106 protein-coding genes, 1 pseudogene and 1 riboswitch (2 of these 108 running past the window's edge) are annotated in these 114,213 nt (G+C 67.1%); of the genes and pseudogenes, 53 read left to right on the top strand and 54 right to left on the bottom strand.

The features are described 5' to 3' along the window. Positions 1-967, top strand: partial view of an AAA-type ATPase lid domain-containing protein gene (locus tag UC32_RS05455; protein WP_235423594.1) — the 3' portion only. Its footprint begins 533 nt before the window's first position; 967 of the gene's 1,500 nt are visible here — the last part of the coding sequence; its start codon lies off the left edge, out of view; its stop codon occupies positions 965-967. 6 nt (positions 968-973) lie between these two features. Here UC32_RS05455 and UC32_RS05450 read toward each other — a convergent pair whose 3' ends face one another. Then, positions 974-1,744, bottom strand: coding sequence for a haloacid dehalogenase type II (locus tag UC32_RS05450; protein WP_045730227.1), 771 nt, complete (start codon positions 1,742-1,744; stop codon positions 974-976). Between the two features lie 42 nt (positions 1,745-1,786). Here UC32_RS05450 and UC32_RS05445 point away from each other — a divergent pair, with 42 nt between their 5' ends. Beyond that, positions 1,787-2,407 (top strand): flavin reductase family protein, encoded by a 621-nt coding sequence (locus UC32_RS05445; RefSeq protein WP_045730226.1) that lies wholly within the window; start codon positions 1,787-1,789, stop codon positions 2,405-2,407. A 100-nt stretch (positions 2,408-2,507) separates the two neighbouring features. On the opposite strand, the gene UC32_RS05440 is transcribed toward UC32_RS05445, so the two are convergent. Beyond that, positions 2,508-3,887 (bottom strand): SLC13 family permease, encoded by a 1,380-nt coding sequence (locus UC32_RS05440; RefSeq protein WP_045730225.1) that lies wholly within the window; start codon positions 3,885-3,887, stop codon positions 2,508-2,510. Positions 3,888-3,899: 12 nt separating this feature from the next. Beyond that, a complete protein-coding gene (locus UC32_RS05435) occupies positions 3,900-4,718 on the bottom strand; it encodes a maleate cis-trans isomerase family protein (protein ID WP_082071928.1) in 819 nt (272 codons plus the stop codon). Between the two features lie 170 nt (positions 4,719-4,888). Here UC32_RS05435 and UC32_RS05430 point away from each other — a divergent pair, with 170 nt between their 5' ends. Beyond that, entirely contained in the window at positions 4,889-5,689 is an 801-nt protein-coding gene (locus UC32_RS05430; RefSeq protein ID WP_045730224.1) for an IclR family transcriptional regulator, read from the top strand. A gap of 136 nt (positions 5,690-5,825) precedes the next feature. Here the strand turns inward: UC32_RS05430 and UC32_RS05425 are convergent, their stop codons facing one another. From UC32_RS05425 to UC32_RS05415, 3 genes are all read right to left on the bottom strand, one after another. Beyond that, complete coding sequence (locus tag UC32_RS05425; protein ID WP_045730223.1) at positions 5,826-7,064, bottom strand: MFS transporter; 1,239 nt, start codon at positions 7,062-7,064, stop codon at positions 5,826-5,828. 206 nt (positions 7,065-7,270) lie between these two features. After that, positions 7,271-8,053 carry a GntR family transcriptional regulator gene (locus UC32_RS05420; RefSeq protein ID WP_045730222.1) on the bottom strand — a complete coding sequence of 261 codons (783 nt, stop codon included), beginning with the start codon at positions 8,051-8,053 and terminating at the stop codon, positions 7,271-7,273. Positions 8,054-8,185: 132 nt separating this feature from the next. Next, the gene (locus UC32_RS05415) at positions 8,186-8,761 is read right to left on the bottom strand and encodes an HNH endonuclease (protein ID WP_045730221.1); all 576 of its coding nucleotides are present in this window, start codon (positions 8,759-8,761) and stop codon (positions 8,186-8,188) included. A gap of 152 nt (positions 8,762-8,913) precedes the next feature. On the opposite strand from UC32_RS05415, the pseudogene UC32_RS20755 reads away from it, so the two are divergent. Continuing rightward, positions 8,914-9,252 (top strand): annotated as a pseudogene (locus UC32_RS20755) (SRPBCC family protein); the annotation flags it as partial. A gap of 117 nt (positions 9,253-9,369) precedes the next feature. Then, positions 9,370-9,843 carry a nucleoside deaminase gene (locus tag UC32_RS20750; protein WP_045730292.1) on the top strand — a complete coding sequence of 158 codons (474 nt, stop codon included), beginning with the start codon at positions 9,370-9,372 and terminating at the stop codon, positions 9,841-9,843. A 491-nt stretch (positions 9,844-10,334) separates the two neighbouring features. On the opposite strand, the gene UC32_RS05395 is transcribed toward UC32_RS20750, so the two are convergent. The 4 genes from UC32_RS05395 to pdxA all read right to left on the bottom strand — a co-directional run bounded on the left by UC32_RS05395 (position 10,335) and on the right by pdxA (position 14,733). After that, positions 10,335-10,637, bottom strand: a complete 303-nt coding sequence (locus UC32_RS05395; protein ID WP_045730291.1) for a YciI-like protein — start codon at positions 10,635-10,637, stop codon at positions 10,335-10,337. Between the two features lie 182 nt (positions 10,638-10,819). Further along, positions 10,820-11,323: a hypothetical protein gene (locus UC32_RS05390; protein ID WP_045730219.1), complete on the bottom strand. Its 504-nt coding sequence runs from the start codon at positions 11,321-11,323 to the stop codon at positions 10,820-10,822. 182 nt (positions 11,324-11,505) lie between these two features. Then, the gene (locus tag UC32_RS05385; RefSeq protein WP_045730218.1) at positions 11,506-12,279 is read right to left on the bottom strand and encodes a DeoR/GlpR family DNA-binding transcription regulator; all 774 of its coding nucleotides are present in this window, start codon (positions 12,277-12,279) and stop codon (positions 11,506-11,508) included. A 75-nt stretch (positions 12,280-12,354) separates the two neighbouring features. Continuing rightward, positions 12,355-14,733, bottom strand: a complete 2,379-nt coding sequence (gene pdxA, locus UC32_RS05380) for a 4-hydroxythreonine-4-phosphate dehydrogenase PdxA (protein WP_045730217.1) — start codon at positions 14,731-14,733, stop codon at positions 12,355-12,357. Positions 14,734-14,920: 187 nt separating this feature from the next. On the opposite strand from pdxA, the gene UC32_RS05375 reads away from it, so the two are divergent. From UC32_RS05375 to UC32_RS05330, 10 genes are all read left to right on the top strand, one after another. Beyond that, complete coding sequence (locus tag UC32_RS05375; protein WP_045730216.1) at positions 14,921-16,495, top strand: ABC transporter substrate-binding protein; 1,575 nt, start codon at positions 14,921-14,923, stop codon at positions 16,493-16,495. Positions 16,496-16,498: 3 nt separating this feature from the next. Then, on the top strand, positions 16,499-17,434 hold the full coding sequence (locus UC32_RS05370; protein ID WP_045730215.1) for an ABC transporter permease: 936 nt from the start codon (positions 16,499-16,501) through the stop codon (positions 17,432-17,434). Then, positions 17,431-18,372 carry an ABC transporter permease gene (locus tag UC32_RS05365; protein WP_045730214.1) on the top strand — a complete coding sequence of 314 codons (942 nt, stop codon included), beginning with the start codon at positions 17,431-17,433 and terminating at the stop codon, positions 18,370-18,372. The genes UC32_RS05370 and UC32_RS05365 overlap by 4 nt, the downstream gene beginning before the upstream one ends. A gap of 1 nt (position 18,373) precedes the next feature. Next, positions 18,374-19,315, top strand: coding sequence for an ABC transporter ATP-binding protein (locus UC32_RS05360; RefSeq protein WP_052690525.1), 942 nt, complete (start codon positions 18,374-18,376; stop codon positions 19,313-19,315). Then, the gene (locus UC32_RS05355; protein WP_052690524.1) at positions 19,312-20,145 is read left to right on the top strand and encodes an ATP-binding cassette domain-containing protein; all 834 of its coding nucleotides are present in this window, start codon (positions 19,312-19,314) and stop codon (positions 20,143-20,145) included. The genes UC32_RS05360 and UC32_RS05355 overlap by 4 nt, the downstream gene beginning before the upstream one ends. Before the next feature lie 45 nt (positions 20,146-20,190). Further along, positions 20,191-21,180: an aldo/keto reductase gene (locus tag UC32_RS05350; RefSeq protein WP_045730213.1), complete on the top strand. Its 990-nt coding sequence runs from the start codon at positions 20,191-20,193 to the stop codon at positions 21,178-21,180. A 49-nt stretch (positions 21,181-21,229) separates the two neighbouring features. After that, positions 21,230-22,012 (top strand): HpcH/HpaI aldolase family protein, encoded by a 783-nt coding sequence (locus UC32_RS05345; protein WP_045730212.1) that lies wholly within the window; start codon positions 21,230-21,232, stop codon positions 22,010-22,012. A gap of 2 nt (positions 22,013-22,014) precedes the next feature. Continuing rightward, a complete protein-coding gene (locus UC32_RS05340; protein ID WP_045730211.1) occupies positions 22,015-23,253 on the top strand; it encodes a sialidase family protein in 1,239 nt (412 codons plus the stop codon). Further along, a complete protein-coding gene (locus UC32_RS05335; protein WP_045730210.1) occupies positions 23,250-23,924 on the top strand; it encodes an SDR family NAD(P)-dependent oxidoreductase in 675 nt (224 codons plus the stop codon). Before UC32_RS05340 ends, UC32_RS05335 begins: the two co-directional genes overlap by 4 nt. A 465-nt stretch (positions 23,925-24,389) precedes the next feature. Next, positions 24,390-25,232 carry an esterase/lipase family protein gene (locus UC32_RS05330; protein ID WP_045730209.1) on the top strand — a complete coding sequence of 281 codons (843 nt, stop codon included), beginning with the start codon at positions 24,390-24,392 and terminating at the stop codon, positions 25,230-25,232. Between the two features lie 92 nt (positions 25,233-25,324). Here the strand turns inward: UC32_RS05330 and UC32_RS05325 are convergent, their stop codons facing one another. From UC32_RS05325 to UC32_RS05315, 3 genes are read right to left on the bottom strand one after another with little or no spacing between them, the layout of a single operon-like run. Beyond that, positions 25,325-26,128 carry an alpha/beta fold hydrolase gene (locus tag UC32_RS05325; protein ID WP_045730208.1) on the bottom strand — a complete coding sequence of 268 codons (804 nt, stop codon included), beginning with the start codon at positions 26,126-26,128 and terminating at the stop codon, positions 25,325-25,327. Beyond that, entirely contained in the window at positions 26,059-26,511 is a 453-nt protein-coding gene (locus UC32_RS05320; protein ID WP_200896321.1) for a hypothetical protein, read from the bottom strand. The genes UC32_RS05325 and UC32_RS05320 overlap by 70 nt, the downstream gene beginning before the upstream one ends. A 20-nt stretch (positions 26,512-26,531) precedes the next feature. Next, on the bottom strand, positions 26,532-27,257 hold the full coding sequence (locus tag UC32_RS05315) for a hemerythrin domain-containing protein (RefSeq protein ID WP_045730206.1): 726 nt from the start codon (positions 27,255-27,257) through the stop codon (positions 26,532-26,534). A gap of 239 nt (positions 27,258-27,496) precedes the next feature. Between UC32_RS05315 and UC32_RS05310 the strand changes: the two genes are divergently transcribed. Continuing rightward, positions 27,497-28,348: a glycoside hydrolase family 25 domain-containing protein gene (locus UC32_RS05310; protein WP_045730205.1), complete on the top strand. Its 852-nt coding sequence runs from the start codon at positions 27,497-27,499 to the stop codon at positions 28,346-28,348. Positions 28,349-28,495: 147 nt separating this feature from the next. Here the strand turns inward: UC32_RS05310 and UC32_RS05305 are convergent, their stop codons facing one another. Further along, complete coding sequence (locus UC32_RS05305; protein WP_045730204.1) at positions 28,496-30,085, bottom strand: alkaline phosphatase D family protein; 1,590 nt, start codon at positions 30,083-30,085, stop codon at positions 28,496-28,498. Between the two features lie 191 nt (positions 30,086-30,276). Between UC32_RS05305 and UC32_RS05300 the strand changes: the two genes are divergently transcribed. The 3 genes from UC32_RS05300 (at position 30,277) to UC32_RS05290 (ending at position 32,687) form a co-directional block, all read left to right on the top strand. Then, a complete protein-coding gene (locus UC32_RS05300; RefSeq protein ID WP_045730203.1) occupies positions 30,277-31,059 on the top strand; it encodes an SDR family oxidoreductase in 783 nt (260 codons plus the stop codon). Positions 31,060-31,173: 114 nt separating this feature from the next. Further along, positions 31,174-31,875 (top strand): hypothetical protein, encoded by a 702-nt coding sequence (locus tag UC32_RS05295; RefSeq protein WP_045730202.1) that lies wholly within the window; start codon positions 31,174-31,176, stop codon positions 31,873-31,875. Between the two features lie 125 nt (positions 31,876-32,000). After that, complete coding sequence (locus UC32_RS05290) at positions 32,001-32,687, top strand: exonuclease/endonuclease/phosphatase family protein (protein ID WP_045730201.1); 687 nt, start codon at positions 32,001-32,003, stop codon at positions 32,685-32,687. A 25-nt stretch (positions 32,688-32,712) separates the two neighbouring features. On the opposite strand, the gene UC32_RS05285 is transcribed toward UC32_RS05290, so the two are convergent. Then, positions 32,713-33,984, bottom strand: a complete 1,272-nt coding sequence (locus tag UC32_RS05285; RefSeq protein ID WP_045730200.1) for a flavin-containing monooxygenase — start codon at positions 33,982-33,984, stop codon at positions 32,713-32,715. 2 nt (positions 33,985-33,986) lie between these two features. Then, positions 33,987-34,388, bottom strand: a complete 402-nt coding sequence (locus UC32_RS05280) for a TfoX/Sxy family protein (protein WP_045730199.1) — start codon at positions 34,386-34,388, stop codon at positions 33,987-33,989. A gap of 252 nt (positions 34,389-34,640) precedes the next feature. Here UC32_RS05280 and UC32_RS05275 point away from each other — a divergent pair, with 252 nt between their 5' ends. The 5 genes from UC32_RS05275 (at position 34,641) to UC32_RS05255 (ending at position 37,470) form a co-directional block, all read left to right on the top strand. Further along, positions 34,641-35,105: a hypothetical protein gene (locus UC32_RS05275; RefSeq protein WP_045730198.1), complete on the top strand. Its 465-nt coding sequence runs from the start codon at positions 34,641-34,643 to the stop codon at positions 35,103-35,105. Next, positions 35,102-36,331 (top strand): Nramp family divalent metal transporter, encoded by a 1,230-nt coding sequence (locus tag UC32_RS05270; RefSeq protein ID WP_045730197.1) that lies wholly within the window; start codon positions 35,102-35,104, stop codon positions 36,329-36,331. Before UC32_RS05275 ends, UC32_RS05270 begins: the two co-directional genes overlap by 4 nt. Then, complete coding sequence (locus UC32_RS05265; RefSeq protein WP_045730196.1) at positions 36,328-36,732, top strand: hypothetical protein; 405 nt, start codon at positions 36,328-36,330, stop codon at positions 36,730-36,732. Before UC32_RS05270 ends, UC32_RS05265 begins: the two co-directional genes overlap by 4 nt. Beyond that, on the top strand, positions 36,719-37,069 hold the full coding sequence (locus tag UC32_RS05260; protein WP_045730195.1) for a PRC-barrel domain-containing protein: 351 nt from the start codon (positions 36,719-36,721) through the stop codon (positions 37,067-37,069). Before UC32_RS05265 ends, UC32_RS05260 begins: the two co-directional genes overlap by 14 nt. A 197-nt stretch (positions 37,070-37,266) precedes the next feature. Further along, positions 37,267-37,470 (top strand): cold-shock protein, encoded by a 204-nt coding sequence (locus UC32_RS05255; RefSeq protein ID WP_015936345.1) that lies wholly within the window; start codon positions 37,267-37,269, stop codon positions 37,468-37,470. 89 nt (positions 37,471-37,559) lie between these two features. On the opposite strand, the gene UC32_RS05250 is transcribed toward UC32_RS05255, so the two are convergent. The 3 genes from UC32_RS05250 to UC32_RS05240 all read right to left on the bottom strand — a co-directional run bounded on the left by UC32_RS05250 (position 37,560) and on the right by UC32_RS05240 (position 40,729). After that, complete coding sequence (locus tag UC32_RS05250; RefSeq protein WP_045730194.1) at positions 37,560-38,219, bottom strand: hypothetical protein; 660 nt, start codon at positions 38,217-38,219, stop codon at positions 37,560-37,562. Beyond that, positions 38,216-38,818 (bottom strand): RNA polymerase sigma factor, encoded by a 603-nt coding sequence (locus tag UC32_RS05245; RefSeq protein WP_045730193.1) that lies wholly within the window; start codon positions 38,816-38,818, stop codon positions 38,216-38,218. Before UC32_RS05245 ends, UC32_RS05250 begins: the two co-directional genes overlap by 4 nt. Before the next feature lie 108 nt (positions 38,819-38,926). After that, the gene (locus UC32_RS05240; protein WP_082071945.1) at positions 38,927-40,729 is read right to left on the bottom strand and encodes an SARP family transcriptional regulator; all 1,803 of its coding nucleotides are present in this window, start codon (positions 40,727-40,729) and stop codon (positions 38,927-38,929) included. Positions 40,730-40,844: 115 nt separating this feature from the next. Here UC32_RS05240 and UC32_RS20745 point away from each other — a divergent pair, with 115 nt between their 5' ends. Then, positions 40,845-41,006, top strand: coding sequence for a hypothetical protein (locus UC32_RS20745; protein WP_200896320.1), 162 nt, complete (start codon positions 40,845-40,847; stop codon positions 41,004-41,006). A 192-nt stretch (positions 41,007-41,198) separates the two neighbouring features. Here UC32_RS20745 and UC32_RS05235 read toward each other — a convergent pair whose 3' ends face one another. Further along, complete coding sequence (locus UC32_RS05235; RefSeq protein ID WP_152642562.1) at positions 41,199-41,696, bottom strand: hypothetical protein; 498 nt, start codon at positions 41,694-41,696, stop codon at positions 41,199-41,201. 4 nt (positions 41,697-41,700) lie between these two features. Further along, positions 41,701-42,435 (bottom strand): FadR/GntR family transcriptional regulator, encoded by a 735-nt coding sequence (locus tag UC32_RS05230; RefSeq protein ID WP_082071922.1) that lies wholly within the window; start codon positions 42,433-42,435, stop codon positions 41,701-41,703. 190 nt (positions 42,436-42,625) lie between these two features. On the opposite strand from UC32_RS05230, the gene UC32_RS05225 reads away from it, so the two are divergent. The 3 genes from UC32_RS05225 (at position 42,626) to UC32_RS05215 (ending at position 45,570) form a co-directional block, all read left to right on the top strand. Beyond that, positions 42,626-43,171 (top strand): gluconokinase, encoded by a 546-nt coding sequence (locus UC32_RS05225; protein ID WP_045730190.1) that lies wholly within the window; start codon positions 42,626-42,628, stop codon positions 43,169-43,171. Positions 43,172-43,216: 45 nt separating this feature from the next. Beyond that, positions 43,217-44,620, top strand: a complete 1,404-nt coding sequence (locus UC32_RS05220) for a GntP family permease (protein WP_045730189.1) — start codon at positions 43,217-43,219, stop codon at positions 44,618-44,620. A gap of 128 nt (positions 44,621-44,748) precedes the next feature. Next, the gene (locus UC32_RS05215; RefSeq protein WP_045730188.1) at positions 44,749-45,570 is read left to right on the top strand and encodes an SDR family NAD(P)-dependent oxidoreductase; all 822 of its coding nucleotides are present in this window, start codon (positions 44,749-44,751) and stop codon (positions 45,568-45,570) included. Here UC32_RS05215 and UC32_RS05210 read toward each other — a convergent pair whose 3' ends face one another. Next, entirely contained in the window at positions 45,571-46,368 is a 798-nt protein-coding gene (locus UC32_RS05210) for a hypothetical protein (protein WP_045730187.1), read from the bottom strand. Between the two features lie 120 nt (positions 46,369-46,488). Next, positions 46,489-47,895, bottom strand: coding sequence for an aminotransferase-like domain-containing protein (locus tag UC32_RS05205; protein WP_045730186.1), 1,407 nt, complete (start codon positions 47,893-47,895; stop codon positions 46,489-46,491). Between UC32_RS05205 and UC32_RS05200 the strand changes: the two genes are divergently transcribed. Continuing rightward, positions 47,894-48,847 (top strand): DMT family transporter, encoded by a 954-nt coding sequence (locus tag UC32_RS05200; protein WP_045730185.1) that lies wholly within the window; start codon positions 47,894-47,896, stop codon positions 48,845-48,847. The two genes, UC32_RS05205 and UC32_RS05200, sit on opposite strands and share 2 nt — an antisense overlap. Before the next feature lie 32 nt (positions 48,848-48,879). Further along, positions 48,880-49,518, top strand: coding sequence for an FMN-binding negative transcriptional regulator (locus UC32_RS05195; protein ID WP_045730184.1), 639 nt, complete (start codon positions 48,880-48,882; stop codon positions 49,516-49,518). On the opposite strand, the gene rlmC is transcribed toward UC32_RS05195, so the two are convergent. Further along, a complete protein-coding gene (rlmC, locus tag UC32_RS05190; protein WP_045730183.1) occupies positions 49,515-50,642 on the bottom strand; it encodes a 23S rRNA (uracil(747)-C(5))-methyltransferase RlmC in 1,128 nt (375 codons plus the stop codon). The genes UC32_RS05195 and rlmC overlap by 4 nt on opposite strands. Before the next feature lie 389 nt (positions 50,643-51,031). On the opposite strand from rlmC, the gene UC32_RS05185 reads away from it, so the two are divergent. Continuing rightward, complete coding sequence (locus tag UC32_RS05185; protein ID WP_045730182.1) at positions 51,032-52,465, top strand: amino acid permease; 1,434 nt, start codon at positions 51,032-51,034, stop codon at positions 52,463-52,465. Between the two features lie 186 nt (positions 52,466-52,651). Next, positions 52,652-53,413 (top strand): IclR family transcriptional regulator, encoded by a 762-nt coding sequence (locus tag UC32_RS05180; protein WP_045730287.1) that lies wholly within the window; start codon positions 52,652-52,654, stop codon positions 53,411-53,413. On the opposite strand, the gene UC32_RS05175 is transcribed toward UC32_RS05180, so the two are convergent. Then, the gene (locus UC32_RS05175) at positions 53,410-54,177 is read right to left on the bottom strand and encodes an IclR family transcriptional regulator (RefSeq protein WP_045730181.1); all 768 of its coding nucleotides are present in this window, start codon (positions 54,175-54,177) and stop codon (positions 53,410-53,412) included. The genes UC32_RS05180 and UC32_RS05175 overlap by 4 nt on opposite strands. A 90-nt stretch (positions 54,178-54,267) precedes the next feature. Between UC32_RS05175 and mmuM the strand changes: the two genes are divergently transcribed. Beyond that, the gene (gene mmuM / locus UC32_RS05170; protein WP_045730286.1) at positions 54,268-55,212 is read left to right on the top strand and encodes a homocysteine S-methyltransferase; all 945 of its coding nucleotides are present in this window, start codon (positions 54,268-54,270) and stop codon (positions 55,210-55,212) included. A 113-nt stretch (positions 55,213-55,325) separates the two neighbouring features. Here mmuM and UC32_RS05165 read toward each other — a convergent pair whose 3' ends face one another. Then, on the bottom strand, positions 55,326-55,877 hold the full coding sequence (locus UC32_RS05165; protein WP_045730180.1) for a dihydrofolate reductase family protein: 552 nt from the start codon (positions 55,875-55,877) through the stop codon (positions 55,326-55,328). A 236-nt stretch (positions 55,878-56,113) separates the two neighbouring features. Between UC32_RS05165 and UC32_RS20915 the strand changes: the two genes are divergently transcribed. Continuing rightward, the gene (locus UC32_RS20915; RefSeq protein ID WP_235423593.1) at positions 56,114-56,677 is read left to right on the top strand and encodes a hypothetical protein; all 564 of its coding nucleotides are present in this window, start codon (positions 56,114-56,116) and stop codon (positions 56,675-56,677) included. Between the two features lie 42 nt (positions 56,678-56,719). On the opposite strand, the gene UC32_RS05155 is transcribed toward UC32_RS20915, so the two are convergent. Next, complete coding sequence (locus UC32_RS05155; RefSeq protein WP_045730179.1) at positions 56,720-58,912, bottom strand: putative bifunctional diguanylate cyclase/phosphodiesterase; 2,193 nt, start codon at positions 58,910-58,912, stop codon at positions 56,720-56,722. A gap of 154 nt (positions 58,913-59,066) precedes the next feature. After that, positions 59,067-59,336 carry a GlsB/YeaQ/YmgE family stress response membrane protein gene (locus UC32_RS05150; protein WP_015936364.1) on the bottom strand — a complete coding sequence of 90 codons (270 nt, stop codon included), beginning with the start codon at positions 59,334-59,336 and terminating at the stop codon, positions 59,067-59,069. Positions 59,337-59,555: 219 nt separating this feature from the next. Between UC32_RS05150 and UC32_RS05145 the strand changes: the two genes are divergently transcribed. Then, positions 59,556-60,422 carry an HAD hydrolase family protein gene (locus tag UC32_RS05145; RefSeq protein WP_045730178.1) on the top strand — a complete coding sequence of 289 codons (867 nt, stop codon included), beginning with the start codon at positions 59,556-59,558 and terminating at the stop codon, positions 60,420-60,422. Between the two features lie 25 nt (positions 60,423-60,447). On the opposite strand, the gene UC32_RS20245 is transcribed toward UC32_RS05145, so the two are convergent. The 6 genes from UC32_RS20245 to UC32_RS05115 are packed head-to-tail and all read right to left on the bottom strand — an operon-like array spanning position 60,448 to position 69,572. After that, a complete protein-coding gene (locus UC32_RS20245) occupies positions 60,448-63,588 on the bottom strand; it encodes a glucosaminidase domain-containing protein (protein ID WP_200896319.1) in 3,141 nt (1,046 codons plus the stop codon). Positions 63,589-63,606: 18 nt separating this feature from the next. Next, positions 63,607-64,926 (bottom strand): hypothetical protein, encoded by a 1,320-nt coding sequence (locus UC32_RS05135; protein WP_045730177.1) that lies wholly within the window; start codon positions 64,924-64,926, stop codon positions 63,607-63,609. A 27-nt stretch (positions 64,927-64,953) separates the two neighbouring features. Beyond that, positions 64,954-65,676 (bottom strand): hypothetical protein, encoded by a 723-nt coding sequence (locus UC32_RS05130; protein WP_045730176.1) that lies wholly within the window; start codon positions 65,674-65,676, stop codon positions 64,954-64,956. A 42-nt stretch (positions 65,677-65,718) separates the two neighbouring features. Next, positions 65,719-67,017, bottom strand: coding sequence for a hypothetical protein (locus tag UC32_RS05125; RefSeq protein ID WP_082071920.1), 1,299 nt, complete (start codon positions 67,015-67,017; stop codon positions 65,719-65,721). Continuing rightward, complete coding sequence (locus UC32_RS05120; RefSeq protein WP_052690522.1) at positions 67,007-69,274, bottom strand: hypothetical protein; 2,268 nt, start codon at positions 69,272-69,274, stop codon at positions 67,007-67,009. The genes UC32_RS05125 and UC32_RS05120 overlap by 11 nt, the downstream gene beginning before the upstream one ends. 58 nt (positions 69,275-69,332) lie before the next feature. Then, positions 69,333-69,572 carry a hypothetical protein gene (locus tag UC32_RS05115; protein ID WP_152642560.1) on the bottom strand — a complete coding sequence of 80 codons (240 nt, stop codon included), beginning with the start codon at positions 69,570-69,572 and terminating at the stop codon, positions 69,333-69,335. An 86-nt stretch (positions 69,573-69,658) separates the two neighbouring features. On the opposite strand from UC32_RS05115, the gene UC32_RS05110 reads away from it, so the two are divergent. Further along, the gene (locus tag UC32_RS05110) at positions 69,659-70,492 is read left to right on the top strand and encodes an AfsR/SARP family transcriptional regulator (protein ID WP_045730173.1); all 834 of its coding nucleotides are present in this window, start codon (positions 69,659-69,661) and stop codon (positions 70,490-70,492) included. On the opposite strand, the gene UC32_RS05105 is transcribed toward UC32_RS05110, so the two are convergent. Continuing rightward, positions 70,437-71,843 (bottom strand): UDP-glucose dehydrogenase family protein, encoded by a 1,407-nt coding sequence (locus UC32_RS05105; RefSeq protein WP_045730172.1) that lies wholly within the window; start codon positions 71,841-71,843, stop codon positions 70,437-70,439. The two genes, UC32_RS05110 and UC32_RS05105, sit on opposite strands and share 56 nt — an antisense overlap. Then, the gene (locus UC32_RS05100) at positions 71,840-72,997 is read right to left on the bottom strand and encodes a glycosyltransferase family 4 protein (RefSeq protein ID WP_200896318.1); all 1,158 of its coding nucleotides are present in this window, start codon (positions 72,995-72,997) and stop codon (positions 71,840-71,842) included. The genes UC32_RS05105 and UC32_RS05100 overlap by 4 nt, the downstream gene beginning before the upstream one ends. Positions 72,998-73,262: 265 nt before the next feature. Between UC32_RS05100 and UC32_RS05095 the strand changes: the two genes are divergently transcribed. Further along, positions 73,263-73,844 (top strand): PRC-barrel domain-containing protein, encoded by a 582-nt coding sequence (locus UC32_RS05095; protein ID WP_235423592.1) that lies wholly within the window; start codon positions 73,263-73,265, stop codon positions 73,842-73,844. Between the two features lie 177 nt (positions 73,845-74,021). Beyond that, positions 74,022-75,335, top strand: coding sequence for a cell division protein PerM (locus UC32_RS05090; RefSeq protein ID WP_045730171.1), 1,314 nt, complete (start codon positions 74,022-74,024; stop codon positions 75,333-75,335). 39 nt (positions 75,336-75,374) lie between these two features. On the opposite strand, the gene UC32_RS05085 is transcribed toward UC32_RS05090, so the two are convergent. Then, positions 75,375-75,806 carry a hypothetical protein gene (locus UC32_RS05085; protein ID WP_045730170.1) on the bottom strand — a complete coding sequence of 144 codons (432 nt, stop codon included), beginning with the start codon at positions 75,804-75,806 and terminating at the stop codon, positions 75,375-75,377. 39 nt (positions 75,807-75,845) lie between these two features. On the opposite strand from UC32_RS05085, the gene purN reads away from it, so the two are divergent. Then, positions 75,846-76,412 carry a phosphoribosylglycinamide formyltransferase gene (gene purN / locus UC32_RS05080; protein WP_045730169.1) on the top strand — a complete coding sequence of 189 codons (567 nt, stop codon included), beginning with the start codon at positions 75,846-75,848 and terminating at the stop codon, positions 76,410-76,412. Positions 76,413-76,528: 116 nt separating this feature from the next. Here purN and UC32_RS05075 read toward each other — a convergent pair whose 3' ends face one another. Further along, positions 76,529-77,881 (bottom strand): MFS transporter, encoded by a 1,353-nt coding sequence (locus tag UC32_RS05075; protein WP_045730168.1) that lies wholly within the window; start codon positions 77,879-77,881, stop codon positions 76,529-76,531. Between the two features lie 141 nt (positions 77,882-78,022). Here UC32_RS05075 and purH point away from each other — a divergent pair, with 141 nt between their 5' ends. Next, positions 78,023-79,720 carry a bifunctional phosphoribosylaminoimidazolecarboxamide formyltransferase/IMP cyclohydrolase gene (purH, locus tag UC32_RS05070; protein WP_045730167.1) on the top strand — a complete coding sequence of 566 codons (1,698 nt, stop codon included), beginning with the start codon at positions 78,023-78,025 and terminating at the stop codon, positions 79,718-79,720. 69 nt (positions 79,721-79,789) lie between these two features. Here purH and UC32_RS20740 read toward each other — a convergent pair whose 3' ends face one another. After that, a complete protein-coding gene (locus UC32_RS20740) occupies positions 79,790-79,927 on the bottom strand; it encodes a hypothetical protein (protein ID WP_200896327.1) in 138 nt (45 codons plus the stop codon). Positions 79,928-79,946: 19 nt separating this feature from the next. Beyond that, on the bottom strand, positions 79,947-80,915 hold the full coding sequence (locus UC32_RS05065) for a trypsin-like serine peptidase (protein WP_045730166.1): 969 nt from the start codon (positions 80,913-80,915) through the stop codon (positions 79,947-79,949). A 334-nt stretch (positions 80,916-81,249) separates the two neighbouring features. On the opposite strand from UC32_RS05065, the gene UC32_RS05060 reads away from it, so the two are divergent. Then, entirely contained in the window at positions 81,250-83,469 is a 2,220-nt protein-coding gene (locus UC32_RS05060; RefSeq protein ID WP_045730165.1) for an NADP-dependent isocitrate dehydrogenase, read from the top strand. Positions 83,470-83,609: 140 nt separating this feature from the next. On the opposite strand, the gene UC32_RS05055 is transcribed toward UC32_RS05060, so the two are convergent. The 7 genes from UC32_RS05055 to UC32_RS05025 form a co-directional block, all read right to left on the bottom strand. Next, positions 83,610-84,092 (bottom strand): hypothetical protein, encoded by a 483-nt coding sequence (locus tag UC32_RS05055; RefSeq protein WP_052690521.1) that lies wholly within the window; start codon positions 84,090-84,092, stop codon positions 83,610-83,612. Beyond that, positions 84,089-85,279 (bottom strand): serine/threonine-protein kinase, encoded by a 1,191-nt coding sequence (locus tag UC32_RS05050; RefSeq protein WP_045730164.1) that lies wholly within the window; start codon positions 85,277-85,279, stop codon positions 84,089-84,091. The genes UC32_RS05055 and UC32_RS05050 overlap by 4 nt, the downstream gene beginning before the upstream one ends. Before the next feature lie 298 nt (positions 85,280-85,577). Then, positions 85,578-86,969, bottom strand: a complete 1,392-nt coding sequence (locus tag UC32_RS05045; protein WP_045730163.1) for a hypothetical protein — start codon at positions 86,967-86,969, stop codon at positions 85,578-85,580. Between the two features lie 89 nt (positions 86,970-87,058). Then, positions 87,059-88,060 carry a hypothetical protein gene (locus UC32_RS05040; protein ID WP_152642559.1) on the bottom strand — a complete coding sequence of 334 codons (1,002 nt, stop codon included), beginning with the start codon at positions 88,058-88,060 and terminating at the stop codon, positions 87,059-87,061. A gap of 180 nt (positions 88,061-88,240) precedes the next feature. Then, positions 88,241-89,314 carry a Gfo/Idh/MocA family protein gene (locus tag UC32_RS05035; protein ID WP_045730162.1) on the bottom strand — a complete coding sequence of 358 codons (1,074 nt, stop codon included), beginning with the start codon at positions 89,312-89,314 and terminating at the stop codon, positions 88,241-88,243. Between the two features lie 103 nt (positions 89,315-89,417). After that, the gene (locus UC32_RS05030; RefSeq protein ID WP_045730161.1) at positions 89,418-90,125 is read right to left on the bottom strand and encodes an ABC transporter ATP-binding protein; all 708 of its coding nucleotides are present in this window, start codon (positions 90,123-90,125) and stop codon (positions 89,418-89,420) included. Between the two features lie 2 nt (positions 90,126-90,127). Further along, positions 90,128-91,591 carry an ABC transporter permease gene (locus tag UC32_RS05025; RefSeq protein WP_045730160.1) on the bottom strand — a complete coding sequence of 488 codons (1,464 nt, stop codon included), beginning with the start codon at positions 91,589-91,591 and terminating at the stop codon, positions 90,128-90,130. 549 nt (positions 91,592-92,140) lie between these two features. Here UC32_RS05025 and UC32_RS05020 point away from each other — a divergent pair. Next, positions 92,141-93,385 carry a pectate lyase family protein gene (locus UC32_RS05020; protein ID WP_052690519.1) on the top strand — a complete coding sequence of 415 codons (1,245 nt, stop codon included), beginning with the start codon at positions 92,141-92,143 and terminating at the stop codon, positions 93,383-93,385. An 80-nt stretch (positions 93,386-93,465) separates the two neighbouring features. Here UC32_RS05020 and UC32_RS05015 read toward each other — a convergent pair whose 3' ends face one another. From UC32_RS05015 to UC32_RS05000, 4 genes are all read right to left on the bottom strand, one after another. Continuing rightward, on the bottom strand, positions 93,466-94,563 hold the full coding sequence (locus UC32_RS05015; protein WP_045730158.1) for a substrate-binding domain-containing protein: 1,098 nt from the start codon (positions 94,561-94,563) through the stop codon (positions 93,466-93,468). Between the two features lie 51 nt (positions 94,564-94,614). Beyond that, positions 94,615-95,895, bottom strand: coding sequence for a multiple monosaccharide ABC transporter permease (gene mmsB, locus UC32_RS05010; RefSeq protein ID WP_045730157.1), 1,281 nt, complete (start codon positions 95,893-95,895; stop codon positions 94,615-94,617). 43 nt (positions 95,896-95,938) lie between these two features. Then, a complete protein-coding gene (gene mmsA, locus UC32_RS05005; protein ID WP_045730156.1) occupies positions 95,939-97,501 on the bottom strand; it encodes a multiple monosaccharide ABC transporter ATP-binding protein in 1,563 nt (520 codons plus the stop codon). Between the two features lie 131 nt (positions 97,502-97,632). After that, positions 97,633-98,823, bottom strand: a complete 1,191-nt coding sequence (locus UC32_RS05000; RefSeq protein ID WP_045730155.1) for an ROK family transcriptional regulator — start codon at positions 98,821-98,823, stop codon at positions 97,633-97,635. A gap of 204 nt (positions 98,824-99,027) precedes the next feature. On the opposite strand from UC32_RS05000, the gene UC32_RS04995 reads away from it, so the two are divergent. Then, positions 99,028-99,822 carry a nitrilase-related carbon-nitrogen hydrolase gene (locus UC32_RS04995; protein ID WP_045730154.1) on the top strand — a complete coding sequence of 265 codons (795 nt, stop codon included), beginning with the start codon at positions 99,028-99,030 and terminating at the stop codon, positions 99,820-99,822. Positions 99,823-99,845: 23 nt separating this feature from the next. On the opposite strand, the gene UC32_RS04990 is transcribed toward UC32_RS04995, so the two are convergent. After that, positions 99,846-101,513 carry a PucR family transcriptional regulator gene (locus UC32_RS04990; RefSeq protein ID WP_045730153.1) on the bottom strand — a complete coding sequence of 556 codons (1,668 nt, stop codon included), beginning with the start codon at positions 101,511-101,513 and terminating at the stop codon, positions 99,846-99,848. 105 nt (positions 101,514-101,618) lie between these two features. On the opposite strand from UC32_RS04990, the gene UC32_RS04985 reads away from it, so the two are divergent. Next, positions 101,619-103,121: an amino acid permease gene (locus UC32_RS04985; RefSeq protein ID WP_045730152.1), complete on the top strand. Its 1,503-nt coding sequence runs from the start codon at positions 101,619-101,621 to the stop codon at positions 103,119-103,121. 69 nt (positions 103,122-103,190) lie between these two features. Then, positions 103,191-104,921, top strand: coding sequence for a flavin monoamine oxidase family protein (locus UC32_RS04980; RefSeq protein ID WP_200896317.1), 1,731 nt, complete (start codon positions 103,191-103,193; stop codon positions 104,919-104,921). Here the strand turns inward: UC32_RS04980 and UC32_RS04975 are convergent. Continuing rightward, complete coding sequence (locus UC32_RS04975) at positions 104,918-105,436, bottom strand: gamma carbonic anhydrase family protein (RefSeq protein ID WP_045730151.1); 519 nt, start codon at positions 105,434-105,436, stop codon at positions 104,918-104,920. The genes UC32_RS04980 and UC32_RS04975 overlap by 4 nt on opposite strands. Positions 105,437-105,518: 82 nt before the next feature. Further along, positions 105,519-106,379: a formyltetrahydrofolate deformylase gene (purU, locus tag UC32_RS04970; RefSeq protein WP_045730150.1), complete on the bottom strand. Its 861-nt coding sequence runs from the start codon at positions 106,377-106,379 to the stop codon at positions 105,519-105,521. Between the two features lie 43 nt (positions 106,380-106,422). Beyond that, a riboswitch (ZMP/ZTP riboswitch) is annotated at positions 106,423-106,508 on the top strand. Between the two features lie 145 nt (positions 106,509-106,653). Here purU and glyA point away from each other — a divergent pair. From glyA to trpS, 8 genes are all read left to right on the top strand, one after another. Next, positions 106,654-107,952, top strand: a complete 1,299-nt coding sequence (gene glyA, locus UC32_RS04965; RefSeq protein WP_045730149.1) for a serine hydroxymethyltransferase — start codon at positions 106,654-106,656, stop codon at positions 107,950-107,952. A gap of 3 nt (positions 107,953-107,955) precedes the next feature. Then, a complete protein-coding gene (locus UC32_RS04960) occupies positions 107,956-108,852 on the top strand; it encodes a bifunctional methylenetetrahydrofolate dehydrogenase/methenyltetrahydrofolate cyclohydrolase (RefSeq protein WP_045730148.1) in 897 nt (298 codons plus the stop codon). Between the two features lie 129 nt (positions 108,853-108,981). After that, positions 108,982-109,959 carry an ABC transporter ATP-binding protein gene (locus UC32_RS04955; RefSeq protein WP_045730147.1) on the top strand — a complete coding sequence of 326 codons (978 nt, stop codon included), beginning with the start codon at positions 108,982-108,984 and terminating at the stop codon, positions 109,957-109,959. After that, positions 109,952-110,803 (top strand): ABC transporter permease, encoded by an 852-nt coding sequence (locus UC32_RS04950; protein ID WP_045730146.1) that lies wholly within the window; start codon positions 109,952-109,954, stop codon positions 110,801-110,803. Before UC32_RS04955 ends, UC32_RS04950 begins: the two co-directional genes overlap by 8 nt. Next, positions 110,800-111,645 carry an ABC transporter permease gene (locus tag UC32_RS04945; protein ID WP_045730145.1) on the top strand — a complete coding sequence of 282 codons (846 nt, stop codon included), beginning with the start codon at positions 110,800-110,802 and terminating at the stop codon, positions 111,643-111,645. Before UC32_RS04950 ends, UC32_RS04945 begins: the two co-directional genes overlap by 4 nt. Positions 111,646-111,776: 131 nt before the next feature. After that, positions 111,777-112,337 carry a hypothetical protein gene (locus UC32_RS04940; protein WP_045730144.1) on the top strand — a complete coding sequence of 187 codons (561 nt, stop codon included), beginning with the start codon at positions 111,777-111,779 and terminating at the stop codon, positions 112,335-112,337. 10 nt (positions 112,338-112,347) lie between these two features. Beyond that, positions 112,348-113,181, top strand: coding sequence for an exodeoxyribonuclease III (locus tag UC32_RS04935; RefSeq protein ID WP_045730277.1), 834 nt, complete (start codon positions 112,348-112,350; stop codon positions 113,179-113,181). Between the two features lie 18 nt (positions 113,182-113,199). After that, positions 113,200-114,213, top strand: partial view of a tryptophan--tRNA ligase gene (gene trpS, locus UC32_RS04930; protein ID WP_045730143.1) — the 5' portion only. It continues 30 nt past the right edge of the window; the window shows 1,014 of its 1,044 coding nt (coding positions 1-1,014); the start codon lies at positions 113,200-113,202; its stop codon lies beyond the right edge, outside the window.

Genomic DNA, 114,213 nt, shown 5'->3' with positions numbered 1-114,213 from the left:
GGAGTTGCTGCTTGCCCTGGCCCAGTCGGCGGCGAGCAACACCGCTGCCCTCATGCTGGCCAAGTCGGGTGGGCAGAAGCCGAAGGCGGGGCCGAAGGGCGGTGTCTTCCGGGTGCAGCGGGGCCGGATTGAGCCCGGTGCGGGAACACTGCGCGCCATGTCCCCGGCCTGGACGGATGCACTGGACCGGGCGTCCGTGGCCCTCGGGGCAAACAAGGTGGTGGCCGCCGTCGGAGAACCAGGGTCCGGGCGCGCCACGTTGCTGGGGCAGGCCATCCGCCAGGCGCGTCCCGCGAGCCGCATCCTGTGCGCGGCAGCCCCGGAGCCCGAGGACGTGGAGGCATGGCTGTCGCTCTGGACGCCCGAGCTGTCCAAGCCCGATACCGCCGTGATCGTGGAAAACGTTGACCTCCTGCCGGCCTGGGCCGTGCAGGAGTTGAGCGCCCGGGCTGCCGCCGCGGTTCAATTGCCGCCCGCACTGGCCGGCAGCCCACCCGCAATCACCTGGGCCATGACCGCACAGGAACTGGCCGCCGTTCCGCAGCCGCTGGCCGCCAAGGTGGAAACTGTGGTGCCGGTACCAGCCCTGCGGGAACGCCCCGCTGATGTGATGCCCCTGGCACGGTACGCCGCACGCCAGACGCGCATGCGTGACGTGGATTTCACGGCTGCCGCGGAACACGCGCTGACCGGCTATGGGTGGCCAGGCAATGCGGACGAACTTTTCACCATGGTCAATGACGCGGCCTTGCGCACGGAAACCATCGATGTGCGGCATCTGCCCTCCCGGCTGGTGGGACGCGCCCGGCCACATCTGACCCGGATCGAGGCCGTGGAGAGGGACGAAATCGTCCGGTGCCTTTCCCGGCCGGGCATCACCGTGGCCGCGGCCGCCACCGAACTGGGAATGAGCAGGGCCACGATCTACCGCCGGATGGCCCGCCTGGGAATCACCGCGCCGAAGTAGGCACGGTTAGGGCACCTTGGCAAGGAGGGTTCCCGCCCCGAGCAAGTCCGCCAATTCGGTGATGCTCGATGCCACCAGGTCCCAGCCACCTTCCGGGGCCAGGTCCGCCACCTGGCCGGGGCCGTGCTCGGTGGGGCGGGCCACGAAGGCCGTGGCCAGCCCGACGGCCCGGGCAGCATGCAGGTCGCTGTTGTGCGCCGCCGCGAGCATTACCTCCCCGGGCTCCAGGTCCAGGAATTCTGCCGTACGGAGATAGGCCTGAGGTAAGGGCTTGTAGGTGCCCGTCATGTCCGAGCCGATGATCACATCCCACGGCAGGCCGGCGTTCCTGGCCATGTCCAGCAACAGTGAGGTGTTGCCGTTGGACAGCGGTCCCACGATGAAGTGGCGGTGGATCCTCGTCAGGCCCTCTACGCTGTCCGGCCACGCCGGAAGCCGGTGCCAGGATGTGTTCAGCCCGTTCAAGGCTTCGCTGGGCACCTGTTCCGGATTGATGCCGTGCTGGCGGAGGGCCTCATCGAGGTTTTCGCGGTGTAGGGTGTCCAGCTTGGTGAAGCTGCGTTGTCCGGAGCGGATGGCTTCCATGGCCGGCTGGTAGAGGGCCCGCCAGTGGTCGGCGAAGGCCTGCGCGTCAAGGGCAAAGCCCTGCGCGGCGGCGAACGATGCCACCTCCCGCGCAACGCCAGTGCGCCAGTCCACCACGGTGCCGAAGGTGTCGAACAGGACGGCGCGCACGGGGCGCCCGGTGGATGATGGACGGTACGGCTGGAAACTCATGCTGTGTCCTTTCCCGGCTGCTGCGCCGGTTAGTCTGGCAGCATGCGAACTGATTTCAGTCCCACGGCGACGTCCGCCCATGAGTTCTACCGGCTGCTCACCGCGGTGGTGGTGCCCCGACCCATCGCGTGGGTTTCGAGCGTTTCCCCGGAGGGCGTTGACAACGTGGCCCCCCACTCCTTCTTCACGGTAGCCTCCACCAACCCGCCCATCGTGCAGTTCACGTCGGTGGGGGAGAAGGATTCGCTCCGCAACATCACGGCCTCCGGCGAATTTGTGGTCAACCTGGCCCCGGCCGCGCTCCTGGAAGAAGTCAATGCCACCGGCACCAACTTCCCGCCGGACACCAGCGAGTTCGACGCTGCCGGCCTCACCCGGGAGCCGAGCCTCACCGTAGCCGCGCCCCGCGTCAAGGAATCACCGGTGGCACTGGAATGCCGCCTTCACTCCGTGCTGTCGATAGGTGACTCCACCCTGGTGTTCGGCGAAGTGACCCACGCCGCCGTGAGCGATGATGTGCTCGACGGCAGCCACCCCCGGATCGACCTCCTGGAGCCGCTGGCCCGGCTGGGGCTGGATGAGTGGGGCACACTCGGCGACGTCCAAGACTTGACCCGGATCCGGCTGAAGGACTGGCCGGGCCATTTCCGGCCCAAGGAGTAGGGGCGGCCCGCCTCCGGAGCCCGTAGGGGAGCTTGCCGGTAAGGGTAAAGGAAAAGGGACGTCCGGCGAGGACGTCCCTTTCCCATTTTGCCCAAAACTCTTAGCCGATCCCCAGGTGGACGAACAGGAACCAGACGAGGAGCGGCACCACACCGATCATCGCGATGGCCCACAGCAGCAGTGCACGGAAGAACATCCGCTCGTCCTTGGGCTGTGCGCTCGCCATCAGCAGAGCGCCGCTGGTGGACATGGGGCTGACGTCCACCACGGAGGAGCTGATGGCGATGGCCGTCACCACGCCCACCGGGGTGAGCAGCGGGTCCATGGCGATGGGCTCGATCACCGGGCTGATGACACCCAGGGTTCCGGTGGTGGAGGCGAAGGCTGAAACGATGGCCACCACGTAGCTGGCGATCAGCGCCGCCAGGGAGCTGTTGCCCAGGCCGGCGATGCCTTCCTGGAGTTCCTTCAGGGCACCCATCTTCTCCAGCATGCCCACATAGGTGACGATGCCGGTGACCAGGATGATGGCCGACCACGGCATGCTTTCCACCGCCGGCTTCTGCACCCTGGAGTCCAGGACGATCAGCACCGCGGCGATGACCAGCGAGGCAACTCCCACATCGAGCCCCAGCACGGTGGTGAGCACCAGCAGGGAGGCGATGCCCACCAGCGTGAGGATCCGCATGGGGGTTGCGGCCACCTTCTCCGGGCGGGTCCGGGTTCCGGTAGCCACCGAGGCCGGTGCGGTGAGCACGGCCGTGCCGGCGCCGCCGGAACCTGAAACGCCGCCTGCAACGGTTGCGTCAGCGCCGCCGTCGTTCTTAAGGGCACTGTCACCGCCGTCGGCGTGACGCGCGTCTGCCTTCGCTGCCCGGCGCTTCATGATGGCCTGCACCAGGACGTAGGCGATCACGGCCAGGATGGCGTTGAAGATGAAGCAGTACGCGTAGAGCCTGAAGGAACCGTCCGAGGCGCCGGCGCCGTCGAGCATCTTGTTGCCCAGGACGCCGAAGGGGTTGACGGGGGAGAACGCGCCGGCGTTGGCGCCCTGGACGATGACCAGGCCCATGGCCAGGGTGCTGATGCCGAACCGCATTCCCAGCGCCAGGCCCACCGGGGCAACGATGGCGATGGCGGCGGGCGTGAAGGCGCCGGCGGAGGCCAGGGCCGCGGTCAGCAGGAACATCAGGATGGGGACCAGGATCTTCCGGTCGCCGGCGAGCCGTTCAGCCCAGTAGGCCAGCAGGTCTATGGTGCCGTTGATCCGGACGATGGCGAACAGCAGGGTAGCGCCCACCAGGATAAAGAAGAGCCCGGCGGGGAACTGTCCGATGACGTCCTTGACGGACATGCCAGCCAGGAGAGTGCCCACGCCGAACGCGGCGACGGTGGCCAGGAGTCCGGCGTTGATCTTGGTGAAGGACCCGACGGCGAAGGCCGCCACCAGCACCAGGAACGCGATGAGTGAGAGCGACATGGTGCCAACCGCCTACACGTTCGCCGGAGTGAGGACGCCGGCGCCGGACAGCAGGCTGCCCGCGCCGGTGATGGCGGGGGTGTGGCCGAGGGCCTTGAGGATCTCGTAGGTGGTGGCCGTGGCCGCCGTGATGACGGGGAGTCCCAGCTCGTCCTCCACGGCCTGGACAGCGGCGAGTGAGGGCATCTGGACACACGCGGACAGGACGACGGCGTCCGCTCCTTCGCGCTGCAGGCTGCGGGCCAGCGCGGGCAGGTTCTGCGGGTCAAGGCAGCCGACCTCGAGGTTGTCCGCCACTTCGAGGCTGATGGCGTCCAGCACCGTGATGCCCGAGCCCTCGATGTAGTCCACCACCATCTTGGTCAGCGGCTTCATGTAGGGGGTGATCATGGCGACCTTCTGGGCACCGATTTCGTGCAGGGTGCGGACCAGGGCGCCGGCGCTGCTGGTGACCGGGGCGGGGTGTCCGTTGTCTGCGGCTGCGTCCGCGATCACCTTCTCGGAACCCTCGTGGGCTTCGGGGCCCTGGGCCATGACGGCCACCAGGCAGGCGTAGGCGATGACGTCCACATCGGCGTCGGAGACTGCTTCGGCGCACTGGGCTGCCTTGCCCACCATGGCCAGCAGTTCTTCCCGGGTGACCTTCTTCATGCCGGCGCGGGCGGAGTGGAAGGTGTACTTGTGGCCGGTTGCCTCGGCCTGGCGCCGGAACAGCTCCGGCAGCTCGGTCTCCATGGTGGTGTTGGAGCTGGGGACGATCAGTCCCACGCGGCTCATCCCGGGGCGCTTGGGCTCGGGGGCGGTTTCACAGGTGATTGCGGGGGTGCTCATGGATTCTCCACGTCGTTGTGATGGGGATACATTGGGGAAACCCATAAAGTGGGTTCTGATCCCATGATGTGGGTCACTGCTGCGGGATGTCAAATGGATCACACGGTGGCCCGGTGTCCGGCTCACTATGCTGGAGGCTGCTTGCGGAAATGATGGAAAGGGTTTGAGCGGTGGTTAAGGAAGCCGGGGCCGGGGCTTCGCCCCTGTTGGTCCTGCACAAGGTGGCAGAGATCCTGGACTGTTTCTCGGTGGCGGAGCCCGAGCCGACTCTGCAGCAGATCATCCGCAAGACCGGCCTGCCGTCCAGCACGTGCCAGCGCCTGGTCCAGAACATGCTCCGTGAGGGGTTCCTTGACCGCGACGGCGACCGGTACCGGATCGGCATCGGGCTGGTCCGCTGGGCTACTCCGGGAACGTTCGGACTGGACGTGGTGCGGCTGGTGAAGCCGGTCCTACAGCAGTTGCGGGACGAGACCGGCGAAACGGCCTGCCTGTATGTCCGGGACGGGGCCTTCCGCACGATCGTTGCGGTGGCCGAGACGCGGCACGTGGTGATGCGGCCGTTCATGGTGGGCATGGTCATGCCGCTCCACGCAGGCGCTCCCGGCAAGGTCTTCCTGGCGTTCGACCCCGGGGCCTGGGATGCCCTGGACGAGCAGGGTCTTCAGGGCTTTACGCCGGACACGCCGGTGTCAGTTGAGACCCTCAGGGAACAGGCGGCCGTTGCCCGCCGGCAGGGATATTTCGCAGCTTTCGGGGAACGCCACCAGGACGTGGGTTCCATCAGCGCGCCGGTGTTCGACCACGCCGGGCGGCTGGCGTGCGCCGTGGGCCTGGGATTCCCCACCCAGCGGATCGGGCCCGCCGACGTTGAGCGGCTGGGGCCGGTGGTAGCCCGGGCGGGGCTGGAAGCCAGCCGTGCGTTGGGGTACGACAGCAGCCAGGCCGCCGGGATGGACACAGCAGTGTAGGCGTGGCCGCGCGGGGTGGTGGCCGCGGACTTTCTCCGGGCTACGGGACTATTGTCCGCTAAGGCTCTTAAGGCGAGTGCCGGCGTCGTTCTTTCCGTGAAAGTACGACGCCGGCACTGGCCCTAGCAACTCAGCTTCAGTTCGCGTGTTCCTCGGCCGTCCGCGTGGCGGCGATAGCGTGCGGGACCGCCACCAGGGCCAGCACGGCGAGTGCACCTGCCGCTGCGAAGGCATAGAAGCCCCACGGGTAGGCGATGCCTGCGGCCACCAGGCCGCCCGTCACCGCCGGCCCTGCGATGGCGCCGACGCGGCCCACGCCGGCGGCGAAACCGAGGGCAGTGGCGCGCAGCCGGGCCGGGAAGAGCTGGCTGACCCACGCGTACACGAGCACCTGGGCGCTGAACACGAAGACGCCGGTGACGAAGACGAGGGCGTTGAGCAGGATGGCGTTGTCAACCTTGATGCTCAGCAGGGCGAGGCAGGCCGCGGAGAGGCCGAACCAGAGCAGCACGATGGGTTTGGTGCCGTGCTTGTCGGCCAGGATGCCGGCAATGATGAGGCCCGCCACCGCGCCGAGGTTCAGCACCAGGAGCAGCGACAGGCCCGCGCTGACCGGGTACCCCGCGGAGGCCATGAGCTGGGGGAGCCAGGTGTTCAGGCCGTAAACCAGCAGCAGGCCCATGAAGGAGGCGGCGGCGATTGCCGCGGCGACCAGCGGGTAGGGCTTTTTCGCCAAGTCCCGGAATCCGGTCTGCTCCGCATTCGGGGTGGTCTGTGCGTTCTCAGTGGTCTGTTCGGCCGGCAGGGTCTCGGGCAGCTTGAACCACAGGAACGGCGCCAGGGCCAGGCCCGCAATGCCGCCGACCACGAACATGGTGCGCCAGTCCGGGATGACCATGATGGCCAGGAACGCAGTTGCCACCGCACCCACGTGGTAGCCGGTCATGGTGCGGGTAGTGGACTTGCCGGCTGTTCCTGCCGGCGCGTAATCGTTCATGTAGGCGAGGGCAACCGGAAGGCAGGCGCCCAATCCGACGCCGGCCAGGAAGCGGAACACGCCGAACATGGCCACGTTTGGAGCCCATGCCACCGCGAGGGTGAAAAGCGAGAACCAGAGCACGCAGGCAACCATCAGTTTCCTGCGTCCGAAGCGGTCTGACAGCGGCGCAATGAACAGCGCCCCGGCGCCGACGCCTACCAGGGAGATGGTGGCCACCAGGGTCGCCCCAACGGCGTCAAAGCCAAGCTCGCCGGTTTTGATGAGTGTGGGAATGACGGTGCCGAGCACCACCAGGTCAAAACCGTCCAGGACCATGGCCAGCCAGCAGAGCCAAACGGGCCAGCGTGATGCGCGGGAGGAGGGGGAAGTTGTCATGTAATCCTCGTTGATTAGAAAGAAACCGGACCACTGCCGTCGAGATCTGCATCACATGGATGAGTGACGCACGGCATTTGTTCCGCAGACGAGGATACTCGTTTGGTTCACATAACGCACCTTCGTTCGAGATGCGAACACATTTTGAGTTGGCGGTGCATTAGAACGTGGCTGCTGCCTAGGGTCCTACCTGCGCAGAAGTGGTGTTATGACTGGAACTGCTGCATTACCGAGAGGTGCCCAGCCCGTGCCGACACCAGGCACTTGGCCAGGTAGAAGGGCCGGTTGCTGTGCCGGACGTACTGCGTCAGCACCAGGACGGGGTCCGACGGCCGAAGGTCCAGCAGCTTGGCGCGGCTGGGGCCCACCTGGCTGAGGCTGATCTGGCACTCGCCGGGACCTGCGAGCCGGCCCAGCTGGTTGTTCAGCGTGGCGAGCAAGGTCGCCCCGCCGTCGTCCTCTATCTCAAGGTGCGCCGCCGCGCTCCTGTCGAAGCTGACCCGCTCGGCCGTGACGTTTTCCTGCAGGTGGGCGATGGCCTCGCCGTCGCGGATGAGGACTGACTCCCAGAGCCAGCATTCGGTGCCGGGCTCGACGCCGATGCCAGGGGCGACAAATTCGGAGGCGGCCTGGCGGATGGCCTGCGTGCGCTTGACCTCAAGCGTCTGCCCGCGCCCGGCGAGGACGTCCTCGAAGGGCCGGATGCGTTCGATGCCGATGCGGGGGAGGGTGTCCGAGACGAAGCGTCCGACGCCGCGGCGGGCCCGGATCAGGCCGTCCTCCTCGAGGAGCATCAGCGCTTCGCGGACTACCGTGCGGCTGACCTTCATGTCCGCGCCGAGTTCGGTCTCGGTGGGGATCATGGAGCCGGGGGTGAGGAGCCCATTGCGGACGGCCTCGGCAATGCGTGAATACACTGCCACGCGCAGCGGGGAACCGGGCTGGGCGGCCACCGGCTGGGACAGGAACCGGGCGGCGTCCTGGTGCACGTTAGGCCTCGCTCTTGTTGTGGTTGGTCCGAGGATTCCAGCCTACTTCAGCGTCTGATGTGTTTGTTGGACAAGCTGCAATCGCCGGGTTGACCTGGCTCTGCTGAACGGCCAAGGCACCGGACGCCCGGCTTAGGGCAGCGGCTGCCGTTCGCCCACGCGGACGGAGGACGACGGCGGCAGGTACTCCCGCCGTCGTCGTTCCATCCGGCGCTGCTGGCCAGGGGACGGGACCTGGGCACGCTTGGCGCGGTTGCACCTGGCGCAGGCGGCGACAAAGTTCTGCAGACTGGTGGAACCACCCTTGGACCACGGATAAAAGTGATCGCCATGTTCGGCCGGACGGGAACAGCGACGCCCGAACCCGGCTTCAAGTTCGCACAGGCCGCCGGCGCGGGCCATCCCTTCCCGGCGCTGCTCGCTGGTGAAGCGGCGGACCGGGTCGCGGCGCCGGACATCCCGACTGGTGATGACGGCCGCAGCGACAGCCAGGACCGCTGCGGCTGCGCCCGGAAGCACCGCTGCGGAGCCGGCCCGGCCGAGAATGCCCTGAAACACGTCGGCGACGACGGCTATCCCCGCGCCGCCAACTGGCGACCCCTTAGCCATCAATGCCGTCAGCACCGAGAAGGCGAGCCACAGCAGGACCACGGTGTAAGCCCAACGAAGCCCTTGCCGGGTCCAGTAGATACGGCCGAGCTCGGTCATTGTTCCCCCCAATGTTCATCCCCGAAGAGCCCATGGCCCCGGATGTCCAGGGAATCGTATAAGCCGGCCGCCGGTTGCCGCCCCAGCTTTGGATCAGTTTTTCCTGAGCTTTTCGGCCGGAGCCAACACAGCCCGTCTGCAAGGATGGACCCATGACTCCCAGCATCCGCCAGCACCAGGACTCCGTCACCGTCAACGTCCCTGCCGAGACGCTGTACGCCATCGTTTCCGACGTCACCCGGACAGGCGAATGGAGCCCGATCTGCACGTCCTGCTGGTGGGATGACGAGTCCAGCGCCGGGCAAGTGGGTGCCTGGTTCACTGGCCTGAACGAGCTCCCGGAGCGGACCTGGGAAACCCGGTCGCAGGTGGTAGCCGCGGAGCCGGGACGAGAGTTCGCCTGGGTGGTGGGTGGCAAGTACGTCCGCTGGGGCTTCACCCTCACTCCTGCGAGCACCGGAACTGTCCTCACCGAGTCGTGGGAATTCCTGCCCGAGGGGATCGTCATGTTCGGAGAGAAGTACGGCGCCGACGCTGACGCTCAGATAGCGGACCGCACCCGGCAGGCCCTGGACGGCATCCCTAAAACGCTCGCGGCGATCAAGCGGATCGCGGAGTCGGCAGCCGGGGCGCCGGAGCCGGACAGCGCCGACGCCTCTGCATTCGAGGCCGCCTACCAAGCCGCGCAGAAGAGCTTGGCCGAGGGCGGCATTCCCATTGGCGCTGCGATTGCCAGGGGCGGCGAGGTGTTTGCCAGCGGTCACAACGAGCGGGTCCAGAACGGCGATCCAATTGCGCACGGGGAAATGTCGGCTCTCCGCGCGGCCGGCCGGCAGAAGACCTACCGGGACACCACGCTCTACACCACCCTCGCCCCGTGTGCGATGTGCACGGGGACCATCATCCAGTTCAAGATCCCCCGCGTGGTGGTGGGGGAGGCCCGCACGTTCGACGGCGAGCTGGACCTTCTCCGGTCACGCGGGGTCGAGGTGGTGGTCCTGGACGACGAGCGCTGCGTGGACATGATGGCCGCGTTCCAGGACGAGCATCCGGAGCTGTGGGCGGAGGACATCGCCGAGTAGCTGCTCACTTTGTGCTGGGCGGCAGTCAGGTCCTGCTGGCCTACCCGGATTCCCGGCGCAGCACCGCTTCCCCTATGAGTTGTCCTTCTCGCGATGCGTCCAGCCAAACGATGTCACCAGGCAAGACCATGATGGGGTCTTTCATCGAGCTCCATTCCATGGCGATGCGCACGATTGCGCTCCCGGGTGGAAGATCCCATGGCCGGTAAACCGTACCGTCGATGTCTCCTGGCACCAGGAGGCCTGTTGCGATCATGCGCGTCAGCAGCCCAAGGGCCAAGTCCCGAGCGTCTTCGGGACTTCTGCAGTGCGAGCGCAAAAGACAGACGTTGACTACGTCGGACGGTGAGACCCAGTCTTCAACCGCCCTGGCAAGAACGTCTTCAGTAGGCGTCCGCGACTCCGGTGAGGCCGTCATCGTCGGAGGTGCGGCTTCACGTAGGCTCCATCATCATTCTCGGCATAGGCCTGTCAGCATGAGGAGACTCGCCCTACGGCCGGACAGGCGTAGCGGCCTCGTTTCCCACCACTGTCGTCCACGGGCGGACTGTCCACGACGTCACGACGCCGCCGTTGACATAAGGGTCTGCGGCTGCAAAGGCTTTTGCCGCCTCCACCGGGTTCTCTCCTGTGAAAACCAGCAGTCCGCTAAAGGGGCCTTCACCAACGGCCCCACCCAGTAGAAGCTCACCGCGCTCGACTGCCTCCCACGCAGCCTTGAGATGGATAGCCCGATACTTTTCACGGCTCTCCAGGTAGTCATCCGCATAGGTGTATTCGAGTACGGCGTGCATGGGCGTCTCCAAATCGTTCAGGGAAGTCGTTTCGGTCGATAGAAGCAGGGTACCCACTGATATGTACTTTTCAGTCACCGCCCCAAACACTGGCAACGGGGCACCCGTCCCGAACCGCAGCAAAGAACCGCGGGGCCGCATACGGATACCCGAAAGCGGCCCCGCGGTTCTTTGCTGGAAACCTATTTGAGCAGGTCGCAGACGTTGGTGGCTTTGCCCGGTCCGGAGAAGAATCTGACTTCCCCTCCGCTAACGGTCCGGGCGTAATTGACGTTGCCGATAGTGAGGTAAAGACCCTCAGCATGCAGGCCTGGAACATTCGGAACAATCAGCAAGTTCCGTCCCGTGGACACGACTTCTTCAACCCCGTTTTGCGGGGCCTGTATGTGGGTAGCCCCGGTAATCACATAGCTTAGAGTCTTGCCATTGGCTGACAGAGTGATGGTAGTTGCGGGAGCTATCTGGATTTTCCGGCCGTCCTTAAGAACGATCTCTTTGAATTTGCCGGTCAGCGAGGCCGTGACATTAAAGCCCGGGCAGTCGTTTCCAAATATGTCCTCAAGGACGAAGGATTGCGTTGGATTGGGAACGGGCGGTGCGGCGACAGCCGGAACTGCTATTGCGGTGAGCGCAGCGGATGCCGCGAGGGAAATGGGCATGACGATGCGAGTGAGCCAGCTTTTCATTGAAGTACTCCGTCGTAGCTTCGGTGTAAATTCCCCCAGGAAAACGGGACAAGTCCCTGACTGCAAGGACTTGGAGTTTATGTACGGCTTCTACCCGCTATCACGAGTAATCGTTACTCACATTGAGGAATTGGGGGTTACGCGCGTAGCAATCCTAAAGTGGTAGCCCGCACTCCCAAAAGCTACGGAGTTACGGCCGCCACCTCAACCTCAACCCCCGCGTCGCGGAACTTCTGCAGTTGGGCCGGGTCGGCGCCGTCGTCCGTCACCAAAGTCCAGGGCAAGGCCAGCCGCGCCCACGCGTGGAAAGGCCGCAGCCCGAGCTTGGACGAATCCGCCAGAACGTAAACGGACCGCCCGCGCCGGGCCATGAGCTCCTTGAGCCGGGTCTGCGCGTGGTCGGCCTCGCAGATGCCGTCCTCGGCGGTGACGGCGTCGGCACCCAGGAACACCCTGTCGAAGCTCATCCGCTCCAGCGCCGCCTCGGCCAGCGGCCCCACGAAACTCTGCGACACTCCCCGGAGCCGGCCGCCCAGGCAGTCCACCTCGATGCCCTCCGAATCCGCCAACTCCTGCAACGTATTCAGGCCAGGCGTCGTGACGGACAACGGACCGAACCCGCGCAGCTCGTGCGCCAGGGCACCCGCCGTGGAACCGGCGTCGAGCAGGATGTTCTCACCCGGCTGGACCACGGACGCTGCCCAGCGGGCGATCGCGTGCTTCTGCTCGAACGCCTCGCCGGTGCGCTGCCGCAGCGACGCCTCCGGGTGCGCGCCCAGCGCCATCGCCCCGCCATAGGTCCGCGCCAGCCGGCCCTGCGAATTCAGCAGCGCCAAGTCGCGGCGGATGGTGGACGCCGTCACCTCGAACTTGGCCGAGAGCTCCTCCACGGAGGCCAGCCCGGTGGTCACGGCAAGGTGGTAGATCTCCTCGCGCCGCGCGTTTGCGCTGAGCATTCCCGGTCTCCTTCCCGTGGGCATGGCGGTGGCAGTGCTACCCATGCTAGTTCCGGCCCCCATCAAACCAGTGACCTACACGGCCACGGCCGGCCGGGTGGCCATCTCCGACGCCTGGTGCAGCGCCTCCACCATGGACCGGGAATCGGCGATGTTCTTTCCGGCGATATCGAACGCGGTGCCGTGGTCCACGGACGTGCGGATCACCGGCAGGCCCACCGTGATGTTCACGCCGGCTTCGATGCCCAACACCTTCACTGGGCCGTGGCCCTGGTCGTGGTACATGGCCACCACCAGGTCGTAGTCACCGCGGCCGGCCAGGAAGAACAGCGTGTCCGCCGGCAGCGGCCCCACCGCGTTGATCCCGTCCGCCTGCGCAGCCTTCACGCCCGGCTCGATCTTCTCCGCTTCCTCACCCTGCCCGAACAGGCCGTTCTCGCCCGCGTGCGGGTTGATGGCGCACACGCCGATCTTCGGGTTGGGGATGCCCGCCCGCACCAGCGCCTCATGGCCGCGCCGGATGGTCCGCTCCACCAGGTCCGGGTTGATCTTCCGGATAGCATCCATCAGCCCGATGTGCGTGGTCACGTGGATCACCCGGATCTTCGGCGTGGACAGCATCATGGACACCTCCTCCGTGCCCGTCAGCGACGCCAGCAGCTCGGTGTGCCCGGGGAAGATGTGCCCCGCGGCGTGCAGCGCCTCCTTGTTCAGCGGCGCGGTGCAGATGGCCTGCACCTTCCCGGCCATAGCCAGCTCGCTGGCCACCCGGATGTATTCGTACGCGGCGTGCCCGGCCACGGGGGAGAGCTGCCCCCATGCCAGGTCCTCCGGCAGCAGGTTCAGGTCGATCACGTTCACCCGGCCCGGCGTGAACACGGCGTCCTCCACGTCCTCGACCGACTGGATGTCCACCTCGACGCCCAGGGTCTCCGCCGCCTGCCGCAGGCGCAGCGCATCGCCCACCACCACGGGACGGCACTCGGCCAGGATGCCCGCATCCAGCACCGCCGGGACGATCACCTCCGGGCCGATGCCGGCGCCGTCGCCCATGGTCACGGCCACGTAGGGGAGTGGTTGGTTCTTGGTTGCTGAGTCAGTCATTGTTGCTCCAGATTCTTCGGAAGTCTTGCGGGGAAGGGGGTTGGCGGGAGCCGGCGCGGACCGGTGCTCCCGGATTTCGTCATACAGCTGCAGAAGGGCCAGGTCATCGCCGAAGCTGCCGGGCTTGGTGCCCACCAGCGTCCCGTCGTCGGCGCGGCTCAGCACGGCCCCGTGCTGCACCGCCGCGAGCGGCACCAGGCTGGAGCGGCCGACGGCGTCCAGGACTTCCCGGGCCGTCTCACCGCCGGTAAGGATCAGGTCAGTGGTTGCCGCCTTCGCAGCCCGGGCAGCGAACGCGGACAGCGCCCGCACGATGCGTGCAGAGCCAGACGGGTCCACTTTTGCGGCGGCCAGTGTGATGGCTACGCGGTGCCCTGCCCTCAAATCTGCTGAAACCTGGGCCAGTTGGGGAGCGTAGGCATCTTTGGCACCTGCATACAGCGGGTGCAGCCGGACCACCCGGAAGCCTTCGGCTTCGAGCCGGGCCAGCTGCTTTTGGGCCGTGCCGGATGCGGAGCCGACGACGGCGAGCACCGGCCGTTCGGCTTCCTGCGGTTCGGCGGTGGTTGCGTCCGCCGCTGCCACACTGTGCGCATTCCGCGCAGAATGCGCACCCAGCCGTTCAGCCAGCACGTCAGCCGCTCCGCCGGTTCCCACCAGCACGATGCGGCGCCCGCCGGCGGTGAAGCCGAGCTCCAGCAGGGCATCCACCACCTGCTCCAGGTCATGGACCGTTTCGCCATCAGCGACCACCAGCGCGGGCCGGCCGTCCAGCATCCCGGCCAGGCGGGACGGCACTCTGCTTGACCGCACCGCCTCCAGGTCCAGGGACTGCACCGATTCCGGTTCTTCCGGGCGGAGCAGCGACGGTACATCGGCAGGCGGGGCCGAAACCTCAGCCTGCCACAGGTCCGTCTCCGCCAGGGGAGAGCCGGCAACAAAAGGACGGCCGGCGCGCACTGTGCGCTGCAGCTGGGGGAGTGCCCCCGCAACCACAACGTGGTAGCCGAGGCCCGCCAGTGCGGCAGTCTCGGCGCTGATGTTGCCGCGCCACAGGGAGTCCATCTTCTTGAACAGCACCTGCGCGGCCGATGCCTCGGGGCCGGAGAAGGCGTCCTTCACCAGCGCTTCGGCTTCACTGGGGGACAGCCCGCGGGAATGCGTATCGGCAACCACCGCATCGGTGACGGTGTCCGCGGCGGACGTGCCGCCGTCGTGCGTTCCCGTTGATGTACCCGCGGCAAGGCCGGAACCCAGGAGGACCCGGGCGGTGAGGCCGTGGTGGACAAAGCAGTAGCCAACCTCGGCGGCGCCGGAGAAATCGTCGGCCTGCACAAATACGGAAGCCACGCTGCTCCTCTCGGTTTCGGTAGTCGGCTGGACCCGCTGAAGTGCGGGAAGCTTTCCATCATCATGGCACGATTGCGCGAATCGCGCTAGAGGGGTTGCGCGCTTTGCGCAAAGGTGGCAAAGTGATGGACACAACATTCGGCGCCGCCCCTCCGCCCGCCGTCCCCAACCTACCGAGAGGTCAACGATGACCGTTCTTCCTCAAGGAAGTGAGATTTCCCGCCGCCGCCTGCTGCAGTTCGGCGCGGCCGCCGGGTTCTTGCTGGGCACCGGCAGCCTGGCCGGCTGCGCAGGCCCCACCGGCCTCCCGGGCCCCAGCACCCTGACCCTGGCCCTCAACCGCTCGCTGGTCAGCCTGGACAACAAGCTCAACCAGTTCGACGCCGCCGTCACCGTGCAGCGCTCCGTCCGCCAGGGCCTCACCGCCATCGGCCCCGAAACCAAGCCCGTGCTGGTCCTGGCCGAGCGCTTCGAAATGACCGGCCCCACCGAGTGGACCGTCAAGCTCCGCGACGACATCCGCTACTCGGACAACAGCCCCGTCACCGTGGAGGACGTCTCCACCGCCCTGAAGATGTACCAGCAGGTCCAGGGCTCCTTCGTGGCCGGCTTCTTCCCCGAATTCCCCCAGGTGGTCCCGGTGGACGACCGCACGTTCAAGATGGTGTCCAAGAAGTCCATCCCCATCCTGGACAGCCTCATGAGCATGATCCTGATTACCCCGGCCGCGCAGAACAAGCCGGAGGAACTCCAGGAAGGCCTGGGCACCGGGCCCTACGTGGTCACCAAGTTCAACCGCGGCGCCGGCACCTACAGCCTGGAACGCAACGAAAACTACTGGGGACCGGCGCCGGAGATCGAGAACGTGGAAGTTCGGTTCCTCCCCGAGGAATCCAGCCGCGTCATCGCCCTGCGCAGCGGCGAGGTGGACATCATCGACTCCATCACCCCGGACTCCCGCGAACAGCTGGCCGGCCTCCCCGGCGTCCAGCTGGCCGAAGCGTCCAGCCTCCGGCTCAACCAGATCTTCTACAACTTCCGCAAGCCCGCCGGCCACCCCCTGGCTGACGTCCGCGTCCGCGAAGCCCTCAGCTGGGCCATCGACGGCGAATCCCTGGTCAAGGACGTGCTGGTGGACTCCGTCAGCGCGGCCGAGGGCGTCACCCCCGGCAGCCTCACCGGCTACCACAAGACCGGCACCTACACCTACGATCCGGAGAAGGCCAAGGCCCGGCTCGCCGAGCTCGCCGTCAAGGACCTCACCCTGAAGATCATCTGGGAAACCGGCGAATTCGCCTCAGACACCTCCGTGATGGAAGCCCTGGTGGAAATGTTCGGCAAGATCGGCGTCAAGGCCGAGCTGCAGCAGTTCGAACCCGGCGGCAACATCCTCGCCTGGCGCCAGGGCAAGCAGGGCGACTGGGACCTCCTGGGCAACGGCTACCCCAGCCCCACCGGCCTGGCCATCACCATGCTCCAGGGCATGTACACCGGCACCCCCGAAAAGGAAGCCACCCGCGACACCTACCAGGGCTACGTCATCCCCGAGGTCACCGCCAAGATCCAAGCCGCCTCCGCCGAAGCGGACCCGGCCCGCAGGACCGAACTGCTCAACGAAGCCCAGCAGGCAGTCTGGGACACCTGGCCCTGCGCCTGGGCCTTCGTCCCCAAGTCCGTCCTCGCCCACCGGGAGCGGGTCTCCGGGATCAATCTGGCCCCCACCAACTCCTACCCCCTCGTTGATGTCCGGCTGGAGGCCTAAGCCATGACGAACTACATCCTCAAACGCCTGGGACAGGGCCTGCTCACCGTGTTCCTCACGGTGTCCACCGTGTTCATCCTCATCCGCATGGCCCCGGGCGACCCCGCCGTTTCCTACGCCGGCCCCCTGGCCACCAGCGACCAGCTGGCCGCCGTCCGCGAACAGTTCGGCCTGGACAAGCCCCTGCTGGAGCAGTACTGGATCTTCATCCAGCAGCTCATCACCGGCAACCTTGGCCAGTCCTACTCGTTCCAGGCACCCGCCATGCAGGTGGTCTTCGAACGCATGCCGTACACCCTCACCCTGGCCACGTCCGCGATCCTGCTGACCGCCGTCGTCGCCATCCCGCTGGGTGTGTGGATGTCCCGCCGCCCGGACACCGGCCGCGAGTTCGGCGTCAACGTGCTCACCATCGCCGGGCAGTCCATGCCGGACTTCTGGACCGGCATCATGCTGCTCACCGGCTTCGCCGTGCTGGTGCCCATCTTCCCCGCCTCCGGCTTCGCCACCTGGGGAGGGCTGGTCCTGCCCACCGTCACCATCGCCATCCTTCAAATCGCCCTGATCTCCCGCATGGTCCGCCGCGAAATGACCGCCAACTTCGCCGCCCCGTACCTCACGGTGGCCCGTTCCCGCGGCGTCCGCAGCTCCCTGCTCACCTGGCGCTACGCCATGGGCAACTCCGCCATCCCCGTCTTCACCGCCCTGGGCACCCGCTTCGCCGCGATGCTCAACGGCGTGGTTGTCGTCGAAGTGGTGTTCGCCTGGCCCGGCGTGGGCTCCCTGATTGTCCGGGCCCTCGAGACCCGCGACTACCCGCTCATCCAGGCCACGGTCCTCATCACCGCACTCCTGGCGGTGGGCGTCCAGCTGCTCATCGACCTCGCCTACCCGCTCCTTGATCCCCGCGTTCGTCTTGGAAAGGCGGCCACAGCATGAGCATCGATACGGCAACCCCCTCCGCCGGCAACTCTGGTGCCGCTTCACCGCAAGCCAAGCAGCCCAGCCCCAGCGCCGTCACCAAGGAGGACATCGCCAAGGCAGGCGCCACCCGTCGTCGTAAATCCGCCCAGTGGAAACTGGTGGTGGGCACCATCTGCACCCTGCTGGTGATCATCCCCATCATCCTGGCCAACGTGCTCCCGCTGCCGGACGCCAACTTCCAGGACCTCGCCGCCCGGCGCCTGCCGCCGCTGACGGACGGGCACCTGTTCGGCACCGACCAGCTGGGCCGCGACCTCCTCTCCCGCGTGCTCCACGGCGGCCAGGTCTCGCTGACCATCGGCGTGCTGGCGGTGCTGGTTTCCGGCGCCATCGGCGTGATCCTCGGCTCCGCCGCCGGCTACTTCGGCGGCTGGGTGGACACCATCATCTCCCGCATCCTCGAAGCCCAGATGTCCCTGCCGCTGCTCATGATGCTGCTCCTGGTGGTGGCCCTCTTCGGCCCGTCCATCCCCGTGATCACGTTCGTGATCGCCATAGCCCAATGGCCCGAAGTTGCCCGCCTCACCCGCTCCATGGTGCTGGTGGAACGCGAAAAGCCGTACGTCTCCGCCGCCCGGATCCTGGGCCTGCACCGCCTCCAGATCCTGATCCAGCACATCATCCCCAACGTCATCAAGCAGGCAACCCTGGTGGTCCTGCTCCTGCTGGCCCAGGCCGTGCTGCTCGAATCCGCGCTGTCCTTCCTGGGCGCCGGCCCGCAGCGGCCCTTCGCCACCTGGGGCCGCATCATCTCCGACGGCCAGGACTACATCACCACCTCCTGGTGGATGGTCACCCTGCCCGGCCTGGTGATCGTGCTCATGGTGGTGGGCGTCAACCTGCTGGGCGACGGCCTCCGCGACCGTCCCCGCCGCAAGAAGAAGGGTGCCTGACATGACTGCCTCACCTGAGACCCAGCCCGCTTCCCCAAATTCCCCCAAGTCCGCCGAGCAGCCGCTCCTGGAGGTCCGCGACTTCCAGGTGGAACTCATCGCGGACACCGCCATCATCCGCGCCGTGGACGCCGTCAGCTTCACAATCCACCGCGGGGAAACGGTCACCATCATCGGCGAGTCCGGCTCCGGAAAATCCACGACGGCGATGGGCATCCTCCGCCTGCTGCCCGAGGACCTTGCGGTGCTGTCCGGCACCGTGGTGATTGACGGCGTCGACATCTCCGCAGATCCCAAGGCCATCGACAAGGTGCGCGGCAAAACCCTGGCCCTCATCCCGCAGGACCCCATGACGGCGCTGAGCCCGGTCCACTCGATCGGCAGCCAGCTGTTCGAAGCCATCAAGATCGCCGGCGCCGCGTCCGGCAAGGACAAGGCGGCGCTGCAGGCCCGGGCCGTGCGGCTGCTGGAGCAGGTGCACATTCCCACGCCGGAGCTGCAGCTGAAGAAGTACCCGCACCAGCTTTCCGGCGGCATGCTGCAGCGCGTGCTGATCGCCATCGCCCTGGCGTCCGAGCCGCAGCTGCTGGTGGCGGACGAGCCAACCTCGGCCCTGGACGTCACCGTGCAGGGCGGCATCCTGGACCTGCTGCTGGAACTGCAGGAGCAGCGCGGCATCGGCATCCTGATGATCACGCACGACCTCGGCGTGGCAAGGCTCATCTCGGACCGCATCCACGTCATGAAGGACGGCGCCTTCGTGGAGTCCGGCGAGGTCCAGCAGATCGTGGACCACCCCGCCACCGAATACACGCAGACCCTGCTGGCCGCCGTGCCCGTGCTGGGGCCGTGGGACGAAACCCCCACCGCCAGCGGCCGCCGCGCAGCCGGGCCCTCAACCACCCCTGACCCAGCCCTCACCGAGACCGGAGCAAAGCCATGACCAAGCCGTTCCTCGCCGTCGACAACCTGGTGGTGGACTACCACGTCCCCGGTGGCACGTTCCGGGCCGTGGACAACGTCTCCTTCTCCGTGGACAAAGGCAAGACGATCGCCGTCGTAGGTGAATCCGGCTGCGGCAAGTCCACGGTGGCCAAGGCCCTCATGCGGCTGGTGACTCCCACCAGCGGCAGCATCACCCTGGATGGCACGGACATCGCCGCCCTGAGTGAGGCCAAGCTCCGGCCCATGCGCTCCAAGTTCCAGATGGTGTTCCAGGACCCCTACGGCTCGCTGGATCCGCACATGACCGCGCAGGAGATCGTGGCCGAGCCGCTGAAGCTGCAGGGCATCCGCTCCAAGGCGGAACGGCATGCGGCGGCAGCGAAGCTGATCGACCAGGTGGGCCTGCCCGTCCGTTCCCTGGACAAGCACCCGGGGGAGTTCTCCGGCGGCCAGCGTCAGCGCATCGGCATTGCCCGGGCGCTCGCCTCCAAACCCGAACTGCTGGTCTGCGACGAGGCCACCAGCGCGCTGGACGTCTCCGTGCAGGCACAGGTGCTGCGGCTGCTGAAGTCCATCCAGGACGAAACCGGCATCACCTATGTGTTCATCTCGCACAACCTTGGCGTGGTGCAGGAGATCAGCGATACCGTCATGGTGATGCAGCGCGGCAAGCTCGTGGAACACGGCACCACCGCGTCCGTCCTGACCGCCCCCAAGGAGGATTACACCCGCAAGCTCCGCCGCGCGGCCCTGGACCCCTCCACCATGACCGGCCTGAAGCCGCGGCACATTGTCCGCTCGCTGGCGCTGGCCAACCAGTCCAACTGACCTCTTTCTGACTTACCGATGCACGCAACCACGAGGAATCAACGCATGAGCACGCAGCCCGAAGGCGCCCAGGTGGACGGCCTGAAGCTCCCTATCTCCCGGCTGGTCCTGGGAACCATGACCTTCGGCGACACCGCTGACGAGGCCACCGCCGGGCGGATGGTGGAGGAGGCGCTCGACGCCGGCATCACCACCATCGACACCGCCAACGCCTACGTGGGCGGGGTCACCGAGGAGATGCTCGCTCGGCTATTGAAGGGAAAGCGCGACGGCGTCATCCTGGCTTCCAAGGCAGGCATGCCGCACGCGGACCACGGCTCCAACACGCCGCTCTCGCCCGCGGGGCTGCGCGCCAGCGTGGAGGGCAGCCTGCGCCGGCTGGGCACGGACAGCATCGACCTGTTCTACCTGCACCAGCCGGACCGGCCCACGCCTCTCTCTGACACTCTGGCCACCGTTGCCGAGCTGGTGGCCGAGGGAAAGATCGGCGCGCTGGGCGTGTCCAACTTCGCCGCCTGGCAGATCGCCGACGTCATCCACACGGCGCGGGAAGTGGGGGCGCCGCAGCCCGTCGTCGCGCAGCAGCTCTACAACCTGGTGGCCCGCCGGCTGGAGGAGGAATACCTCGAGTTCGCCGCCACCCACAACGTGCACACCATGGTCTACAACCCGCTGGGCGGCGGGCTTTTGACGGGCAAGCACAGCTTCGACGCCAAGCCCACCGAGGGCCGCTACGGCGATTCCAAGCTCGCCGCCATGTACACGCAGCGGTACTGGGACAAGCAGCTGTTCGACGCGATCGGCGAGCTGTCCCGCATCGCCGCGGACGCTGACGTGACCCTCGCGGAACTGTCCCTGCGCTGGCTCGCCTACCGGGACGGCGTCGGATCCATGCTGCTGGGCGGGTCCAAGGTGGAGCAGCTGCGCGCCAACATCGCCGCCGTTGCCAACGGACCGCTGCCGGCCGACGTGGTGGACGCCTGCGACGCCGTGGGCACCTCGCTGCGCGGCCCGATGCCCGCCTATAACCGCTGATCCTCTCCTGAACCGAACCTTTGCTGAACCGACTGACTGAAGGACTCTGATGACTTCCGAACTGGCCCTCGAATTCGCCCGCAAGATCCGCGCCCGTGAGCAGGCGGTGGGCTACTGGGCCGTGCTGGACGCGCCCGTGGCCACCGAACGCATCGGCCGCCTCGGCTACGACTACGTGGCCCTGGACGCGCAGCACGGCCTGCTGGGCTACTCGGGCGTCCTCAATGGGCTGATGGCCATCGACGCCGGCCACACCGCCGTCGGCATGGTCCGCGTGGAAGCGAACGACTTCACCGCAATCGGCAAGGCGCTAGACGCCGGGGCCGTGGGCGTCATCGTCCCGCTCATCAACAACGCCGAGGATGCCGCCGCCGCGGTGGCCGCCGCCAAATACCCGCCGCTGGGCGGCCGCTCCTACGGCCCCATGCGCTCGGCCCTGCGGATCGGCCCCGTGCCGGCCGAGGCCAACGCCACCACCATGGTGTTCGCGATGATCGAGACCCCCGAGGGCCTGGCCAATGTCAAGGAAATCTGCGCCACCCCCGGCCTTGACGGCATCTACGTGGGCCCGTCAGACCTCGCCATCGCGGTGGGCGGGGCGTTCCCCGGGGATCCCGCCGTAGAAACCGAATTCAACGCCGCCCTGGAGACCATTGCCGAGGCCGCCGCGTCCGCGGGCATCGCCGCCGGCATCCACACGCCTGCCGGGACCGTTGCGGCGCAGCGGCTGACGCAGGGCTACACCTTCACCACCATCGCCTCGGACCTGACGCACCTGGAACAGATCGCCAAGTCCCACCTCGACGCCGCCACTTCCAAGGAAGCCAAGTAACCATGACCACCACCACGGACAGCTACAGCACCATCACCCCGGACGGGGCGGTCAAGACGGCCGACGGCGCCGACTTCGCCTACCTGCCCGCCCCCACCGTGCAGAGCCACGCGGCCAACCTGCTCACCCTCCCGGACGGCCGGCTGGGCTGCGTCTGGTTCGGCGGCACCCAGGAAGGCGTGCCGGACATCTCCATCTGGTTCTCCGCCCTGGAGCCCGGCAGCACCCAGTGGACCGCCCCGGAGCAGCTCTCGGACGACTCCACCCGCTCCGAGCAGAACCCCATCCTGTTCACGAATACCGACGGTGCGATCTGGCTGCTGTACACGGCGCAGAAGGCGGGCAACCAGGACACGGCCGAGGTCCGGCGTCGTATTTCCCTGGACAGCGGCCGCACCTGGGGCGAGGTGGAGACCCTGTTCGCCGCCAACGAAACGGGCGGCGTGTTCGTCCGCCAGCTGCCCGTGGTGCTGCCGTCCGGCCGGCTGATCATCCCGATCTTCCGCTGCATCACCACCCCGGGGGAGAAGTGGGTGGGCAACAGTGACGACAGCGCCGTGATGATCTCCGACGACGCCGGCGCCACCTGGACCGAAACCGTGCTGCCCGGCAGCCTGGGCTGCGTCCACATGAACATCCAGCCCGTGGCCGACGGCTCGCTGCTGGCCCTGTTCCGCAGCCGCTGGGCCGACTCCATCTACGAATCCCGCTCCACCGATGACGGCTCCACCTGGAGCGAGCCGGTCCCCACCGAGTTGCCCAACAACAACTCCTCCATCCAGTTTGTGGCTCTTACCGACGGCCGCCTTGCCCTGGTCTACAACCACAGCCGTGCGGGGGAGGGCACCGAACGCCGCCTCTCGCTGTACGACGAGATCGACGACGACGGCCTGGCCGATGAGCAGGGCGTCGCCGAGCCGGACGCTTCCGCTTTCTCTGAGGACGACGGCGTCAAGCGCGCCTTCTGGGGCACGCCGCGCTCGCCGATGACCCTGGCGATCTCCGAGGACTCCGGACGCAGCTGGCCCATCCGCCGGAACCTGGACGTGGGGGACGGGTACTGCCTGTCCAACAACTCCCGCGACGGGCTGAACCGCGAGTACTCGTACCCGTCCATCCACCAGGGGCCGGACGGCGCGCTGAACATCGCGTACACGTACTTCCGGCAGGCCATCAAGTTCGTCCGGGTGGACCCGCAGTGGGCGTATGAGGGCAGCACCACTCCCGGCGGGGACGCATGACCCAGCACGCTGTTGTCACCGGGACCAGTTCGGGGATCGGCAAGGCGATCGCCCAGCGCCTGCTCGACGACGGGTGGCGGGTGACCGGGCTGAGCCGGACCGAGTCCTCGCTCGACGGGAAGTTCGAGTGGCTGCAGGCGGACCTCGCTGAGCCCGAATCCCTTGAAGCTGTGGTGTCCGGCCTGGCACCGGCGGATGCCCTGGTGCACGCGGCCGGGTTCCAGCGGACGGCGCACCTGGGTTCCCTTGACCCGGCCGCTTTGTCCGGGATGTTCACGGTGCACGTGGCGGCGGCTTCGGTGCTGGCCAACGCTTTGGTGCCGTCCATGCCCGACGGCGGCCGCATCGTCCTGCTGGGCAGCCGCACCTCCACCGGCATGCCGGGCAAGAGCCACTACGCCGCCACCAAGGCGGCGCTGATGGGGCTGGGCCGGACGTGGGCGCAGGAGCTGGCGCCGCGGGGGATCACGGTGAACGTGCTCTCCCCGGGCCCCACCGACACCCCGATGCTGAACGACCCCGGCCGTGCCGCCACCCCGGTGAAGCTGCCCGCCCTCGGCGCGCTGGTGGACCCGGAGGACGTGGCAGCCCTGGCCGCGTTCCTGCTGGGCCCGCACGGAAAGTCGATCACCGGCCAGAACTACGTGATCTGCGGCGGCGCCTCCCTTTGAGCCGACGCGGTGGTTGAGCCCTTCAAAACCAGGCTCGCCGAACCCCGCCCAAATCGTCCGCTCACTCGCGGCGGGTGCTCCCCGTTCTACCTGCTGCTCTTGCCCAAATCGCTGGAACGGTGCGGGGACGCTGAACCGGTTCAGCGTCCCCGCACCGTTCCAGCGTCCTCGGCGTCCAGGCCCCCCAAACCGGGGCCAGCGTGCACGTTTGTGCAGTGGCCACTGGGCGGACATCCACACCCGGACCCCACGGAAAATACCTACCCACCAGTAACAACGTTCGATCCGGGCCGCCGGCAGGAAACGGAAACGGTCTCCGCCCACACCACCGGACAGGCCGCACATTCGTGCAGTTCCGCTGCTTTCGGGCCGCAGCGCTGCCAGCATGGAAACCGGCCCGGCGCCTGATGACCCCCAACACCAGGCGCCGGGCTTACCCGAAGACAGACGAACAAAGAGGTTTCCATGTCGTTCCTATCCAGGGCCCTGTCCGTTGCGGCAGCAGCGCTCCTTGCCTCGTCCCTGATGTCAGTCCCCGCCCAGGCCGCCGAGGTCTCCCCGCCGGGCGCCAATGACTGGTCCTGCAAACCGTCGGCCGAGCACCCGTACCCCGTGATCCTGGTGCCGGGCACGTTCGAAAGCATGGCGAAGAACTGGTCCACCATGTCGCCGTACCTCAAGAGCCAGGGGTACTGCGTGTTCGCCCTCAACTACGGCGCCACCAATGGCGTTTACGCCACCGCCTCCGTGGCAGAGTCCGCCAAGCAGCTTGCCCCGTTCGTGGATTCCGTCCGGGCCGCCACCGGCGCCAAGCAGGTGGACCTGGTGGGCCACAGCCAGGGCGGCATGATGCCCCGGTACTACATGGGCTTCCTGGGCGGCGCCAAGTACGTCCACCACCTGGTGGGCATCGCGCCGTCCAACCACGGCACCAAGGGCCTGATCGTGCCGCCGCCGGACCTGGTGCCCACCCCCGACTACACCCTTGCCGGCTGTGCCGCCTGCGCTGACCAGCAGGCCGGGTCCGCCTTCATGCAGCAGCTCAACTCCATCGGCGATACCGTGGCCGGGCCCTCCTACACCGTGATCTCCACGAAGTACGACGAGGTGGTCATCCCGTACAACAGCCAGTACCTGAACGGGAGCGCGCGGCAGGTCACCAACCTCACCATCCAGGACAAGTGCCCGGCCGACGTCTTCGAGCATGACCAGACGCCGAACGATCCGGTGGTGCACCAGTGGGTGGGCAACGCCCTGGGCCGCGCGTCCGGTCCCGCGGACCCCGCCTTCCAGCCGGTCTGCCTCTAGCCGGAGGGACGCAGGCTTAAGACGTACGACGGCGGGTGGCCGGCTTCCAAGGCCAGCCACCCGCCGTCGTTCGTAACTACTAAAAAGGCGGTTCAGGAAGCCCGGGACGGTATGGCCTCGTGGTGCCCCGCAGGCCGCCCCTCGGCAAGGTCCCAGTGCCGGCGAAGAGATTCCGCGAGCCGCTGGGGCTCGATCCGGTGCGGCGGGTCGAAGTGGTGGCGCCGGGGGAAGACCTCCAGGTGGAAGTCCGGAAAGAAGACCCGGGCCAGCCGCGCCGCGACATCGCCCTGGTCATCGGGATGGCTGAGCCCGCCCACGGCGTAGTACACGGGACGGCTGAACGCGGCCAGCCGTGACCGGTCCAGGTCGTAGTCCTTGAAGGTACGCAGGAAAGCCGAGAGCCCGGCGGGCCGCTTGGCCATCCACGACGGCGGGGGACCAGGCTCCGGTGACGGCAAGACGACGTCGGGCCTCACTTGGAGCCGCATGAAACCGGCCATGAACTCCTCCGGCGGAAGGCCCTCCAGGTCGTCGTACAACCGGCGGTGCTCAGCATAGGAATGGCTCCAGTCCCAGGTTCCGGCCCAGGCCGGCTCAAGGACGGCGAGGCTCTGCAGCCGCTCCGGATGCTTCGCGGCGAACGCCAGCGCCACCGAACCGCCGCCGGAATAGCCGAGCAGGTGGAACGTCCGCCACCCCCGGGCGTCCGCTTCCCGCAGGACCCCCTCAACCTCGGTGTCCAGCGTCCATTCAGGTGGAGGCTGCTCGTCCCGGTACAGCTCCAGTTCCTTGGCAACGGCCTGCACGGCCGGCCCCAGGGCGTCGATCAGTCCGGCGTATCCGAGCTCCGCGGGAAGGACAGCACCGGGAAGCAAAATGACCCGAATCGGTTCCATGGAAGAACCATACGCCCGCGCCCGGGGAGCGCAATGGGGCGCTGGCGGCGGAGGTTCCGGGCGTGGAGGCAGACCATCAGCACCAGGAGCGGGACGTGGATGGCCGGCAGGTTGCGGGCGAACCAGCGGGGCAGGTAGATGTCCGTGACGGACCCGCTCCCGGCGCCGTAGCGCTCGGCCAGGCCGGTGAGCGGGCAGCGGAAGCCGTTACCCGCGAACACCAGGGATTCGCCGGCCACCACGGCGGCGGCAACCCCCACGCGCTTGTCGGTGCGCCCGGCCAGTCCTGCCACCAGCACGTAAACCACGCACGCCTCGATGGAGAACCACGCCAGCGTGTGCACCGTTTTGACTGCCACCACCGCGGCACGCCGCGAAACCACGGACCGCATTATGGGCGCCGCTACAGCGTCTCCGGTACCGGCCGGCCCGGGAACAGCGTGGCGTACTGTTTCCGGTACATCCGGCGCCCCGCCAGCTTGTATGCCAGCCGGACCGGCGCGGGGATCTCCTTGAACAGTTCAGCCCGGTCTGCGGGAGGGTTGGTGGCCAGCACCATGCCCAGGTAGGCCACCATGAATTTCTTGTCGAACTTCTCGATCCCGTGTTGGCCCACCGCCGCGGCCTCCTTCTCCGTCATCACCCGGTCCACCACTGGCATGACCTCTGTGACCTCGCGGCGCAGGTGCACGTCCAGGACCGCTTTCAGGTCCTCGTACATGGCGGCGAGCTCCGACGCATCTGAAGGGTCCGCCGTCGTCATCCAGCGCAGCCGCACAGGCTCTATGCGTTCGAGCCGCTGCGTGACCTGGCGGTGGTGCTCCAGCATCTGGGCGATGTGCAGGACGCAGCCGGGAGCGCGCTGCTCCAGCGGCGGGTACATCAGCAGATCCTCGCCCTCGTGGTGCACGTGGAGGACCATGTCGAAATTCCCCAGGACTTCACCCACGTACGCGGCCCGCCCGGTATCGCCCGCCGTCACGGAGCGGACCAGGCCAGGCGCCTCTGCATAGGCCCACAGGAAGAAGCGGTGGATGCGGCGCATGGCCGCGGTTCCGGTGCACAGGACCGGCCCGGGCGGCAGGGGAGCTGCGGTCTCACCGGGCTGCATCGTGAAGAAGTCGGTCATGGCAGGGCCCTCTCGTCTCGCGAGACCAGGCCCCTCCCCGCGAGCATCGTATCCCCGCGCCCCATCGCAAACAATGCCGGAAACGCTCAAGGCTCCCGGGCACGCAGGGCGGCGCCCGTCCGCTTGATCCGGCGGCGGTGTGATGGACGACGGCGGGACGCGCCGCCGTCGTTCCTCCCGCCAAAGTGAGGGGCTGCTTCCCCTACCCAGCCCGCCGGGGCGGGCGCAAGATAGCCCGTATGAAGATGAAGACGACAGGCGTGTTCGTGGTCCTTCTGGGGCTGTTTGCTGCCGGAATGGCTCCGGCGGCGGCAGCCCCTCCGTCTGGAGGGACGGACCCGGTGGGCAACGACGTGTCCTGGCCCCAGTGCGGCAAGACCCTCCCGGCTGCCCCGGCCTTCGTGATCGTGGGCGTGACCGGAGGGCTGGCCAACAACACCAATCCTTGCCTCCGTGACCAGCTCGACTGGGCGGGCAAGGCAACCGGTGGAACCACCCAACCCAAGGTCGCCCTGTACGTGAACACTGCCAACCCGGGGCACGAGGGCTCCTGGTGGCCAGCATCCAATACCTACGGGAACGCCAACGTCAGCAATCCCTACGGGACATGCGACGCCAAGGGCCAGGCAGAAGGCCCGGTGGACCTGCCCTGCTCCTACATGTACGGCTACGCCAAGGCCTACGACGACGCCACCATCCGGGGCATCGCGAACCCGGGCAACTACTTCTGGTGGCTGGATGTGGAGACCGGCAGTAGCTGGCAGACAGGCACCTCAAATGCCACGGCCCTGAACCGCGCCACGCTCGAAGGCATGGCCGGCTACTTCAAGGGCATCACCGCGGGCAAGAAGGACGTCAGTGGGAAGCCTGCCGGGGTGGGAATCTACTCCACCGGCAGCCAGTGGGGGACCATCGCGGGGACGGTGCCGGCGGGCAGCCCCTTGGCCGGCCTGCCCAGCTGGCTGGCGGGGGCCAAAACCCTGCGGGGAGCCCAATCGAACTGCTCCCTGCCCGGCCTGACCCCCGGCAGCCCGGTCACAGTGACCCAGTACGTCTCGGCCGGACTCGACTACGACTACGCCTGCCGGTAGGCAACCGGATAGCCAGCCACATAGCTTCCGGCCGCCCCGCTCGACGCATTTGCGTGACTTATGCCCGGAACCGGCGCAGGAACCCGTGCAAAATCGGGGCGCCAGCCAACCCAGGGCTCAAAAGTCACGCAAACGTGTCACAGCGGGTCAGCCCCGCGCCTGCAGCCCCGGGACGCCGTCGCGGATCTCGAAGGAGGCCTTCGTGGACACCGGTGCGCCGGGCGTCGTGACGTGGTCCAGCACCCGGAAGTCCGCGGTCATGGCGTCCTTGGTGATGCGGGTGTTCACGTAGCCGCGGTTGTCGTTGTAGAACTTCAGGTGCGGGTTCCAGGCCATGACCGGGTCCGTGGTGGAGCCGGTGCCGTTGCCCGTGGAGGTAATGGAGGTGCACACCAGTTCGGAGCCCACCACGGGGGAGGCAGGGTCCTTGTAGTCCACCTTGACGTCGTTGGCCCAGTTGCGGTGCACATCGCCGGTGAGGACAACCGCGTTCCGGACGTTGGCGTCCACCCAGCCCTGGGTGATGCGGCGGCGGGAGGACACGTAGCCGTCCCAGCCGTCCATGGAGACGTCGTCCACCTCGAGTGCCTGGGCCCGGTCCCGCTCGGCGAAGAAGACCTGCTGGCCCAGGATGTCCCAGCGCTGGGTGGAGTCCTTGAACCCGTCCAGCAGCCACTTCTCCTGCTCGGCGCCGGTGATGGTCCGGTCCTCGGCCAGGCGTTCGGCCACATTCTTCTTCCAGCCGTCGCCGGCAAGCTGGTCGTCGCGGTACTGCCGTGTGTCCATCATGTGGAAGTTGGCGAGCTGCCCCCACTGGATCTTCCGGTAGATCTTCATGTCCGGGCCCGCCGGCAGCGAGGACGGCCGCAGTGGCATGTTCTCGTAGTACGCCTGGAAGGCAGCCGCGCGGCGCTGGCGGAAGTGCTCGGTGGTGTCGTTGAGCTGGCCGGCGTCGCTGTTCTCCGGCACCTCGTCGGCCCAGTTGTTGTCCACCTCGTGGTCGTCCCAGACCACTGCCCACGGTGCGATGGCATGCGCGGCCTGCAGGTCGGCGTCGGCCTTGTACTGGGCGTGCCGCTGCCGGTACGTCTCCAGCGCGACGGTTTCGGGGCCTTCATGGTCGCGCGGGTTGCCGCCGCCGATCACGTAGCTGCCCTTCTTGTACTCGTAGAGGTAGTCGCCCAGGTGCAGCACCAGGTCCGGGTGGTCCTCGGCCAGGCGCCGGTAGGCGGTGAAGTAGCCGTGCTCGTACTGGGCGCAGCTGGCGAACGCCATGGCCAACGCGGCGGGCGTCTCGTGCAGGGCGGGGCTGGTGAGGGTGCGGCCCACCGGGCTGACGTGCTTGCCGGCGCGGAACCGGTAGAAGTATTCGCGGCCCGGTTTGAGGCCCCGCAGCTCAACGTGCACCGAGTGCGCGCTTTCGATCCGGGCGTGTTCGACGCCGCGGGCTACTACCCGGCGCATGCCTTCGTCCTCGGCGACTTCCCACTGCACCGCAACGTTGCGGGCGGGCATGCCGCCCAGGCCGTCCTCGGCCACCGGGTTCAGCGCCAGGCGGGTCCACAGGACGAAGCCGTCCGGCCACGGCTCGCCCGACGCGATGCCGAGCAGGAAGGGATTGGTGCGGAGGCCGGCGTCGTCAGCGGTGGAAAGCGCGACGGCGGCACCCGGCAGGGCGGCGACGATGCCTGCGCCCAGGCCGGCGGAGATCAGGGTTCTGCGGGAGATGTTGTCCATGCCCTCGAACCTACGGAGGCCGGTTGGACAGGTTCCGTGGGGGATGTGAATGGCGGGTTAACTGCGTGACAAGATCAGTCGAATGCCGTGCCGGGAAAAGATACCGTGCAGGTCCTTGGACTCTGGCCCGGCCGCAGGTGCCAGAGAAGAGTGGATGCCGCACCCCATCCGGCCTGCCTAAGGAAACTGCCATGCCCCGCACGTCCGTGATCACCGGCGCCGCCTCCGGCATCGGGAAGGCTACAAAGGAACTGCTCGAGGAGCGCGGCGAGCGCGTCATCGGCGTTGACCTTCATGGCGCCGAGGTCCTGGCGGACCTGTCCACACCGGAGGGCCGGACCGGCTTGGTGGACGCGGTGCGGGACACCATCGGCGGCAGTATTGACGCGATCTACGCCGTGGCCGGGCTCGCCCTTCCAGCCTCCGCCACGGTTGCCGTGAACTTCTTCGGCACCCTGGCAACGCTGGACGGACTCCGGCCGCTGCTGGCCGGCTCGGACGCACCCCGCGCCCTGTTGGTCTCCTCCATGGCAGCCCTGATGGCCAGCGACGACGAGCTCGTGGCACTGCTCGCCGCCAATGACGAGCAGGCAGCCCTGGCCCGCGCGGAGGTCCTGGCCAAGGAACCGGGCACCACCGGCGGGCTCATCTACGCGTCCACCAAGCTGGCACTCTCCCGCTGGGTCCGGCGGCAAGCTGCCACGCCCGCCTGGGCCGGTGCCGGTATTCCGCTGAATGTCGTTTCGCCGGGCATCATCGCCACCCCCATGACGGCGGACCTGGTCGATACAGAACAGGAGCGGGAGTCGCTGCTCCAGATGGTCCCCATGCCGCTGAACGGCATCGCCGAACCCATCGTGGTGGCCCGCCTCCTCGCCTGGCTCAACAGTCCCGAAAACACCCACCTCTGCGGGCAAGTCATCTACGTGGACGGCGGCAGCGATGTGGTGCTGCGCGGCGATTCGGTGTGGTGACCGGCCCGGACTCCCGGCCTAACCACGCGGACTTTAGTCCCTGTTCTGGAGTAATCCCCGGGCGTAGCTTGAAGGTGGGTCCTGCGCCGCGGGCCCACATTTAAAGGGGGCATCATGACCAGGCCCAGGCGTCCGCTTCTTGGCATATTAGGGCTCAGCGGCCTGATCGTCCTCACCGGCTGCGTCGGGCAGCCCGCGCCGGCTCCAACGGCGAGCTCAGCTGCGCCTACGCCCAGTGCTTCCGGCACCCCCGCCCCGAGCACGACGGCGACCCCCACCACTGCGCCCACCGCAACGACGACGGCCAGCACCCCAGCCGCGCCCACCACCAGCGCCGCCGCGCCGCCGTCGTCCGCCCCTGCCCAACCACCCGTGACGGAGGAACCGCAACCCACCGGGCTGCCGGAGCAGACCGGCCCGCTGACCGTGTACTACGTGGCCGTCGGCGACAACGGGATGTCCGGGCCCCTCATCGGCTGCGGCGACAGCCTGGTGGCCACCACCACAGGACCAGTCACCTTCACGGACCAGGTGAGGCCCAGCGTCGAAGCGCTGCTCGCCAACAAGAGCCGCGACGTCGGCATGTCCGGACTGGTCAACGCGCTCTACCAGTCGAACCTGACCTACGTGGCGGGCGAACTGACCGGCAACACCATCACCATCTGGTTGACCGGGCAGTTCATGCTGGGCGGCGTGTGCGACACTCCACGGGTGACGTCCCAGCTTGAATACACCGCCATGGCGGCCTCCGGGGCCGCTGCCGCAGAGGTGTTCGTCAACGGGCGGCCCATCGATGAGGTGCTGAGCCTGAAGTAGGGAGCCCGGGGGTTTCGACAGGCTTAACCGCCGGGGCTTTGTGCCCTACCTGCCGCTTCCGGCCGGAGCCTAGCCTGAAGGCAGCAGCGGCGCCCTGCCGCCTGCCAGGTTCCGGGAGGCATACGGTGAAATCGGCCAATGCGAGCATCATCGCCGGCATCGTCCTGATGATGCTGGGTGTCCTGCTGATGCTGGACCGGGTGGGCATCCTCGACAGCGGGGCAATCGTTGCGCCGCTGGTGTTCGCCGCCGCCGGTGTCCTGTTCCTGACCGTCTTCGTACGACGCCGGGAGCACTGGTGGGCGGCCATCCCCGGTTCCGTCTTCCTGGGCCTGGCCGCGGTCATCACGTCCGCCGAGCTCACCGGAAGCGGCGCATCCGCAGGCTTCCTGTTCCTCTTCATGGGCGCGGGCTTCACAGCGGTCTACGTCCGTGTCCCGGACAACTGGTGGGCCATCATTCCGGCCGGCGTGATGTTGACGCTGGCCGTGATCGTGGCCCTGCCGCCGGCGTTCCAGGGCACGCCCGTTGCCGCTGTGCTGTTCCTGGGCCTGGCCGCTACCTTTGGCGTGCTGACCCTGGTTCCGGTCCCGTCCCTTGCTGGCACCAGCGCCAGCCACCTCAAGTGGCCGCTGATCCCGGCGGGGGTCCTCGCTGTGCTCGGCGTGATCATGGCGCTGCAGGCCACCGCGGTCCTGATCCCGCTGGACTTTGCCATTCCTGCGGTGATGATCACGGCCGGGATCGCGCTGGTGGTCTACGCGTTCCTTGCCCGGACCGGCAAGCACCGCAAGGTGCACGGCCCCGGCTGAGAAACCCCTGCCCGGTGGTTCTGCCTCAGCCCCGGGCGGCCAGGTGTTCCGCCACGTATTCGGCGTCCGGGCCCACGCCGGGCAGGGTTGCCGAGATGTGCCTGGTCAGCCAGGGAAGCCCGACGGCGTACAGGCCCGGATGCTCCGTCACGCCGCGCACGTGCCTGGGGTAGTTCCACTCGTCGAGGAGGGCGAGTGCCGGGTCCAGCATGCTGAAGTCCAAGCCGTAGCCCGTGCACCAGACCACTGACGTGATGCCCTCGGCCGTCAGGTCCAGCCGGGCGCCTGATTCGGACGGCAGCCAAGCATCCGGCTCCCGGGTTTCGGCCGGTGGGGCGTCGATGCCGGCGGCTTTGATGTAGGCATCCGAAAGGCGCCCCAGCCGCTGTCCGAACCCGGCCTCGGCCTGCGCGAGGCGCTCCGGAAGGTCGTCCGTGAAGACGGGATCGTCGTCGTGCATTCCCTCGAAGCGGCCGTGCAGCCGGACACCCCGCCGGCCCAAGGAGCGCAGGCGGATGCTGCGGCCGCCGCCGTTGCCGGACAGCAGCGGATTGCACATGAACCGGCCGGCGGGGGAGGGGAGCTGGTCCACCTGAAGGGCGTTGATGCCGTACTCCGGGCCGTGCACGTTTACCTGCATGATCCAGTGGAAGACGTCCCGGCCCCGGTACCGCCGGGGCGCTTCAGGGCAGGACGAGACGGACAGGTGCACCGTGCGGCCGGCGTCCAGCAGGTCCTCGGTGATCTGCCCGCCGGACTGCCCGGTCCCCACCACCAGCACCGCTCCGTCCGGCAGCTGGGCGGGGTTGCGGTAATTGTGGCTGTGCAGCTGCAGCACGTCCGGGGAGATTCCGACGGCGGCCGGCGGGATCCGCGGCCGCTGGAAGGCGCCGCTGGCCAGGACGACGTTGCGGGCAGCCCAAGGCCCGCGGTCCGTTTCCACGGTGAACCCGGTGTCCGCGGCGGAGATCCGCGTGACGGCAGTGTCCAGTTCCACCGGTGCTGCGATGTCCTGCGCGTACTCCCGGAACCATGCGATGGTGGCGTCCCGCGGCTGGAACCCGTCCGGCTCCTGCCCTGCATAGGTCCTCCCAGGCAGGTCTAGCGAGAAGTTGGGGGTGTTCAGGTGGAAGGAATCCCACCGGTCCTGCCACGCCCCGCCAAGCCCGGGCCGGCGCTCCAGCAGCCGGTGCTCCACGCCGTGCCGGGTGAGCCAGTAGCTGGTGGCCAGGCCCGCCTGGCCGGCACCCACCACCACGGTATTGGTGTCCTGGCGGGGGACTGCGGGGGATGACATGGCTACTTCGCTGCTGCCCCGGGCGCACCGGTTTTGGGCACCCGGGCCTTCGGCTCCTTGGGCGGCAGCGTGGCGATGTATTCCAGGGCCTTTTCGGCCCATGCCCTGACCCGGGTGTCGTCGCCGTCGCCCTCCTCGTTCCAGATCTCGGGAAGGCCGGTGTACCCGCCCATGGGCCGCTCCGCCGGTCCGAATGGCACGGTCCGCTCGGAGGATTCGAGCACGTTCCGGTCCACGTCGGAGAGTTTCACGCCGATGGTGGAGCCGAACAGGCCGGCAAACATGTTGCCGTTGATGAACGCCCCAAGGTTGCCGAACATCGGTTTGACCACCACGCCCGGATGGTCCGGCACCACCCGCCGGAACCGTTCTTTGTCCTGCTCCGAAGCTTTGGGCATCTCCATTGGTGTCATCTCCCGGGGAGTGGGCTGAATCTGGATGCAGGATATGCCTATTCGGTGTTGTGGTCGAGAGTCCCCGGGCGGCGGCCGGGCCTCGCCGCCGCCCGGAAAAAGGCTGGGCCCGCGTCCGCCGAAAAAATGCGCCTGAGCAGGTCAAATATCCGGCAGCGGTGCTATACCTAACCTAAGGCAACTAATTTTGATGCGGTCCGGGGGAGCTGCGGTGACCCGGGATGCCGGGGTTGGGAGGCGAGGGTGCCGGATACGCCAGCCACCGCCCCGCGCCAGGTCCTGATCCTTGGTTTCGCCTCGCTCGCCATCGTCCTTGCAGGCTGCAGCGGGGGCGTCAGCGAATCCGTGGCCACCGCCGCGCAGGACAGTTCGTCCGCCGTCGCCACCGCCCGGATTGCCCTCCGCCAGGACATGGACGGCAAACTGACCCGCGCCGCCACATCAACCACCCTGGACGATGCCCTCAAGGAAGTGGACACCAGCCGCAGCACCGTCCTGAAACTTTCTGCTGCCACCCGGGAGGACCGGGATATCCAGCGGCAGGCACTCGAGGTGCTGGAGCGGTGTGCCGCCGGCCTCACGGCTGCACGCGCCGCGGTGGCGGCGGACGACGGCGGCACCGCACCGTCCACCGCCGACGCGGACCGGGCGCTTGCGGCCGCAGAGGACGCCCTGCAGCAGCTCGAGGACAAGGTGGCCGGCAAGTGAAGCGGATCCTCGGCGTCGCGCTCGGCATCCTCACCGCAATCGGCGGCTTCGTGGACATCGGGGACCTGGTGACCAACGCCGTCGTGGGCTCCCGCTTTGGCCTGTCCCTGGTGTGGGTGGTGGCCGTGGGTGTGGTGGGAATCTGCCTGTTCGCCAACATGTCCGGGCGGGTGGCCGCAGCGTCCGGCCGGGCCACCTTCGAGGTGATCCGTGAACGGCTCGGGCCGCGGGCGGGGCTTGCCAACCTCTCGGCGTCCTTCCTCATCAACCTCATGACCGTCACCGCGGAAATCGGCGGCGTGGCCCTGGCGCTGCAGCTGGCCAGCAGCGTCCACTACCTGCTCTGGATTCCCGTGGCCGCCGTGGCGGTGTGGCTGGTGATCTGGCGGGTGAAGTTCTCCATCATGGAAAACGTCACGGGCCTGCTGGGGCTGACGCTGATCGTATTCGCGGTGGCACTGTTCCTGCTCAAGCCGGACTGGGGTGTCCTCGCCGGGCAGGCCCTGGCGCCCGCCGTCCCCGCGGAAGAAACGGCGCCCACCTATTGGTATTACGCCATTGCCCTCTTCGGTGCGGCCATGACCCCGTACGAGGTGTTCTTCTTCTCCTCCGGCGCCGTGGAGGAAGGCTGGACGGTCAAGGACCTGGTCCAGTCACGCATCAATGTCCTGGTGGGCTTCCCGCTGGGAGGCCTGCTGTCCGTAGCGATCGCCGGGTGCGCCGCCGTCGTCCTTCTTCCGGCAGGTATCTCCGTCACCTCGCTGTCCCAGGTGATCCTGCCAGTGGCCGAAGGCGCCGGAAAGCTCGGCCTGGCCTTCGTTCTGGTGGGCGTGGTGGCGGCAACGTTTGGCGCCGCCCTGGAAACCACGCTCTCCAGCGGCTACACCCTGGCGCAGTTCTTCGGCTGGTCCTGGGGCAAATTCCGCCGTCCCGTCCAGGCCGCCCGGTTCCACCTGTCCATGATCATCTGCCTGCTGGTGGGCATCGGGGTGCTGGCCACCGGCGTGGACCCGGTGCTCGTCACCGAATACTCCGTGGTGTTTTCCGCCATTGCCCTGCCGCTGACCTACCTGCCCATCCTCATCGTCTCCAACGACCCGCAGTACATGGGCAAACACGTCAACGGGCGGGCAGTGAATGTCCTCGCCCTGGCCTACCTGGTGGTCATCCTGGTGGCCTCCGTGGCGGCCATACCCCTGATGATCGTGACGGGAGCAGGAGCATGACCTCACCGGAGCTGGTTCCCCTGCTGCCCGTCCAGGGTCGGATCCTCGATGCGCAGCTGCACCTGCTGGACCGGCAGGTCCTGGACCACGACGGCGTCCCGGTCACCACCGTGGACGACCTCGAGCTGAGCGGGCCTGCTTTGGGCGAGGAGATTCCGCAGGGCACCCCGGCTCCGGTGCTCGACGCCCTGCTGACCGGTCCCGTTCTGGGCACGCGCATCTTTGGCGGCAGGCCGCCGTCGTCACGGCTGATCCGGATCCACTGGAAGGATGTAGCGGATGTCGGCGTGGTGGTGAGACTCGGCGTCGGCGGAGAGGGACTCGACGCAAGCTGGGTGGAGCGGTGGGTGCGTGACAAGATCATCGCCCGGATCCCGGGAGGCCGCCATGATCCTCGGTGACCTGCTGGGGCTTCCGGTCCTGGACTCCGACGGCGGCCGGCTGGGAAAGGCAGCCGATATCCGGTTCGTGCTGGACGGCGCCCCGCACCAGCTGATGTCCGACGCGAGGATGCTGGGGATTGTGGTGAGCCCGCACAGTGCGGCCTCGTTCCTGGGCTACGAACGGACCAACCTCACGCAGCCCTGGCCGCTGGCCCACCTGTTGCGGTGGCGGCACCGGGGTTCCTTCCTGGTGCTGTGGGAAGACATCGCCTTGATACGGAAGGACGCAGTAAAGCTCAGGCCAGGTTTCACCCGCTACAGTCCTGCGCTGGAGGACCTTGGCCGTGGGCGTTAGGAGGCGCTGGGGCCTTGGTGCGGATGCCCTGGAAACTCCTGTAGTGTGGTACGTGTTGTTGTGTTTATGCAGTTGGTAGTTCAGGCAGTACGCGCGGTCGAAAGTCCGTGTTCTTCTGAAGTAGCGGTTTTTGAACACCCCACGCCGGAGGGCCCGAAAGTCGGGACGTTCCCTCCACCTTCACGAAGGACAAAATAATGGCTACTGGTACCGTCAAATGGTTTAACGCTGAAAAGGGCTTCGGCTTCATCTCCCCGGACGACTCCTCGCAGGACGTTTTCGCGCACTACTCCGCGATCAACTCCTCCGGCTTCCGCTCCCTCGAAGAGAACCAGAAGGTTTCCTTCGACACCGAGCAGGGCCCCAAGGGTCCCCAGGCCACCAACATCCAGGCTCTCTAATTTCCTAGAGTTCCGGGACCGTTAGGTTTCTTACAAGCAGGGCTTGCCTCCGGGCAGGCCCTGCTTGCGTTTAACCCGCCTGTGCCAACTCAGGCTCCGGAGTCCAGAGTCGGAATGCCCAGCTGGGCGCAGACACTGTGCGGCCCCGGGATGATGGCCACGGCGTTGTCCACCACGCAGGCTGTCAGTTCCGGCACGAAATGGCCCGGGCCGAAGTTGTTGGGCATGGCCGTTGCAGGGTTCCCCTGCGCATCGGTAACCCCGGTCTCCAGGTCCTGCGGGGGACGGGCCGCGGGGCCTTCGAAGTCCGGCGGAATCAGGTCATCCGTGGCGCCGCCCGGGTTCATCAGACCCTGGTCCCAATGGAACGCACAGACCGCCACAGGATCCTCAATCTGCTTTTTCCCGGCTTGGGGATCCGGGTCGGGGTTCGCCGAGTCAAAGCCCTCATCCATGGCTCCGGACAACAGGTACGGCCCCAGAGTGCTGCCAAAACCGTTCCCGGACGGATACTCGCGGGTGAGGTCGGCGCGGTAGTAGCAGCGGATGTCCCGTTTGTCCTCCACCGGGGCGAACGCAACGTAGGCCACGGCCGCCGTCGAGCCCGCCAAGGCGATCCCCGCGAAGGTCAGGGCTGCGGGGCGGCGCCACCACGGCGCACGACGACGGCTGGCTCCGGCTTCGCGGACCAGTGCCGCGCGGACAGCGTTCCGGGTGTCCGCGGGGTACTCGATGTCGGAAAAATTCATGACTGCCTCGACTCTTCATGGTTCTCCAGCGCCTGACGCCCCAGGGCGGTGGGGGCTGCGGCCTGGAGCTTGCTCTTTGCGCGGTTGACCCGGGATTTGATGGTTCCGACACGGACCTGGAGGGCGTCTGCCGCCTCCTGGTAGGAACAGCCGTGAACGGCACACAGCCAGAGGGCGTCCCGCTCTCCGTCGGTCAGGCTGGTGGCCGCCGCCAGCAGCTCCCGGACCTGCTCTTCGGCATCAAGCCGCTCCGCCGTCGCCGTCGAATGGTCCGGTTCTGCAGGGGAGTGGGGAAGTTTTGCCAGGAACTGGTCATAGCGCCGGCGGGACCGGGACCGGTTGCGCATCGCGTTGGTGGCAACGCCCAGCAGCCAGGGAAGCAGGGAATCCCGCTCAAGTACCAGGTTCCGGCGTTTCCCCCAGGCCTCCAGGAATGTCACCGAGACCAGATCCTCCGCGTCCTGCCAAGAGCCGGTGCGGCTCAAGCAGTAGCGGAAGACGGCATCAGCGTACCTGTCGAATAATTGCCCCAACGCCTCCGGATCGTCACCCGCACACCGGCTCCACAGCACCTCATCTGGTTCCCCCAACCGTTCCATACCTCATAGTGTCCGCAGGCCCACGGAAAGTTCCCGGCAGGAACGAACCACGACGGGAGGATTGTGCAGCAAAGGTTATCTGGCCTCCGCTCGGGCACTCCGGCAGCATCAACGCCGGTGCCGCTCCGCCAGGAAAGCCGTCAGCGCGGGGTTGTCGATTTCCCTTGCCAGCCAGGGGACTGATTCCGCTGCGGCTTCGTCACCGAGCAGGGCGCGGTGGGACTGGCCGCGCACCACGAACTCCCTCATCCCGCTGCGGCTTGCCAGCTCGCCCAGCCGCTCCACGAAACCGGCGGCCCGTGGTGACTTGATGCTGATGGCCACCTCCGCGGCTGTGTCCAGCAGCCTGGCCGAGTACCACAGGTACCAGGGCTTCGGCTCAAGGCCTCGGTCAATCCAGTGTTCCGCAGCGGCGAGGTCGCCGTGCTTCGCGAACAGCCGCGCCTCGGCCCCGGCAGCGAGCGCCATGTAGCAGTGGTCGCCGGCCAGTTCCGCCATTACCCAGGACCTGTCGATAAACGCTGCCGCTTCCTCCATCTGCCCGGCTGCCAGGTACGTTTCGCCGCGCACCCCCGCCACGAACGGCTCAAACGCCGTCCAGTGTTCCTCGGCGATCCAGGCGAGCGCCCGGTCCAGGACGGCCCCGGCCAGGTCCAGCTCGCCACGCAGCAGGTGCACCCGTCCCAGCAGGGCCGCACTGAACGCCTGTTGCCGGCGGTTCCCGATGCCGGAAGCCAGTTGTCCGGACTCGGTCAGCGCAGCGACGGCCGCATCGTAGCGTGCCGTGTCCGAGGCAAGCATGCCCTGGATAGCCAGGATCCGCGCCCGTTCATCGGTAAAGCCGTCCGCCACCTGCATCGCCTTGTCCAACCATCCTGCGGCCCGGTCCGGAACGCCCCGCTGCACGGACAAGTAGCCCAGCTCGCGGTAGGCTGCAGCCGCGGTCCGGGAGGCGCCGTCGGGCCCTTCCGCCTGAAGCGCCCTGTGCAGGAGGTCCGCGACCTCGGCACCGCGGCCGCCGGCCTGGTGGATCAGCGCCCCGGACAGTGTCACCAGCGACTCGGCCACCAAATGGCTGTTGCCCGTGTGTTGCGCCAAGCTGACGGCAAGCCGCAGCTGCTCAAGCCCCCGGTCCACGGAGCCGGCCCACAGCGAAGCGCCGCCCGCATCCAGGTAGGACCGCACGGTTGCCGCCGTGGCCGGTGTGCCCGGATCAGGTTCCGGATCCGCGTCGAATAAGGCACGGCGGACCTCCGATGGCAGCGGCAGCCCCAGTTCCTGCCGGTACAGGTTGCCGCACTCGACGGCGTGCGCGCGGGCTTTGCGGTATTCGCCCGCCGCAATGAGGGCCTTCACCAGGACGGCGTTGCAGTCTGCATGGAAGGGGTCCCGCTCCAAAGCCAGGGTTGCCAGTTCGGCGGCATCGCCGGCGGCACCCGATGCCAGGGCCGCGAGGGCGGCCTCATACAGCAGCGACTGGATCACGTTGTCCAGGCGGTAGCGCTGGTCCGCCAGCCAGGAATCGAAAACCGGGGAATCCGCGAAGGCCAGGCCCTCCAGCAACTGTCCGGTGAAGCGGCGCGGGTCTGTGCCGGGACCGGTGGCGGGGTCCATCGCGTCCAGAGCATCGCAGCGCCAGGGCGGCAGCAGGTCCAGCCGCAGTGGATCGCCTGCTACGGTGACGCCGTCAAGGGCCCGCCGCAGCTCGGACAGGTTCCAGCGCAAGGCCCCCAGCGGGTCCGCGGCATCCGGAAACAGGAGGGACGCGGTGCGGGACCGGCCCGTGGCATCGGTCTGCAACGCAAGGTAGGCCAGCAACGCCCAGGCCTTACGGCCCCGGGGCTGCGGGGGAGTGGTGCCGGGGGACTCGATCGCGGGCGGACCGAGGAGCCGAATCCAGTTCTCGGCCATAGGGCTCATGGTACGCCGCGGGGTTGGCGGCGTCAGCGGCTTTCACACGGTTGCTCACACGCCCGCAGAACACACTGAAATCGCCCCAACCGCACACTCACCAGAAAGCACCACCATGGAACTGCTCGGCCTCCTGCTTTTCGTTCTTTGGGTCCTCATCGCAACCATCTGCACCATCCTGGCTGACGGCCGTGGACACACCCCGGACATCCGTTCGGGAGCTCCGTGGTCGGCAGGGAACCTGCCCAGCGAGCCCTACGCATCCTTCCGGATGTAGGTCATCAGGGCGCAGGCACAGGACGTACGACGGCGAGGCCGGGCTTGGTTGCCTGGCCCCGCCGTCGGCTTATGACCCCCGCACGCATAACCGGTCCTTACCCACATAACCGGTGCTGGCCGTCAACGGTTATGCAGGGCACGGCCGGTTATGCAACGAGGGACAAGGGTGACTCTCGGGCGGAAATGGAACTCAGGGGACCCGCAACTCGAGGGGCGGGGTGCTCATGGGTCCGCCGCACTGCTCCGAACCGCCCACCCGTTTCCACGCCAGGTCGAACTTCTGCTCTGCCAGAACCGTTCCGTCCGCCGCGAGCGCGCTGATGGTGGCTCTCGGGGGAGCGTTCATCCCCATCATGAAATTCCAGGTGTCACCCTCCCTGGTGACCGTGAACAGCGGATAGGGCTCAGACTCCGGCGCGGGCTCGGGTGTTCCAGTAGTCGGATCGAACGTGGGGACCACGCTCCGCAGGGGGAGGGGATCGGCCGGGGTGGGAGCAGGCCGGGAGCACCGGTCCTTCTCGTCGCACAACCGAACCTCGCTGACGGCGTCCGGGTTCCCCTCAACAGTCACGGTGAGCGAATTGGTCCACCCGATGGCCGTGCAGGCGTAGGTCATGCAGCCGGTCAGCGGCAGTAACCCCGCAAAGGCCATGGCGAGTGTTCCCAGGATCCCCCAACCCGTTTTCATGAACTCAGCGTAGCCCCATTGCCTCGCGGACCTCATCGAGGATATGGTGCATGGCGCGTTCTGCGGTAGCGGTATCGCCGCCGGCCACCGCAGCCGCCACATCCTCATGCGCCTGCAGTGCTTCATTGCGGGGCTTGAACGGCATCAGGCCCTGCTGGGTCCGGCTGGTCAGGACCTCTGCCACCATGCCCTCCAGCGCCCGGAACATTTCGTTGCCGCAGCTGCGCAGCAGGAGCTGGTGGAATTCGATGTCCGCCGCCAGGAAGTTCTGCAGGTCACCGGCCTCGCCCAGCCGCCGGAGATCGCGGGCAAGGGCCAGGAGTTGGGCACGTTCGTCGGCACTGGCCCGCCGCGCTGCTCCGGCCGCGGCGATGGGCTCGACGGCGATGCGCAACTCGGTCAGGCTGCTGTACTGGACGTCGCGGCGATCCGAGGCGAGGCGCCAGCGGACCAGTTTGGGATCGAAGACGTTCCAGTGTTCGCGTTCCTGCACCACGATTCCCACCCGGCGCCGCGAGTACACCAGGTTCATGGACTCCAGGACCTTCATAGTGTCCCGGGCAACGGTCCGCGAAATCCTGTACTCCTGCTGCAGCCCCTCCAACGTGAGCCGGCTGCCCGGCGGAAGCTGGCCGGAGGCCACGGCTACGCCAACCGCCTCCAAAACGCGCTCATGCATCGCCCCGGACGTGCCGCCGTCGTGCGCGTCATCCGTCTCTTCCACTGTCGCCGTTGACATGTTTTCCGCCTCTCTCCGCGCCGCAGCGCACCTCCAGAATACCGGCAGAAAGCGCAAAGGTATGACTTGTGACACTGAAAGATAGTATTTATCGGTTTGAAAGGTGATACCTTATGGCGTAGCCCACGCAAACCGGGCACCGCAGGAAGCTTCTTCGAAAGCCAACGACGTCTTCTCCGGAGGTACAAACATGCAGTATCCACCCACGCACCTCGTGGTTATGGGCGTTGCCGGGTCCGGCAAATCGACCCTCGCCGCAGCACTGTCCACCAGGCTGGGCTGGGCCTGCGCCGAGGCGGACGAGTTCCACCCGGCCGCCAATATCGCCAAGATGAGCCAGGGCATTCCCCTCCAGGACGACGACCGCTGGCCCTGGCTTGCCGAAATCCGGGACTGGATGACGGCCAAATCCCGGGACGGCCTGAGCACCGTCCTCACGTGCTCCGCCTTGAAGCAGAGCTACCGCCGGCTCCTGTCCGAAGCCGGCGGACGGGTGATCTTCCTGCACCTCGACGGCGGCGCGGACCTGATCGGCCAGCGCATGCAGGGCCGCGAAGGCCACTTCATGCCGCCGACATTGCTGCCCAGCCAGCTGGCCACGCTGGAGCCCCTGAGCCAGGAAGAGCTCGACGCCGGCAGCCTCCGCCTCGACATCTCGCGCTCACCGGAGGAACTGGTCGCCGCCGTCGTGCAGGCCCTTGGCCTTGATGCGGACCCGGCGCCCCGGGCTTCCTAAGCACCCTCGAATCCCCAACCAGAAGTACTGTTTCAAAGGAGAACCATGACCATCGAAGGATGGACCCAGACGCTGGGAGCAGGCCCCCTGCTGCTCATCGCCGCAGCCGCGATCCTCGCCCTGCTGTTCCTGATCATCAGGCTGCGCGTGCACGCCCTGATCGCCCTGATCCTCGTCAGCCTGGCCACGGCCTTCGCCACCGGCATCCCCGCCAACAAGGTGGTTCCGGTCCTCATTGACGGGTTCGGCACCACGCTGGGAACGGTAGCGCTTCTGGTGGGCCTCGGCGCGATGCTGGGACGCATCGTCGAAACCAGCGGCGGCGCCAAGGTCCTGGCCGACTACCTGATCGGCATCTTCGGCGAAAAGCGTGCTCCGTTCGCGCTGGGCCTCGCCTCCCTGATCTTCGGCTTCCCCATCTTCTTCGACGCCGGCCTCGTCGTCATGCTGCCGGTCGTGTTCGCAGTGGCCCACCGCCTGGGTGGTGGAGTGCTCCGCTATGGCCTGCCCGCAGCGGGTGCGTTCTCCGTGATGCACATCTTCCTGCCGCCGCACCCGGGCCCGGTCTCCGCGGCTGCGTTCTTCGATGCGAACATCGGCCTGGTGACCATCGCCGGGCTCGTCGTCGCCATCCCCACCTGGTACGTCACCACCTACCTGTACGGCCTGTACACCGGCAAGAAGCTGGTCCTGCCGGTGCCGGAAATCCTGGGCCATGCCTCCGCCGAAGCCGAGTCCCACCCGCCGCGCTTCCGCACCATCATCGGCCTGCTGCTCCTGCCGCTGGCCCTGATCTTCATCAACACCGGCCTGAACACCCTGGCCTCCTCCGGCGTACTGGCCGAGGGCACCAAGGACCAGCAGTGGTTCCAGATCCTGCGCACCCTCGGCGAGACGCCGGTGGCACTGCTGATCGCCGTACTGGTGGCCCTGTTCGTCCTGGGCGCCAAGCGCGGAAAGGATGCCGGCGCCCTGGAGAAGCTGCTCGAGTCCTCGCTGGGCCCGGTCTGCTCGGTCATCCTGATCACCGGCGCCGGCGGCATGTTCGGCGGCGTCCTGCGCACCTCCGGCATCGGCAAGGCCCTGGCCGACGTCCTGGGCGGCCTCGGCATTCCGCTGATCCTGGCCGGATTCCTGATCTCCGCCATCCTCCGCATCGCGCAGGGTTCGGCCACCGTTGCACTCACCACCACGGCGGGCTTGATCGCCCCGGCCGTTGCTGCCGGTGGACTGAACGGCATGCAGGTGGCCGCAATGGTCATCGCCGTTGCCGCCGGTTCAGTGGTGGTCTCGCACGTGAACGACTCCGGCTTCTGGCTGGTGGGCCGCTTCTTCGGCATGGACGTCAACACCACGCTCAAGACCTGGACCGTGATGGAAACCCTGATCGGTGTCATGGGCTTCGGTATCGCCGCGGTCATATTCCTGGTGGCCGGGCTGGCGGGTTAGCGTCCCAACCAAGTAGCGGCGGGGCGGCGGGTGGGAACACCTGCCGCCCCGCCGTCGTTGTTCCCCCTATGTGCGCCCGTCCGATCCACCAAGATGAGGGCGCAGCCGCTCCGAGCAAAGGACACCCCTTGACCCAACGCACCATCGTGATCACCGGCGCCAGCGACGGCATCGGCGCAGCAGCCGCCCGGACCCTGGCCAAGGGAGGCGACCGGGTTGTAGTCGTGGGGCGTTCCGCCGAGAAGACCCGGGCACTGGCCAAGGAGATCAATGCCGACTACTTCGTCACCGACTTTGCCGACCTCGCGCAGGTCCGTACGCTCGCGGCGCAGCTGAAGTCCGACTACCCGCGCATCGACGTCCTGGCTAACAACGCCGGCGGCATCATGGGCAAGCGCGCCCTGACGGTGGACGGCAACGAAGCGACGTTCCAGATCAACCACCTGGCACCGTTTCTGCTCACCACGCTGCTGCTGGACACCCTTTCGGCCAGCAATGCCAAGGTCATCAACACCTCCAGCGCCGCCAACGGCTTCGGCAAGCTGGACCTCTTCGACCTCACCGCCGAGCACAGCTACTCCGTCAACCGCGCCTACGGCACCGGCAAGCTCGCCAACATCCTCTTCACCTCCGAGCTGCACCGCCGCTTCCACGAGCGCGGAATTACGACGGCGGCATTCCACCCCGGCGTGGTCCGCACCAACTTCGCGGCGGAGTCGGCGAGTCCCTGGCGGCACGCGTACAAGTCCATCCTGAACCGCTTCATGCTCACCCCGGACCAGGGCGCCGACACCATGCTGTGGCTCATCAACGGCATCGCCGGCACCGACTGGATCTCCGGCGCCTACTACGCGAAGCGTGCCCTGGCCAAGGCCAACAAGCAGGCCTACGACGCCGTCCTGGCCCGCGAACTGTGGGACAAGAGCGAAGAACTGGTGAAGCCCGCCTGACTACTCGCAGCCGAAACCGTCGCCGTCCCGGTCCAGACCGTAAATATCGCTGCCGATAACCTGTACCGGCCCCCGTACGTAGGCGGGACCGTTGCCGCTTCCGCCGGCGCAGTCGACGTCCGAAGCGATAGGCACGCATCCTGAATAGTTAGGGTCACAACCGGTTCCGGCCGGAGGAGCGACGGGAACGGCTCTAGGTGCTGGCGCTGCTGCCGCCCTTGCAGCGGCATCGGCCGCAGCCTGTGCTGCGGCGTCTTGTGCGGCCTTGGCGTCTGCGGCTTGGCGCGCCGCTTCCCGCGCGGCAGCATCGGCTGCCGCTTTGTCCGCTGCTGCCTTATCGGCAGCTGCTTTGTCTGCCGCGGCTTTGTCCGCAGCTGCCTTGTCCGCAGCTGCCTTGTCCGCGGCAGCCTTGGCCGCAGCATCGGCCGCTAGTTTCTCCTTCACATTCCGCGACTTGGAGGCCTCAAGCCACACAACGGCACCGGCCTCGTCCTTTGTGCAGATATACGTGGTGCCGCCGGCGGACTTCTGGCTGTCTACGCTCCCGCACGACGTTCCGGAGATGGGCGTGGCGCTTGGTGTGGGAGAGGCCGCAGCCGTGCTGGTGGGTTCGTCTGCCGTGGCCGCGCTGAGCGAGGCGGGGGATCCGCCGCAGCCGGTCAGGAGGAGCACGACGGCGGCCGCGGCCGCCGCGGCAACACCGCTCTTGGTGCCGTGCCCCCGGGCGCTGCGGCCGGGACCCGTCTCGGCCTTCGGGTCTTCGGCGCGCGACCGATAGGTGTGCTTCCGTGTATTCATTTGTGCCCCCATTGACGTGTGCCGGATGCGAAGTGCACGGCCAGCGTAGCCACGGCGCAAGGAGTAAAACTGGCCTTGCGCCAACCTTGATGAATTCCTTGGGGAATCCTGCCTGGCGGCTCAGCTTTGACGGGCCAGCGCCTCGCCGATCACCTTCGCTCCTTGGGGGTACGCCGCCGGGTTCGGGCCGGAGTAGTTGAGCCGGACGAACGGGCCGGCAGGTTCGGCCGGGAACCATTCGGTTCCGGCGGCGATGATGACCCCGTTGTCCTCGCAGTCGCGGGTAAGCCGGGGCAGGTCCGTGCCGTCGGGCATCCGCAGCCACAGGTTCAGGCCGCCCTTGGGGAGCAGTTCAATGTGGGCGGCGGGCACATGCTCCCTGATGCTGGTCACCAGCAGGTCCCGGCGGGACTGCAGTTGCTGCCGCAGGCTGCGCAGGTGCGTTTGCCAGCCCGGCTGGGTCACCACATCCAGGGCCGCGGCCTGCAGCAGCCCGCTGACGTACATCGACTCCGCTGCCCGGTGCGCCAGGATCCGTTCCCGGGCCGGACCCCGCGCAACAACAGCGGCGATCCGCACCGACGTGGACACGCTCTTGGTCAGGGACCGGATGTAGATGACATGCCCGGAATCGTCCTGCGTGGCCAGCGGCACCGGCGTTGAGGTGATGCCAAAATCATGGGCCCAGTCATCCTCGATGACGAACGCCCCGGCAGCGCGCGCCACCTCCAGGACCTCGCCGCCCCGCCCGGGAGCCCACTGGGCGCCGCTGGGGTTCGCGAAGTTGGGCTGGGCGTAAAACGCCCGCGCCCCGGTCTCCTCGAACGCCCGGGCCAGCTCCACCGGGTCCGGCCCGTCCGGCCCGCTGGGTACCGGCACCACCCGGACGCCCGTCTGGGCGGCGGCCAGGATGGCCCCCCAATATGTGGGTGACTCCATCAGCAGAGGCTGCCCTGCACCCACCAGCGCCCGGAAGATCGAGCTGAGTCCGCTTTGGCTTCCCGGCAGCACGATCACGTCGCTCGGCGTAGGGGGAGTGATGCCCACCGGCGTCGCCGCTCCCAGCTCCTGGGCGAACCACTGCTGCAGCTCCGGCATCCCGGCTGCCGGCGGGCGCGATAGCGCGGCGTCGCCCCGCGCTGCCCGTGACAGTGCGGCACGCACCAGGCGTTCCGGCAGCAGTTCACGGTCCGGGTAGCCCGAGTGCAGCCAGATCGCGTCGTTGGGCACCGTGCGCATGGTGGACGACGACGGCAGCACGGCCGACGGCGACCCCAGCGCAGCGGTTTGCCAGCCATAGTCCGCGGGGCGCGCCGTCCGGACGGCCCGCACGAAGGTTCCCACGCCGGGACGGCTTTCGATCAGCCCCTGCGCCGTCAGTGCCTGCAGCGCCTTCTGCACCGTCACCGGGCTGGCCTGGTGTTCCGCCACCAGTGAGCGCGTGGACGGCAGTTTCGCTCCCGGCGCGGCAGCGGTAATCCACTTTCTGAGTGCCAGGACGATCCGCGAACTGCTATCGTTGTTCATGAAAGAACATAGTAGCGCTACTGTCCTATCGGAGCCAGCGATACTGCCGGCCCCGCACAGCGGCAGCGCCTCCAGTGGGAGGTCCGCCGGCATCTGGTGGGGACTCCTCGGCGTCGCGGCCTTCTCCTTCACGGTCCCGTTGACCCGGATGGCGGTGGCGGGACTGTCCCCGCTGTTCATCGGTTCCGGCCGCGCCGTCGCTGCAGGAGTCCTCGCAGCCGCAGCCCTTACGCTCACGCGGCAGCGGCTTCCGCAACCACGCACCTGGGCGCGGCTCGCGGTGGTGGCCGGGGGCGTCGTCGTCGGCTTCCCCCTGCTGACGTCCTACGCACTCACTGCCGTGCCGGCCGGGCACGGTGCCGTGGTGATCGCCCTCCTGCCCGCCGCCACAGCTACGGCCGCCATCCTGCGGACCCGGGAGCGTCCCCGGCCGGCCTTCTGGGCCGTCATGGCGCTCGGCTCGTTGGCCGCCGTAGCTTTCGCGGTCCTGCAATCGGGCGGGATCGGCCACCTGCACTGGGCGGACCTCCTGCTGCTCGGCGCGGTGGTGTGCGCCGCCGCCGGGTACGCCGAGGGAGGCCTGCTGGCCCGCGAACTGGGCTCCTGGCAGACCATTGCCTGGGCGCTGGTCCTTGCGTTCCCGCCCATGCTGGCACTGGCCATGTTCGATCTCGCCAGCCGGCCGCCATCGGCCACGCCCGTCCAGTGGGCGGCGTTTGCCTACCTTGCAGTGGTCAGCATGTTCCTTGGCTTCTTCGCCTGGTACCGCGGCCTGGCCATCGGCCCCATGGCGCAGGTCAGCCAGATCCAGCTCCTGCAGCCCGTGCTGAGCATCTGCTGGGCGGCACTCCTGCTCGGAGAAGCGGTCACCTGGACCACGGCGATTGGCGGCCTCGCTGTCATTCTCTGTGCCGGCGCCGCCGTCCGCGTCCGGCTCAAGCCCAGCTCCTGACTGCCCTGTAAACCACCCGAAAGGACATCCCCATGTACATTCCCGCCCACTTCGCCGCCGGGCCCGACGCCGTCCGGCACCTGCTCACCACCCCGGGCGCGGCCAACCTCATCACCATGACCGACGGCGGCCTGCTGGCCACGCTCCTGCCCTTCGTCTACGAGCCGGACGCGGGAGAACACGGCGCACTGCACGCGCACGTCGCCCGGAACAACCCGCAGGCCTCCGCCCCGGTGACTGGTGAAGCGCTGGCCATCATCCAGGGCCCGGATGCCTACATTTCGCCGTCCTGGTACGCGTCCAAAGCCGAGCATGGCCGCGTGGTGCCCACCTGGAACTACAGCACCGCGCACGTGTACGGCCAACTGGTGGTCCATGACGACGCCGGCTGGCTGGCATGGCACGTCCGGCGCCTGACGGACCGGCACGAGGGGGAGCGGGAGCACCCGTGGAGCGTTGACGACGCTCCCGAGAAGTTCATTGCCGGGCAGCTGCGCGCCATCGTGGGCGTTGAACTGCTGATCACCCGGATCGAGGCGAAGGAGAAGCTGAGCCAGAACCGGTCCGCAGCCGACGCCTCCGGCGTGGTGGCCGGACTGCGGTCCAGCGGGCAGGAAGCCAGCGCGGCCGCCGTCGAACGCGTCTTGGCCCAGCGGGCGCCGGAAAGCTAGCCGGCCCGCTCCAGCAGGACCATCACTTCGTAGTGCGTGGTCTGCGGGAACATGTCGAGGACCCGTGCCCGCCGTGCCGTGAAGGAGGGCAGGGCGGCCAGGTCCCGGGCCAGGGACTGGGCGTTGCAGCTGGAGTACACCACGTGCCGGACGTTGGAGGATTCCAGCCAACCGCACAGCTCCTTGCCGATGCCCCGGCGCGGCGGGTTCACGATGACCAGCTCCGGCGCCTGCTCGGCTGCCAAGGCGAAGGCGGTGGCGTCCCCGGCCTCGAACTCCATGCCCTGCAGCCCTGCTTCATCGCGGCTGAGCCGGGCCGAGACGATGGCCTCGCTGCTGGTTTCGATGCCGGTCACCGTGCGGTACGGATCGGCGACGTGCAGGGCAAACCCGCCCACGCCGCAGTACAGATCCCACACCGACGCCGGCGCCAATTCGCTGACCCATTCGCGACCCTGCCGGTACAGTGCCGCCGCCATGTCGCTGTTGGTCTGGAAGAAGCTCTGCGGACGCAGGTGCAGGTTGATGTCGTTCACCCGCATGTTCAGCGTCGACTGCTCCGTCAGCAGGATCTCCCGGTCGCCCTCCAGCACCGCCTTGTGCTCGGGGTGCAGGTTGATGGACACCACCTTCACCTGGGGCAGGGCCTCCAGCAGGTCCGGAAGGTGCTTCCTGATGCGGGGCACCAGCTGCTCCGAACGGAGCACCAGGCGCAGCATGATCTCGCCGTCCGGGGATTCGGTGACGATCAGGTGCTTGAGTTCGCCGCTCCGGTTGGGCACGTCATAGGGCGTCAGGCGGTTCCTGCGGATGAAGCCGGCAACCACGGGAAAGACGGCGCGGAGGCCGGGGGAGCAGACGCCGCATTTGCGCAGGTCAATGCCGTGGCCATCGGCGTCGAGGATGCCGATGGTGGGGTTTCGGGCCGTCCCGCTGATCACCATTTTGGCCTTGTTGCGGAACGCGGACTCCTGGCTGGCGACCGGTTCCAGCCACTCCAGCGAGGTGTGGCCAGCGAGGAGGGTCTGGCAGTGGGCCTGCTTGCCGGACAGCTGTTCGCCGTAGGGCGTGCCCATGAGGGTGCAGGAGCGGCAGCGGGCGGCATCAAAGTAGGAACAGCGCATGGCCCTCCAATTTTACCTGTTGCCTTTGGGGAAGCCCGACGCCGGCACCTGGGGGAGTGCCGGCGTCGTACCTCCGCGGGACGGGCGCCGCCGCCGTCCCTGTGTGGAGCCGCCACCGTCCCGGGGCACATTGGGGCCGCTCCCGGGCGCTGAGCCTGTGCTGCCCGGCGTGTCCGTGTCAGTGTGCCCCGGCAGCGGCGCGTGCTGGCTGCCGGCCAAGGCCCAGCAAGTAACAGCGTGCAATATAAGCAAACCTTCATGCCTTTAATGACCGTAAATTCGGCGGCCGTGCTACTTTCGGCTCTGTCGGCGCTCACTTCTTCGATCCCCGGGACCAACGCGACGTCCCCGCGCCGCCGCCACCTGCACCGATCACACTGGAGACACCTGTGGAACCCTCATCACCTACGCTCGATACCCGGCCGGACCCGGCGCAGCCGGTCACCTCCGGACTCCGCCGCTCCATGGGGCCGCGGCACCTGGTGATGATCGCCATGGGCGGCGTCATCGGCTCCGGCCTGTTCCTCAGCTCCGGCTACACCATCTCCCAGGCAGGCCCGCTGGGCGCAGTGATCGCCTACCTCGTGGGCGCCTTCATGGTGTACCTGGTCATGGCGTGCCTGGGTGAACTGGCCATCGCGTACCCGGTGTCCGGGGCATTCCATATCTACGCGGCCCGCTCCATCGGACCCGCCACCGGCTTTGCCACCGCCTGGCTGTACTGGCTCTGCTGGGCCGTGGCCATCGGCTCCGAGTTCACGGCGTCCGGCCTGCTCATGCAGCGGTGGTTCCCGGGGGTGGAGGTGTGGGTGTGGTGCCTGGTGTTTGCGGCCATCCTCTTCGGCTTCAACGCAGTGTCCGCCCGGTTCTTCGGCGAGTCCGAGTTCTGGTTCGCCATCATCAAGGTGGCCGCCATCATCGGACTGATCGTCCTGGGCGGCGCGACGCTGTTCGGCTTCCGACCGCTCGGTGGCGGCGGCGAACACCCGTTCCTGTTCGAAAACTTCGCTACCGAATCAGGCCTGTTCCCCAACGGCTTCACCGGAGTCCTGGTCACCGTGCTGGCCGTCTTCTACGCCTTCTCCGGCTCCGAGCTGATCGGCGTGGCCGCCGGCGAAACCAAGGACCCGGCCACGGCCATCCCCAAGGCCATGCGCACCACAGTCGTCCGCCTCCTGATCTTCTTCGTCGGCGCCATCGCGGTCATCGCCGCCACTATCCCCTACACGGAGGTGGGGCTGGATGAGAGCCCGTTCGTCACCGTCTTCTCCGCCATCGGCATCCCGTTCGCGGCCGACATCATGAACTTCGTCATCATCACCGCGCTCCTGTCTGCCGGCAACAGCGGCCTCTTCTCCTGCGCCCGCATGCTCTACTCGCTCGCCGACGAAGGCCACGCACCGCGCGCCCTCAAGAAGCTGACCCGCCGCGGCATCCCCCTGGCCGCGCTGTCACTGAGCATGGTGGGCGGCCTGGCGTCCCTGATCAGCAGCGTGGTGGCACCCGAGACCGTTTACCTGGTCCTCGTGTCAGTGGCCGGTTTCGCGGTGGTGGGCGTCTGGATGTCTATCACTGCCTCCCACTTCTTCCACCGCCGCGCCTTCATCCGGGACGGCGGTGATACCTCCACCCTCTCCTACAAGGCACCGCTGTTCCCACTGGTCCCTATCCTGGCCTTCACCCTGTGCGTCGTTTCGCTGATCGGCATCGCGCTGGATCCTGCTCAGGCACCCGCCCTGTACTTCGGCGTTCCGTTCGTGGCCGCCTGCTACCTCTACTTCCATCTTCGGCACGGCCGCGCCGCGGTTCGGCCGCAGCGCTGAGCGGGGAACGGACGACGACGGCAGTCCGGCAGGCGCGCCCGGCACCTTCGCCGGCGCGCGCCGTCGTCGTCCGCGTCCTGGGTGCCGTGGTTTCCTGCGGTGACCATGGGGCCGCCCGGCCGGGTGTTGCGCCGCTACGGCCGTGGAAGAATGGAGCCCGTGACCGGTGGGAGGGGTAAGGGAAGCGTGGACTCATCCGCCGAGGCGTCGTCGATGGCGCAAGGGCTCCGGATTGTGCGGCTGGTGGTGGACCGGGAGAAGTCCGGGCGGCCCCTCCTGGGCGTTTCCCAGCTCGCCGCGGCATTGTCAATGGACCAAAGCAGGGTCTCGCGGCTGGCCCAGGAACTCTGCCACCTTGGACTGCTCGAACGCCCCGAACGTGGGCCGTTCCGCGCCGGGCCCGAATACTTCACCCTGGCAGCCTCCCTCAACACAGGCTGGGTACTGGCTGCCCGGACCGAACTCGAATCCCTGGTTTCTTCGCTGGGCCTGCGGGCCAGGCTCTCCGTCCGTGACGGCCACCGGGCCATCCTGCTCCGCAACTCCAGCAATGACGCCGTCCCCGGCAGCTTCGTCAAGCCGGGCATGGTCAGCCCCGTCTGGTGCACCGGTGCAGGCCGGGCGCTGCTGTGGGACCTGGACCGGCCGGCGCTGGAAGGCCTGCTGGAGGGCGTGAACTTCATTGGCATCGGCGGTCCGGGCGCGGCGCACACCATTGATGCGGTGTGGGAGCTGATGGTCCGGGACCGCCAGGCCGGGGTGGTTGCCGCCGTCGAGGAATTCGAACATGACGTTGTTGAGCTGGCCGTGCCCGTGCGGGACGGGTCAGGAGCAGTGCGGGCCTCGCTGAGTTTGCTCGGCGGGCCAGGCCTGGCGGAGCACCGGGACGCGGTGCATGCCCTGGCAGCGTCCGCCAGCCGGCTCAGCGGCACGGCAGCGCCCCGCTAATCCTTCGGTTTGTACCCCAGGCTGGACTCAAGCCACCGTCCCTGCCGGAGCAGCGCTGCGGCGCAGGCCTCCCGGCGGGGTTCCAGCCGGTCCCTGATCCCCACGATCTGGAGGGCTGCCACCACTTCGCCCTTGAAATCGCGCACGGGGACGGCCAGGGAGTACAGCCCCGGTTCCGCTTCCTGGTCCACTATCGAATAACCCCGCGTGCGTGCAGCCCCCAGCCTGGCCAGGAACTCTTCCACACTGTGCGGCGTGTTGGGGCCGTGCCGGACAAAGTCGACGCCCGCGAAGACGGTGCGGACCTCCGCATCGGAGGACTCCCACAGCACTGCCTGCCCGGCGTCGCTGCAGTACGCGGGGTAAGGCCGGCCCAGCCAGGAACCCACCAGGTTGCTGCTGCCCGGAACGCTTTCGCCGATGGTCACGGTGCTGTTCCCCTGGAGGACGCCCAGGAAGCAGGCTTCATCCGTATCGGTGGCCAGGGCGTCCAACGCAATGGCTCCGTCAGATTCCAGCCGGCGTGTGGCCAGTTGCTGGGCATCGGTGAAGAACTCCCAGTCCAATGCATAAGCGCGTTGGGCGGTGCGGGCCAGGAAGCCCTCCTGCTCCGCGCTGCGAAGGTACCGCGAGACCTGGCTGCGGTCCTTGCCCAGGCCGGTGGCGATGTGGGCCACGGTGCCGCCCGGGTGTTCAGCGGCGTGGCGGGAGCCTACGGCCAGCAGGGCCATGATGCCGCGGCCCATGCTGGAGGATTTAGCCATGGCTTCGAGTGTAGTTGGGGTGGGGTTGCCGCCGGTTCACTGCGTCGTAACACCCGGCATGCGCATATCTGAATGCGTATAGTGACCATCATGCCTGCCATCCCCATGCTGTCCGCCCTGCTCGAAGCCGGGGAAACCCTGACCTCCGACGGCGCACTGGCCACGGAACTCGAGGCGCGCGGCTGCAACCTGGACGATTCCCTGTGGTCGGCCAAGGTCCTGCTGGAACAACCGGACCTGATCCGGGACGTGCACCGGGACTACTTCGCGGCCGGCGCCCGGATCGCCACCACCGCAAGCTACCAGGCGACGCCGCAGGGATTCGCCGGCCGCGGAATGACGGAGCAGGAGGCCCTGGACCTCGTGGCCCTGTCCGTGCGGCTGGCCGACGAAGCGCGGCGTGACCACCTGGCCAAGCACCCGGAGTCCGGGCCCCTGTTCATCGCAGGATCCGTGGGGCCTTACGGCGCCTACCTGGCGGACGGCTCGGAGTACCGCGGTGACTACGCCCTGACGCCCGCCGAATTCCGGACCTTCCACCGTCCCCGCGTCGAAGCCCTGGCCAGGGCCGGCGCCGACGTCCTGGCCTGCGAAACCCTCCCATCCTTCGCCGAAGCCCGGGCCCTCGCGGAACTGACCCGGGACTTCGGCGTCGAAGCCTGGTTCTCCTTCTCCCTCCGCGACGCCGGTCACATCAGTGACGGCACGCCCCTGGCCGCCGTCGCGGACCTGCTGGATGGCGAGTCGCACGTGGCCGCCGTCGGGGTTAACTGCGTCCCCCTGGCGCTGGTGGCCCCCGCGCTCACCGCCCTCCGCGGCGGCACCGGCAAACCGCTGGTGGCCTACCCGAATTCCGGGGAGTCCTACGATGCGGGCACCAAGACCTGGGATGCAGCCCCCACTAGCGCCACGGCTCCCGCAGCGCTGGCGGACGGCGTCCCTGCCTGGCAGGCCCTCGGCGCCCGGATCATCGGCGGCTGCTGCAGGACCACGCCGGCCGACATCTCCGCCCTCGCGGGGCACATCAACCGCTGATCCCGGCGCAGACCGGCCACATTCCGGCGTGTCCGTGTCAAGGTGCAGCAGGATGGCGGCCTCCCGTGCCTTGGGAGGCCGGCGCCCGGCCGGGGCCCGGCGGCGCGGGACGCTTAGTCCCCGCGGAGCCCGTAGGTGGTGAGGACGTTGCCCTTGCTGGTGCGCTTCTCATCCAGCAGGACCAGCCGGGTGAGGGGATCGCCGTCCTCGAACAGCCGCCTTCCGCTGCCGGCCACCACGGGGTGGGTCATGAGCTGCAGCGAATCCAGCAGCCCCGCGAAGAGAAGCTGCCGGGTCACGGAGATACTGCCGCACACGGCAATCTCTCCGCCGTCGCCCTCCTTGAGTTTCGCCACGAACTCCTCCAGGGGCGCGTCCATGAGCCGGGAGTTCTGCCACTCCAGGGGCTCGCTCAGCGTCCTGGACGCCACAAACTTTTGCACCGGATTGATGAACGCGGCGAAGTCCTGGTCCGCGGAGGCATTGGGCCAGTAGGACGCCCACTCCTCGTAGCTTTTCCGGCCCAGCACCACCGTGTCCACGGTGTTGATCATGGTGGTGAGCCCCTCGCCGAGCTCAGCGTCGAAGCTGTCGAACTGGAACTTGAACGGATCCGAAACCACTCCGTCAATGGAGTGGAACAATCCTGCCGTTACTTTGCGCATGCGGGTCCTCCCGGGTTCGTTGGGTCAAGGAACAACCTATGCGCGGCGGCGCGTGGGCGGAAGGCCAAATACCGCCATGGCACGTCGGATTGCCGCCAAAAACGGGGACGACGGCGGCGCTCCAGTTATGTTCATCACTCGCCGTGGCGTCTTGCCGGGTTTCGGCGGAATCGGGCCCCATACTTAGGGTGATGCGGCCACTTTCCGCAGCCCCGGCCAGGCAAGGAGGAAGTGCATTGGAAACCCTTAAGAGGATCGTCCGGAACCAGTACTTTCCCGCCGGAGCGGTGCTCGCGGCGGTCATCCTCTTCTGGCTGGTGGGCATCCTGGGCGGGCTGTCCCTCCTGCACAACAACCAGCCGCCGCTGACCACCCTCACCTGGATGCTCTTCGTATACACCGCCGCGGTGCTGACGCCGCTGGCGGGCCTGCTGGCCGCCGTGGACCTCATCCGCCGCTGGCGCCGCAACCGCGCCGCCGCGGCAAGCCCCGCCGATGCGTTCGTTCCGGCTGAGAACGCCGTGAATGCAGATGGCGTCATCGAGTACGCCGTTGACGAAGAGTCAGCTGACCAAGCCAACGTTGCCCCGGCCTCGCAGTCCGTTACCCGGGAATCCAGCGCCGCGGAACCGGCCGCCGGATCATCCGCCCAGGACTCTGCATCGTACGACCACACCCAGTCCACCGCACCAGAGTCCCGTGAGCAGCAGGGCCGGCTGGCCACTCCGCCGCGGCCGGCAGGCCAGCCCCTGGGTTCGGGAAAGAAGCCCAAGCAGCCCGGCGGCAGGCAGGCGGCCTAGCAGCCGCAAGGCCCGGCGTCGTCCCCGTGCCGTAGCCGCCAGCTAGCGCTGCTGCAGCGCGCCCAGCACCTCTTCGGCCCGGCGTAGCGCCTTCTCCAGGCGCGCGGCCGGCTCAGGCAGCGAGAACAGGTAGCCCTGCAGCGCATCGCAGTCGAGTGCCGTGAGGTAATCAGCTTGTGAGGCAGTCTCGATTCCCTCCGCGGTGACGGTCAGCCCCAGGCTGTGCGCCATGTTGATCATGGAACTGAGGATGGGCAGGCGTTCGCTGCCGGTCCGCACCATGGACACAAAGGTCTTGTCGATCTTCACGGTGTCCACCGGCAGGTCCTGCAGCCGGCCCAGGGAGGAATAGCCCGTGCCGAAGTCGTCCAGGGCAACCCGCGCGCCGGCCTCCCGCAGCGTGCTGAGCTGCCTGATCAGGTCGCAGTCGGCGTGGAAGAACACGCTTTCGGTGACTTCCAGCACCAGCTGCCGGGCGGCCACGCCGCTGGTCTCCGCCAGGCCCAGCACCTTCGCGGCGAAGTCGTGTTCCTGCAGCTGCACGCCGGAAACATTTACGGCCAGCGACCTTGCCGGGTCCTCGCCCAGCCAGTCCGCCAGCTGCGCCATGGCCTGCGCCATCACGTCAAGGCCGATGTCCCGGATCAGTCCAGTGCGTTCAGCCAGTGGAATGAAGTCCGACGGCGGCACCCGCCCGGCGCCGCGGTCCCACCGTGCGAGGGCCTCGAACTGGACCACCTGCCCGCTGCGGTGCGACACGATGGGCTGGAAGTCCACCGAGATCTCCCCGCCCTGCAGGGCGAACTGCAGGCCGCTTTCCATGTCTGTGCGTTGCACCAGGGCAGCCATCATGTCCGGATGGAACCGCAGGAAACGGTTCTTCCCGGCGGCCTTCGCCGCGTACATGGCGATGTCCGCCTGGCGAAGCAGCTCTGACGGGCCCACCGCGTCCCGTCCCCGCGATGCCACGCCGAGGCTGAGGCTGGGGCGGAGGGCGCGGCCGCTGATGGTGACGGGGACGTGCAGGCAGCGGACAATGCATGCCGCGATTTCGTCCACGTTGGGGCAGGCCGTCAGGAGCACCACAAACTCGTCACCGCCGAGCCGTGCCACCACATCCGCGGCGGGGACGCAGCCGCGGAGCCTGCGGGCCACCTCGATCAGCATGTCATCCCCGGCCTGGTGGCCCAGGAGGTCATTGACCTCCTTGAAGTCGTCCAGGTCGAGGAGCAGCACATCAACGGCCTTGAGCCGGGGTTCCTGCAGCGATCCGGCCAGGGCGTCGTTGAACACCGCCCTGTTGGCCAGGCCGGTCAGCGGGTCCTGGAAGGCCATGACGCGCAGCTTTTCCGCCTGCTCCGCCAGGTCAAGCATGGCCTGGTGCGCTTGTTCCTGGGCTCTGCGCCGGGGAGTGACATCCCGGAAGCTCCACACCCGCCCCACAACTTCCTCTCCCACCTTGTGGGGGCGGGAATACCGTTCGAAGGTGCGGCCGTCCTTGAAGTCCACAACGTCGTGGCTCTCGGCTGTGGTGTTGCCCTGGACTTCCAGGAGCCTGGCAAGGAACGCCCCGGGGTCGGTGAGCTGGCTGGTGATGCGCTCCATTACCGGGTCTCCGCTTTCACCTTCCATGAGTTTTCGGGGAATGTTCCACATGGTGAGGAACTGGTCGTTGTAGCCGGCCACGGTGCCGTTGGAGCCCATCACCAGGATGCCGTCCGCGGTGGACTCCAGGGTGGACGTCAGCAGGGACATCGCCTGGCGAAGGTCCGCATTCGTGGCCTGCCGGTGTGAAGTACCCCGGACCGAGAGGAGGACATGTGCCCCGCCCGGGACCCCGTCGTCGGGCGCGGCGTCCGTGGCATGGCCGGCGCCGGCCGCTGCATTGCCGGGCAACTGCCCGGCCCCGGCGGGAAAGAGGGACCCGGCCACTTCGGCTGAGAAGCTGGTGCCGTCGGCATGGACCCAGGACACTTCCCGCGGGTGCGCAGCGGACCGGTCCAGGATCTGGCGGATGAGCCTGTCCGCCTCGGGGTGGGAACGGTCGGCCAGGAGCCTCCGGTAATCCAGGCCGGTGAGGAACCTGCGGTCCAGCCCGAACAGTCTGGTTGCTGCCTGATTGGCCAGGGTGATGGTGCCATCAGACGCGAGAGCCAGGAAGGCATCCGGGCTGGCGTCAAGCATCGCCTCGAACGTCCGGACAGCCATTGTGCTCTCGTGGCTGGATTCAGCCATACCACCACCCCCTCGCACATCATAAGGTGCCAACTGCCGGTAATGGTGGCCAGCTTCACTACGGATTGGGCACGAATACGGGTTCCGGCCCGGAACGCGGAAACGCCGCCCCGCTGCCGGGACGGCGTTTCTGCGCTAATGGATGAAGGGGCTGCTAGGCCCGGTGTCCGCTGCGGTTCATGACTGCACCGTAGATCAGCAGGACCACGATGGAGCCGAGGATGGCCAGCAGCCAGGTGCGGATATCGAAGAATTCGGCCAAGCCGCCACCGAAGATCAGGGACCCGATCCAGCCGCCGAGGATAGCGCCGACAACGCCGAGGACCATGGTCACCACCCAGCCGCCGCCCTGACGGCCTGGCAGGATGGCCTTTGCAATGGCGCCCGCAATCAGGCCCAAGATGAGAAATCCGAGAATGCCCATGCTGTCACTCCTTATTAGTAAGTTGTGCCGTGCCCCCATCTCCGGTTCCCTAATTCAATCAGCGTGCTTACTTCGCTGCAAGGCTTTGAATATCACAGGATGACTATCAGTTTTCGCGGTAAACACCCGCCTGGGCAGCCCTCTTGGCCCGGCAGGACGGCGAATTCGAGGCCTTCGATAGGATGAATTGTCCCCTCAGCACATTCCTAGGAGCCCGGCATGTCCAGCCAGCAAACAGACCGTCCGCGCGCCATTTTCCTCGACATTGACGGGACGTATGCGGACCACGGGCTGGCCCCGGCAGCCCATGTGGAAGCCGTGCAGGAAGTGCGGCGCCGTGGCCACCTGGTGTTCGTCTGCACCGGGCGCCCGCTGTCCATGGTGCCGGCCCACATCCTGGAGGCAGGGTTCGACGGCGTGATCACCGGCGCGGGTGCCCGGGTGGAAATGAACGGAGAAGTGCTCAAGGACACCCGTTTCGAACCAGACGTGGCCGCCCTCATCGTGGACACCCTGGACGCCCACGACGTCGCCTACATCCTGGAGGCTCCCGAAGCCTTGCTGGGCCGCACCGGAGTGGGCGAACGGCTCCGGCGGGTCCTGACCCCCGTCTTTGCCGGCCGGTCCCGGCACGACGGCGTCCTCAGCACCGACGTGGATCCCGTGGAGGACATCCTGGGCCCGGTCCAATACAGCGACGACCTCCGCGGGGCGTCCTTCGCCAAGATCTCCTGCTTCGATTCCCCGGTACCGCTGACCCGCCTCATGGGTGGCCTCGGCCCGCAGGTGGGGCTCATCCCCAGTTCGCTGTCCGCCCTAGGCGATTCCGCCGGCGAGATCTTCATGGCCGGAACCCACAAGGCGGTGGGCATCCAGGTGGTGGAGGAACGCCTGGGCCTCAACCGGGAGGACATCGTGGCCATCGGCGACAGCGCCAACGACATCGAGATGCTCGAGTACGCCGGGGTGGGCATTGCAGTGGAGGACGGCCATCCCGGTGTGCTCGCCGTTGCGGACCGGCTCACCCCCGGCCCGGCCGGCAACGGCGTGGCGCTCGCCTTCGCCGGCCTGGGCCTCCTGGACTAACACGTCCCCTGGCCGGACCACAACCCTAGGCGGCCCGCTCGATCAGCCGCAGGACGCTGGTCAGCGTGGCCGCATAGGACGGGTCCGTGGCATAGCCTGCTGCCGCCACCGCCCGCGCGAAGGCGTACGGGTCCGCGGTGTGCTCGAACGCCGGGCGGTACCTGGAGTTGCGGCGCAGGAAGCCGCCGTGGTCCGCAAATGATTCCTCCGCGGACTGGTAGGCCCGGAACCAGTCCAGCACCACATAGTTGTACTTCCCGTCCGGCCGCTGCGTCACCGAGATGACCTGCGGGAACTTGCCGTTCGGATGGCCCAGCACTTCCCGCGTCTGCAGCAGCTGGCGCTGGGATTCCGGGATGGTGTCCTTCGCCTTGATGCCGAAGAAGTTGAACCGGGGCGCCTTCTTGCCCCAGCCCGATTCCAGCGCCGCCTGCCCCAGCGTCACCAGCCACGGCACGCCGCTGGCCTGCTCGCCGCGCCGGGCTTGGAGGCCGTACCGGTTGACGAAGTCGCGGACATGCGCCGGGACGTTGCCGCCGGGCTTTGGGGCTGGATTCGGGGGCGCAGGATTCGGTGGAACTGGCGGCTGCGGTGCCGGCGAAGGTCCGCCGCCCAGCCCGGGAACGCCGGAGCCGAACAGCGGGCTGGGGTTGCGGGCACCCTCCCAGCTGAGGTCCACATGGATGTGGTCGGTGTGCTTGTTCGGCTGGGTGTAGGGGCGCCAGCCGTCGGCGCGGCGGGCCCAGCTCCACTGGTTGTGGTTCCAGATGATGTAGGCCACCTGAAGTTCCACGGCGTTGCTCTGCATCCACGCCACGTAGGCTTCGGCCTGGGCTTTCTCGGCTGGCCGGTCCACCCGGGCATACAAATCCACGGAGCGGCCCTCGCCGTGCAGGGACGGGGTGCCGGCCTCGGTCTTGCGGCAGTTGAAGGTGCCGGCCTGCCGGCCGGTCAGGCGCTTCCACTGATCGGCCATGGCCCGGGCCCCCGGCTGTGCACCGGTTGCACAGCGGACGAACGTGCCACGGACCACCCGCCCGGCGGCCCGGTCCGACGACTGCGGCGCGGGCTGCGGCGCGGGTGCTGCCTTCCGGGCAGTCCGGTGTGCGTTGATGGCCGCCACGGCCGCGGCGCCGGCGGAGCCGGAGAGGTACGTCCAGGCCGTCCACTTGCCGCGTACATCGATGTGGGCAAAGCCCGCCCCGATCCCGACGCCGATCCCGTCGCCCAGGACGTCCACGGCGGCCTTGGCGATGTCCAGCCCGGACATTCCGGCCACCGTCACGTCCGCCGCCTGCCCGCTGCAGTGCCTGCTGAGGGTTGGCTTCTTCGGTGGTTTTGCGTTGCGGTAGACAGCCACGTTGCGTTCCCAGGACCGGTAGCCGGACGTGATCCGCACCGGCCGGCCAACCCTGTCCCGCAGCTTCTGCAGGGCCGCCACCAGGACGGGGGAGATGCGTGCCTTCTCCGCATACTGGTTTCCGCTGAACACGAGCTCACCCACGGTGAAGTTGGGGGAGAGTTTCCTGCTCCGCAGCGCCGGTCCCGTCTCGTACAGGGGCAGGCCGGTGTTGTTGGGGTCCCAGTGCTCCTCGCCCTCGCCGGTGCGGCCGGAAGTGGTGCCCAGCGAGGCGCCGGACGGGAAGACCTCATGCTCGCCGATGTCCTGGGCCTCGGACTGTTCGGCGGCCAGCTGCCATTCGCCGGCCTCGGCCTCGCCGGCTTCCTGGCCGGGCGATTCGCCGTTACTGTCCTCGCCGTAACTGTCTTCGGCAAGGCCGTCGCCGCTTTCGGTGGCCGCCGGTTCCGCTTCATCCCGAGGGGCACTGGACTGCCCGACGGCGCCCGCCTCCTCCTCGAAGGACGCTCCGGCGTCGTAGGCCTCGCCCGGGTCCGCTTCCGCGGCGCTGTCTTCGCCGAACCGCCACCCGGTTTCGGCGAAGTACAGGTCCTCGCCGTCCGCTTCGGCTTCCCGGGCGGTGGTTCCCGGCAGGGCGGCGGACGGGTCCGCCAGCAGGCGCCAGCCGAACTTCTTCGGGATGTCGTTGTGCGGCACCTTGGTGGATTCCACCCGGAACGGCGCCCCGGCGCCGAGGGCCTTCAGCGACTTTGCCACGCGCTCGCTGTTCCGTGCCGTGGGCTCACCCGGCCGGAAGACCACCCGCAGCGCACCGCTCCCGGCCGCCACCCGGCGTCGGGCCCACGCAATCAGCGCCGACGGGTCGGAGTAGAGCGCGTCGAAGGTGTGGACCTCGTCCGGGTCCGTGTGCCGCAGGATGGCCATCAGCGGTGCTCCGCCGCCGGAGTGCGCGGTGATGATCAGCTTCCCCTGGCTGGCGTTGGATCCTGTCTGCTTGTTGAAGGCGTCGATGGCCGTGGCCACCAGCTGCTGGAGTGCGCCCGCCTTGGTGAGCGCGGGGAAGGAGTAGCCGGAGCCGCTGTTGCCGCCGAAGTAGTGGCCGCGGGGGAGGACCGCCAGGGTTGGGGTGGTGCGGCCTGCCGTTACGGGCTGCTCGGGGTCTGCGAAGTCGAGTCCGCTGGCAGGTTCCTTGTCCCGGATGATGCTCATCGCAGCCCGCCGGCCGGAGTAGCCGTGCAGGTGGACCACCACGTCCACGGCCGTGGTGCCCTGCGGCATGCTGTTCCATTTGAGGAGCAGGTCCGGGGCCGTACCCCTGTGGATGCGGAGCAGTGGCAGCCGGTCAACCACCAGGCGGCCCGGCGGCATCGTGCCGGGCTGGTCTTCGAAGTACGCCCCGGGTGCGGGGGCCGCGCCAGTTTCGGTGTCCGGCCCGGGGCTGCCGGCAGCGAAGTCCTCCTGGACCTCCCAGGTGCTGGCGCCGCCGTCGGACTGGCCTTCCTGCAGGTCCGGCGCTCCGGCCCATTGCTGGAAAGCGAGGTCCTCGTGGCCGCCCCAGGACAGGTTGTCGTAATCCTCGGCTGTCCCGGGCCACCCCGTTTCAGCGGCACCACCATCGGCGCCGAAGTCTTCGCCCTGGTCCCCGGCGCCACCTTCGGCGCTGAAGTCCTCAGTGAACCCCGCGCCGTTGTCCGGGTGGCCCTGGAGCGAAAAGACGTCCTGTTTCACGGGCCAGCCGGGATGTTCCTGATGCGCCTCGCCGTTGCCGTTGATGGCGAACAACTGCGCCACACTGTAGTCCTCCATGACCTGGCCTCCCTGGTCCTAGACCGTGGCCTTGGTGCCGTTGCTCGGGGCCGGGGCGAACACCGGTGCCGAAGCCGCGGGAGTTGGTTCGGGCAGCCGCAGCGGTTGGGCAGGGCGCTTGGCGTCAGGGCTGACCGACACCACCGTGGGGTCTTTGATCCTGGTCCCGGTGGCGGACTGCCACAGGTCGATGATGCGGATCATGGCGTCGGCAACCACCGGGTTGGGCACCATGTTGGAGTGGTACAGCATCTCTGCGTCCGATTCGTCGTTGAAGGCACCGTTTTCGATGAACCACATCAGCGGTGAGAGCAGGCCCGCAAGTTCGAACAGTTCCCGGGTTTCGCGTGGCGGGTTGATCCCCACCCTGGCTCCGATGGCCGCCAGCCGGTCCGCCGGGTTGCCGTTGACGCCTGCCTCCGCTTTGAGGTCCTTCACTACTGGAGTCTCGTACTCCACGGTCAGGTGCATCCAGTTGAGCATGCAGACATAGGCGAACTCCTCCTGCGCCAGCATCCCGCCGCGCCGGCGCATGGTCAGCATCTCCGAGAGGGACTGGCAGAGATAGGCGATGTAGGAGCGGTCCGTGGCGTTGGGGCCTCCCTGGTTCCGGTCGTTCAGGATGCCCTGCCACACCTGCCGCAGCAGCTCTTCCCAGATGTCGAAGAACCGGGCGTTGCTGCCGGCTCCCACGTCCTTCTTCCATGGCTGCCCCTCCAGGGCGCTGCCCAGCGGTGTGGCAAGCGGCGCGTGGGACAGGTCCCGGCCGAACATGCGCCAGTACGCGTTGCGGCGGTTCACCCGGGCGTCGGGGCGCAGCTGGCTGGTGACCCCCAGGATGTGGAAGGCCGGCGGGTCGCGGAAAAACAGCTCCTCGGTGTTCCGCGCCCACACCAGGGTCTGGACCGACGGCGGTGCCAGCGTTTCGCCCACCTTGTAACGCCGCACCACCTCACCCAGGATTTCCACGATGCCCGTGTTCTCCAGCAGGAACGCGTAGATCAGGTGGTCCCACGGCAGCGGCTGGGTGGTGCCCAGCAGCGGCGGCACGTTGTAGCCCGGCGGGATGCTGGTGCCCTGGGTGATGGCACTGGGATAGGCGCCCAGCAGCAGCGGCGGCATCTTCAGGGCGTCAATGACGGCCTGTTGCCCGGTGGTGGCGGTCAGCGTGGGGCCGGGGTTTGGAAAGTACTTGACCACGCCGTTCACCGCGAACACCTCTTCCAGCCAGCGGCTGAGCTGCCGCGGGTTGTGGGCGAACACCACGTCCGGGTTGGGCGTGGCAGCGGGGTTCAGCAGGGTGGGATCGACAACCAGCCTGGCTAGCGTACGGAACATCGTGAGCCTCCAAAACGATTCGTGAATTCAGCGCCGGTAGGGGATGCCAAACGCGATGGGCAGGGCACGGCCGTCCAGCAGTTCCACGTACTGGACCTTGTCCGATTTCAGGTCGAGGCCGTTGTTCTGCAGCGCACCAACCTGGACCAGGTCCCGGGGGGTGTTGTCCAGGTACTGGATGCCCACCGTCGCCGAGCCGGAGGGCAACGGGCCCTTGAATGTCATCCGGTAGCGGACCGCCGTGGGGGAGGACGCGGCGCCAACTTTGGTGATTTCGGGCGGTTCGAGGATGGATCCGTCACGGCCGTTCCGGGTGCGTTTGCGGCTGCCCAGGACGTTGCTGAGCGCGTTGAACTGCAGCCCCAGGAGGAGCTGGCCGGGATCGGCGTCGATCCTGCGTCCTCCCACCGGGCCCGGCGGCTTGGCCTCAGCCTGCCTGTCGATCTTCTTCAGCAGCTCGGCGTCCTTCTCCCGGCGCGCCTGCTGTTCCTCCACCATGTGCCTCACCAGCACATAGTCGGCCTCCCGCAGCTCCGCCTGAGCAGCGAAGAGGCTGCGCTGTTCGGCGAAGACCTCCCGCATCACGGCGCCCATCTGTTCGCCGAGCGCCTTGGCCACCACCAGGGTGAGCTCCTCGGCAGCAGCCTGGGCGTCAGCGGCGCCGGCCGCTTCGCTGGCCTGGCTCGACTGGGTGGTCTTGGCCGACGCGCGGCCTGATGTCCGGGCGTTGCCCGTCTCCTCCTGTGCCATGACGGCGCTCCTTTCCTTGCTGCTGTTTGCCCCTGTGGTGGGTCAGGCTGCGGCGGCCGCAGCGCCGCCGATCCTTCGAAGCCAAAGTTCGACGCCGTCGTCGGACGTTGGCGCGGACTGGCCGTTATGCAGTGCCTGGCCGTTGACGACGGTCCAGGCGAGCACGCGCATCGCCTCCAGCCGCTGCAGGTACGTGGACGTGTACAGGGAGGCGCCGGCCCGCTCAGCGAGGCGGGCAAGCTCTGCCGGCGCCACGGCGCGCGGGTCCGCGATCGAGGCAAGCGGCGCGCCGCCGAAGGCCCGCAGCGGGATCCGCGTGCAGACGTCCACCAGCGCGGGGAGGCTGGCTACGCTGGCCCTGCTGATCGCCTGGACGTCCTTGGAGGCGCGGGATAGCGGATGGCGGAGCATCCAGGAGCGGGCAATGCCGTCCCACGGGCCGGGCCCGAACCAGGACCGGCACAGCCCGGCGTTGAACAGCACCCGCACCCAGCCGAACGGATGCGGATCGCCGATGGACATCCGGAAGACCTTGCTGCTGGGACCGTCCACCACGGTGGCCAGGGCTGGCAGCGGTGCGTAGCCCAGCAGGGCGAAGGCATAGACGTCGGCGGCCACCTCGCTCGCCCAGCTGCGCCAGCTCTCGGCGGCCAGGACCGAAACCGGGGCCATCCGCTCGTACAGCGCGGCCCCCAGTTCGGCGGTCCAGCCGGTCATGTGCGCCACCTGATGTCCGGTTTCGTGGACCAGGGACGTGGGCCGCCACAGGTTGTGGCGGGTGATCTTGATGGCTGCCACCGGTGAGAGTGACGCGTCCCAGAGCCTGGCGCCGGAGCGGAGGATGGACGCCCCAAGCCCCTTGTCCAGGTATGTCAGGACCGGCGGGGCAGCCATTCCCAGCGGCCGCAGCACCCTGTCCATGCTGTCCACTGCGAGGGCATCGAGCCCGCGCAGCACAGCGCCAAGCCGGGGGCTGGTCCTGGTGTTGACGGCGTCGCCATAGAAGTCCAGGACGGTTTCCACCTGCTCATACCGGCGCCGCAACCGCAGCAGTGATTCGCGGACCGCCGCCAGGTCGCCGGGGTCCGAAGCCGTGGCCAGGCGGGAGCCGAGCGCACCGGCTTCGGCGGCCACGCCGGTGGCCACGGCCCGCAGGCTGGAGCGGAGGCTGAGGCCCATGTAGCTTTCGAGCGCCTGCCAGGCCGCCGCGGAGGCGAGGACTTCAAGGTCCGTCAGCGCGGAGCTGGCGCGCTGCCAGTGCCGCACCTCCAGGGCCAGGGCGTCCTTTTCGGTTCCGAAGCCGTCTGCGCGGTAGCCGTGCGGCCGGGTGTCATAGGGCACTGGTCTTCCACCCCGCATGAACGCTCACGTCCGGCGGCTGGACGGCGCCGCCGATCTTGTCCCGGGTGATGTCATGGAACGTGGCCGTGATGGTCACGCCGTGGGCCGGTTCTGCCACCGCGGCCGCCAGTTGGGCGGACCGCTGGCTGAGGAACCTGGACAACGACGCCGCCAGCGCCTTGAGCAGCGCATCCACCGGGGCGGAGGCCTCGGCTGCGTCCTTGGCCAGCTGGTGCCGCACCAGGCGGGACGCGAGAAGCAGCGGCAGCCGGCTTTCGTAGAGGCCGCGCAGGGCGGCCAGCACGGAGGGGAGGTCCCGCCGGGCGGATGGGGAAGATGGCTGCAGCAGGGCCAGTACCTGCTGGGCCTGCCGTTCGGACAGCCGGAGCTGGACCCGCAGCCGCCGCTTGGAAGGCTCCATCACCACATGCAACCGGCGTGCCAGCCGCTTGGCCCGGCTGATCCGGTTCAGCGCGGTTGACCGGATACGGAAGTACCGGCGGCCCACCTGCGGCCGGGGCCGTCCATGTCCGGCGGCGCCCAGGCCACCGGTGGCCATGCCGCCTAAGCCCGGACGTCCCAGCGCAGGTTCCCGGAGCAGCAGCCCGGCGATCTCGGGTGTCAGCAGCTGGAACTCGCTGCTGTCGGCCCCAAGCGCCTCATCAGTGGATTCGTCTTGGGTGAAGTGCCCGAACTGGGTGCCGGGGATGGCCTCGTAGAGGTCCACCTCGGCCTCCAGCGGCCAGCGCCGGACGCCGCGGTCCAGCAGGTGCCCTTCCAGGGTGCCGCCATCGGACCAGCGGATGGCCCGGGCCGCCTGCCGGGTGATGGGAACCGCGAACACGCGGGTGTATTTGCGGAACCGGTAGCGGGGCTTGGCGGTGCGTGGCATCAGGATCCACACGCCGCCCTCGCCGGCAGTTTCGCGTTCCGGCAATTCCTGGTGAAGCACCCTGTCCGGGAGGTACGCGGCCGCCGCCTCCACGAACGCCTCCTGGACTGCTGAGGCGAGTTGGAGCTGGTCCTCGAAAGTGGCTTCCGGCAGTTCCATGAGCCTCAGGGCCGTGCCTTCCACAGTGGAGGCAACAGCCTCCGCGGCCCGCATCCGGTCCGGGTCCGCTTCAGTCTCGAAACCGAACACCTTCAGGCCCAGGTCAGCCACCGGCGTGGCCAGCAGCTTTGCCGGGCCCTCACCGATCAGGCCCTTGGCCAGGTTCGCGAGGATGTCCGCGACGAATTTGACCACCCGCTGCCGGCCGATGATGGAGATGCCCAGCTTGATGAGTGGCTGGACGGCCATCACCGCCGGCAGGAACTGCTCGATTTCGGCGGCCGGGGTGCTGCCGTCCGGCAGGGCGGCCAGCCGCTCCGTGAACCTGGCCCGGGCCGTTTCCAGCGCGGCCAGGGAGTCTGTTGACTCGTACTGTGCCGGCTCGAAGAAGTTCTCGCCCAGTTCCTCCTCAGCCTCCGGGGCGTACAGCAGGGAGGCCACTTCAAGGCCGAAAACTTCGGCGATCCCCTCGGCCGAGGCATGGTCTTCAGCTTCCGCTTCCGAGACACCAAGCTTCGCTGCCAGCTTGCGGGCCAGCGGCCTGACGCTGGCGGGAAGCCGGTTCATGGCGGCGCTGATCACCCTCCGGAGCAACGGCCGGACCAAGCCTTTGAGCTTGCCCAGCAACAGGTTCACCGGCAGCACCTTGCCTACCGCTGCGATGCCTTTCTTGACCAGGCTGACAGCGCCGCCCACCAGCTTCTTGCCAGCACGGAGGAGTCCGCCCAGGAAGTCCTCATAGCCGGAGAGCCCGTGAGGGGCCTGGTTGCCCGCGGCCTCCAGCAACTGCTCGAACTCCTGGGCGGGCATGCCGTAGAGGTCCGAGCCTGCCAGCCGCTCGGCGAAGCCGTCGAGGGCCCGTTCCGCTTCAGCGGCCACCGGCTCGATCCAGTCCTCCAAAGATGCACGCGAATCGGCTTCGGCCGGGAGGGAGGACCAGTTGCGCTGGTCAGCGAGCTGGTGGGCGGCGGCGTCGTTGATCAGCTGTTCCAGGGAGTCGACGAAGTCCTCGTCCTCCAGTTCCGCGAAAAAGGTGGCAGCTTCCCCGGCCCCGGGCGCGAAGGCCTCGGAGATGAACCGTGCGGGGAACGGCGAGTTGAGGCCGGCCTCCGGTGTGGCCTCGGGGCTGGCCGGGGCAGCGGGAGGATCTGCCAGTGACAGACCGGAGAAAAGAGCCTCGCTGGTTGGGCCTGGCTGGGCGTCCATGACAGCCTCCTTAGGGGGATGGGGATTACAGGGTGGAGCGGGGCTGTATGCGCCAGCGTCAATCGTCTGTAGTAACTTCCGCTCCGCTTCCGGCCGGCGGCGGGTCCAGCTCTGCGATGAGGGATTCGAGCAGTACCACCAGGCCCGCGGTTCCGGAAACTACCCAATTCCGGCGGGTCCCGTCGGTGGTCAAAACACGGATAATCAACCCTTGTGGGTTACGCCAGGCCCGCAGTACGATCACGGAGTATTCGGCAGTCATGGCGGAGATGATCCGCCGGAAAGCCTTTCCGGGCATCAACATTGCGTAGCGATGTTGATCATCGCCACCTCAGTGGCAGGTCTCCCTACCGGTCTGCGTCCGATTGAACGTGGGGTCCTTCAATGTCGTCTGCTTTCCTCCCCGCCACCGGTGGCCATCCCGTTCCGGATCCCCTTCCCACTGCTGTTCCAGGTGCTGAAGCACCGGCACGCCTGTACCTGCTCAACGGCTTCGCGCTGTTCCTCGCCGAGGACCGGGTCCGGCTCCCGATGCATGCCCAGCGGGTCCTGGCGTTCCTGGCGCTCGCGCGGCAGGACGGCGTGAAGTGTTCCCGCGACGCGGTGGTGGGCCGGCTCTGGGCCGATTCGAGCACGGAGCACGCCAACGGCAGCCTCCGCACAGCGTTGTGGCGGATCCGTTCGGCCTGGGCCGGGCTGGTGTCCGCCGGGCGGAACGAGCTGGCGCTGGGGGAGGAGGTGACCGTGGACCTGCAGCAGTGCCGGGACCAGGCCGGCCGGCTGCTGTCGCAGGGGATGGACCTGGCAGCCGGCGATATCAACTGTTCACCGCTGACCGGCGAACTCCTGCCTGCATGGGACGAGGACTGGCTCCTGGTGGAGCGGGAACGGCTGCGGCAACTTCAGCTCCACGCGCTTGAGGCGCTCGCGGTCAGGCTGCGGAAGCTGGGCCGCTACCCGGAAGCGATCGACGCCGCCCTCCGGGCCGTGGCTATTGAACCACTGCGTGAATCGGTCCACGCCGTCCTCATTGACGTCTGTTTCGATGAGGGAAACGTGGCGGCAGCCCATTCCTACCTGCGGCAGTACCGTACGCTCCTGCAGTCCGAACTGGGACTGGAACCGTCGCCGCAGATCCTGGCCCGGTTCCGGTCGCCCGTGGCTACCGACGTGCGCGCTGCGCCGGCACCAGCGTTCCAGCCAGCTCCGGCCGTGTGACCGCCGATGAATCCCGGGACGTGCCAAGGCCGCGCACCACCCAGCCCTCTGCCTGCCATGCGGCAGCGTCCAGTGCGTTGCGCGCATCCAGCAGCACCCGCCGTCGTACCAGGCTGCCTGCAACGGACGGGCACAGTTGGCGGTACTCATCCCACTCGGTGAGGAGCAGCACCAGTTCTGCGTCTTCCATGGCCCGGGTAGCCTTGGCCTCGAACCGCAGCCGGGGGTAGCGCCGCCACGCGTTGTTCACGGCCTTGGGGTCGGTGACGGTCACGTGGGCTCCGGCCGCGGTGAGGCGGTCCGCCACGTCCAGGGCGGGGGAGTCGCGGATATCGTCCGTGTCCGGTTTGAAGGAGGCGCCCAGCACTGTGACGGTCCGGCCGGCCACGGTACCGCCGCAGAGCTCCGCCGCCAGGTCCACCGTCCGCTGCCGCTGGCCAAGGTTGACCGAGTCCACCAGCTGCATCCAGTCCGCCACGGCATCCACGCCGTGGCCAGTGGCCTGCGCCCGGAAACTGCGGATGTCCTTGGGCAGGCAGCCGCCGCCGAAGCCCAGCCCGGCATGAAGGTACCGGTTCCCGATCCGCGAATCCAGTCCCATCGCCTCGCTGAGTTCCGCCACGTCCGCGCCGGACGCGTCGCACAGCTCCGATACCGCGTTGATGAAGCTGATCTTGGTGGCCAGGTACGCGTTGGCGGCGGACTTGATGAGTTCGGCCGTGGCGCAGCTGCAGACCTGCCGGGGGATGCCTGCGCGCAGCAGCGGCTCGTAGACCGCGTCCAGGGCTGCCGTCACTCCTACGGGTGCTCCGGTGGACCGGTTGAACGCAGCGGCTTTTCCGCCGTCCACGCCGTAGACCAGGCGGTCCGGCACCAGCGAGTCCGTCACGGCTGTGCCCTGGCGGAGGAACTCCGGGTTCCAGCCCAGCAGCACATCGGGCCGCCGGCCCAGCACCCCGCGCAGCATGTCCACAGTGCCCACGGGCACGGTGGATTTACCCACGACGACGGCGCCCGCGGCCAGGTGCGTCAGCAGCGCCCGGGTGGCGGAGACCAGGTAGGACAGGTCGGCGGCGTCGGAGGCCTTGTCCTGCGGGGTGCCAACGCACAGGAAATGCACCTGGGCTCCGGCGGCATCCGCAATGTCGGCGGAAAACCGGAGCCGTCCGGTGGCGCTGCCGTCCTGCAGCAGCTCATCCAGGCCCGGTTCATGAAAAGGCGCGGTGCCGCGCGCCAGCTGTTCCGCTTTCGCCTGGTCCACGTCGATGCCCACCACTGTGTGGCCCATCGACGCCAGCGTGGCCGCGTGCACGGCGCCCAGGTAGCCGCAGCCGATCACCGAAATTTTCACAGAGCAGCTCCCTTGGCTTTGTACGAACCGGACAGGGCCGGCTGTTCGGCAATGACATCGGTGTAGTGGCGGATCAGTTCCGTGCACAGGGCCGGCCACGTGCGCGCCTGGACCGAGGCGTGTGCTGCGGCGGCGAACGCCCGGCGCTTGGCGTCGTCGCCCATCAGGTCCAGGACGTGGCCGCGCATGGCGGACAGGTCGCCGGGCTCGTAGAGCCAGCCGGTCCGGGAGTTCTCCACCAGGTCCAGCGGTCCGCCGCGTCCCGTGGCCACCACCGGCACCCCCGATGCCATGGCCTCCTGGATGGTCTGGCAGAACGTCTCGAACTCGCCCGGATGGACGAAGAGGTCAAAGGACGCCACCGCGCGGGCCAGGTCATCGCCGCCCAGGAACCCCGTAAAGACTGCCTGGGGGAGAGCCTCCTCGAGTGCCGCACGCTGCGGTCCGTCACCCACCACCACCAGGGTGGTGTCCGGAACTCCGGCCAGCGCCGCCAGGTCCTCCACCTGCTTCTCCACGGCCAGCCTGCCCACGTAGCCGATGATCCGCCGGCCGTCCGGGGCCACCGAAGCCCGCCACCCGTCGTCGCGCTTGTCCGGCGAGAACCTGGCAGTGTCCACCCCGCGGCGCCACATCCGGACCCGTGGAATGCCCCGGCCGCGCAACTGGTTCAGCGCGAACGTGGAGGGCACCAGGGTCCGGGAGGCAAGCAGGTGGATGTTTTCCACGCGATTCCAGGCCCAGTTCTCCAGGAAGGGGACGCCGTAGCGGGCCGCGTAGCCGGGAACTTCCGTCTGGTAGACCGCGACGGTGGGGATGCCAAGCTGGGCCGCCGCCTGGGCAGCCCGCCAGCCCAGGACGAACGGCGAGGCCAGGTGGACGACGTCCGGTGCGTAGTCGGCAAGGATTCGCTTGACCCGGTACACACCGCCCATCGCCACCCGGACATTCGTGTAGCCCGCAAGCGGGACTGCCGGAAGCCGGTGGACCTCGGCGCCCTTGACGTGGTTCTCCGCGCCGCCGTCGTGCGCTGACGGAGCAATGACCAGGACGTCGTCGCCCCGCTCCTGCAGATGGTCCAGCACCCGCAGGATGGAGTGCGTAACCCCGTTCATCAGCGGCAGGAATGATTCAGCAACAATTGCGATCCTCACCCCTCCACGGTGTGTGCCGGCCCTGACGCGGCGGGGATGAAGGAATGGCCCCGAGGGAAAGGTTCGGTGAACAGCAGGGAGTCGCCATGGCAGGTTTCGGAAAGCTACTAAGTAGACTTCCCATTTGATGCTAAGCATGCTTACTGTAGGGGGACAGCCAGTGCAGCGCCTCAAGCAACGGGGCGGGAGCCGAAGACCGGGGGAATCCCGTGCCGGAATCCGGCGCTGGCGCATGCTTAGTGCAACGACCATGCAAGGAGATGTCATGCTCAACCGGGAAAACATCGAAACCGTACTCCACAAGGGCGGCAACGTCATCGGAGCCGACGGCGACAAGATCGGTTCGATTGGCCAGCTCTACGCAGACGACGACACGGGTGAGCCCACCTGGGTCACCGTCAAGACGGGCCTCTTCGGTACGTCCCAGTCCTTCATTCCCGTTGAGGGCGCCCGCACCCAGGACGACGACCTGGTGGTTCCCTACACCAAGGACCACGTGAAGGACGCCCCGCGCGTCGAGGTGGACGGCCACCTCACCCCCGAGGAAGAGGACCGGCTGTACACGCACTACGAGCGCGGAGCCACCACCTACTCGGAGTCGCAGGACACGGTTCAGAATGACGTTGACCTGCAGGGTGACGCCGACCTGAACGCCGGCACACCCACCGCAGGTGTCACGGGCAGCGGCGGAGCCGGCGGCGAACGGGACTACGACGCCGGACGCGGCAGGCTGCGGAAGTACGCCAGCACCGGCGTTCCCGGGCAGCGCGAGGAAGTCCGCGGGGAACACGCCGACGCGGACGGCCTGGCCGGTGACCGGCACCTGGGGGATGACAAGCGCCTCTAAAACGAGGCGCGCATCGCGGAAGCCATCTAAAGGCATCTGATGCTTCGGTGCCTGGTGGTTCCAGATAGGTGCGCGGATGCCGGGCGTCCCATCAGGACTCCCGGCATTCGTGTGCCTGCACTCCCGGGGCCTGTCGCTGGCGGGCAGCGCGGGTGCGGCGTGACACCATGGATCACGATGAAACTGCGCGCTGACCAGACCGGAGACCGTGGCCTTCCCATGCCCTTGTGGCTGCAGGGAGCTATTGAAACAGCCCAGGCGGCGGTCATCTCCGCGCTGGCCGTGCTGGTTCCCATCATTGCCGTCTGGGCAACGGCCGGTTTCAAGGACGACGGGTTTGAGACGCTCGCCCGGCTCGCCGGCCAGTCCTGGCTCCTGGTGCACGGCGTTCCGCTGGAACTGGCAGCCGCCGGATCCACCGCCGCATCCCACACCGGCTCAGGCCTGCTGACGCTGGTGCCCCTCGGACTGACACTGATCCCGTTTCTGCTCGCCTGGCGAGCCGGACGGCGCCTGGCCCGGGCCTCCTACACGGACCAGCTGTGGCAGGCGCTGCTGGGATCATGGGTGGTCTACTCCGCCTTCGGCGTGGCCACCGGTTTTGTCTGCCGCACCCCGGATGTCGGCATCAACCTCGGGTACGCCATGGTGATTCCCCTGATCCCCTTCGCCCTGGGCATGGTTATCGGCGCCCGCCGCGAAGCAGGATCGTGGAGCCGGCTGATCGGCGTGGACGCCGTCGACTGGATCTCGCGGACCAGCCAGCATTCACGGTGGGCAGGGTCCTACCTCGCCTCGGTGGTGAAGGCCGGGTTTGTGGCCGTGGCCGCCGCGCTTGCGCTGGCCGCGGTGCTGCTGGCCGTGGACCTGTTCGTCCACTGGAACCTGGTGCTGGCCGTCTATGAAGCGCTCGACGCCGGTGCCGCCGGAGGTGCGGCCCTCACCGTGGCGCAGCTCGGCTACCTTCCCAACCTGGTGGTCTTCGCCCTCGCCTGGACTTCGGGCTCCGGCTTCGCCATGGGAGTCGGATCCCAGGTGGGCCCGCTGGGTACCGCCGTCGGGCCACTCCCGTCCATCCCGGTACTGGCAGCTATTCCGTCCGGGCCACTGGACTACGCCTTCGTTGCCCTGATCGTGCCCGTGCTTGCCGGCGTGCTGGCAGGGTGGTGGTTCCTCCGCGAAGGTGAGAACCACTTCGATGAGTGGCTGTCCATCAAGGTCCGCGCACGCTGGTTCACCGCAACGGCCTCAACCCTGGTCCTTGCTGCGCTGGCCGGGGTGGCGGCGGGCCTGCTGGCCATGGGCCTGGCCTGGCTTGCCCGTGGCTCGGCCGGCATCGGCCGGCTGACCGACATCGGTCCCGACCCTCTCTGGACGGGTGTCTGGCTGGCCGCGGAGGTGGGTGCCGGCGTCGTGATCGGTTACGCTGCCGGGCCGTGGCTGGAACGTGACCGGGCCGGGGCGGAAGACGACGCGGAACTGGTCCACTAGCCTCGCCCCGGCCTGCGCGGCACGTCAGCGAACGCGTTGCTACGGTGCCGGGCGCGGGAGGGAACCCTCCAGCTGCACCTGGCAGGTCCGCTGTGCCTGGTCTGTAATAGCCCGGCCCACGCATGCCTGGTACTCCGCCGCCTGGTTGAAGAACAGGGCTGAGGCCAGGGTCAGCAGCACCATGCCGGCGGTCCACACCAGGCCGCAGATGGTGAAGAACAGAACCAGCCGGGACTCCTTCGAACGGAACCACCGGATCAACAGGACGATGCCCAGGGCCAGGGCGGCTGCTGTCAGGATTCCCGTCAGCCAGAGATAGCGGACGTCCAGCTGGTAGACGAAGAACGATCCCAGCACGGACACGATGAACATCTGGAACAGTGCGAGGGTCTTGGCCCGGGAGGCTTTTGCGGCCTCGCTGAGCGGCGGTTTTGTCCGCTGGGGACCGGCCGGTTCCGGTGTGGAGTTCATGTTTTCCAGCCTACGCGAGCCTGCCCATAAGCTAGACGCATGCGCATCGTAGTCCTCGTTTCCGGTACCGGCTCCAACCTCCAGGCTGTCATTGACGCGGTCAAAGCGGGGGAGCTGGACGTGGACATCGCAGCTGTGGGAGCGGACCGGCCCGGCACCTACGGCCTGGAGCGCTCAGCCGCGGCCGGGATCCCCACCTTCGTGGTGGACTTCAAGGAGTATCCGGACCGGGCCCGGTGGAACGCCGCGCTGACTCGGGAGGTGGCAGCGTTCCAGCCTGACGTGGTGGTGTCCTCCGGCTTCATGCGGATCGTCAGCCCGGAATTCATCGACGCTTTCGGCGGCAAGTACCTCAACACCCACCCGGCCCTGCTGCCGGCGTTCCCCGGCGCTCACGGCGTCCGTGATGCGATGGCCTACGGGGTCAAGGTCACGGGCTGCACCGTGCACTGGGCCGACGCCGGCGTGGACACCGGACCCATCATTGCCCAGGAAGCGGTGGCCATCGAGGACGCCGACACCGAAGAGACCCTGCACGAGCGCATCAAGGTGGTGGAGCGCCGGCTGCTGGTGTCCACCCTGGCCAGCCTCGCCGCTGCTGCCTGACCCTTACTCGACGCGCAAAGCCGTTTCCGACTCCCATATTCGGCGGCGCACCGGCTATGTGGTGCGCGCCGGCGACTGTGCGTGTCGAAAACGATTGTCCGTGTCCTGAGCGCCGGTCAGTCGAGGCGGCGCTGCCTGGTTTCGGGGGAGAAGAAGGCCATCCACAGCACTGCCACAAGCACCAGACCGCCGGCCAGGGCGAAGGACGTAGCCAAGCCCAGTTCGGGCCAGAAGTAGTTGGCGAAAATCAGCGGACCGAAACCGGCGCCCAGCCGCGAGAACGTGGACGCCCAACCGAAGCCGGTGCCGCGCAGCTCGGTGGGGTAGAGCTCCGACACATAGGCGTACAGCACCGGGATGGCCACCTGCACCACGAACCCGAACACCAGCAGCCAGAACACCGCTGCGGACGGAATGTCCACCACGAACGCCACGATCACCAGCGTCAGTGCGGACAGCGGGCCCGTGACCGCCAAGATCCATTTGCGGCCCACTCGCTCCACCAGCAGGGCGGCAACGATGACGCCCAGGAGTCCCACGGCGGCCATTGACGCGGTGGTGACGAATGCCTTGTATTCGGCGAACCCGGCGCCAATGAGGATCCGCGGCATCCACGTCAGTGACAGGTAGTAGACCAGCAGGATGCTGAAGAAGAGTGCCCACGCGGCGGTGGTGATCTTCCAGTTGAACTGCCAGACAGACCGCAGCTGGGTCCAGGCGCTGCCGGCGGAGAGCCGGGGTACGTCCTTGGCATCCGGCAGGCTGTAGGCCCGGGCTTCGGCGCCCGTGGCAGCCACCAGCCCGTCGATGACCTTCGCGGCCTCGTCCCGCCTGCCCTTGCGGATGAGGAACAGCGGCGACTCCGGCACGCTTCGGCGGACCCAGAACACCAGCAGGGCCGGCAGGACCATCACCAGCATCGTCGCCCGCCAGTCACCGTAGAGGGCCACCAGGCCGGCGGAAACGAAACCCGCCAGTGCTGCGCCCACCGGCCACCAGCCATCCATGGCGGTGAGCACTTTGCCGCGCTGCTTGCGGGGAGTGAACTCACCCACCAGCGCGTAGTCCACCGGTATGCAGCCGCCCAGGCCAAAGCCGGCCAGGAACCTGAACACACAGAACCAGATGAAGTCCGGGGCAAAGGCGCCGGCCACAGTGAAAACGGCGAACAGCAGCAGCGTGGCCGTGAACGCCTTCTTGCGGCCGATGGTGTCCGCGATGGTTCCCCAGATGAAGGCCCCCAAGGCCATGCCAATCAGGTTTGACGTCCCCACCCAGGCAACCTCACCGGGGGCCAGGGCCCAATGCTTCGACAGCAGGGGAATCAGGATGCCATTGAGCGTCACATCCCACGCGTCAAACATGAATCCGAGGCCGCCGATCAGGAAGATCCGCCCCTGGACTTTCCATCGCCAGGGCAGTTCCTGGACCACCTGTTCGCCGCTGGGCACAGTGGTGTAAGTGTTCATAGCCGCCTCCTTCTGAAACTTTAGCCCCGCCCACCGGCGTTCACACTCCGGCGGACACTCGGGGCAACGTGCGCTACGCGATAAACTGGCCCTATCCCCACCAACCGCGGCACTGAACCGCGAGATAAGACGGAGACATTTGTGAGCTTCACGCAGCATGAGCGCGTATCCATTGACCGTGTACCCATCCGCCGGGCCCTGATCTCGGTTTACGACAAGACCGGCCTGGAGGAGCTCGCCACAGGCCTGCACGCAGCGGGTGTGAAGCTGGTCTCCACCGGTTCCACCGCGAAGAAGATCGCTGCTGCGGGCATCCCCGTGCAGGAAGTTGAGGAAGTCACCGGTTCCCCGGAGATGCTGGACGGCCGCGTCAAGACGCTGCACCCCCGCGTTCACGGCGGCATCCTGGCGGACCGCCGCGTCCCCGCCCATATGGAGACGCTCGAAAGCATGGACATCGAGGCCTTCGACCTGGTGGTGGTGAACCTCTACCCGTTCGTGGAGACCGTCAAGTCCGGTGCCGCGCAGGACGACGTCGTGGAGCAGATCGACATCGGAGGCCCCGCCATGGTGCGTTCGGCCGCGAAGAACCATGCCGCCGTCGCCATCGTGGTGGACCCGTCCTTCTACGGCCAGGTGGTGTCTGCTGCCGCCGCCGGTGGTTTCGACCTGAAGACCCGGCGCCGCCTCGCGGCCAAGGCATTCGCGCACACGGCGTCCTACGACAACGCCGTAGCCACCTGGACTGCCAGCCAGTTCCTGGACGAAGACGGCGACGGCATCATCGACTGGCCTGCCTACGCCGGCATGTCCCTGGAACGTTCAGAGGTGCTGCGCTACGGCGAGAACCCGCACCAGCAGGCTGCCCTCTATGTGGACAAGGCCGCCCCGGTGGGCATCGCCCAGGCAGACCAGCTGCACGGCAAGGCCATGAGCTACAACAACTTCGTTGACGCCGACGCCGCCCTCCGTGCCGCCTTCGATTTCAGCGAACCGGCCGTCGCCATCATCAAGCACGCCAACCCGTGCGGCGTTGCCGTTGGTTCGGCAGGCGCCGCTGATCCCATCGCGGACGCCCACGCCAAGGCCCACGCCTGCGATCCCGTGTCCGCGTTCGGCGGCGTCATCGCAGCCAACCGTCCGGTCACGGCGGCCATGGCCAACACCGTCAAGGACATCTTCACTGAGGTTGTCATCGCGCCCGGTTTCGAGCCCGAGGCCGTGGAGATCCTCTCCAAGAAGAAGAACATCCGGCTGCTCTCCCTGCCCGAGGGCTACGGCCGCTACCCCACGGAGTTCCGCCAGGTTTCCGGCGGCATGCTGGTCCAGGTCAGCGACAAGGTGGACGCCGACGGCGACAACCCCGCCAACTGGACGCTCGCCGCGGGCGAAGCCGCCGATGAGAAGACCCTCGCGGATCTCGCCTTCGCCTGGACCGCCTGCCGTGCAGCAAAGTCCAACGCCATCCTCCTCGCGGACAACGGGGCAGCAGTGGGCATCGGCATGGGCCAGGTCAACCGCCTCGATTCCTGCAAGCTGGCCGTGGAACGCGCCAACACGCTGGGCCTCCTGGTGGAGTCCGGCACTGCCAGTGGGAGCGATGCTCCCGGCGGTGCCACCAACGCCAGCGGCGCCGGCGCACCGCCGCGTGCCCAGGGTGCCGTGGCAGCTTCGGACGCGTTCTTCCCCTTCGCTGACGGCCTGCAGATCCTGATCGACGCCGGCGTCCGAGCCGTCGTCCAGCCCGGCGGATCCGTCCGCGACGAGGAAGTCATCGCTGCGGCCAACGCCGCCGGCATCTCCATGTACTTCACCGGGGCGCGCCACTTCTTCCACTAAGCGGCTGCTCTAACGAACGACGGCGCCCGTTCCCTTTACAGGGGACGGGCGCCGTCGTTGGTTGCCTGCTTAGTCCTGGGCGTCCGGGTGCGGCCCTTGGGGTTCCGGCCGCAGCACCAGTTCCCGGGGCTTGGCCTCCGCCATCCGTTCATCGGTCCAGTACTCGAGGATCTCCTCGTGCGTCTCGGTCACCTCGATGTGGGCCACGCCCTCATCGGGTTCCTGGTTAGGACCGTGAGGCAACGCGGTAGGTCTTTTCTATCGAGTCGCCCCAGTACGGGCCGTACATGACCTTGGAGCCGCTGTAGCCGTAGCTGTTGATCGAGTTCTGAAGTCCGTCGGGGCCGGAGCCGATGAACCACGGGCCCCCGGAGGATCCGCTGGTCATGTCGCACGGAATGCCTTGGGTGGTGAAGTCCGGGTTGATGGTGTCGTCGGTGGCCGTGCCGGCGCAGCTCTTGAGGGTCTCACCGTTGTACTGCTTGTCGGCAGGGTAGCCGTAGGACGTGTAGTCCAGTCCGCGGTCCTGGTTGAACGCCACCCCGGAGCCGCCCACCACATCGGTGAGCAGGTCGCCGTCGAGGCGGTTCATGACGGCGAATGCCGTGTCATAGGAGATGTCGCCGGAGGCAGTCCATTCACTGGTGGTGTAGAGGTCGCGCGCTGTCCATTTTCCGTAGGGCGCCGCACCGTTCTCATAGGCGGGCACGAAGACGAAGTTCGTGGCCTCCTGGCCCGGGCCGCCGAAGACGCAGTGGCCGGCCGTGGACACGGTGCTCCTGTTCCTGGAGGTCACGGCGTTGCCCGAGCAGACGTAGTTGGCGCCGCCCATGCTGAAGAACACTTTGCCGATGTGGCTCACGGAACCGGCTTTTGCTGCCTTGGCCTTGCTGGCGCCGACTTTGGTGTTCTGCCCTTTGTTCACTGCGGTCGTGTTGGAACGAGGGCTCGTTGCCAGTGCTTTCCCGGCCAGGACATCACCGGGGATGGCGCCCTCCATCCGGTCGGCGGTCCAGTAGTCCGCGGCACCCGCAGCATTGACGGCGAGGCGGGCCACGGAGGGAAGCAGGGCGTCATCGGAGGAAGGGGCGGGGGAGGCCGGCGCGGCGGAGGCGCCGCCGGCGGTGGTCAGAGCCAGAACGGCTGCGGCGGAGAAGCTCAGGAAGCCGGAAGCCAGGGACCGGGTGCGTGTCATTGTTGTCCTGTCTGAACGGAAAGTGCCCCGGGGGAGAGGGCGCGGATCGACCTCAAGAATTTATCGCGCGCGTCACACATAAGTAAACAGGAGTGACTTACCCTGCAGCGGATAGGGGGCTGCGGAGCCGCAGGTCGGGAAGCCCGGCGCCGGGCGGGGTGGGGCACCCGGGCGGGTGCCGTCGTCGTACGCTTCTCTATCGCTGTAATCCTGCTCACGGCGGGGTCATCCAGCGCCCCCGGTAGGGTCCAAACCGGTGTCCTCGGGTAAGTTGTACTTGGTGAAATAGACAAAGGTTTCACAACCAAGCCGACCTTCAGGGAGACGCCCGCGCATGTCCAAGATTATCTACACCCACACCGACGAAGCGCCGATGCTGGCTACCTATTCGTTCCTGCCGATCATCGAGGCGTTCGCTTCGACTGCAGGTGTGGAGGTGGAGACCCGCGACATCTCGCTCGCCGGCCGCATCATCGCTGTGTTCGGCGATTACCTCACTGCGGAGCAGCAGACCGGTGACGCCCTTGCTGAACTGGGTGAACTGGCGAAGACGCCCGAAGCCAACATCATCAAGCTGCCCAACATCAGCGCTTCCATTCCGCAGCTGAAGGCCGCCATTGCAGAGCTGCAGGGCCAGGGCTACGCACTGCCGGATTACCCGGACAACCCTTCCTCGGACGAGGAGACCGCTGTCCGCTCGCGCTACGACAAGATCAAGGGCTCCGCCGTGAACCCGGTCCTGCGCGAAGGCAACTCGGACCGCCGCGCTCCGCTGTCCGTCAAGAACTACGCGCGCCAGAACCCGCACTCCATGGGTGCCTGGACCGCTGACTCCAAGACCAACGTGGCCACCATGGGCCAGAATGACTTCCGCTCCAACGAGAAGTCCGTCGTCGTTGAAGCTGAAGGCACCATCGCCATCCAGCTGGTCCGCGAAGACGGCTCGGTGAAGGTCCTTAAGAAGGCCTTCCCGGTCCTGGCGGGCGAGGTCATCGACGGAACCGTCATGCGCGCCGCAGCCCTGGACGAGTTCCTGAAGGCCCAGGTTGCCCGTGCCAAGGAAGAGGGCGTGCTGTTCTCCGCACACCTCAAGGCCACCATGATGAAGGTTTCGGACCCCATCATCTTCGGCCACGTGGTGAAGGCTTACTTCTCCGAGCTCTTCGACACCTACGGCAAGCAGCTTGCCGCCGCCGGCCTGAGCCCCAACAACGGCCTCGCTGCCATCGTCAGCGGACTCGAGGACCTGCCGGCGGATGTCCGCGACGGCGTCCAGAACCTCATCAAGAAGGGCCTCGAAGACGGCCCGGAACTGGCCATGGTGGACTCGGACAAGGGCATCACCACCCTGAACGTCCCCAGCGACGTCATCGTGGACGCGTCCATGCCGGCCATGATCCGCAGCTCCGGGCACATGTGGGGCCCGGACGGCAAGGAAGCCGACACCCTGGCAGTCCTGCCGGACAGCTCCTACGCCGGCATCTACCAGGTGGTCATCGATGACTGCCGCGCCAACGGCGCCTACGACCCCACCACCATGGGCACCGTCCCCAACGTTGGCCTCATGGCCCAGGCAGCCGAGGAATACGGCAGCCACGACAAGACCTTCGAAATCCAGGAAGCCGGTACCGTCCAGGTTGTGGATGGAACCGGCAATGTCCTGATCGAGCACGAGGTGTCCGTGGGAGACATCTGGCGCGCCTGCCAGACCAAGGACGCCCCCATCCGCGACTGGGTCAAGCTGGCCGTCACCCGTGCCCGCGCCTCGCAGACCCCTGCCGTGTTCTGGCTGGATGAGGAGCGCGCCCACGACGCCAACCTCATCGCCAAGGTCAACGAGTACCTGAAGGACCACGACACCGAGGGCCTGGACCTCCAGATCCTGTCGCCGGTCAAGGCCACCGCGTTCACCCTGGACCGGATCCGCAAGGGCGAAGACACCATCTCTGTTACGGGCAACGTCCTCCGCGACTACCTCACGGACCTTTTCCCCATCCTGGAACTGGGCACCAGCGCCAAGATGCTCTCGGTTGTTCCGCTGATGAACGGCGGTGGACTCTTCGAGACCGGTGCCGGCGGATCCGCGCCCAAGCACGTCCAGCAGCTGCTGAAGGAAAACCACCTGCGTTGGGACAGCCTGGGCGAGTTCCTGGCCCTGGCAGTCAGCTTCGAGCACCTGGCCACCACCACCGGCAACGCCCGCGCCCAGGTCCTGGCCGACACGCTGGACCGCGCCACCGGCACCTTCCTGCTGGAGAACAAGTCCCCGAGCCGCCGCGCCGGTGAACTGGACAACCGCGGCAGCCACTACTTCCTGGCCCGCTACTGGGCCGAGGAACTGGCCAAGCAGACGGACGACGCCGACCTCGCCGCCGCATTCAGCGCGGTCGCCAAGGAACTTACCTCCCAGGAGGAAACCATCGTTGGTGAGCTGGCTGCGGTCCAGGGATCGCCCGTGGACGTTGGAGGCTACTACCACCCCGAAGACGCCAAGGCCTCGCAGGTCATGCGGCCGTCCGCGACCCTCAACAAGGTCATCGACAGCCTGAGCTAGCGGCAGGCTGCTGCGGCAGTACACCAAAGAGGCGGTGCCCCGGAGCTGTTCCGGGGCACCGCCTCTTTCTTGTGCCGTTTACACAGTGAAGGCCAGCGCGCAACGTCCCTTCCGGCGTCGGACGCTGCGTCTGCGGGCTGCTATCCGCTGCCTTTACCCTTGCCTTGGTTGTCCTTCTTGCCCGCGTTCTCACCGGAGGGCTGCACGGTGGACGGAGCGGGGGCTTCCTGGGCGGGCGGGGTTTGCTGGGCCGCTTGTTCGGCCGCCTGGCGGGCTTCCTCTTCGGCCCGTGCTTTGGCCTGTTCGGTCTTGGCGATGGCGTCGGTCAGGTCGGCGCGGACTGCGGCGGCAATGGTGGTGATGCTGCGGCGGCGTTCGTCCGAGATGCCGCCTTTCGACTGTGCGGACTCGAGTTCGGCTTCGAGGCTCTCCAGGGCTCTGAGGGCAGTAGCGGGATCGTTCTGCGACGATGCCTGCGTTACCTCGAGCACCCGTGCCTGCAGCTGCTTGGCAGCATCGCGCTGGAGTCCCGTCTCACCGGTGCCGCAGCCGGCAAGTAATCCGGCGGCCAGCATCGCCGCGGACCAGCGGACGGCCAGCGCCCCGTGCTTTCCAAGGGTCACGGGTCAACGCTCTTTTGCAGTTCCTTGAGATGATCGCCCAGCTCCCCGGTGACCGTGGGATAGGACACGACGTCGGCGGGGGACTGGGTGGACAAGGTCAGGATCACCGCGGCCACCGCGGCCGCCACCACTATGAGCGTAAGGATTACACCGAGCCAGAAACGCTTGGTGCGGGCCTGTGGGTGGAGCTTCCGGTCTTCAGGCTTGGGGGTTTGGGGTGAAGCTGCCGCATCCCGCAACTCGTCCACGGACTCCTCCGCGGTAATTGATGGCGGGTGGAACGGCATGGCCGGCAGCACCCGGGTACTTTCGGGCGCCACCTCGCCGGGCGTGGAGGCGGGTGAGACGAGGGCCTGGCGGAGGGCTGTTTCGATGTCCACGGCGGCCGGGCGTTCCAACGGCTCGATGGCAGTCATCGAACGGAGGAGCTGCGCCCACTCGTCAGGAAGGTCGTCGGGAATTTCGGGCGCCCTGTGCAGCCTGGCCACTGCGGACTCCACGGCGCCGCCGGGGTATTCGACGGTCCCCTTGATGCACTCGATCAGCACCAGGCCAAATGAGTAGATGTCCGTGGCGGCGGAGAGCGGCTGGCCCAGAGCCTGTTCCGGGCTCAGGTAGGCGGCAGTGCCCACCATGGTGCCGGTGGCCGTGAGCCGGGTGGAGTCCGCAATCCGTGCGATGCCGAAGTCCGTGAGCTTGGGACGCAGCGGTTCGCCGGGGCGGATTTGGACCAGCAGGATGTTGGCCGGTTTGATGTCGCGGTGGATCACGCCCAGCCCATGGACGTAGGCGAGGGCGTCGGCGATTCCGGCGCCGATGACTGCCAGTTCTTCCAGCGGGACACGGCTGTGGCGGATGCGGCCGCGGAGGTCCTGGCCCTCCACGAGCTCCATGGTGAGGAACGGCCGTGGCTCGTCCGGGATCCGGGTATCGATGCCGGCGTCGAAAAGAGTGACGAGGCCGGGATGGTTCAGGGTGGCCAGAAGCTGGATTTCTGCTTCCTGGCGTTTCAATTCCTCGGTGTCCGGAGCCTGCGGGGCGAAGAGCTTTAGGGCCACATCCCGGCCCAGGTTTTCGTCCCGGGCGCTGTACACCGAAGACATTCCCCCGCGGCCGATGACCTCATTCAACCGGTAGCGACCGCCGACAATCTCGTTCGTGGTGGAGCTGGGCGATTCCGCCACCATGTCCCGTCCCTCCCGGTGCGATGCGGCACTGTCGTACTCAAATCATACCGGCGGAGGGCAGGCCCGGCGATTGGCTTTGGTTCGCGGCGCACACGCCGAGGGTCCGGCGGCGGAACTCCAGCATCGGCCGCCGGACCATCGGCCACAAGGACATGTGTGCTGATGACATGTTTTGCGTGCTTTTCTGTTTCTGTGTCTTGGTCCTCCTTTCCCGCGGCCCGTGGAGTGCTGCCGCTTCAGGCGCGATTCACGGACGCTGTTCCACTTGGTTCAGGGGAATACAACGCAAAAGCGTGTATCAGGAAGCCCTGCGCTTGCGGAGCACCAGGACTCCGGCGGCCAGGAGCAGCAGGGCCAGTGGAGCGAGGGTGCCGTCCACTCCGGTGTTGGCCAGTGCGGCCGCACCTCCCTGGGCAGGAGCGGTTCGCGGTGCGGTGTCGGCGGCGATGACGCCACTGACTGCTGTTGAACCGGCGGGTGCTACGGAGCTGCCAGTGGCTCCGGCAGTGCCTACACCCGTGATCCCGGTGCCGTTGTCCATACCGGCACCTGCACCTGCGCCGTTGCCGGGGTTTTCACTCCCCGGGGTGCCTGTTTCGGGATCCACGGTGCCAACGCCTCCGGTATCGCCGTCGCCGGGGTTCTCCGTGCCAGGTGTACCAGTGCCGGGGTTCTCGGCGCCTGGCGTCTCCGCACCGATGCCAAGGTCCACACCCAGGTCAATACCGGCATCCGCTCCACCGGTGTTGCCGAGACCCAGATCGATGCCGGCGTCAATAGCGGTATCCAGCCCGCCATTGCTCATAGTGCCGGTGGTGTCGGTGCCCAGGTCAACGCCGAGGTCGATGGCTGCATCGACGACGGCGGTGGGGCCGTCGTTGGTGCCGGTGACGCCGCTGAGGTCCACGATTGCATTGGCGTCCACCGCTGCGTCGGTGGTGGTACCGTCCGTGGTTTCGGTGTCGCCGAGGTCGACGGCTGCATCGACGACGGCGGTGGGGCCGTCGCTGGTGGTTCCGTTGGTGCCGGTGACGCCGCCGAGGTCCACGGTGGTGTCAACGGCAACGTCAGCAGTTGTGCCGTCCGCAATTCCGGTGTTGTCGAGGGCGAGGTTGACGTCTGCGTCGACGACGGCGGTGGGGTCGTCGTTGGTGCCGGTGACGCCGCTTAGGTCCACGATTGCATTGGCGTCCACCGCTACGTCGGTGACGGTGCCGTCCGTGGTTCCGGTGTCGCCGAGGCCGAGGTTGACGTGTGCGTCGACGACGGCAGCGAGGCCGTCGTTGGTTGCACTGTTCGAGCCGGTGACGCCGCCCAGGTCCACAACAGCGTCCGCGGCGACAGCCACATCGGCCGTCGTTGCCTCGGGAGCGGTGCTGCCGCCCCCGAGACCAAGGCCGACTCCGGCGACCGCAGCGAGCCCGCTGCCGGCTCCGTCAGTATTGTTTCCGGCGTTCAGTGCGACGTCCACTACGGCGGCGACGCCCGTTGAGTCGGACGGCGTTGGGTCACCCAGCAGGCCCAACGACGTCGTATCAGCGGACGCCGCCGCCGAGATCAGGGCGGATGCGGAAAGATCCGATCCGGTGGTGTTGGTGGTGTCTGCCGCGTTCGCTGCTGTACAGCCGAATGCCAGCAGTCCACCGGCAAAGAGGGTGCCAAGCAGCCCCCTGCGAAGGTTGGAACTCATGATGGTTTCTCCTGAAGAAGTTGAAGAAGGGCGCTGATGCAGCTGCCCATATGGCCGCGCACTGCCGCAAGAGGGCAGCCGGGACTCAACTAGTCAGGCGAAGAACCGGGGTCGAAGGACACCGGTGCGGGGGTATGCTCACGATCATCCCGAGCCAGGACGGCGCGGGAGAAGAGATGATCAAAGTCGTAGGCGCTCAGCCAAGCGGCGGAACCGAAGGCGGGAGCAACAGGCCCACCACTGCCAGTGCCGGTGCCTGGAACGGCAGGGGGCTGAGCCGGTTGGTGCGGGGGATCGTCAGTGTCGGCTTGACCGGTGCGGCCGCCAACCGAGGGGTGCACAGCCGGCTCGATGCCGGACGTTTCAGCAGGGATTGCCGCACCGTAGCCCGGGATAACGGACAGGGCCGGTGCCTCTATGTTCAACGCAGCTGCCCCGGCCGCACTGGACGGTTCAGCCGGCAGCGTCGAGGCGGCGTGCTGTATGGGTTTGACGTCGTTGAGGCCGGCCGCTGGGACCGATTCGGGGGCCGGCAGTTCTTGAGGTGGCAGGGTTCCGGAGAGATCGGGAAGCGGAAGCGGGTCGGAGCCGGTCACGAGGCCCGACACCGGGACCAACACCGGTTCAAGCACGGGGACAGCCTCGGCAACCGGCGGAACGACTGCTTCAACGAGGGCCGCAGTGGTTCCGTCCGCGGCCTCAACGATGGGTACTGCAACGGCAGAAACCGTGCCCGTAGGAACCACTCGGTTCACCACGGGCACGGAAGAGATCAGGTTGTCCGCCACAGTCGAAACCTGGCTGGCCACAGGCTGCAGCTGTGCCGCCGGTCGGGCGGGTACCGGCCCGGGGTTCGAAGCCGGGGCGGTGGCCGTGGCCTGCGAATCTGTTGGAACAGTTCCGGCAACCTTGCCTGTCACCGTGGAAACGGACGACGATACGGAGCTGGTGACACCGCCCAGCAGGGACGAAGTCTCAGAAAGGGTGTCGGCAGACGCCGCGGCCGATGACAACGTCAGCCAGCCGATGGCCGCGGCCCCCGCAAACAACACGGGACGCATGGCACGCCACGGCGAAGGTGCATCAGCCATGAGTACCACCCCCAGTACCGTGAGGAAACGACGATGGCAGAATCCTAAGACTGCTTATCGTCGAACGTCTAGGGGCCAATGAAAAGAATGTGACAGAAATCGAAGCTACCCGCTAAAAAACCCCGGACTTTTCGGCGGATATTGTCACGCCAATGACGGATTTAATTGCGAACCGCGGCCTTAGTGACGCCCGTCATTTGGGTAGCTGACGCCAAGTTGGGCGCGCACGCCGTCGAAGAGCCGCATGGTGTTCAGCGAGTCTTCCAGCGGCATTACCGGACTTTGCGTGATGCCCTGCTGGATGCAGCGGGTCACTTCGCGCAGTTCATAGGTGTAGCCCTTGCCCACGACGTCGAACGTCTCGGTCCGCCGCTCGTCCCACCCTGTGGACACGGTCAGTTCGCGGGGGTTGTTGATCGACCCGGCACTTTGGAGGAAGCCGCGGCTTCCGGCGACGGTTGCCGTACGCGGTCCGTGAGCCAAAAGGGACGAGGTCAGCTGGACCTGGGCGCCGTGGTGGTAACCGAGCGTCAGCGCGTTCTGGGCATCCACGCCGTCGTCGTTCACATGCCCTGTGGCGCTCACGGTTTGGGGAAACCCGAGCGTTCCCAGCGCCCAAAGCAGGGGGTAGACGGTGAGGTCGAGCAGCGCCCCGCCGCCGTCCTGCCGTGCCCACAGCCGGGCGGTGGGGGAGTACGGTGCGGGAAAACCCAAATCGGCGGTGACCCAGTGGATCTCGCCCAGTTCGCCGGACGCGGCAATTTCGAAGGCACGCTGCATGCCGGGCAGGAAGCGGCTCCAGACGGCCTCCATCAGGAACAGCTTGCGGCTGCGGGCAGCCTCGATCAGTTCGGCCGCTTCCCGGGCGTTGATGGTGAAGGCCTTTTCACACAGGACGTGCTTGCCCGCCTGAAGTGCGGACAGGACGATCTCGTGGTGCTGCGCATGCGGGGTGGCAACGTAGACGACATCCACCGCGTCGTCGGCGAGCAGACGCTGGTAGCCGTGCGCGCCGTCGTGGTCCCCGTACGCTTTGCCTACGCCGTAGGCGGCTGCGAAAGCGTCCGCCGTCGCCTGCCCCCGCGAGCTGACGGCATACAGTTCGGCATCCGCAAGCAACGCGAGGTCCTGCGCCACGGATTTGGCGATTCCTCCGGTGGCGATGATTCCCCAGCGGAGGGGCGTTCCGGTGGCTGAACGGGGGTCCGTATCGGTCTGGCTGGACAACCATGGCGTGGCGATGGGCGCGGTCATTCAGTCATCCTGCCACAGGACTGAAAGAGGTGCGGGGGGAACTATCCACGTGGGAGCCTGGGGTGGCTGGGGAGAGCGCGACGACGGCCCTCCCTGGTCACTGCTAGGCGGTCACCGGGACCGCGGCACGGGGGCGCACCGGCTCCTCGGTCAGCTTTCCCTGTTGCAGCCGGAACCTGCGGTCGGTCTTATTGGCGAGTGCACGGTCGTGGGTAACCACCAGGATGGTGGTGTTGTGGTCGCGGCTTAGGGCACTGAGGAGCGAGATGATGTGGTCCCCGGTCTGCTCGTCCAAGTTGCCCGTGGGCTCATCGGCCAGGATCAGTTTCGGCTCGTTCGCCAGGGCGCGGGCGATGGCGACGCGCTGCTGCTCGCCGCCGGACAGGCGGTTGATGCGCCGGTCGTGTTTGTCCTGAACCAGCTGGACCTGCTCCAACAGATCCTTGGCGCGTTGCTGGCGGGCGGCCTTGCGCATTCCCGCGAACTCCATGGGCAGCATCACGTTGTCCACTGCTGAGAGGTTGGGAATCAGGTTGAACTGCTGGAAGACGAAGCCGATGTCCCGCCGGCGGTATTCGGTCAGTTTGGCGTCGGGCATCCCCGCCAGGCTTACGCCGTTGACGACGACGTCTCCGCTGGTGGGCTTGTCCAGCGCACCCAGGAGGGAGAGCAGTGTGCTCTTCCCGCTTCCGCTCTTTCCGACGATCGATGCGAGGGTGCCTTGCTCGAGGACGAAGCTGACATCGTTGACCGGCTTGATGGTGCGGTCACCGGAGTTGAAGGTGCGGACCAGGTTCTTGACTTCAATCATGGCTATTCTCCTCGCAGGACTTCGATGGGACGGATGCGTGCCGTGAGCAGCGCGGGAACCAGGGCGCCAATGATCGCGACGCCGAACACCGCCGCGACGCCGGCCGCGATGACTTCGGGGGAGGCGCTGGCAGTGACGGAGGTGAGGAGCTGGGATGCGCCGCCGAACGGGTTCCCACCCTGGCCTCCGCCCGGAAAACCTGCTCCGCCGCCGGGGACTCCGCCAGGCATGCCGCGCCCGGCGGTGGCGGCCGGCGTCGTACTGGTGCTGTTCGTGCTGATCAGCGCGGAGGCGATGCCGCTGCTGGCAAAGGCTGCGATGACGGCCCCCGCTGCGCTGCCCAGCGCCGCCAAGACCAGGGCCTCGAGGACGAATTGCAGGCCGATGGTGCGGTTGGGTGCGCCGATGGCCTTCAGGACGCCGATCTCCCGGCGGCGCTCGCGGACCAGCATCACCATGATCAACAGGATGATCAGGCCGGCGGTGGCGAGCGCGGCAACGAAGGCGATGAACGAGATGTTCTTGACACTGCCGAGGGAGCTGACGGCGGTCTCCAGGTTTTGCCCCTGTGTGACGTCCGCCTTGTCAGTGCCGAGCGCGTCCTGCAGGGCGGCCTTGGTGGAATCGACGTTCTCCAGGGAATTCACCGTAACGATCATGCTGGACAGTTCGGTGGGGGTCCCGGCGAGGGCCTGGGCGGTGGGCAGGGTCACGTAGACGGCGTTGTTGCCGAAGGAGGTGCCGGCGTCGAACAGGCCGGCCACGGTGTAGGCCTGATCGTTGATGGTGAAGGTGGAGCCGATGCTCAGGTTGTTCTTCTCAGCAAGGGTTGTGCCCAGCAAGGCGTTGGTCGATTCGGCCGTGTAGTCGCCCAATCCTGCGCCTTCGGCAATGGTGAGCGCCTTGCCCGTGGAGTCCACCTCGGCGCCGATGCCGGTGGCCGTGATGGGCAGCGACCGCATGGGTTGCGTGGTTGACCCGGATCCCGTGGTTCCATTTGACTGCTGGTTGCGGTTGCCGAGGGTTCCCGCGTCCACTGCCGCAGTGAGGCTGGTGGTCAGCGTTGCCGCAGCCTGTCCGCCAGGTCCGCCCTGCCCACCCTGTCCGCCGGGGCCGCCTTGGCCGGTTTGTCCCGCTGCCGCCTGGGCGGCAGCTTCCGTGGCGTTCCGCAGACGGAGGGATGAGGTCCCGACGACGGCACTCACGTTGGGAACGGCGGCTGCAGCGGTTGCCTGCTCGGTGGTGAGCGGCTCGCCGCCGCCCTCGAAGCCTTGGCCTCCGGCCGGGTTCACGGTCAGGACCGTTCCGACGGAGGCGTTGAGCTCCTGGACTTTCGCTCCGACGGCCTGGTTGGCCACCAGCATGGCCAGAGCCAGTCCGATGGCAACGGCCAGGACCGCAACGACGGCTGCAGTCCTGACTTTGTTTCTGAAGGCGTTGCCTACACTCCGGGCAAGGACGCTCACTGTACTCCTAGGATTTCGGGGCAGGCCTGCAGGCCCGCCGTCAGGATCAACAATCAGCGGGATCCCTGTGCGGACTGCTGGTTCAACCTGTGTTTGTCCTGTGAAGGACTTTGCGCAGTCGAGTCCGGCGATTAGCTGCGGACGGAGGACTGCGGCCCTTCGCCGGCGCTTAGCGCGGAGGTCCCTCCCCAGGGCTCGCAGGCTCGCCGAGGGGCCCTCGGGACGCCGCTTCCTCCCGCCGCAACGCTCCGGTCGCTGGGCGACCTGCTCGTCGCTCTGGTCGGCGATGCGCGCCTATACGAAGAACCGCAAACCTCCTCGTGCCCGCGCACCAGCCGGTGCGCTGCCCTTTCGTAGGAGCGCATCGCGGCGCATCGGGTCCGGCAGGTCGCCCAGCGACCGAACGGTCCCCTTTGCGCCGTGTCTAAGCGACGGAAAGGGCTGGGTCCCGGCGACCCAACTGCCGGGCGGAGGGCACCCACTGGTTGGGCCGCCGTCGGACGTGGCACGAATGGCGGCGCAGATGCTCCGGCCGAAAGCCGCTACGAGGTGAGCACTCTGGCCGATCTCAAGGCAGCGCTTGCCAACAAGGGCCAACCCACAGCGCCGAAAATCATCTACGTGAACGGCACCATCGACGGCAACCAAACGCCGGACGGGCGGATTCTCGGGGAGCAGGACTACGCTCCGGGCTACGACATCAATCAGTACATTTCCTGCTTTGGCCCCGAAGGCAAGGTATGGAGTGACCAGACGTTCGAGTACTGCAAGAAGCAGCGGCAGCTTCGCCAGACCGGCAGCAACAACATGAAGCGCCAGATTGAAGTCAGCCTTCCCAGCAACACCACACTGGTTGGTCTCGGCGAGGACGCAGGATTCGTTGGTGCGAATATTGTGATTCTGAGCGCAACGAATGTAGTGATGCGAAACCTCAGTGTGGAAGCGCCCGTGGACTTCTTCAGCACGTGGTCGCCGGACGACGGCAACGGCGCCTGGAACGCTCGGTTCGACGCCGTCTCCTCAGTGACATCGGATCACCTGTGGATTGATCATGTCAGCCTTTCGGACGGCCGCTTCCCTGACAGCGAAGCTCCAAAGGGTCCCAACGGTAAACCGGCCAACCGGCACGACGGCCTGCTCGATCTGAAGGACGGCACAGACTTCGTGACCATTTCCAACAGCAGGCTCTCCAACCATGACAAAACCATGCTCTTGGGTTCAGGCGACGAGCACGTTGACAAAGACGGCGGCAAGCTGCGCGTCAGCTACATCGGCAATCACTTCGAGAACCTCCAGCAGCGCGCACCCCGCGTCCGGTTTGGCCAGGTCCACGTGGTCAACAATTACTTCTCCGGAAGCACCGATGATCCGCACTACCCGTTGGTGAGCGAGGCCCAGGGCGGCAGCAGCTACTTCCTCGGCGCCGGCTACCAGTCGCGGATCTTCTCCGAACGCAACGCCTTCGAGTTCACGGGTCCCAGCGCTGACCCGTCCATCATGGTCAGCAGCTACAACGGCAACCGGTTCCGCGACACCGGGTCCTGGTACAACGGGCAACCCGCGGACCTTAACGCGATTGCCGGGGCCTCGTTTGAGCAGAACCGTGCGGAGGCACTGGCCGAGGCGGATGCCAGCGGAACTCCGGCCCCGGACTGGACGGGCTGGGACTTCACCACCGACGTGGGCTGGGACCCCGCGGACGTCTACAGTTACAAGGCATTCAGCACCCCGCAGGCAGTGAAGAACCATGCGCTGAAGTTCACCGGCCCAGGAGTGCTCAAGGTCAAGCGATAGGGCACGCTGCCTGCAACGGCCGGCGGAAACGGAAACAGCCCGGCTCCCACATAGGAGCCGGGCTGTTCCGTGAAGAGGTGTTACTTGGTGATCGGGCCGAGTACCGGATCGTCCGTGTAAGCGGTCTTCACATTGGCGGCGGTGACGATGACCGGCTCCAGCAGGTAGGCCGGAACGGTCTTGACACCGTTGTTGTAGGAGTCCTTGTCGTTGATTTCCAGGTCCTTGCCGGCCTGGAGGTCCTTCACCATGGTGATGGCGTGCTCAACGAGCTTGCGGGTGTCCTTGTTGATGGTGGAGTACTGCTCCCCGGCCATGATGGACTTTACCGACTCGACCTCGGAGTCCTGGCCGGTCACCACGGGGAGCGGCTTGCCGGCTGCCTTGACGGAGGTCAGGACTGCGCGGGCCAGGGTGTCGTTGGGGGAGAGGACACCGTCCAGGGAAGCGCTGGTGTAGCTGCCGGTCAGCAGCGTGTCAGCGCGGCGCTGGGCATTCTCGGCCTTCCAGCCCTGGGTCACAGCCTGTTCGAAGTTCGTCTGGCCGGACAATACCTTCAGCGTGCCGTCGTCGATCTTCGGCTTCAGGACGCTCATGGCGCCGTCGAAGAAGACCTTGGCGTTCGCATCATCAGGGGAGCCGGCGAACAGCTCGATGTTGTACGGGCCATTGGGCTTCTTGGCCTTCAGTCCGTCCAGCAGTGCCTGGCCCTGCAGCTCGCCAACCTTGAAGTTGTCGTAGGCCACGTAGTAGTCCACGTTCTCGGTGTTCAGCAGCAGCCGGTCATAGGCAATGATGGTGGCGCCGGCATCCTTGGCCTGCTTGAGCTGGGTGCCCAACTGGGAGCCGTCGATGGCACCCACGATGATGACCTTTGCCCCCTTGGTGACCATGGCGCTGATCTGGTTCTGCTGCTCGGACACGCCGCCGTTGGCGAACTGGACGTCAGCCTTGAAGCCCGCGCCGTTGAGGCCGTCATTGAACAGCTTCTCCGCGAGGACCCAGTTTTCACTGGTCTTCTGGGGAAGCGCGACGCCGATGGAGGAGTTCTGTTCGAACCCGCCGGCGCCGCCGCTCGCTCCGCCCGATGGGGTTTCCGAGCGGCCGCAGCCCGTCAGCGCCAGTGCTGCGATGGCAGCTACCGCTGCGGCCTTTCCTGCTTTACCAAACATTCGCATAGTTGGTTTTCTCTCTCTGTGTGATGGATTACCGCTAGTCGGTTGCAAAGCTCAGGCTTCCCTGGCAATCGCTTCCTTGGTGGAGGTGGTTTCGTCGGGCTGGGTGGGGCCGCTGGGGCCACTCGATCGGCCCATGTTCCTGGTCAGCAGGCCGATGATGGACTTCTTGCCCTGGCTCTTGTTGTAGACGTCGAAGGCGACGGCGATCAGCAGCACCAGGCCCTTGATGATCTGGGTGAGGTCGGCGCCGACGCCGAGCAGCTGCAGGCCGTTGTTCAGTACGGCCATGACCAGGCCACCGATGATGGACCCCACCACGGTGCCCACGCCGCCGGTCACCGCGGCGCCGCCGATGAAGACTGCAGCGATGGCGTCCAATTCCCAGCCCACGCCGTCGAACGGGCCTGATGCCGTGGAACGGCCCACGAAGATCATGCCGGCCAGGCCCGCCAGGATGGACATGTTCATCATCACCAGGAAGTTGACCTTCTTGGACTGCACGCCGGAAAGCTCGGCGGCGTGCCGGTTACCGCCGACTGCGTAGACGTGGCGGCCCAGGATGGTTCTGGAGGAGATGAAGCCGTAGAGCAGCACCAGGACGGCCAGGATGAGGCCGGGGATGGGGAAGGATGTTCCCGGCCGGCCGGTGGCGAACAGGTAGGTGGCGTAAAGGATGGCACCGCAGACCAGGACCAGCTTCAGGGCCGTGACCCACATTTCCGGGACCTCGGCACCCAGTGCTTTGGCGCGGGACCTTGATCGCAGTTCTCCCCAGACCACGAACGCTGCGGCCGCGATCCCGAGGAGCAGGGTGAGGTTGTTGAACCCGGTGTTGGGCCCAACTTCCGGAAGGTAGCCGGAACCGAGGTACTGGAAGTCGTTGGGGACGGGGATGGTGTTGGATTTGCCCACGAACTGGTTGAAGCCGCGGAACAGGAGCATGCCGGCCAGCGTGACGATGAAGGCGGGGATCCCCACATAGGCGGTCCACCACCCCTGCCAGGCACCGATGGCGGCGCCGAGTACGAGGCCGAGCAGGACGCCGGCCCACCAGGGGATGCCCCAGTCGCGGATGGCCAAGGCAACGGTGACACCCACGAACGCCGCAACCGAACCGACGGAAAGGTCGATGTGGCCGGCGATGATCACCAGGACCATGCCGATGGCAAGGATCAGGATGTAGGAGTTGCCGTTGAAGAGGTTGATGACGTTGCCGGGCGTCAGCGTCCGGCCTTCGGTGAAGATCTGGAAGAAGACGATCAAAGCCACCAGGGCAAAGATCATGCCGAATTGGCGGGTGTTGCCGCCAAACAGCTTTTTGAGGGCGTTCATGGTCAGTCCTTGGGTCCGGAAGTTTCTGGGATGATCCAGGGGATCAGGCGGCTTTGCGGTTGGGGTTGGAGGTCATCAGCTTCATCAGGTTTTCCTGGCTGGCCTCGTCTTTATCCAGGACACCGGTGACGGTGCCTTCGAAGATGGTGTAGATGCGGTCGGACAGGCCCAGGAGTTCGGGGAGTTCGGAGGAAATGACAATCACTCCCTTACCCTGGTTCGCCAGTTGCTGGATGATGCCGTAGATCTCGTACTTGGCTCCGACGTCGATGCCGCGGGTGGGTTCATCCAGGATCAGCAGGTCGGGGTCCGTGAACATCCATTTGGCCAGGACCACCTTCTGCTGGTTGCCGCCGGAGAGCTTGGCCACGCCTTCTTCCACCGACGGAGTCTTGGTGCGGAGGGACTTGCGGTATTGCTCGGCGACGGTGAATTCCTGGTTCGCATCCACCACGGAGTGGCGGCTGATTTTGCGAAGGTTGGCGGCCACCGTTGTGGTCTTGATGTCGTCCAGGAGGTTCAGGCCCAGGGATTTGCGGTCTTCCGTCACGTAGCCCAGCCCGGCGTCGATGGCCTGGCGCACGGACTTGAGCGTGACTTCCTTGCCGTCCTTGTATACGTGCCCGTCGATGAACCGCCCGTAGGACCTGCCGAAGACTGACCTGGCCAGCTCGGTGCGGCCCGCACCCATCAGCCCGGCGAACCCGACGATCTCGCCCCGGCGGACGAAGAAGCTGGAGTTCTTGCACACCAGCCTGTCCTGCACGTTGGGGTGGCCCACCGTCCAGTTCTTCACCTCGAAGAAGACTTCGCCGATCTTGGGCGTGTGGTCCGGGAACCTGGACTCCAGGGTGCGGCCCACCATGCCCTTGATGATCCGGTCCTCGTCCACGCCGTCCGCCTTCACATTCAGCGTCTCGATGGACTTGCCGTCGCGGATGATGGTGATCGAATCGGCGATCTGCTCAATCTCGTTGAGCTTGTGGGAAATGATGATGGAGGTGATGCCCTTGGCCTTCAGGCCCTTCATCAGGTCCAGCAGGTGCTGGGAATCGGACTCGTTCAGGGCTGCCGTGGGTTCGTCCAGGATGAGGATCTTCACGGACTTGTTCAGCGCCTTGGCGATTTCGACGAGCTGCTGCTTGCCGACGCCGATTTCCTTGATGGGGGTGTCAGGATCCTCGCGCAGGCCTACGCGGGCCAGCAGGTCCAGGGAGCGGAGCCGGGCCTCGGACCAGTCGATGACGCCCCGCTTGGTGGGCTCGTTGCCCAGGAAGATGTTCTCCATGATGGACAGCTCGGGGATCAGCGCCAGTTCCTGGTGGATGATCACGATGCCGGCGTGTTCGCTGGCCCGGATGTCCTTGAACTGCTGGACCTGCCCCTGGTAGACGATGTCTCCGTCGTAGCTGCCGTAGGGGTAGACGCCCGAGAGGACCTTCATCAGGGTGGACTTGCCGGCCCCGTTCTCGCCGCAGATGGCGTGGATTTCACCTGCCTTTACCCGCAGGTTCACGTTGGCCAAGGCTTTAACGCCGGGGAATTCTTTAGTGATGGACCGCATCTCCAGGATGATCGGCTCCGCTTGTGTGGCCTGGGACGTCATCTGCCCTAACCCTCCAATGCAATGACTTCTTTGTCCGGCCGGCAAAGCGCAGGGCCGTCTGATCCAAAAGTAAACTGGATCACAGCTATTGTCGTCAAGTCTTGAACGCAATTGCCGGATAACGAAACGGTCTACATTTTACGGATGCCCGCGTGTTGAAAGACCAGGGCCGCCGCGCCAAGGGCCTCAGCGCGGTCGCCAAGGGATGACATGGCGAGGGTGGTGGTTTCGCCAATGACGGGCACGGCGTGCCGGACCAGGCCACGCCTGATGGGATCCAGCAGCAGGTCTCCAAGGCCCGCCAGGGGCCCGCCCACCACAATGACTTCAGGGTTGATCAGGTTGGCCACGTTGCCCAGTGCGCGGCCCACGGAAAGGCCGGCATCATCCACCACGCGAAGGGTGGCGGGGTCGCGGTTGAGGGCCTTCCGGACGATGTCCGCGGGGGTCAGGGGGCGGTCCTCGCCCCGGCTCAAAAGTTCGATCATGGTGGTGGTGGACGCGATGGTTTCCAGGCAGCCCCGGTTGCCGCAGCGGCACACCAGGCCTTGCTCGTGGATGGTGGCGTGGCCGATTTCACCGGTGATGCCGACGTTCCCGTAATACGGTGCGCCGTTGAGGATGAGGCCTGCGCCGATGCCGGATCCGATCTTCAGGAACATGAGGTTGCTGACGCCGGTGTGCTGACCCCAGGTAACCTCGGACCATGCTCCCAGGTTGGCGTCGTTGTCAATGAAGACGGGGATTTTCAACGTGTCTTCCAAGTGTTGGAGGATGTTGATTCCCACCCATTCCGGCAGGATGGCGCCCTGCGCCACGGTGCCGGTGCGGCGGTCGATGGGGCCGGGGATTCCGACGCCGGCGCCCACCACCGAGGAGCGTTCCGTTCCGCTTTCCTCGAGGAGTTTGGCGAGGAGGGCAACCGCTGCCCGGATGCCTTCCTCCGCCTGGTGGCCCAGCGGCAGCATGACCGATTCTTCGGCGATGACGTGGTAGCTCAGTGAGGCCAGCACCACCCGCAGGTGCCGCCGGCCGAAGTCGATGCCGACCGCCACTGCGCCGTTGCTGTTGAGCCGGACATTCAGCGCCCGGCGTCCGGAACTGGTGATTGGTTCGGTGGACGCCAGTCCGGAGTCAAGCATGATTTTGACGATGTTGGAGACGGTGGCGGTGGAGAGTCCGGTCTGCCTGGCGAGTTCGGCCTGGGTGGATGGTCCGCCCATCAGGCTTTCGATGATCCGCTGCTGGTTCAGTTGGCGCAGTGCAGACTGCGAGCCGGGATTCTTGGGCTTGCTCCTCGTTGAGCGCGGGGTGGCGGACATGCTAAGAACATTGCCCTATCTGCACTCTTGTAGTCAAGAAGTTAACGCATGAGTCATCTTGTGACTGGAATGGATCCGTGAGGTCAATTGGTACGCCGCAGCCCGGCCGTGGTGCAGATGGTCCCGCAGGACGGTCCAAAGCGGTGGCTACGCTGGACAAAGGTCTCCAGCCGGGGCCCGTCCGGAGTAAGGAAGGTGGGAACAGTGCTGCTGGCACTCCTGCAGGCAAATGCCGATGTCCTTGATATTGACGCGAACTGCGCGGTGATTGACGGTGCGGCGCGGGATGCGGCGGCCGCAGGCGCGGCAGTGCTGCTGACGCCTGAGCTCTTTCCGGTGGGCTATGCCCCCCGCAGGGTCCGGGCCGGCCTGGATCCCGCCGAACTGCCTGGCCTCCACCGCCGGCTCGCCGGCATTGCCCGCAACCACGGCATCGGGCTTGTCTACAGCTTGCCGCGGATCACGCCGCGAGGCGAGTGGCAGATCAGCGCAACCCTGCTGGATGCGGACGGCAGCACGCTGCTTGGCTACGGCAAGGTCCATCTCTTCGGCCCTGACGAACGTGCCGCTTTCACCCCTGCCGCGGAACGGCCCGCCGTCGTCAATTTCCAGGGGCTCCCCACCTCCATGGTGATCTGCTACGACGTGGAGTTCCCCGAAGCTGTGCGCGCGGCCGCCGCCGCTGGCGCAGAACTCCTCCTGGTGCCAACCGCACTGGCGCACGGGTTCAACGACGTTCCGCAGATCCTGGTCAGGGCACGTGCGCTCGAAAGCCAGCTGGCCATCGCCTACGCAAACCACTCCGGAGTGGAAGACGGCTGCCGGTTTCTCGGCGGAAGCGTCGTCGCCGGGCCGGACGGAAAACTGCTGGCCGAAGCAGGGGAGGCGCCGGTGTTGCTGTACGCCGAACTGGACCCGGCCGCTCCCCGCCGTGAGCGGGCCGGCGTGCCCTACCTTGCAGAGCGCCGCCCCGACTTGTACCGCAGCTGGGGCGCCTGACCGCTCAGTGGCCGCCGTGGCTCTCAGGAGCCAGGCGGGCTTACGGAGTCCACGAACTGGAGGGCAATCCACAGTTCGGCCCGGACAGAGGCTTGGCCAAAATCCATGTCCAGCAGCGCAGCCAGGGCATTGACCTGGCGCCGGACACTGTTGCGGTGCAGCCCCAGGTCCTTCGCGGTTGCGTCCCAGTTTCCGTTCGCTCCCAGCCAAGAGCGCAGCAGGCCCAGCTGGCTGTCCCTGCGCTCCGGCTCCAACGCCATGACCGGTGCCAGGAGCCGGCTGGCAAGCATGCCGCCGGCCCCGCCGCCGAGCAACCCCGCCACCGTCCACGCCTGCTCCTCTTCCCGCACCGTCCGGCCGGTGGCAGCGACGCGGGGACGCAGGGCGCTTGCGTTACGGTACGCGGACGGGAGGCCGGGGAGCTCGGCTGTTCCGCCAACCACCAGGCCCCAGCCCAGTTGCTCCACCTCGGCCACTAACGGCTCGTCCACCTTCAGCCGGGTGATGGCAGCGAAGCCATAGTCGGTGAGTTCCACCAGCTTCGTGTCGAAAAGCCGCCGCCACTGAAGCAGCTCCCGGACGGGCCCGTCAGCCGCAGCGCCCTCCAGCCGGACGCCCTGGACCACCCTGAGGGGGCCGGTCCGGGTACCTGAGACGCTTTGGGCGAGCAGGTCCCGGACGCTGTTGAGCTGCCGGGTGCTGCCGCCGGCGAGGCTCTCCGGGTGCAGCAACACCGCCGTAGCCAGCTGGCTGGGCGCCAGTGAACCGCTGGTCCGCTGCCGGACAAGAAGCTCCAGGAGTCCCACCACTGAGGAAACCACGCTGTTTTGTGCAGGCGTAAGCGGCTTGGCGGTGCCGAGGACCAGCCCGCCGAGGGTAGCGTCCTTGCTGCTGCGGAGCGGGTGCCCCACGGCCAGCACCTGGCCATGCCCAGGCAGCGCCTCGGTTTCCACCCTCGGTCCACTGCCGGTAAGCAGCTTTTTGACCAGGGGTTGCATGGTGGAAAGTTCGACGACGGCTCCTGCCTTGGCGCGGACCTTTCCGTCCGGCCCGAACAGGGCTGCCCATACGGGGACCTTTTGCGTCAGGGCCGCCAGCAGTTCGTGCTCCGGGCGCGCCGAGAGTACGGCCCTCATGAGGTGGCGGTTCGTTTCGGCCAGCTGGCGGAACGCAAGGGCGTTGCCCGATTCCAGCAGCTTGGAGAACTCCAGTCCAAGCGCAGCAAAGGGGATGCTGGCCGGGACTTCCACCAGCGTCAGGCCGCGGCGCCGGCACGCGGCGGCCACCTCGCCGGGTACGGCATCGTAGTACGGCTCCAGCCCGAATCCGAGGGCCGCCACACCCGCAGCCACCAGCCGGGCAACGTACTCATCAGCCAGCTCCGGATCCACAGTTCCCGGCGCCTGCGGACGGGAGCCATCCTGCCGCCCCGGACCGCCGTGGCCGCTTCCCGCCTCCGGTTGCAGGAAGGGCAGCCCCGCGGTGAGGACGAACTCTCCGTCCAGGAGGTACGGAGTAGGATCACCAAGCTCACTTGGCTCCACCCAGCGGAGGGGCGCACCGCCGTTGCCGGCATCGTGGAGCACCGTGACACCGGCCGGCAGCCTTCCCAGGAATCGCCCCAGGGTTACCGCGTCCTGCTCTGGAACGGCGGCGGGCCTCTCACCGGAAATTGGTGCAATATGTCTCATGGGCTTTTACTATAGGTCACTTTGCACCCCATTGAGATGCCGCTCACACCCCTACGCTGGGGTGGGGAATCCAACCATCCACCGACCCACGAACGGACGTCAACGATGACTGTGCCCACACTTCCAGGCCAGGCGACCGACCGCACGGACGGCCGCCCCAAGCTCGGCACTCAACTGCTCCGCCGCAAGCCCCTCGCACTGATGGTGGCTGAAGCCGACGCCGGAACCGGCGGACCCCGGCTGGTGCGGAGCTTCGGCGTGCTGCAACTGACCATGATCTCCGTCGGCGCCACCCTCGGTACCGGCATCCTGGTGATCCTGGGCGAGTCCGTTCCCTTGGCCGGCCCGGCAATCTGGATCTCGTTTGCGATTGCGGGCCTCGCCGCCCTGCTGTCCGCCGTCTCCTACGCGGAAATGGCCGGGCTGGTGCCGGTTGCCGGCTCCAGCTACTCGTACACCTACGCCACCATGGGCGAGGGCATGGCGTGGATCTGCGGATGGTGCCTGGTACTTGAATATGCGGTCTCGGTGGCCGCCGTCGCCGTGGGCGCCGGACAGTACGTCAACGAGGCGCTGGCAGTCTTCGGGTCAGTCCTGCCCGACGCGCTCTCACAGCCCCCGGGCGATGGCGGCATGGTTAACGTTCCGGCGGTGGTGATCGTCCTCCTCGCCACGGTCCTGCTGGTCCGCGGCGCAAAGGAAAGCGCCTGGATCAATACCGCCATCGTGGCGGTGAAGGTTGGCATCCTGCTGTTCTTCTGCGCTGTGGCCTTCACTGCTTTCAATGCCGGCAACTTCGATCCGCTCCTGCCCATGGGGGCAGCGGGCGTCTCCGCGGCGGCGTCCCGGGTGTTCTTCTCCTATATAGGCTTTGACGCCGCGTCCACCGCCGGGGAGGAAGCGCGCAATCCCAAGCGTGACCTGCCCCGGGCCATCATGCTCTCCATGCTCATCGTCACCTCCATCTACGTCCTGGTCGCCGTGGCAGCCATCGGCGCCCGGCCGTGGGGATGGTTCGACGGCACGGAGGCGGCCCTGGTGAAGATCCTCGAAGAAACCACCGGGCAGCCGTGGATCGCCCTGGTCTTCGCCGTCGGGGCCGTCATGGCCATCGCCAGCATCGTCCTGACGGTCCTGTACGGTCAGACCCGTATCCTGCTCTCGATGTCACGCGACGGCCTGGTGCCGCAGGTTTTCAGCCGCGTCTCCCGCCGGACCGGGACCCCCGCTGCCGGAACCCTGATCGTCGGCACCGCCGTCGCGCTCACCGCCGGCCTGGTGCCCCTGGGTGCCCTCGCCGACGCCACCAGCATCGGCACCCTCTTCGCCTTCGCCCTGGTGAACGTGGCGGTCATCTACCTGCGCCGTGCCCGGCCCGAGCTCGAACGTACCTTCAGGGTGCCGTTCTTCCCCGTGACCCCGATCCTCGGCGCCATCATGTGCATCTACCTGATGGCCAACCTCGGCGCTGACACGTGGATCACCTTTGGGGCCTGGATGCTCGTGGGGGTTGCTGCTTACTTCGGCTATGGCCGCCGGAACTCCAAAGTGGCGGCCCTCGGCGGCAGCGAACACCTGGACGTTCCAGCCGTGAACCACCAGTCTTGAGCCACTGTTTCCGGTGAAAGCCCCGACACATCCAAACCAGCACGCAGCAACCCTGAAGGCAGATATCCAATGACCACCGCTACCGAGCTTCCCGCCTCCGATCCGTCCAGCACCGCAACGCTGACGGAGCACACCCCCCGGCATCCGGAGGAGCTGGCACCCATCACCATGCTCAACCCGGACTTCCCGTTCAGCTACGACCATTACCTGGCGCACCCCGGTGGGCTGGGCTCGGTTCCGGATGAACTGCTGGGCACCGAAGTCGCGGTCATCGGTGCCGGGCTGTCCGGCCTGGTTACCGCCTACGAGCTAATGAAGCTCGGGCTGCGGCCGGTGGTCTACGAAGCGGACCAGATCGGCGGCAGGCTGCGCACCGCGGCCTTCCCCGCTGCGCCGGGCGTTGTGGCGGACCTGGGTGGCATGCGTTTCCCCGTCTCCGGCAAGGCGTTCTACCACTACGTGGACCTGCTCGGGCTGGAAACGCAGGACTTTCCCAATCCGCTGGCCGACGCAACCTCCAGCACGGTGATCGAACTCGCCGGCAAGAAGCACTACGCGGAAAAGCCGGGCGACTTGCCCCCGTTCTTCCGCGAAGTCGCGGACGCCTGGAAGGCAGCCGTCAACGACGGCGCTAAGTTCGGTGAGATGCAGGATGCCATCCGCCGGCGTGACACTGCCCGGATCAAGGAACTCTGGAACGAACTGCTCCCGCTGATGGACGAACAGACGTTCTACGGCTTCATCGCTGCCAGCGACTCCTTCAAGGCGGCAGGCTTCGCGCACCGGGAGGCTTTCGGCCAGGTGGGCTTCGGCACCGGCGGCTGGGATACGGACTTCCCCAACTCCATCCTGGAAATCCTGCGCGTGGTCTACACGGACGCGGATGATCAGCACCGCTTCATCCGCGGGGGAGCGCAGCGGCTGCCCGAGGCACTCTGGCAGCACGCGCCGTCGGACCTGGTGCACTGGCCTGCCGGCACGTCCCTGGCGTCGCTGCACTCCGGCTCGCCCCGCGGCGCCGTGGGAAAGATCAGCCGGGGCCCGGACGGGAACCTGATGGTGCGAGAACGCTGGGGACGGGAAGCCAGTTACCCTGCCGTGGTGACCACGTGCCAGTCGTGGCTGCTGTCCACCCGGATCCACACCGAGGAGGCCCTGTTCCCGGCGGAGCTGTGGACGGCCATCGAACGCTCCCACTACATGCAGTCCTCCAAGACGTTCGTCATGGTGGACCGGCCGTTCTGGAAGGACATCGACCCCGAAACGGGGAACGAGGTCCTGTCCATGACGCTGACGGACCGGCTGAACCGGGCCACGTACCTGCTGGATAACGGCCCGGACCAGCCCGCCGTCATCCTGCTCTCCTACACCTGGAACGACGACGCGCTGAAGTGGCTCGCCCTCGATGCTGATGAGCGGGTGGAGCTAATGCTGCACTCGCTGGAGCAGATCTACCCGGGCGTGGACATCGCCGGGCACATCGTGGGCCAGCCCATCACCGTGTCCTGGGAAGCCGACCCCAACTTCATGGGCGCGTTCAAGGCCAACCTGCCCGGCCAGTACCGCTACCAGCAGCGGCTCTTCACGCACTTCAAGCAGGACACGTTGCCCGAATCCCAGCGCGGCATCTTCCTGGCGGGCGACGACGTTTCGTTCACCGCGGGCTGGGCTGAAGGCGCCGTCACCACCGGCCTGAACGCGGTGTGGGGTGTCGTCAACCACCTGGGTGGAGGTTCTGCAAAGGGCAACCCGGGTCCGGGCGACCTGCTGGATGAACTGGGTCCGATTAGCCTCGACTAGTGATGGAGCTCGCGGTGTTTCGCCGCGAGCTCCACATACCGCGACGCGTTGGCGCGGACGCCGTCGAACTCTTCCTCCGTCAGTTCACGGCGCACCTTGGCGGGCACCCCGGCCACTAGCGAGCGGGGTGGAACCACTGTTCCTTCCAGCACTACGGCGCCGGCGGCCACCAGCGAACCGGTGCCGATCACCGCGCCGTTCAGGACGGTGGCGCCCATCCCGATGAGGCAGTCGTCCTCCACGGTGCAGCCGTGCACGACGGCGGCGTGCCCCACGCTGACCCGTTCGCCCACCGTGCAGGGGAAGCCGGGGTCCGCGTGCAGCACCACGTTGTCCTGCAGGTTGCTGCCGGCGCCCACTGTAATGGCGGCAGTATCCGCCCGGACCGAGACGCCGTAGAACGCGCTGGATTCTTCAGCCAGGGTGGCGTTGCCGATGATGGACGCCGAGGGGGCAATGAACGCTGATTCGTGTACGGCGGGGGAGTGACCGCCGAAGGGGTATAGGGGTGCCATGGCTTCACCCTAAGCCACTCCCGCACCCAACTGAGTAGCAGCAGATGTCGTTTTGGGACCCCAAAACGACATCTGCTGCTACCTAGTTGAAGACCACTGTCCGGTTGCCGTCCAGCAGGACCCGGTGTTCGGCGTGCCACTGCACGGCCTGGACCAGGGTGCGGCCTTCGACGTCGCGGCCCATCTGTACGAACTGCTCCGGGGTGCGGGCGTGGTCCACCCGGATGACTTCCTGCTCGATGATGGGGCCCTCGTCCAGGGCAGCGGTGACGTAGTGGGCGGTGGCGCCGATCAGCTTCACGCCGCGGGCGTGCGCCTGGTGGTACGGCTTGGCGCCCTTGAAGGACGGCAGGAACGAGTGGTGGATGTTGATGGCCTTGCCGGTGAGGTCGGTGCACAGCTCATCAGAAAGGATCTGCATGTAACGGGCCAGGACGGTCAGCTCGATATCGTGCTCGGCAATCAGGGCGCGCAGCTTGTCCTCGGCCTGTTCCTTCGTGTCTTTCGTCACGGGGATGTAGTGGAACGGCACGCCGTAGAACTCGGCCAGCCCGGCCAGGTCCCGGTGGTTGGAGACGATGGCGGGAATCTCGATGGGGAGCGTGCCGGAGCGCTGCTGGAACAGCAGGTCGTTGAGGCAGTGGGCTGACGTGCTGGCCATGATCAGGGTCCGGACCTTGTCGCCCACGGTATTGAGGCTCCATTGCATGGAGAAGGCCGCTGCCACCGGCTCCAAGGCTGCCCGCAGTTCGGAGGCAGGGGCAGCGGTGGTGACCTCCACCCGCATGAAGAAGTTGCCAGTGGCCGGGCTGCCGTACTGCTGCGAATCCATGATGTTGCTTCCCGCCACCAGCAGGGCGCCGGCCACTGCGTGGACGATTCCGGGGCGGTCCGGACAGGACAGGGTAAGTACGTAGGCTTGGTTCAGCTGGTCTTCATTCACGCGTAACAGCCTACCCGCGCGGCAGCTGCCGGTTTTGATAGGCTGGAAGCGTCGCAACTGGCGTTGGGTGGCTAACCACCAGGGAGCGGCAATCACGAAGACCACGGATCGTACGCCTGGGCCGAGGGTCATGTTTTGCCGGAATTGGGGCTGCCCCTGCGTCAGTGCAGCAGCACCATGCCGGGCTTCCACGCCTGTCATCAACGCGGTGCGGAAGCGCGCCAGCCGGTAGCCTGACCTTAGCAGTGCCCGTTTCCCTAGCCAGGAGTTTTTCGTGACTACTACAGCCACCTCAACCACAGCAGTGAGCAACCAGCCACTGGCTGAGCTCGACCCCGAAATCGCGGCAGTCCTCAACCAGGAACTCGGCCGCCAGCGCGGCACCCTGGAAATGATTGCTTCCGAGAACTTCGCTCCCCGCGCCGTGATGGAGGCCCAGGGCTCGGTCCTGACCAACAAGTACGCCGAGGGCTACCCGGGCCGCCGCTACTACGGCGGCTGCGAATACGTTGACGTTGCGGAGCAGCTGGCCATCGACCGGGTCAAGGCCCTGTTCGGCGCCGAGTTCGCCAACGTCCAGCCGCACTCCGGCGCGCAGGCCAACGCCGCGGCACTCTCCGCCATGATCACCCCCGGCGACAAGATCCTGGGCCTGTCGCTGGCCCACGGCGGCCACCTGACCCACGGCATGAAGCTGAACTTCTCCGGCAAGCTGTACAACGTGGCTGCCTACCAGGTGGAGGAAGACAACTTCCGCATCGACATGGACAAGCTCCGCGAGCAGGCCATCGCCGAGAAGCCCCAGGTCATCATCGCCGGCTGGTCCGCCTACCCGCGCCACCTGGACTTCGCCGCCTTCCGCTCGATCGCCGATGAAGTGGGCGCGCTCCTCTGGACCGACATGGCACACTTCGCCGGCCTGGTGGCAGCCGGCCTGCACCCGAGCCCGGTGCCGCACTCCGACGTCGTCACCTCCACCGTGCACAAGACCCTCGCCGGTCCGCGCTCGGGTGTGATCCTTGCCAAGGAGCAGTGGGGCAAGAAGCTGAACTCCAGCGTCTTCCCCGGCCAGCAGGGCGGCCCGCTGATGCACGTCATCGCCGCCAAGGCCGTGGCCTTCAAGGTCGCCGGCGGCCAGGAATTCAAGGAGCGCCAGGAGCGCGTCCTGGAAGGCGCCAGGATCATCGCCGACCGCCTGAACCAGGCCGATGTCGCCGAAGCCGGCGTCTCCGTCCTGACCGGCGGCACCGATGTGCACCTGGTCCTGGTTGACCTGCGCAACTCGCAGCTGGACGGCCAGCAGGCGGAGGACCTCCTGCACTCCGTGGGCATCACCGTGAACCGCAACGCCGTTCCGTTCGACCCCCGCCCGCCGATGGTCACCTCCGGCCTGCGCATCGGTACCCCGGCCCTGGCCACCCGCGGATTCGGCGCCGCCGAATTCACCGAGGTTGCCGAGATCATCGCCACCGCCCTCAAGGCGGGCACCGGCACCGATGTTGAAGCCCTTCAGTCCCGCGTCGACAAGCTCGCCGCCGACTTCCCGCTCTACCCCCAGCACGAGCAGTGGTAACCAATGACTGAAACCACCACCGCACAGATCCTCGACGGCAAGGCTACCGCCGCTGCCATCAAGACCGAGCTGACCGAACGCGTGGCCGCACTCAAGGCCAAGGGCGTCACCCCCGGCATCGCAACTGTGCTTGTAGGCGCGGACCCCGCGTCGCAGCTGTACGTCTCCATGAAGCACAAGCAGTCCGTGCAGATCGGGATGAACTCCATCCAGCGCGAGCTTCCGGCTGACGCTACCCAGGCCGACGTCGAGGCCCTCATTGACGAACTCAATGCGGACCCTGCCTGCCACGGGTACATCGTCCAGCTGCCGTTGCCCAAGCACCTGAACACGGACGCCATCCTGGAGCGGATCGATCCCGCCAAGGACGCCGACGGGCTCCACCCGACCAACCTCGGCCGCCTGGTGCTCAACGTCAACGGAGAGATCACCACTCCGCTGCCGTGCACGCCCCGCGGCGTCATCGAGCTCCTGGAACGCAACGGGTACAGCCTTTCCGGCAAGCACGTGGTGGTGGTTGGCCGCGGCGTCACGATTGGCCGGTCCATCGGCCTGCTGCTCACCAGGCGGGCTGTCAACGCCACGGTAACGCTGACGCACACCGGCACCAAGAACCTGCCGGAGCTGCTCAAGCAGGCGGACGTCATTGTGGGCGCCGCGGGCGTCAAGCACATCGTCAAGGCCGCGGACGTCAAGCCGGGCGCGGCCCTGCTGGACGTGGGAGTGACCCGGGAAACCGATCCGGAGACCGGCAAGAGCCGTGTCCACGGCGACATCGAACCCGCCGCCGCCGAGGTGGCCGGCTGGATCTCACCGAACCCCGGCGGCGTTGGCCCCATGACCGTGGCGCTGCTGATGACCAACGTGGTCGAAGCCGCGGAACGCTCGGTCCAGGGCTAGCCACGAAAAACGCTCGCACGACGGCGGCGCGTTACCTTTCAAGCGAAAGGTACCGCGCCGCCGTCGGCCGTTAACCCCAAACTGCAAGTGCCCTTCCACATCCCCGGCGCCTCAACTAGTGTGCGGAGGGTGCACAACGAAGCCTTCCTGCCGTCCGGCACCCGGTCCGGCAGCCCGCCGTCGCGCCCCATCGTCATCGCCGCGGAAGACCTGACCAAGAAGTACGGCGATCTCGCGGCCGTCAACGGCATTTCCTTCTCGGTGCCCGCGGGGGAGTCCTTCGGCCTGCTGGGACCCAACGGCGCCGGTAAATCGACCGCGATGAAAATGATCGGCGGGGTCACCCGGCGTACCTCCGGCACCCTGGACATCATGGGCCTGGACCCGGATACGCACGGCCCGGAGGTACGCGCGCACCTGGGCGTGGTCCCGCAGCAGGACAACCTGGACGAGGAACTGAGGGTCAGGGACAACCTCCTGGTCTACGGCCGCTACTTCGGCCTGCCCATGAGCTACCTGAAACCCAAGGCCGATGAGCTGCTGGAATTCGCGCAGCTGACCGACAAAGCCAAATCCAAGGTGGACGCCCTGTCCGGCGGCATGAAGCGGCGCCTGACCATCGCCCGGTCCCTCATCAACGAACCCCGCATCCTTCTCCTGGACGAGCCCACCACCGGGCTTGATCCGCAGGCACGGCACATCCTGTGGGACCGGCTGTTCCGGCTTAAGGAACAGGGCGTCACGCTGATCCTCACCACCCACTACATGGACGAGGCCGAGCAGCTGTGCGACAGGCTGATTGTGGTGGACAAGGGGCGGATCATGGCCGAGGGGTCACCGGCGCGGCTGATCCGCGAGCATTCCACCCGGGAGGTGGTGGAGCTGCGCTTCGGCTCCGAACGGAACACCACCATCGCCACGGAGCTGGACGGCATCGGCGAACGCCTCGAGGTGCTGCCGGACCGGGTGCTGATTTACGCGGACGACGGCGAGGCCGCCCTTGAGCAGGTTGTTTACCGCGGTTTGCGGCCGTTGACCTCGCTGGTCCGGCGGTCCTCGCTGGAGGACGTTTTCCTCCGGCTGACCGGACGGAGCCTCGTTGACTGACGCACGCGGCGTACCACCGCGTGCCCTGCAGGCACACGGACCGGAGATTGCCGCTGCCCGCGCGCGCCGCTGGGGTGCCTTCTACTACGCGGAGCAGGTGCTGCGCGTGATGAAGGGGTACAGCTGGTCCATCGTGATGTACAGCGTGGGCCAGCCCGTGGCCTACCTGTTCGCCATGGGCGTGGGGCTGGCAACCCTGGTGGACGGCCAGGGCGGCTCAGCCTTCGGTGGAGTCAGCTACCTCGCGTTCATCGCCCCGGCACTTCTGGTATCCGCCGGTGTGATGACCGCAGCCAACGAGTTCACCTTCCCGGTGATGGACGGGTTCAAGTGGCGCCGCACCTATTATGGCCCGCACGCGTCGCCGCTGACCCCCGGGCAGATCGCAGCCGGCCATATCATGGCCGTCACGCTGCGCCTGCTGCTCCAGTCCGCCATTTACTTCCTCGCCGTGGCCCTCTTCGGCGCTTCGCCGTCAGGATGGGGCTGGGCAGCCATTTTGGTGGCCACCCTGACAGGGCTTTCATTCGGCCTGCCGCTGATGGCCTATTCCGCCTCCATCACCGAGGACAAAGGCCAGTTCGCCCTGGTGATGCGGTTCATTGTGATGCCGCTGTTCCTGTTCTCGGGAACCTTCTTTCCCCTCGACACCCTTCCGCTGGCCGTGCGCTGGATCGGCTGGATCTCGCCCATCTGGCACGGCACCGAGCTGGGACGGGTCCTCAGCTACGGATACCAGGAGCCGCCGCTGCTGACGCTCCTGCACCTTGCCGTCCTCGTTGGCCTGGCAGCGCTGGGCTGGACCCTGACCCGCCGCCGCTTCGCCCTGAGGATGGGTCAGTGAGTACCCGCGTAGACCCGGGCGGCCCGGCGGACGCTGCTTCTGCGGCAGCCCGGGACCGGACCTTCGGCCCGCTCTACTCGCGCAACGCCAGGGCCGTCATCGCCCGGGGGCTGATGGCCACCAAGAGCACCAACTGGCTGGTCATGCTGTCCGGATTCTTCGAGCCGGTGCTCTTCCTCATCTCCATGGGCGTGGGGCTGGGGGCTATCGTCGGAGCCGTTGAAGGTCCCGATGGCACCACCATCAGCTACGCGGCCTACATCGCCCCGGCACTGCTGGCAGTCTCCGCGATGAACGGCGCGGTGTACGACTCCACGTGGAACGTGTTCTTCAAGATGAACTTCGCCAAGCTGTACCAGGGCATGCTGTACACGTCGCTGGGGCCGCTGGACGTTGCCCTCGGCGAGATTTTCCTGGCCCTCCTGCGCGGCATGCTTTACGCAACCGGCTTCACCGCCGTGATGGGAATGATGGGGCTGATCACCTCGCCCTGGGCCTTGCTGATGATCCCGGCCTCGGTGCTCATTGCGTTTGGCTTCGCGAGCCTGGGCATGGGAATCACCAGCTTCCTGAAGACCTTCCAGCAGATGGACTGGATCAACTTCATCCTGTTGCCGATGTTCCTGTTCAGCGCCACGTTCTACCCGCTGAGCGTTTACCCGGAACCCATCCAGTGGTTTATCCAGGCCATGCCGCTGTGGCATGGCGTGGAGCTGCTGCGCCAAATCAGCGTCGGCGTCTTCACAGGCGCTACTGCGGTCCACATCGGTTATTACCTGGTGATGACAGCCGCGGGCATGCTCTTGACCACCCTCCGCCTGCGGTCCCTGTTCCTCAAGTAGCCCCCATCCCAACCAGGTAGCAGCAGATGTCGATTACAGCCGCCTAAACAACATCTGCTGCTACCTGGTTGGGTGTTCGCCCGGGGTGGAAGGCGGCGGGAGCATACCGCGCCATTTGAGAGAATGGGTTCATGCAATCTCTGGGCAACCCCAATTCAGCTCCCCATGCCGCCAAGGGCGGCTTCTCGATGTTCCGCATCAGCGGACCCGGACTGATGGTCCTGGTGACCGCGTTCATCGTTGCCGTGATCTTCGCGGCCAACCAGAACGACGTCGTGGGCTGGGTTGTTGCCGTTATCGCCGCCTTCTGGCTTGCCCTCGCCTGCTTCGTTGTCTTCAGCATCCAGCGGGCGGCGAAGAAGGCCGGGGCGAAGCTCAACGAGGCCCAGAATGCCTTCGCTGCCGCAGCCGGCCGGGGACCGATGCAGTCAGCTGCTGATCATGGCGGAACCACTGTGGTGTCCGAACGCAGCCAGGCAGATGAGGTTCGCGACCTGAAGCTGGACCACTCCTTCAAGATTGTCCAGGTGCAGATCCGCGTTGTGGAGGACGAGCGCGCCAAGGGTGCAGCTGCCAACCAGGACACCATCAACCGGGCCCTTGAGACGATTGAAATCACGGCAACCAACGCCCGGGACATGATCAAATCCTCCGGCAACGGCGAGCCCGTGGCCGGAACCATCATCGACTAGAGTGGAACGGGTGAGCTCGGCATTGAAGAAGGACCACCTCCGCATCGCATCCGTCAACGTTAACGGTTTGCGGGCTGCCTACAAGAACGGCATGGCCGCCTGGCTGGAGCCGCGTGACGTGGACATCCTTTGCCTCCAGGAAGTCCGTGCGCCCGATGCCATTGTCCGGCAGCTGCTGGGCGAAGGCTGGCACATCCATCACGCCGAAGCGGAGGCAAAGGGCCGCGCCGGCGTGGCCATCGCCTCCCGCGAAGAGCCCATCGCCACCCGCAACGGGATCGGCGATGACTACTTTGCAACCGCCGGCCGGTGGGTCGAAGCCGACTTCCGCGTCACCGATGCATCGGGGGAGCGCGTGCAGCTCACCGTTGCCAGCGCCTACGTGCACTCCGGCGAGGTGGACACCCCCAAGCAGGACGACAAGTACCGCTTCCTGGACGCCATGAGCACGCGGCTTCCGGAGCTGTCCAAGCACAGCGACCATGCCCTCGTGGTGGGTGACCTCAACGTGGCCCACACGCCCCTGGACATCCGGAACTGGAAGGGAAACCTCAAGAAGGCCGGATTCCTGCCGGACGAACGCGCTTACTTTGACCGGTTCCTGGGCGAGGAGATCGGCTGGCACGACGTCCACCGGACCATGTCCGGCGAGATGGACGGGCCGTACACCTGGTGGTCCTGGCGGGGCAAGGCCTTCGACAACGACGCCGGCTGGCGCATCGACTACCACCTGGCAACGCCGGCGCTGGCAGCCTCGGCAACGTCCGCCGTCGTGGACCGCGCTGCCACGTACGATACCCGCTTCTCCGACCATGCCCCGCTGGTAGTGGACTACCAGCTCTAAGCCCTGAAAGTTTCACGCATGACACTCCAGCCCACCCCGGCCGCCAAGAAGCGCATCCTCTCCGGTGCCAAGCCCACCGCCGATTCCCTGCACCTGGGCAACTACATCGGAGCCGTCCGCAACTGGGTGGACATGCAGGCCGAGTACGACGCCGTGTTCTTCATCCCTGACCTGCATGCCATCACCGTGGACTTCGACCCCTCGGAGCTTGCCAAGCGCACGCGGATCGTGGCCGCGCAGTACATCGCGGCCGGAATCGACCCGGACAAGAGCATCTTCTTCGTCCAGTCGCACGTGCCCGAGCACGCCCAGCTGGCCTGGGCGCTGAACTGCATCACCGGCTTCGGCGAGGCCTCCCGGATGACCCAGTTCAAGGACAAGACCCAGAAGTCCGGCGCGGACACCGCCACCCTGGGGCTTTTCGCCTACCCCACGCTGATGGCCGCGGACATACTCCTGTACCAGACGGACCTGGTGCCCGTGGGTGAAGACCAGCGGCAGCACCTCGAGCTCACCCGCAACCTCGCCCAGCGGTTCAACACAAAGTTCGGCGCCACGTTCACCGTCCCTGAGGCCACCATCCTCAAGGAAAGCGCCAAGATCTACGATCTCCAGAACCCCAGCGCCAAGATGTCCAAAACCGGGGAGTCGCCCAACGGCGCTATCCAGCTGTTGGAGGACCCCAAGATTGCCGCCAAGCGCATCAAGTCCGCCGTGACTGATGCCGGCACGGAGATCAGGTTCGACCCCGAGGAGAAGCCCGGCGTCTCCAACCTGCTCACCATCTACTCATCCCTGACGGGCAAGCCGGTTGCGGATCTTGAGGCCGAGTACGAGGGCAAAATGTATGGCCACCTCAAGGTGGACCTTGCTGAAGTTGTGGTGGACTTCGTTACCCCGCTGCGTAATCGGACCAATGAGCTGATGGCAGATCCTGCGGAGCTGGACCGGCTGCTGGCCCTCGGTGCCGAGCGGGCGCGCGAGATCGCCTCCGTAACGATGGCCCAGGTCTACGAGCGCATGGGCTTCCTG

Source organism: Pseudarthrobacter chlorophenolicus, from assembly GCF_000962805.1.
In the GTDB taxonomy this organism is placed as follows: domain Bacteria; phylum Actinomycetota; class Actinomycetes; order Actinomycetales; family Micrococcaceae; genus Arthrobacter; species Arthrobacter chlorophenolicus_A.
Note: the sequence above shows the minus strand (reverse complement) of the source record. Positions and strands in the feature narration are given on the sequence as shown.

Coding starts and splice junctions, on each gene's coding strand:
- UC32_RS05345 (WP_045730212.1), top strand. CDS start 21,230: ATGACTTCCGAACTGGCCCTCGAATTCGCCCGCAAGATCCGCGCCCGT.
- UC32_RS05210 (WP_045730187.1), bottom strand. CDS start 46,368: ATGAATACACGGAAGCACACCTATCGGTCGCGCGCCGAAGACCCGAAG.
- UC32_RS04940 (WP_045730144.1), top strand. CDS start 111,777: ATGCAATCTCTGGGCAACCCCAATTCAGCTCCCCATGCCGCCAAGGGC.
- UC32_RS05450 (WP_045730227.1), bottom strand. CDS start 1,744: ATGAGTTTCCAGCCGTACCGTCCATCATCCACCGGGCGCCCCGTGCGC.
- UC32_RS05330 (WP_045730209.1), top strand. CDS start 24,390: ATGTCGTTCCTATCCAGGGCCCTGTCCGTTGCGGCAGCAGCGCTCCTT.
- UC32_RS05195 (WP_045730184.1), top strand. CDS start 48,880: ATGTACATTCCCGCCCACTTCGCCGCCGGGCCCGACGCCGTCCGGCAC.
- UC32_RS05155 (WP_045730179.1), bottom strand. CDS start 58,912: ATGGCTGAATCCAGCCACGAGAGCACAATGGCTGTCCGGACGTTCGAG.
- UC32_RS05425 (WP_045730223.1), bottom strand. CDS start 7,064: ATGACAACTTCCCCCTCCTCCCGCGCATCACGCTGGCCCGTTTGGCTC.
- rlmC (WP_045730183.1), bottom strand. CDS start 50,642: ATGCGCTGTTCCTACTTTGATGCCGCCCGCTGCCGCTCCTGCACCCTC.
- UC32_RS05220 (WP_045730189.1), top strand. CDS start 43,217: ATGACCATCGAAGGATGGACCCAGACGCTGGGAGCAGGCCCCCTGCTG.
- UC32_RS05090 (WP_045730171.1), top strand. CDS start 74,022: ATGAAACTGCGCGCTGACCAGACCGGAGACCGTGGCCTTCCCATGCCC.
- UC32_RS05385 (WP_045730218.1), bottom strand. CDS start 12,279: ATGCTCAGCGCAAACGCGCGGCGCGAGGAGATCTACCACCTTGCCGTG.
- mmsA (WP_045730156.1), bottom strand. CDS start 97,501: ATGACGTCCCAGGCCACACAAGCGGAGCCGATCATCCTGGAGATGCGG.
- UC32_RS05415 (WP_045730221.1), bottom strand. CDS start 8,761: ATGACCGAGCTCGGCCGTATCTACTGGACCCGGCAAGGGCTTCGTTGG.
- UC32_RS05095 (WP_235423592.1), top strand. CDS start 73,263: ATGCTCAACCGGGAAAACATCGAAACCGTACTCCACAAGGGCGGCAAC.
- UC32_RS05340 (WP_045730211.1), top strand. CDS start 22,015: ATGACCACCACCACGGACAGCTACAGCACCATCACCCCGGACGGGGCG.
- UC32_RS05355 (WP_052690524.1), top strand. CDS start 19,312: ATGACCAAGCCGTTCCTCGCCGTCGACAACCTGGTGGTGGACTACCAC.
- UC32_RS05050 (WP_045730164.1), bottom strand. CDS start 85,279: ATGGTGGCGGAATCGCCCAGCTCCACCACGAACGAGATTGTCGGCGGT.
- UC32_RS05255 (WP_015936345.1), top strand. CDS start 37,267: ATGGCTACTGGTACCGTCAAATGGTTTAACGCTGAAAAGGGCTTCGGC.
- UC32_RS05035 (WP_045730162.1), bottom strand. CDS start 89,314: ATGACCGCGCCCATCGCCACGCCATGGTTGTCCAGCCAGACCGATACG.
- UC32_RS05280 (WP_045730199.1), bottom strand. CDS start 34,388: ATGGAGATGCCCAAAGCTTCGGAGCAGGACAAAGAACGGTTCCGGCGG.
- UC32_RS05145 (WP_045730178.1), top strand. CDS start 59,556: ATGTCCAGCCAGCAAACAGACCGTCCGCGCGCCATTTTCCTCGACATT.
- UC32_RS05225 (WP_045730190.1), top strand. CDS start 42,626: ATGCAGTATCCACCCACGCACCTCGTGGTTATGGGCGTTGCCGGGTCC.
- UC32_RS05305 (WP_045730204.1), bottom strand. CDS start 30,085: ATGGACAACATCTCCCGCAGAACCCTGATCTCCGCCGGCCTGGGCGCA.
- UC32_RS04985 (WP_045730152.1), top strand. CDS start 101,619: ATGACTGTGCCCACACTTCCAGGCCAGGCGACCGACCGCACGGACGGC.
- UC32_RS05285 (WP_045730200.1), bottom strand. CDS start 33,984: ATGTCATCCCCCGCAGTCCCCCGCCAGGACACCAATACCGTGGTGGTG.
- UC32_RS05300 (WP_045730203.1), top strand. CDS start 30,277: ATGCCCCGCACGTCCGTGATCACCGGCGCCGCCTCCGGCATCGGGAAG.
- UC32_RS05015 (WP_045730158.1), bottom strand. CDS start 94,563: ATGCGAATGTTTGGTAAAGCAGGAAAGGCCGCAGCGGTAGCTGCCATC.
- UC32_RS05250 (WP_045730194.1), bottom strand. CDS start 38,219: ATGAATTTTTCCGACATCGAGTACCCCGCGGACACCCGGAACGCTGTC.
- UC32_RS05135 (WP_045730177.1), bottom strand. CDS start 64,926: ATGTTCCGTACGCTAGCCAGGCTGGTTGTCGATCCCACCCTGCTGAAC.
- UC32_RS05205 (WP_045730186.1), bottom strand. CDS start 47,895: ATGAACAACGATAGCAGTTCGCGGATCGTCCTGGCACTCAGAAAGTGG.
- UC32_RS05350 (WP_045730213.1), top strand. CDS start 20,191: ATGAGCACGCAGCCCGAAGGCGCCCAGGTGGACGGCCTGAAGCTCCCT.
- UC32_RS20745 (WP_200896320.1), top strand. CDS start 40,845: ATGGAACTGCTCGGCCTCCTGCTTTTCGTTCTTTGGGTCCTCATCGCA.
- UC32_RS05230 (WP_082071922.1), bottom strand. CDS start 42,435: ATGTCAACGGCGACAGTGGAAGAGACGGATGACGCGCACGACGGCGGC.
- UC32_RS05260 (WP_045730195.1), top strand. CDS start 36,719: ATGATCCTCGGTGACCTGCTGGGGCTTCCGGTCCTGGACTCCGACGGC.
- UC32_RS05395 (WP_045730291.1), bottom strand. CDS start 10,637: ATGCACGCCGTACTCGAATACACCTATGCGGATGACTACCTGGAGAGC.
- UC32_RS05370 (WP_045730215.1), top strand. CDS start 16,499: ATGACGAACTACATCCTCAAACGCCTGGGACAGGGCCTGCTCACCGTG.
- UC32_RS20245 (WP_200896319.1), bottom strand. CDS start 63,588: ATGGAGGACTACAGTGTGGCGCAGTTGTTCGCCATCAACGGCAACGGC.
- UC32_RS04980 (WP_200896317.1), top strand. CDS start 103,191: ATGACCACCGCTACCGAGCTTCCCGCCTCCGATCCGTCCAGCACCGCA.
- UC32_RS05000 (WP_045730155.1), bottom strand. CDS start 98,823: ATGTCCGCCACCCCGCGCTCAACGAGGAGCAAGCCCAAGAATCCCGGC.
- UC32_RS05310 (WP_045730205.1), top strand. CDS start 27,497: ATGAAGATGAAGACGACAGGCGTGTTCGTGGTCCTTCTGGGGCTGTTT.
- UC32_RS05235 (WP_152642562.1), bottom strand. CDS start 41,696: ATGAAAACGGGTTGGGGGATCCTGGGAACACTCGCCATGGCCTTTGCG.
- UC32_RS05315 (WP_045730206.1), bottom strand. CDS start 27,257: ATGACCGACTTCTTCACGATGCAGCCCGGTGAGACCGCAGCTCCCCTG.
- UC32_RS05150 (WP_015936364.1), bottom strand. CDS start 59,336: ATGGGCATTCTCGGATTTCTCATCTTGGGCCTGATTGCGGGCGCCATT.
- UC32_RS05390 (WP_045730219.1), bottom strand. CDS start 11,323: ATGAAAAGCTGGCTCACTCGCATCGTCATGCCCATTTCCCTCGCGGCA.
- UC32_RS05175 (WP_045730181.1), bottom strand. CDS start 54,177: ATGGCTAAATCCTCCAGCATGGGCCGCGGCATCATGGCCCTGCTGGCC.
- UC32_RS05365 (WP_045730214.1), top strand. CDS start 17,431: ATGAGCATCGATACGGCAACCCCCTCCGCCGGCAACTCTGGTGCCGCT.
- UC32_RS05075 (WP_045730168.1), bottom strand. CDS start 77,881: ATGAACACTTACACCACTGTGCCCAGCGGCGAACAGGTGGTCCAGGAA.
- UC32_RS05435 (WP_082071928.1), bottom strand. CDS start 4,718: ATGAGCACCCCCGCAATCACCTGTGAAACCGCCCCCGAGCCCAAGCGC.
- UC32_RS05110 (WP_045730173.1), top strand. CDS start 69,659: ATGTCGTCTGCTTTCCTCCCCGCCACCGGTGGCCATCCCGTTCCGGAT.
- UC32_RS05130 (WP_045730176.1), bottom strand. CDS start 65,676: ATGGCACAGGAGGAGACGGGCAACGCCCGGACATCAGGCCGCGCGTCG.
- UC32_RS05295 (WP_045730202.1), top strand. CDS start 31,174: ATGACCAGGCCCAGGCGTCCGCTTCTTGGCATATTAGGGCTCAGCGGC.
- UC32_RS05440 (WP_045730225.1), bottom strand. CDS start 3,887: ATGTCGCTCTCACTCATCGCGTTCCTGGTGCTGGTGGCGGCCTTCGCC.
- UC32_RS05120 (WP_052690522.1), bottom strand. CDS start 69,274: ATGGACGCCCAGCCAGGCCCAACCAGCGAGGCTCTTTTCTCCGGTCTG.
- UC32_RS05065 (WP_045730166.1), bottom strand. CDS start 80,915: ATGACACGCACCCGGTCCCTGGCTTCCGGCTTCCTGAGCTTCTCCGCC.
- UC32_RS05265 (WP_045730196.1), top strand. CDS start 36,328: ATGACCTCACCGGAGCTGGTTCCCCTGCTGCCCGTCCAGGGTCGGATC.
- UC32_RS05040 (WP_152642559.1), bottom strand. CDS start 88,060: ATGGCTGATGCACCTTCGCCGTGGCGTGCCATGCGTCCCGTGTTGTTT.
- UC32_RS05045 (WP_045730163.1), bottom strand. CDS start 86,969: ATGAGTTCCAACCTTCGCAGGGGGCTGCTTGGCACCCTCTTTGCCGGT.
- UC32_RS05375 (WP_045730216.1), top strand. CDS start 14,921: ATGACCGTTCTTCCTCAAGGAAGTGAGATTTCCCGCCGCCGCCTGCTG.
- UC32_RS05245 (WP_045730193.1), bottom strand. CDS start 38,818: ATGGAACGGTTGGGGGAACCAGATGAGGTGCTGTGGAGCCGGTGTGCG.
- mmuM (WP_045730286.1), top strand. CDS start 54,268: ATGCCTGCCATCCCCATGCTGTCCGCCCTGCTCGAAGCCGGGGAAACC.
- UC32_RS04960 (WP_045730148.1), top strand. CDS start 107,956: ATGACTGAAACCACCACCGCACAGATCCTCGACGGCAAGGCTACCGCC.
- purN (WP_045730169.1), top strand. CDS start 75,846: ATGCGCATCGTAGTCCTCGTTTCCGGTACCGGCTCCAACCTCCAGGCT.
- UC32_RS05360 (WP_052690525.1), top strand. CDS start 18,374: ATGACTGCCTCACCTGAGACCCAGCCCGCTTCCCCAAATTCCCCCAAG.
- UC32_RS05060 (WP_045730165.1), top strand. CDS start 81,250: ATGTCCAAGATTATCTACACCCACACCGACGAAGCGCCGATGCTGGCT.
- UC32_RS04990 (WP_045730153.1), bottom strand. CDS start 101,513: ATGAGACATATTGCACCAATTTCCGGTGAGAGGCCCGCCGCCGTTCCA.
- UC32_RS05325 (WP_045730208.1), bottom strand. CDS start 26,128: ATGGAACCGATTCGGGTCATTTTGCTTCCCGGTGCTGTCCTTCCCGCG.
- UC32_RS05445 (WP_045730226.1), top strand. CDS start 1,787: ATGCGAACTGATTTCAGTCCCACGGCGACGTCCGCCCATGAGTTCTAC.
- UC32_RS05200 (WP_045730185.1), top strand. CDS start 47,894: ATGAAAGAACATAGTAGCGCTACTGTCCTATCGGAGCCAGCGATACTG.
- UC32_RS05165 (WP_045730180.1), bottom strand. CDS start 55,877: ATGCGCAAAGTAACGGCAGGATTGTTCCACTCCATTGACGGAGTGGTT.
- UC32_RS05335 (WP_045730210.1), top strand. CDS start 23,250: ATGACCCAGCACGCTGTTGTCACCGGGACCAGTTCGGGGATCGGCAAG.
- UC32_RS05085 (WP_045730170.1), bottom strand. CDS start 75,806: ATGAACTCCACACCGGAACCGGCCGGTCCCCAGCGGACAAAACCGCCG.
- UC32_RS05240 (WP_082071945.1), bottom strand. CDS start 40,729: ATGGCCGAGAACTGGATTCGGCTCCTCGGTCCGCCCGCGATCGAGTCC.
- mmsB (WP_045730157.1), bottom strand. CDS start 95,895: ATGAACGCCCTCAAAAAGCTGTTTGGCGGCAACACCCGCCAATTCGGC.
- UC32_RS04975 (WP_045730151.1), bottom strand. CDS start 105,436: ATGGCACCCCTATACCCCTTCGGCGGTCACTCCCCCGCCGTACACGAA.
- UC32_RS05030 (WP_045730161.1), bottom strand. CDS start 90,125: ATGATTGAAGTCAAGAACCTGGTCCGCACCTTCAACTCCGGTGACCGC.
- UC32_RS05115 (WP_152642560.1), bottom strand. CDS start 69,572: ATGCCCGGAAAGGCTTTCCGGCGGATCATCTCCGCCATGACTGCCGAA.